A 115,343-nucleotide genomic window follows, 5' to 3' on the forward strand; every position below is an offset into this window, starting at 1 on the left:
GCAGGGACCCGATCGCGTCGAAGACCTCGTAGAAGGCCTCCTTCATTACCTGTCGTTCTGCTCTGGTCGGCATCGTGGCCGTACCCCCATGTGGTGAGGGGTGTTGCAACGACCACGTGAACCCGCCCGTCCGGCCCAATCTGAAACAAACGGCCCAAAGATTTCATCCCCTCGGCCGCGGGCCCCGGCGCTCAGGCCCCCATGAACTTCTGGAACTGGTCGTGGGGCAGGGCGTAGGCGGTGTTGCCGTCGCGGCCGGTCATGGTCTCGGCGCTGAGCAGCGCGTTCACGATCGCCTCCTCGGTGCACTCCGCCGTCGCCCAGTACAGCGGGTTGATGCTGCGATCCGTGAGCATCCGGATGTCGTCGAAGTAGGCGGCCCGCTCCGGGTACCGGGTGGCCTCGGACAGGCGGTTGCCGGTGGAGAAGGACACGATGAAGTCCCCGGACGTGTACTCGCCGGTGCCGCCCAGGCGCGCGATGCCCAGACCCGCGCGCTGCGCGATCCGATTCAGCTGATGGGGCAGCAGCGGGGCGTCGGTGGCGACCGTGACGATGATGGACCCATCCCCGGGCGGGGGCGGGGCGACGCGGGAATCCGTGGGCCCCTTGACCGGTTTGGGCGCGTCGATGAGCCGGCCCAGCGGCACGCCGTTCACCGCGAAGCGCTCGCGGTTGCCGTGGTTCGCCTGGACCAGCACGCCCACCGTGAACTGGCCGGCGCCGGTCTCGACGACGCGGCTGGCCGAACCGATCCCGCCCTTGAAGTCGTGGCAGATCATCCCGGTGCCGCCGCCCACATTGCCCATTTCCACCGGGCCGGAATGCGCGGCGGCCAGCGCCTGCGCCACATGGTCCTCCGTGATGTGGAAGCCGGCGATGTCGTTGAGCGTGGAGTCGTTGGTCTCGCCGCACACCGGCTGGCCGGAGAACACCGCATTGTGTTCCTCATTCGTCGCCGCGAGTGCCGCGCGCGCCCGGATCAGCCCGGTGCGGATGGTGCCCAGCGCATTGGTGTTGGACAGGGCGATGGGCGTCGAGAGCATCCCCGATTCCTGCAACCACTGGATGCCGGTCATATCGCCCTTGCCGTTGAGGCGGTGGAAACCGGCGAACACGGGCGCCGTCCAGATGTCGTCGGGGACGGGGTCGATGACGGTGACGCCGGTGCGCACCGGGCCGCGGCCGGCCGTCAGCGGGCCCTCGCCCTCGATCAGGGTCGTGTGTCCCACCGACACCCCCGCCACATCGGTGATCGCGTTGTACTCTCCGGGCGTGCCGGTTCCGATCGCGACGCCGAGGTCCCGTGCCTGCATGTGCTCCCCTTGCCTGTGTGCCCCTGCGGCTCCGTGTCCGCGGGCGGTGTTGGAATAGACCCCGCAAATCTACCAAGGATCGCGGGCCCGGACACGCGCTGGCCAAGGGGATGCGGCAGCGGCGCGGCCGAGGGCGCGACAGAGGGGCGCGGGCCGATGGCCGTCTGGCCTGCGGCTCGCGCTGCGGCAGGGCCAGGGGGGCAGCCCCAGTGCGCGGTGGGCGCGAACCTGGAAGAATCGAGTCAACGACACTTGTATCCGTCTTCTCAGGAGGAACGATGGCCTACAACCCGTACCAGCCCGCCGAACCGCTGAAGGATCCGGGTATCGCGCTGATCCTGACGATCGTCGGCTTCTTCTTCATCGCCGGCCTGCAGTACTTCTACATCGGCAAGTACCTCAAGGGAATTCTGTTCCTGCTGACCCTGGGATTCCTCTACATCGGCACGATCATCAGCCTGTTCACGATACGTGGGGAGACCATCCGGAAGAACCGCCGCGCCATGCGATAGGTTCCTCATGCGATAGGTTCCCGCAGAGGCCCGCACGTCCTGGATGGGGTGCCGCTGGAATGTGCAGAGGACAGCCGTGTCAGTGCCTCAGCCTAGAGTGGATGGCATGGATGAGATGAACGGTTCAGGCGCGGAATCCGCGGGGCCCGCCGCCGACCCCGCCCTGCACGCGGCGGCGGTGGAGATCCTGCGCGAACTCACGGGTCGGCCGGATGCGCAGTTCCGTGACGGCCAGTTCGAGGCGATCGCGGCCCTGGTCGCGGACCATAAACGGGTGCTGGTCGTGCAGCGCACCGGCTGGGGCAAGTCGGCGGTGTACTTCGTCGCGGCCCGGCTGATCCGCATGGGCTGGGGCGGCCAGAGCACCGGTATGCCGGGTACTGCGGCTTCCGGCAACACCGGGCCAACGCTCATCATCTCGCCGCTGCTGGCGCTGATGCGCGACCAAGTCGCAGCTGCGGCGCGCGCAGGCGTGCACGCGGTGACGATCAACTCCTCGAACGCCACCGAATGGGACGAAGTCCTGGCGGACCTGGACGCGGGCAACGTCGACGTCCTGCTGATCTCGCCCGAACGCCTGACGAACCCCAAGTTCCGCGAACGTGTGCTGGGTCGGCTGCTGGGCGGCGTGGGCATGATCGTCGTGGACGAGGCCCACTGCATCTCCGACTGGGGCCATGACTTCCGCCCCGACTACCGGCGCATCGGCGCGCTGTTGGAAACTCTGCCCGGCGATCTGCCGGTCCTGGCGACCACTGCAACGGCCAATACCCGCGTGGTCGAGGACGTGGCCGCTCAGCTGGGCCGCGACACCCTGGTGGTTCGCGGCGCCCTGTCGCGGGACTCCCTGCGCCTGGGCGTCGCCGCCACCTGGCCCGCGGCCAAGCGCATCGCCTGGCTGTGTGAACACTTGGGGGACTTCACCGGATCCGGGATCGTCTACACGTTGACGGTTTCCGCGGCCCAGGACACCACGCGCGCGCTGCGCCAGGCCGGCTGGGATGTCGCCACGTACACGGGCGGCACGGACACCGACGAACGCGTCCGCCTGGAACAGGCTCTCAAGGACAACGAGCTCAAGGCCCTGGTCGCGACCAGCGCCCTGGGCATGGGCTTCGACAAACCCGATCTGGGATTCGTCATCCACCTGGGCGCGCCCAGCTCCGCCGTCGCCTACTACCAGCAGGTGGGCCGTGCCGGCCGTGCGACGGATTCCGCCGACGTGCTGCTGTTGCCGGGTAATGAGGACCCTGACATCTGGGAGTACTTCGCAACCGCCTCGATGCCGGACGAGGATGAGGCCAGGGCGGTGCTGGCGGCCCTGGACGACGCCGCGCCGGCCGGGGAGGAATACGGTGCAGACGACTACGGCCCCGGCGGTGGACCGATCGGCGCATTGCCGCTGTCCGTGCCGGCGCTCGAACCGCTGGTGGGCATCAAGCGCTCCCGTCTGGAACTGCTGTTGAAGACCCTGCAGGTCGACGGGGCAGTGGACCGGGTGGCCGGCGGCTATGTGTCGACCGGGCGCGGGTGGACCTATGACGCACCGCGCTACGCGGCGGTGGCGCAGGCTCGCCGCGACGAGGCGCAGGGCATGCTCGAATACGAGGTCGGGCGGATCTGCCGGATGCGCTTCCTGGCGCAGGCGCTGGACGACCCGACGGCGCACGACTGCGGCCGCTGCGATATCTGCGCTGGGGTGTGGTGGAATCAGGAGGTCAGCGATGCCGGCGCCCAGTCCGCCAGGCAGATGCTTGCGGGAGTCGGGGTGCCCTTGGACCCGCGGGCTTCGTGGCCCTCGGGCATGGCCAAGGTCGGGGTGGACCTCAAGGGTCGGATCCCGCAGGAGGAACGGGTGGAGCCCGGCCGGGTCATCGCCCGTCTGACGGACCTGGGGCCCGGTCAGATGCTGCGCGAATTCCTGTCGCCTGCGGCCGGGGACCAGCCGGTGCCCGCGAACATCGGGAAGTACTGCATCCAGGTGCTGGGGGAATGGGACTGGCAGGCGCGTCCGCAGGTGGTGGTCGGCATGCCCAGTGTGAACCGGCCAGGCACGGTGCGCTCCCTGGCCCATGAACTGGCGCAGGTGGGGCGGATGACGGATGCCGGTGACCTGGACCTGAAGCACGATCCTGGCAGCCCGGACGTCAACAGCGCCTTCCGGGTGCGCGGTCTGGACCAGGCCTTCGGCGTCTCTCCGGAACTGGCGCAGGCGGTCGCGGGCCAGGTGGTGCTCCTCGTCGACGCCGAGGTCGTCTCCCGCTGGTCGCTGACCATGGCCGGCCGCGAACTCAGGCGTGCCGGTGCCGCAGCGGTGTTGCCCTTCGCCCTGGCCCTGCGGGCCTGAAGGCCTTCCGGCCCCGCGGGCCCGAGGCCGCCCGAAGACGCCGGCCGCCTTTGAATGCGAAACGCCCCGAACCCGGGATGCCACCCCTGTATGCGGGGTAGTGCTCGGGTTTCGGGGCGTTTTACTTGCGAGCCGGGCCGGTCGGTGCCGCAAGTGGCCTGGGGATCGGCTTACGATCAGTCGATGCCGACGCGGACCAAAACGGTGCCGGTGTAGGAACCGTCCTCGGACTGGAAGGACCAGTGGTAGTAGCCGGCGCTGGGATAGGTGACCTTGCCGTCGTGGACCTGCAGGCCCTGCTGGGACTCGACCTGCACGGGCGAACCGTTGGGGGCCTTGGGTGCGGGCGCGGCGACGGCTTCACCGGGATCGACGGATTCTCCGACGATGTTGACCGGCATGGAGCTCTGGCCGCTACCCGGTGCGACTGCGCCGCCGCCGTAGTCGGGGCCCGCTGCCATGGCTGCAGTTCCGCCCAGGAACGATGCGCCGACCAGTGCCGCCGTCGCGCCGCCGAGCGTCAGTGCCTTGCGAATGTTGATCATGTGGTTCAGCTCCTTCATGTACTCCGGTAAGTCCGGAGGTCGATGGTGGTTCTGCAGAACCGAGGCTACCGAAGTATAGTTGAAAACGCAACCATTCTTGGCATGAAGGTGTGCAGGCATGAAGGTACGTTGCGCGCGCCGCATACAAAAATGCCCCGAAACCGGAACGCCGACCCTGTATACAGGGGTGTCGCTCCGGTTTCGGGGCATTGAGTCGCGGTAGGGCTCTGCACTATGGCAGTGCCGCACCGCGGCGGATGATCAGCGGGCTAGAGGCCCGCAGAGATCACAGTCCGCGGATGCTGGTGGCCTGCGGGCCCTTGGGGCCGACCTCGGACTCGAATTCGACGGCCTGGCCCTCTTCGAGGTTGCGGTAGCCCGAGCCCTCGATCGCGGAGAAGTGCGCGAAGACGTCAGCGGATCCGTCGGACGGTTCGATGAAGCCGAAGCCCTTTTCCGAGCTGAACCACTTCACAGTTCCATTGGCCATGTGTTTATTCCTCACTGTTTGACCACCGGACCATTTGCCCGGCAGGCGTTGAGTCGACTCACTGCGAGCCGGCTGTTTAGGTGCGGAAAGCAATACTTGGTCGACATGGACCGAACGGAGAAGTTCCGAAAGGGTGACGCCAATGGGTGCGTTCCGCGGAAGTCGCAGCGCGGAAGGTAGACACGCGCTGAAGTTAAGCCATAATGACGGCGGACGCAACTACCCAATCCGGATCGCCAGAAACGCTACGCATGATCGCGTAGCAACGTAACCAGCATAACCGGTTCTGAGGCGAGTTCCTAATGTGAGTTTCTCCGGATTCGACGGAGAACCCGAAAATCATCCATTGACCACATTGCGATACGTTACGTCTTGCAATCCGGCGGCGGGGTAGAACGGTGGCATGCACAGCCCAGAGTCGAGAGCCGATCGGACCGGTGCCGCCGATCCCTGGGTGCGGAATCTGGTCGTCGCGACCTTCGGCACCTTCACGACGATCGTCGGCATGACTATGCTCATTCCGTTCCTGCCCGTCTACATCCGCGCCCTGGGCGTGACCGACGATGCCGCGGTGGTGACCTGGTCCGCGGTGTGCTTCGGCGCTACCTTCCTCGTCGCGGCGGTGACCGCCCCGCTGTGGGGGTGGATGGGCGACCGTTGGGGCCGCAAGTCGATGCTCGTGCGATCGAGCCTGGGCATGGCCGTGGCGATCGGCATCACCGGGTTGGCCGGCGACGTGTGGTGGCTGCTGGCCTTCCGCGTGCTGACCGGGCTGCTGGGCGGCTTCGCCTCGGGGGCCTCGATCCTGGTGGCCGACCAGACCCCGCCGGGCCGCCGGGCCTTCGCCCTGGGCGTGCTGACCAGCGGGAACATGGCGGGCAGCCTGCTGGGCCCGGTGCTCGGCGGGATCCTGCCGGAATCGATCGGTCCCCGCGCCTGCTTCGCTGTTGTCGGCGGCCTGATCTTCGTGGCGTTCCTGGGCGTCGTGCTGTTCATGCGCAATCCGCCCGCGCTCGCCGAAGCACCGCCCGGGGTACCGGCCAAGGCCCCGGCCGCCACGTCCGCAGTGCCCGGTGGCGGCACTCAGGTCGTCGATCGCGCGGCGAACCAGCCCACAGCACAGCTGCCCCGGGTGGCGCTGCCCGTTGTGCTCACGGTGCTGGTCGCGGTCTCCGGGCTCATCACCTTCGCGCAGCTGGCCGTGGAGCCGTTCATCACCGTCTATATGGGCGAACTGCTGACCAATGCAGGCGCGATAACCAAGGCGGGCGCGACAGCCGGTGCCGAGGCGACGGGTGCCTCGGGTGCCACCGCGGCCCTGGGAGCGGGAGCCGTGGGCTCCGCCGGGCTCGCGAATCCGACCCTGTGGGGCGGGATCGCCCTGGCGGCGACCGCCGCGGGCACCATGGTCGCGGGGCCCTTCCTGGGCCGGGCCGCCGACCGCTATGGGAACACGCGCATGCTGATCTGGTCCCTGCTGGCAGGCGCCGTGGTGTCCCTGGTCCAACCGCTGACCGGCTCCGTATGGGTCTTCACCGGCCTGCGCTTCGTGCTGGGCCTGGCGATGGGCGGCCTGATGCCCGCGCTGACCGCCGGCATCCGCGATATGCTGCCGGCCAATCGCGTGGGCCGCGTACTGGGGCTGACGGTTGCAGCGCAGCACGCCGGTCGCGTCTTCGGGCCGGTGCTGGCCGCAGTGGTGGCGAACCTGTGGGGGATGCCGGCCGCGCTGGTGGCCTCGGGACTGGTGTTGGCCATCGCCGCGGTGGCCGTGTGGGGCGTGCGGCCGGCCGCCGCGCGGTGACCTCGGCCGCGGTCCTGAGCCCGGCCGCTGCGCGCAACGCGCCGTGCCCGGCCGGCGGTGTCCTCGGCCCGAATCGGTCAGAGGTTGCTGCGCGCGCCACCCGAACGATAGCGGGCGAAGGACGGGACCAGGACGGCCGCGATCACGATGCCGAGGACGACCAGGATGCCGCCGCCGGCGCTCGCCCAGGCGGTGCCCACCGTATTAGCCGCATAGCCGTGCAGCACATCGGCCAGGCGCGGGCCACCGGCCACCACGACGGTGAACACGCCCTGTAGGCGGCCCCGCACGCGGTCGTCGGCGGCCTCGAGCAGAATGGTGTTGCGGAATGAGGCGCTGATGACGTCGGCGCCGCCGCCGACCATGAGGAAGAGCATCGCGCCGAGCAGCGCCAGCCACCAGAACGACCCGGCCAGCGGCAGCACGGCGCCGAACAGCGCCATCGCCGCACCCCAGATGATGATCGCCACCAGCACGGCCAGGCCATGCCTCTGCACTTTTGACACCCAGCCGGAGAACAGCCCGCCCAGCACGGATCCGATCGCGATCCCGGCCGACAACAGCGCGAAGACGAAGCCGCCGTCGGTCGGGCCGCCGAAGGACTCGTGTGCGATCTGCGGGAACAGGGCGCGCGGCATGCCGAAGAGCATCGCGATGATGTCGACCAAGAAGCTCATCATCAGGATCGGGCTGCGCGACAGGTAGACCAGGCCCTCCCAGACGCTGCGGAATCCGGCCCTCGGCCGGGCGGGCGGCTCCGGGGTTGGAACTGCGGCTTCCGGGGCCGAGGCATCAGCCACTGCGGAGCCGGGCAGACCGTGGCCGCCCGGGGGAAGGGCCGGCAGGCGCCAGACGGCCCACATGCTCACCAGGATGCCGATCGTATCGATCAGGTAGAGCAGCGGGAAGCCGATCAGCGGGATCAGCATGCCGCCGGCCAGCGGGCCGACGATCGCGCCGAACTGGCCCACCGTCATGTTCAGGGTGGTCGCCGCCGCCAGTACCTCGGTGGGCAGGAGCGAGGGCAGGATCGCCGTGCGCGCCGGCTGGTTGACCGCGAAGAACGCCTGCTGGAATGCCAGGGTGAACAGGATCAGCCACACATTGTGTGTGCCGATCAGTGCCCACAGGAACAGCAGGAAGCTGGCGATCGTCAGGCCCGTGCTGCTCACCAGCAGCAGCTTGCGGCGGTCCATCGAATCCGACAGGGACCCGCCGTACAGGCCGAACAGGACCAACGGCACCAGTCCGAAGATCCCGGCCAGGCCCACATACCCGGAGTCCTGGGTGATGGCGTAGATCTGCGCCGGCACCACGACGATCGACATCTGCGCGCCGATCGTCGTGACGATATTCGCGTAGAACATCCGTTTGAACGTCGGGACCCGCAGTGGGCGGGTGTCGGCGAAGAGATCCCTCAGGGCCAAGGCGGGGCCTTTCTGGCTGTACCGGTTGTCCGGCTGTGACTGGTGTTCTGTGGTTCCGGCGTTCGGTTCAGGTGTCCTGCTGGGGCGAATCCGGGGGCCCGGCGTCGGGGCGCGCGGTCTTGGGATCGTCGGAGCCCTCGGATTTGAGGGTGCCGCGGGCCGACCAGAGGGTCACGCCCACGATGATCGCCAGCGAGATCCAGATCGCGTACTTGTCGACCAACTTGAGGAAGTCGACGGCGGGCTGCCCGATCTCATAGCCGATGACCGCGACCAGGACCGCCAGCAGCAGGTTGCCCAGCAGGTTCATGGTGAAGAACAGCGCGAAGCTCACGCGCGACCAGCCGGTGACCAGCCAGGTGATGGTACCCGGAACTCCGGGCCAACGGCCGAAGAACACCAGGGTGAGCAGGACCCAGCGCGGCAGGCGTTTGAGCCGGTGGAAGCGCTTACGCGACTTCTCGTCCTGCGCGAACATGTTGACGACTCGATCGCCCCAGCGCCTGCCCGCATACCACCACAGCCAGTCGAACTTCATCATGCCGATCAGTCCAGCGCCGATCACCAGCCACAGGGGGAAGCCCTCGACCGCGGCGAATGCGCCGGCGCCTGCGATGACGGTTTTGGCGCCGGTGACCATGGAGAACACCACGGGGATCTTCGCGATGAGCATCGGCCGCAGGGGCCACATGATGAGGTAGAAGATCGGGATGCCGATGAGGAAGCCCAGCAGCACCTTGTCCCCGGTGCGCGCCTTGCCCTCCCAGGGGAGGATGTCGCGCAGGCTGGGGACCTGGGGTTCGGTTGTGCCGGGTTCGGAAGCGCCGGATCCCGTGGTGTCGTCTGGGTCCGTGGGCTCGGGGTGGTCGGGGTCGCGCATGCGTTTCAGCATATCCGCAGTCGGGTACGCCACATCATTGGACTGTTTATTTCAGAATTCACTGGATGAATGGTGGATTCTGAAACAGGACGTGGAACGATCGGGCGGCCCCGGCCGAGGTCAGTCGAGCAGGTCGAGCGACCGTGCGCCGTCGGCGGCGAAGGCCCTCCAGCGCTGCAGGAGCGGGTGCTCGGCATTGCGGGGCGCATAGTCCCAGATGCGGATGGAGGAACCGGCGGCATCTGTGGGTGCAGCGGCTGGGTTCGAGGCCGAATCCGAGGTTGCAGTCCACTCCGGCCAGGTGCCGGATTCCGCGGTGGCCGGGTCGCCGGTGGTGGCGAAGGCCAGCCAGGATCGGCGCATCTGCAGGCCCAGGGTGTGGTCGGCCACGGTCGCTTCCGGATAGAACCGCCGGCCCATGTCCGTGTCGAACCGGTCGAAGATCAGTGGGACATCGGCGGCGTGTGGGGCGCCATGGCCCCCGGCCGGCTCCGGGTCGAAGAAGTACACGAAGGTCCTGCCGGTCTGCTGCGTCGCCTCGGCCCGGCCCGCGGCGGCGTCCAGGGCCGCGATCGTGAAGACACGATCGGACTGCACTGCCTCGAAGACCTTTTCTGCGGTGGCACCGGGAAGCAAGGACGTGTAGGACTCGACGGCGGGAGTACCTGTATTCCCCGGGTATTCCGCGGGTCCCATGAGCGCGACGCGGCGGGCGGCGCGCTCCGCGTCGATCGGCTGCGGGTCATCCAGCATGAAGAGGGTGAACTCGTTGCCGTTGTGCCCGATGATCACGTCGACGCCGGAACCGGCGCCGTCGCGCACGGCTTGCCACGGATCGGTGGGCAGGACCTCGCCGTCGACCACAGGCACCAGTGGTGGGGTGAAGCCCACCGCCCGGCCCCAGTGCGGTGCCCGGCTCTGTTGTCCCGCGACCACTCGGCCCATCAGGTCCAGGCACTGGGTGGGGGACAGGCGGGCGAAGGACGCTGCGGTTGCGGCGTCCGGAACCGGGCCCGAGGCGTCCGGAACCGGGCCCGCAGTGTCCGGAACCAGCCCCGCGGCCGCGGCGACGCGGGCGAATTCGGCGGTGACGTCCTCGGCCAGCGTGCGGGTGACCACCATGGTCGGTGGGCTGTGCAGGATGGCGCGGTGGAACAGGTCGCGGGAGCCGGGCATAGACAGGTGACACAGGATGGAGCCGGCGCCGGCCGATTCGCCGAACACCGTCACATTGTCCGGGTCGCCGCCGAAGTTCACGATATTGTCGCGCACCCAGCGCAGGGCGGCCGCCTGGTCCAGCAGGCCGCGGTTGGCCGGCGCATCGGGGAACTGCGCGAAGCCCTCCATGCCCAGGCGGTAGTTGAGGCTGACGAACACACAGCCCAGCCGGGCGAATTCGGCACCGTCGTAGACCGGCTCGGCGGATGCGCCCATGACATAGGCGCCGCCGTGAATCCACACCATGACCGGCAGGAGAGCCTGCGGCGGGGCCTGGGCTGGCGAGGGGGCCTGGGCAGGTGTGCCGGAATGCTCCGCCTGAGGCAGGTGCCCCGCCTGCGGCAAATGCGGCGTCCAGATGTTCAGCGTCAGCCAGTCTTCGCCCTCACGGTGCGCGGCCGGAGCCCCCGGGGCGCCGAACTGCGGTGGGACGGGACCGAAGAGCTCGGCGTTCAGGGGCTCGGTGTGAACGGGTGCGGGTTGCGGCGCGCGGAATCGGTTCTCACCCACTGGAGATGCGGCATAGGGGATGCCCAGGAACCGGTGCAGGGGAACACCGGGCTCCGGGGCGGATGCCGCCGTCGGTGGGGCCGGCGTGGTGGATGGCGGCGCCTGTTCGGCCGTGGACCCCGCGGCGCCGGCGATGGTCAGTCCCAGCACTGGGCCCTCGGCGGTGAGGACTGTGGGACGCGGTGTGCTCTGTTCCATAGGCCGAGCCTACGCGCTGAGCCTCGAACCAGCGCCGCACCTCAGTCGCGCAGGGCCTGGCCTGTCTGCTCGCTGAGGAACAGGGCCGCAACCGCCGCCACCAGGAACGACAGTGCGAAGACCGTGAACAGCACGCCCGCCCCGCCCCATGCCGCGGCCAGGACCGCGGGGACCAGCAGCGGTGCGATGATCGAGGCGATCCGCCCGAACCCCGCCGCCCAGCCGGTGCCGGTGCCGCGCAGATGGGTGGGGAAGACCTCGGGCGAAATCGCGTACAGTGCACCCCAGGCGCCCAGGTTGAAGAAGCTGAGCAGGCAGCCGGTGATGAGGATCCACGCCACCGAGTGCGCATTGCCGAAGGCCAGGGCGCTGCCGGCCGAACCGAGCAGGAACACCGCCAGCGTCCAGCGGCGCCCCCACTGCTCCACCAGCCAGGCGGCCACCGCATAGCCGGGCAGCTGGGCCAGGGTGATGATGAGGGTGAAGCCGAATGACTTCACGATGTCGTAGCCCTGCGCGTGCAGAATGCTGGGGATCCAGATGAACGCGCCGTAGTAGCTGAAGTTCACGAAGAACCACACCAGGCTCAACGCAGTGGAGTTCCGCGCCTGGCCACTGGCCCACAGATCGGCGAACCGGGTCTTGACAGCGGGGGCTTGAGCGCCGGATTCCGCCGCCGAGGCCGCGGTGGGGCGGGCGGTCGCGCTCGCCTTGGCCTCGGCAGCGGAGTGATCGGCGGGAGCAGTGGCCGTCAGCAGGCGGGTGCCCGACTGCCCGCTCCGCTGTGGCCCGGCGGCCCTGCGCAGCGGCGCCGAGGCCTCGAAGGCGGTGACGACCCGGGTCGCCTCGTCGACGCGGCCGCGGCCGGCCAGGAAACGGATCGACTCCGGCAGGCCCGCGCGGACGAAGGCCGCGTAGAGCGCGGGCAGCGCGCCCACCAGCAACGCCAGGCGCCAGCCCCAGTCGCCGAAGTGCGGGACGACGTAGTAGCCCAGGAGCGCTGCGCCCAGCCAGCCCACGGCCCAGAAGGCCTCGAGAATGACGACGATGCGCCCGCGGATGCGCGGGGGTGCGAACTCGCTGACATAGGTGCTGGCCACGGGCAGCTCCGCGCCGATGCCGAAGCCCACGAACAGGCGCATGATGAGGAACAGGGTGAGGCCGGGGGCGAACGCCGCCACGGCCGAGGCGATGCCGAAGACCAACAGGGTGACGGCGAAGATGGTGCGGCGGCCGAAGCGGTCGGCCATGCGCCCGCCGAAGATCGCGCCCAGGGTCATGCCGATGAAGCCCAGGGAGACGATCCAGCTCTGCGCGGAGGCGCTGAGGTCCCAGTGGACCTTGAGCACGACGACGACATAGGAGATCAGTGCCACGTCCAGCGCGTCCAGGGCCCAACCGATACCCGAGGAGGTCAGGATATGCAGATGTTTGCGGGTGAACGGCAGGCGGTCCATGCGGGTGGACAGCTCGGTGCCTGTGGTGGGTGGGGCGCCGGCGGGGTTCTCTGTGGTCATGCCGTTAGTGTGGCACAGGTTCAGGTGTATATGACTTAAAGTCAATTTTCTGTTGTGAGGGTCACCTTGGTCCGGCGGTGTTTCCCACTCGATACGCCCTTGACTCATCCACCGGCCGGTTCATGCAGTCCCCGGACCTGCAGGGCTACATGAACCGGCCAGTCGATGAAGCACGCTTTCATCGACTGGGAAACGCCCCTCCGGAAAACTTTTTCACCCGCTCGGAATAAACCCCGCGCCCCTATAGTTGAGTCAGGTGTACGCAAGTTTACTGACAAGCAGTTTGACTGGTTCGGTCCGATGCAGAAGGATTGAGCCGGAGGCGCTCAGGAGGCCCCGCACAGCGGGACCGGCCCCGGGCGCAACAGACAGCGATAGTCAAGGGAAGGATTCAACATATGTCTCGTGCAGTGGGTATCGACCTCGGAACCACGAACTCGGTCGTCGCCGTTCTGGAAGGCGGCGAGCCGAAGGTCATCGCGAACGCGGAGGGTGGCCGCACCACCCCGTCGGTCGTCGCGGTGAACAAGAACGGCGACTCCCTGGTCGGCGAAATCGCCAAGCGCCAGGCCGTCACCAACGTCAAGAACACGGTCGCCTCCGTCAAGCGCCACATGGGCACCGACTGGACCACCGAACTGGGTGGCAAGTCCATGACCGCACCGGAGGTCTCCGCCCGCATCCTGCAGAAGCTCAAGCACGATGCTGAGGAATACCTGCAGGACACGGTGACCGACGCGGTCATCACCGTCCCCGCCTACTTCAACGACGCGGAACGCCAGGCGACCAAGGACGCCGGCCAGATCGCCGGCCTGAACGTCCTGCGCATCATCAACGAACCGACCGCAGCGGCCCTGGCCTACGGCCTGGAGCGCGGCAAGGAAGACGAACTCATCCTGGTCTTCGACCTCGGTGGCGGCACCTTCGATGTGTCCCTGCTGGAAGTCGGCAAGGACGAAGACGACTTCTCCACCATTCAGGTGCGCGCCACCTCGGGCGATAACCGCTTGGGCGGCGACGACTGGGATCAGCGGATCGTCGACTACCTGATCAAGCAGGTCAAGAACAAGGACGGCGTGGACCTGGCAAAGGACACCACCGCCCTGCAGCGCCTGAAGGAGGCCGCGGAACAGGCCAAGAAGGAACTGTCCTCGGCGACCAGCACCAACATCAGCCTGCAGTACCTGTCGATGAGCGAGAACGGCCCGATCCACCTGGACGAGTCGCTGACCCGCGCGAAGTTCGAAGAACTGACCTCGGATCTGCTGGAGCGCACCCGCAAGCCCTTCGAAACCGTCATCAAGGACGCCGGCGTCAAGGTCTCCGAGATCGACCACGTCGTGCTGGTCGGCGGTTCGACCCGTATGCCCGCCGTGTCCGACATGGTCAAGAAGCTGACCGACGGCCGTGAGCCCAACAAGGGCGTCAACCCGGACGAGGTCGTCGCCATCGGCGCCGCCGTCCAGGCCGGCGTGCTCAAGGGTGAACGCAAGGACGTGCTGCTGATCGACGTGACCCCGCTGTCGCTGGGTCTGGAGACCAAGGGCGGCGTGATGACCAAGCTGATCGAGCGCAACACCCCGATTCCCACCAAGAAGTCGGAGACCTTCACCACGGCCGAGGACAATCAGCCCTCCGTGTCGATCCAGGTGTACCAGGGCGAGCGCGAGTTCACCTCGGACAACAAGCTGCTGGGCAACTTCGAACTGTCCGGCATCGCCCCGGCCCCCCGTGGCGTGCCGCAGATCGAGGTGTCCTTCGACATCGACGCCAACGGCATCGTGCACGTGTCCGCTAAGGACAAGGGCACCGGCAAGGAGGCGTCCGTGACGCTGACCGGCGGCCAGGGCCTGGACCAGAGCGACATCGATCGCATGGTCAAGGAAGCCGAAGAGCACGCCAATGAGGACAAGGCGCGCCGTGAGGCCGCCGATAAGCGCAACCAGGCGGAGAACCTGGCCTACTCCACGGAGAAGGTCATCAAGGACAACGAGGACAAGCTGCCCGAAGATGTCCGCACCGAGGTCCAGGCCGACGTCGACGCGCTGAAGGAAGCCCTCAAGGGCGACGACGATTCCGCTGTGGAATCCGCGCTGGAGAAGCTGACCGCCTCGCAGACCAAGCTGGGCGAGGCCCTGTACGCGAACGCCGCTCCGGAGGCGGGCGCCGAGGGTGCCGAGTCCACCGGTTCCGCCGATGACGATGTCGTCGACGCCGAGGTCGTGGAAGACGATGACGAGGAGAAGAAGTAATGACTACTCCTGATCAGGGCGGCGCTTCGGGCGAGTCCCAGGAACAGTCGTTCACCTTCGCCGACAAGCGCCGCATCGACCCGGAGACGGGCGAGGTGCGCGAGCCGCAGGAACAGACCGCGGAGGAATCCGCAGCCGAGCGGGCGGCCGCCGACGGCAACGCCGCAGCAGCTGCCGAGGCCGCGGAGGAATCCGCGGCCTCGGCCCCGACGGACGGTGCGTCGGCAGACGCCACGGCCGGCCAGGGCTCGGACGCCACGGCAGGGACCGCCGAGGCCCCGGTGGCCGATGAGGCCGCGAAGTACCTGGATGACCTGCAGCGTCTGAACGCCGAGTACGCGGCCTACCGCCGCCGCTCGGAGCGCGATCAGGCCAAGGCCAAGGAGGCCGGTTCGGCTGCCCTGGTCGAGGCGCTCATCCCGGTGCTCGACGAGGTTAAGCTGGCCGCCGACGCCGGCGATGTCACGGGGCCCTTCGAGACCCATGTGAACAAGCTGCTCGAGGCGCTGTCCAAGGTGGGCGTCGAACAGTATGGCGCGGTGGGCGACGAGTTCGACCCCGCTCTGCACGAGGCTCTGATGCAGCAGCCCAACGGCGCAGTCGAGGAGCCCACCGTGTTCCTCGTCATGCAGCCGGGTTACAAGCTGGGCGAGCGCGTGATCCGCGCGGCCCGCGTAGGCGTGCACCTGCCGGAGGAGTGACCTCCGACTGAGTCGGCGCATACATGATCGGTGGCGGTCGATTCCCGGGACAAGCCGGGGGATCGGCCGCCACCGCCATAAGATTTTGGAAACGATGAAGACAATCAGCGGGAGTGATCCCGCAAGCGGGAATGACGTCCTGCGGAAAGGAGGTGCCAGATGAACGCCGGGCCTCAGAATGAGTGGTTCGAGAAGGACTACTACAAGGTCCTCGGGGTCGACAAGGACGCCTCCGACGCGGACATCAAAAAGGCCTATCGGAAGCTGGCTCGCAAGTACCATCCGGATGCGAATCCTGGTGATAAGAAGGCCGAGGAGAAGTTCAAGGAGATCAGCGCGGCCCACCAGGTGCTGGCCGACAAGGAGACCCGCAAGCAGTATGACCAGGTCCGCGCGATGGGCTCGGGCGCGCGTTTCACCGCGGGCGCCGGTGGTCCAGGTGGCGCCGGTGGCGGTTTCGAGGACGTGTTCTCCGGGCTGTTCAACTCCGGCGGCGGCCGCGGCCAGTACAGTGGCGGTCCCGGTGGCTTCGGCGGTGCCGGTGGCCCGGACCTGTCCGATCTGTTCGGCGGGGCCTTCGGCGGTGGCGGCTTTGGCGGTGGCCGGGGCTATCAGCCCGGCCCTGTCAAGGGCGGGGACATCAAGGCGTCTACGCGCCTGTCCTTCACGGAGGCCGCCAAAGGCGCCACGGTCAAGCTCAAGATGCCCAACGGTTCGCCGCTGAACGTGCGCACGCCGATCGGCGTCAAGGACGGCCAGAAGGTCCGCCTGCGCGGCAAGGGCAAGGCCAGTCCCAACGGCGGCGAGGCCGGCGATGTGGTGCTGACGGTCAACGTCGAACCGCATCCTGTGTTCACCCGTGACGGTGACAACCTGCGGGTGACCGTGCCGGTGACATTCGCCGAGGCCGCCCTGGGCGCAGAGGTCCAGGTTCCCACTCTGTCCGGCTTCCCCGTACGGCTCAAGGTGCCTGCCGGCACCCCGTCGGGGCGCGTGCTGCGCGTGCGCGGCAAGGGGATCGAGACGAAGAAGCACACCGGCGATCTGCTGGTCACCGTCGAGGTCCACGTGCCGCAGCGGATGAGCAAGGACGCGAAGCAGGCGGTCGAGGCCTTCGCCAAGGCCACCGAGGGCGAGGACCCGCGCGCCGATCTGTACGCGAAGGCGAAGAACAGCTGAGTTGCGCTGGCGCCGGCGCGGCACCGAACACGGCGCCGGCGCGGCACCGAACACGGCGCCGGCCGGCACCGTGCCGGTGCCGGTCGGCGCACTGATGCATGATCGAATCAAGGAGGAGGTGAGTGGCCATGGAGATCGACCCACATGCCGCGGTCTACGTGATATCCGTGGCCGCAGAGCTTGCGGGCATGCACCCGCAGACCCTACGGCAATACGACCGTATGGGTCTGGTCACGCCCAAACGCACTCCCGGTCGCGGCCGCAGGTATTCGGCCAGTGACATCGAGAAGCTGCGCCTGGTGCAGAGCCTGAGCCAGGACGAGGGCGTCAGTCTGGCCGGGATCAAGCGAATCCTGCAGCTGCGCGAGGAGGTCGCAGACGCGCATTCGCAGCTGCAGAGCCTCGGCGTGCAACTGGATGCGGCGCTGAGCCGGCTGGCCCAGGCGAATCGGATCTTCGCCGCAGGAATGGGCGGGGACGTGACGGTGGCCGATCCCTACCAGCGCAGCCGGGCGCGGCGGATGTCGCACGCGATCGCGGAACTGCCCGCGGCCTCGGTGACGGGGACCGTGGTGGGCGTGCGGACCGCGGGACCGCGGTCCAAACAGGGCCCCCGCCGCGGCTGAGGCGGACGCTCCCGGAAAGTCAGTCGTGGTTCCCGCTTGGGGCCGTCGTTTCGAAGCGACGGCCCCAAACGGGAACCACAACGCGTTTGGCCTCCTCTACAGCCAGGCGGGTGGTTGCGGCACCGACGCCGAGGTCCCGGCCGGGGGCTGCCCGCGGGGCCAGCCCCTGCCCAGCAGGAACGAGACGAGCTCTGCGGCCTCGCCCGTCAGTTCGACCGGTTCGGCGCTGAAAGCCGCGGCATCGCCGCAGGCCAGGAGGTAGTTCGCCAGTTCGGGGCGATCCGGTCGGTCGGTGATGTGCAGGAGGAAGTTCGCAGGTTCGGCGCGGGCCGCCCACACCGTTTCCACGTCGGTCAGCAGCCGGTCGATGGCGGCTGTGGGGAAGTCCAGGGCGGTCATCCCGATGTTGAGGTCAAGGGCATGCAGCAGGGCCTCGCGCGCCCGCATCCACGGAATCGCGGCTGCCATGATCGGCTCACCACGGCCGTTGAGCACCTGAGCATCCCAGGCGGGGGATTCGGGCTCGGGCAGGGCGGCGGCGAGTTCCACTGCGACCTCGTGGCTGATGCCGCGGACGTCCGAGACCTCGATCGTCGCCACACCCTCTTCGATCTCTGCATCGCGAACCGTGCGGGAGGGGTACATGGGGTTCTCCACACCCGTAGTCGCCCAATCGAGCAGCCGCATCAGGGCCTCGGCGTTGTTGATCATGTGCACGGCCACGTGCTTGCGGGTCCAGCCGGGTAGACCGGATTCGCCGTCCAAGACGTTGACCGTCAACTGGTCCAGGGTGCGCAGATAGAAGATCTCCCCGACTGCTCGCAGGTCCAGATCCCGCCGAATGTCCTCAATGCTCATGGGTCACAACTCTACGCCGACTGGCTCAGTTCATCCCACCGGCGAGCGGCAGGTAGTAGGCGGGACTGAGGATCGCCACGATCGCCCAGGCCAGCAGCCAGAGGTTCCGAGCCCGCAGTGCGACGATCACCGCGGCACCGGCGCCCAGCACCGGGGCCAGGACCCATCCGGTCGTGTCGTGTGACAGGGCGGCGATCCAGACGACCACGGCGCCCAGCAGCACCAGCATTGTGCAGATGCTCGAGGCCCCACGCGAATCGTGCAGCTTCCAACTCCACGCGGGATCGGGAACCGGCGCGGACCCGGGCGGGGTCACATCGGGAGCGGGCTCACTCATGGTCATCCTCCTCAGACCAGGCCGATCCACTTCCAGTAGGTGGCCGACAACACCACGACCAGCACATAGCCGATCACGGTCAGCGGGATGCCCGTCTTGAGGAACTGCTTGGCGGTGAAGGCGCCAGTGCCGTAGCCCAGCATGTTCTGCGGGGCGGACACCGGCAGCAGGAAGCCGAAGCTGATGACGAACTGCTGGATGATGACGAAGCCCAGCCCGCCCTGCGCACCGCCCGGGATCGAGGTGGCCAGCGCGATGAACACCGGGATCAGGGCCGAGCTCAGCGATGTGGCGGAGGCGAAGCCCAGGTGGATGAGGATCGTGAACAGGCTGACCAGTGCGATCATCGCCAGCATCGGCATGTTCGAGATCCCCAGTGCGCCGAAGGTCTTCTCCGACAGCCAGGTCGCGGCTCCCGTGTTCAGCAGCAGGCTGCCCAGCGAGATGCCGATCGCGAACACGATGAGCGTGCCCCAGTTGATGAGCTTCTCCACGGTCTTCCAGCTGAATACGCCGATCCGCGGGGTCAGCAGGATGCCGATGGCGATGAGCGTGGTGGTCGTCGAGTCGATGCCGTGCAGGTCCTCGGTCGCCCAGCAGGCCAGCAGCAGCACGGCCACGATGATCAGCCGGATCTCCTTGGCGCTCAGCGGTCCCAGTTCCTTCAGGTTCGCATCGATGACGGCGCGTCCGCCCTCGATCCGGTCGGTCTCGGGCTTGATCGCCCAGCGCATGACGAAGAACAGTGCGATCGACATGAGGATCGACCAGGGGGCGGCCCACAACAGCCACTGGCCCCAGGACACATTCGTGTGCATCTGATCCTGGATGAAGCCGATCGCCACCTGGTTCTGCGCGGCGGCGGTCTTGATGCCGACGTTCCAGATCGACACGGCCTGGACCGCCGTGATGATGAGCAGGGCGCCCAGTTTCGAGTTGGTGGCCATTCCGAAGGCCGCGACCATGCCGAGGAGAATCGGCACCACGGCGCCGGCGCGGGCGGTGGCGGACGGCACGAAGAAGGCCAGGATGATGGAGATGACGATCGCGCCGACCACGATGTGGCTGGTCTTCTCGCCGGCGAACTTGAGCACCAGCAGGGCCAGCCTCTTGTGCAGCCCGGTGGCCTGCATGGCGGCTGCCAGGGCCAGGGCGGCTGCGACCAGTGCCACGGCCGAGGACGCGAATCCTCCCAGCGCCAGTTTCAGCGAGGCAGCGGTTCCCATGGCGCCGGCACCCGGGTCGTCAACGGGTGGGGCGAAGGACACCATGATCGCGATCAGTCCCAGCACCATCACCGACGACACCGGGTAGCTCACGGCCTCGGTCACCCACATGATGACGGCGAAGGCCAGGATCGCCAGAGCCTGCTTGCCGGCCAGGGGCAGGTCGTCGCCGGTGGGCAGCAACAGGACTGCGATGAGTGCGGCGAAGGCCAGGAAGAACCAGCCGGTCTTGATATTCAGATGGGCCAGGAAACCCTCATGGTGGGAGGATTCCCTTCCCGCCAGTTCGCTGGCGACCGTTCCGCGTTCGTGCAGTGCCTGTTCCGCAAGCTTGCGGCCTCGTGCGATCTTCTTCAGCTTCGCCATGGGACTCTTCCTTTGTAGGGATGTTCGGCGCGTGTCCGGCGCCGGGGATGGCTGGTCTTCCGCCCACCAGCCTAGACGCGAAACGGGCGCCCCGAGGATATCGGAGCGCCCGTGGAACGGACCGTCTCAGCCGCAGCCGGACTCAGCCGAGCTCAGCCGACGACGGTGAGGATCTGTTCGTACAGGATCGTGCCCGCGTCGTTGTACACGACCACCGAGTACTGGCCCGGGTCGATGTTGAGCGCCTTGAGATTCATATCGGCCAGACCGTCATCGCCGGCGGCGGCCGAGGTCCCGGCCATGGGCTCGGGATCGCTCTGTGCGCTGCCCGGTGCGAAGTGCTCCAGCAGGCTGACGGTCAGGTGGTCGTCGTCCCCGCCGGCGGCCTGCGCCTTGACGTTGACGCCCTTGACGGCCAGGTCGTTCGTGGAGATCCGCGTGGTGTCCAGTGTGAACCGCGGGTCGGGCAGCGGCGAGGTCACCTCGAAGGAGGCCAGCTCGTGCCGGGTCCCGGAGGCGTCCTCGACGTAGACGTGGTTCTCGCCCCCGGAGATACCCGCGGCGTGCGGCGCATAGGTCACGGTCTTGGTGGGGGCGTCGGCGGTGAAGGTCACGGGGGTGGCGCTGTCAAGTGAGGTGGGCCCGGCAGCCACCGTGGTGAAGTAGGTGGCCCCGCGTTCGAGCCCGGAGAACGTCACCTTGAGCCCCTTGGCGGATTCCTCGCCGGTGAGTTTCGCGGTGGCGGGCACTGCCTTGACGCCCGAGACGTCGACCGCCGTCGTATCGTCGTGTCCGTCGGTGGCACCTGCGCTGGTCCCCGCCGGCGAGGTCGCATCCCCGGAGGCGCCGTCCGTCGGCTGGGCGGAGGGCTGGTCCGCCGGCGTCGTCGCCAGGTCCGAGTCACCCGCGGAGATGTCCACGGAGGCGGCTTTCTGTGCCGCGCTCTGTCCGGTCTGAGAGGTCAGCGCGGCGTCCGCCTGCGCGTTCGTGACCTGAGTGGTGGCCATGATGAGGCCCACGGCCAGAACGGCCGGTGCCAGAAGAACCCTTGCCCGCATGGATCTGCCTGCCTTCGTTCCGATGAGGAAGTCGAACGATGTACTGTGGATCTTCCAGACTACGCAGTCGTTCGGGGATCACAAGGATTTTTGTCGGCGAGTCCGAAGACTCCGCTCAGCGTGCATCACAGGAGCCCGCGGCAGGGCGTCCGCCGGCTATAGAATCCGCCAGTCCTCCAAGCGGATCTGGTGCTGCTGCTCGGCGGTCGGCACACGGATCGTGATTCCGGCCGGGACGACCTGCATCTTCAGATAGTCCGAGGCCCCCAGTGCGTCGCCGTCGACCTGCACCTCGATCTCCTCGTTCGCTTCGATCTCCACGGTCTTGCACCGCACGATCTCCGTGTGGATGCCCTTCTTCTGCTTGCCGGTGCCGATCGAGGCGAACACGCCCATCCACTGTGCCAGGTTCTTCGGCGTGATGAGCAGGACGTCCATCAGGCCGTCGGACAGGCTGGCGCCGGGCAGCAGTTCGATCCCGGCCTGCAGTTTGCCGGCGTTGCCGCCGACGATCGAGCGCACCCGGTAGGTTTTCGCGGGATTGTCGTCGAAGCTCACGGACACCTTGGTCCGGTCGCCGCCGAGCTTGCGGGAGCCCGCCTCCACATAGGCCAGCCAGCCGACCTTGGATTTCAGCGCCGGGTTCGTATCGGCCATAACCGCAGCGTCATAGCCCATCCCGGCCATCACCATGAACACGTGCTGTTTGGCATCCTCGTCCGGGCTGATCTGCGCGACCGCCACGTCCGTGGGCGCGTCCCCACCCCACAGAGCGATCCGCAGAGCCCATTCGGGGCGCTCCAGCACGATGTGCAGATTGCGCGCCAGCAGATTCCCCGTGCCCAGCGGAACGATCCCCATGGCGGGCCTGGTCTGCCCGTCCGCGAGCCCCGCGGTCACCAGGCCCTGCGCCACCGCGCGCACGGTGCCGTCGCCGCCCGCTGCGATCACCACGTCCACCCCGGCGGCCACAGCGGTGCGCGCCATGGCCGAACCGGAATCGTCGATCCGCGTCTCGATGATGAGCGGCGGCGCCCAGCCCTCCTGCCGGCAGATCGCGAAGGCGGTCGCCCGGAACGCCCGTGCGGCTGGCTTGGACGGGTTGAGGATGATCGCCGCCCGCTTGACGGGGATCGCCAATTCGGCCGAGGCCGTGGGACCGGCCGGGGCCTCGGCCTCGGAACCGTCTGCGCCGGGGGTGGTGCCCGGCTCGTGTCCGAGCACGGCACGGCGCGTGCGCGCGGTGCCGATCGCGACCCCAATGGCGATGCCGATGAGGAAGACGACCAGCAGCGCCACCGCGGTCAGCAGGAAGTTCTCGCCGAAGTCCATGGATCTCATTCTATGCGGTCACAGTGTGAAGCTGGGGTGGAGGTCCTTGAGCTTGATCATCCGCTTGGCGTTGCAGGCGATGACGCTGACGAGCATGCCCACGACACCGATCACCACCAGGCCCAGCAGGGCACTGGCGACCTGTCCCGGATCGCCGCCGGAGATCAGCGCGCGCAGGCCCTTGATCGCGTAGGTCATCGGCAGATAGGGCGCGATCGCCTGGAAGAAGCCCGGTCCCAGTTCCACCGGATAGGAGCCGGATCCCGCGCCCAGCTGCAGGATCAGCAGCACCAGGGCGAGCAGACGGCCGATCCCGCCGAACAGGATCACGCACATCTGGTGGATCGCATGGAAGGACGCCGTGACGATGATGCTGAACAGCAGGGTGGCGATCCAGCTGGCCGCCGTGAAGTCGAGGACGAACACCAGGAAGGCGTAGAGCACCGCGACCTGCAGACAGCCGAAGATCACCGCCGGCCACCAGCCCGACAGTGCGATCCGGTAGGACTTCGCGCTGGTCGCCAGGGCCCGGTAGGGGATCGCGCCCAGAACCATATAGGTGATCATGCCGCCGATCCACAGGCCGATGCTGATGAACATGGGGGCCATGCCCTCGCCGTAGAAGGCCACATGGTTCTTCGGCGTGTCATCGCCGGTCACCGGCAGGGCAACGGCCTTGGAGTGCGCATCGCGGGAGTCCTTATCGTAGGTCGGGACCTCTTTGGCGCCGTCGCGGATGCTCGTGGCCAGTTTCCCCGTGCCGTCGTCGATCTTGGTCGCGCCGTCGTGCAGTTGCCCCGCCCCGTCGGCCAGTTTGCCCGATGCCGTGTTCAGCTTGCCGGCGGCTGTATCGATCTTGCCGGCGGCCGCGTCGAGCTGGACCGAGCCCGAGGCCAGGGTCTGCGCGCCGTCTGCCGCGGTGCCGGTGGCGGTGTGCAGCTTGTCGGCCCCCTTGGCCAGGGTCACGGTGTTGGTGTGCAGTTTGCCGGCGCCGTCGGCTACGGTCCGTGCGCCGCCGGCCAGGGTGCCGATGCTCTTATCGGCGGCGTGGACCTTCCCGATCAGCTCATCGGCTTTGGCTGTGGTGTCCTTGCGTGCCTGCTTGGCCTTCTCGAAGCCCTTGGTCGCCCGGTCGTGGGCGTCGTCCAGGTCCTTGCCCACGCTCTGGGCGCTCTCCACAAGTTTCTTGACCTGGGGGTCGTCCGGGTACTTCTTCTGCAGGGCCCGCAGCTGCTCGGTGATATCGCCCTTGACCTTGTGGTGGGCGTCGTCCAGGTCGTCGGCCGCCCGGTCGATCACCGGCACGGTATTGTCCACCAGGGTGTCGGCGCGGTCCTTGAACTCATCGGCCTTCTGCGTCGCGGCATCCGCGGTGTCGCTGAGCTTGTCGGCGCCCGAGGCGACCTTCTTAGCTCCCGTGGTCAGGTCACCTGCGCCATCGGCCAGCTTGCCCGAGCCGTCGGCCAGGGTGCCGGATGCATCGTCGATCTTGCCGATCCCGGTCGCCAGACTCTTGGCCCCGGTGACCGCCTTGCCGGTCGCATCGTGCAGCTGACCGGTGCCGTCGACCAGTTGCCCCGCGCCATCGTGCAGCTGGCCCGCCCCATCGGCCAGGGTGTCCGAGGACGTGGCCAGCTTGGCCGCGCCTTCATGGACGGTGTCCGCCCCGTCCGCGGCCTTGACCATGTTCTTGTGGATGTCGTTGAAGCCCACATAGACCTGGTCGACGTACTTGGCGGTGGTCGTCTCGTTGAGGTTCTCACGCACCTGGCCCAGCACCACCGAGGCGATCTTGCCGGTCAGATAGTTGTTCGCGTCATTGGTCTGGATCTTCAGCTCTGTGCGCTCGGGATCGTCGCCGGCTGTCGACGTCAGTTCGCGCGAGAAGTTCGCGGGGATGGTCAGCACCGCAGCGTACTTCCCGGAGTCGAGGCCGTCCGCGGCCCTGTCCACATCGGTGGTCTTCCAGGTGAATCCGGCATCGGCGTCCTCACCGGTGAGTTTTTCGGTCAGCTCCCGGCCGGCGTCCAGCTTGGGGTCCTGCGCGCCCTCGTCCAGGTTCACCACGGCGGCGTCCAAGCGGTCGGAGTTGCCCGTGGGGTCCCAGTTGGCCCACAGGTAGATGCCGCCGTAGACGGTCGGGATGAGGATGACGGTCAGCAGCGCCAACTGGGTGAGCAAGTGGCGGCGGAACCGGGTGATTTCCAGCAGTGGCAATGAGAACATAAGGGCTCTTCGGTGTTTTCTCGGTGTTTCGAGGCTGTGCGGGGGTCAGTCGGCGCTTAGGCGGACGGGGACCAGGGGCGGCGGGGTCAGGCCCTGGGCGAGGACGCGCTCGCGCGCCTCGGCCAGTTCCGAGGCGTCCTCGCAACTGACGATGAAGGTGGGCGCCGGAAGTGCTGTTCGGTCCGTGGGAGAGGTGGCGTCCGGATCCGCGATGCCCAGCAATTCCATTCCGGCCAGCACGTACATCCAGGCGCGCTGGCGGTCTTCGCGCCGCCGCAGCAGATCGATGTCGTCGACTGCGACGACCTGTGGATGGGCGAACAGGGCCAGCGCCAGGCCCAGCAGGAAGCGGTCCAGATCGGACAGGTCTCCCACATAGGACTTGGCGGGGAAGGTGCCGGTGGCCACGCGCGAGGCCGTGCGCGCCTCGGGTGTCCCGGGTTCCGGTTGGATTGCCGCGGACACCCGGGCCGAGACCCTGCGCATCACCTCGAGTGCCCTGGCCACGTGTTGTTTGGAGGCGAAGGGCTTGTACCAGGGCTGGTACATGATGATGCGTTCTGCCACGTGGTGTTCGATCGTCAGGTTGTCGTCGAGGTCGGTGACGTCCTTGACCGGTCCCAGGGACGCGATGCTGCGGACCCGCCGGGGCTGCTTGGCCACGTCGATGCCGGCTACGGTGGCGTGGCCGTGGGTGAACTTCATCCGTCCGGTCAGGGACAGCAACAACGCGGTCTTGCCAGTGCCCTCGGGGCCGATGATGACGAGCATGCCGCCGGCCGGGACCTGCGCGTCGACGTGTTCGAACACGGGGGACTTGCCCCGCATGCCCAGGTCCTCGGCGTTGATCATGGGTTCGGGTTCCGGTGAGCCCTGTGGTTCCGAGGCGGCCTGTGGTTCCGGGCCCGCCTGCGATTCCGTGGCGACTGGGTCGGGGCCGGGCGCCATGGCCTCCACGGTGGGCAGGGGTTCGGTGTGATCCGACACGGTGGGCATCTCCTCGGAACGGTCGGCGGCAGGGGCATTCATCATCATAACCGGTGCTTTACAAATGTAAAGAGTGTTTTTGTGCACGTCCGGATGTCCGCGTGTCGGTGCTCGCGTTCGTCCCACCGGCCCGCATCAAGTCGGATAGTCCGAGGGCCCGCAACCTTTCGGTTGCGGGCCCTCGGCTCAAACCCTGTCAGGGCGCGCTGCCCGGCACGGGTGCTGCTGGTGTGCTCAGTGCTGCGTCTTGCGGCGCCGGGTCACCATGATGCTCGCCCCGCCGACCAACAGCAGGATGGAACCCGCAACCACTGCGCCCAGCTCGGCGCCACCGGTCTGCGGCAGTTCCGAGCTGCCATTGCCCGAACCGTTGTCATTCGAACCGTTATCGCCCGAGCCGGTGCCGTTGTCGCCAGAGCCATTGTCGTCCGAGTCGTCTCCGCCGCCGGCATTGGGATCACCGGCGGTTACGGTGAAGCCGGATTTCAGTGCCTTGCCGTGTTCGGGGACGGCCTTGACGGTGTATTCGCCGACATAGGCGCTGGGGTTGCTTGCGCTGACACCGTAGACGACCCAGCGGGCCGTGCCGTTCTCATCGGCGGCCACTGTGCGGTCCAGGCCGGTGACGCTGCCGCCCTTGGGGGTGACCGTGAACTTCACGTCGGTGCCCGGCTTCAGGTTCGTGACCGACAGGCGGACGCCCTTCTTCTCGTTGACGAAGTTCTTCGCGGAGATCTTCTTCGGATCGACGGTCAGCTTGGCGTCCTTCACGGGGGCCTGCGTGGTTTCCGTGGGGGTGGCCGTCGCCGTCTGCGTGGGGGTCCCGGTGGCGGTCTGCGAGGGTGTCGCCGAATCCGTAGGGGTCGCAGTGTCCGTCGGGGAGGCGGTGTCCGAAGGAGTCTCCGTAGCCGTCGCCGTTTCGGTGGCGGTGGCCTCCGGTGCGGGGGAGGTGGTTTCGGGGTCGCTGCTTTCGTCGGTGCCTGGCGTGGATGTCTCATCCTCAGCCGGGGCGTTCGTAGAGGTTGTTGTGGACTCGGGGGAGTCGCTGGTCGCGGCGAAGGCGGAGGTGCCGGAAAGGGCGATGGCGCCGGCCGCGAGAACTGCTGCGGGAGCGAGGATCAGTTTCTTCATGCCAGGTGACTTCCTTCAAGACAGCGTAGAACGTTTGACCCGCTCCACCTTGACCTTTAAGTCTGCCTCATACGAACCTGTGTGTCAACTGAGTTCGCTCTGTCAAGTTGCTGATTGGTGGTGGCCTCGGGCCCCAGGATCCGGAGTCCCCATGTGTTGGAGCCACCGGCTACTCTGTATATGTGATCGATCTACAGCAGTTGCGTGAGTTCCCGGACAAGTTCAAGGCCAGCCAGCGTGCCCGCGGGGCAGACGAATCGCTGGTCGATCAGATCCTCGCGGCCGATTCGGCCAAGCGTGCGACCCTGACCGAATTCGAAGAGGCCCGTGCCGAACAGAAGGCCTTCGGCAAGACGGTCGCCCAGGAGAAGGACAAGGCGAAGAAGGCCGAACTGGTCAAGGAAGCCAAGGGCCTGTCCGACCGGGTCAAGGCCCTGCAGGCGGATTCCGACGATGCCGCCAACACCTTCGACGCGCTCATCGCCAAGCTGCCCAACCTGATCGTCGACGGAGTCCCCTCCGGCGGTGAGGAGATGTCGGTGACCCTGCGGCTGGAGGGCACCCCGCGTGACTTCGCAGCCGAGGGCTTCACTCCGGCCGACCACCTGGAGATCGGCGAACGCCTGCACGCGATCGACACCCAGCGCGGCGCCAAGGTATCCGGCGCCCGCTTCCACTATCTGACCGGTTTCGGTGCACGGCTCGAACTGGCACTGCTGACCATGGCCTGGGACGTGGCCCAGAAGGCGGGCTTCACTCCCGTCATCACCCCCACCCTGGTCAAGCCGGAGATCATGGCCGGTACCGGGTTCATGGGCGAACACGCGGATGAGATCTACCGTCTGGAGGCCGACAACCTGTACCTGGTCGGCACCTCCGAAGTAGCCCTGGCCGGCTACTACAAGGACGAGATCATCGACCTGTCCGGCGGCCCCATCCGGATGGGCGGCTGGTCCAGCTGCTACCGCCGCGAGGCCGGTTCCTACGGCAAGGACACCCGTGGCATCATCCGCGTCCACCAGTTCCAGAAGGTGGAGATGTTCGCCTATGTCCACCAGGACCAGGCGGAGGCCGAACACGCGCGCATGCTCGGCCTGCAGGAGGAAATGCTCAACAAGTGCGAGCTGCCCTACCGGGTGCTCGACATCGCCGCCGGCGATCTGGGCGATTCCGCGGCCCGCAAGTTCGACTGCGAGGCCTGGGTCCCCACACAGGACACCTACCGCGAACTGACCTCGACCTCGAACTGCACCACCTTCCAGGCCCGACGCCTGCACATTCGCGAACGCGATGCCGAAGGCCGCACCACCCCGGTCGCCACGCTCAACGGCACAATGGCCAACACCCGCTGGCTGGTTGCGATCCTGGAGAACCACCAGCAGGCCGACGGCTCCGTCCGCATTCCCGCGGCCCTGCAGCCGTACCTGGGCGGGATGACCGCCTATGGCCCGGAGGGGCCGCGCTACTGAACCGAACCGGTTCCGGACCGTGGCCGGAATGCCGGCCATGGCCTCGGCGTCGGTACCCCATGCCATGAACGAAACCGGAGGTTCCATGACCACGACGAGCACGGCCGCGGCCCAGGCCGCTGATGCAACCGCCCGATACCTGATCGGCCTGGACCTCGACGGGACCGTCGTCGACTACGACGGCGTTCTGCACGAAGAGGTCCGCGACTATCTGATGGGCCTGGCCGACGCCGGGCAGCACGTGGTGATCGCGACGGGGCGGGCGCCCGTGGGTGCTCTGGAGGTGGCCAACCGTCTGGAGCAGACGCGCGGCTACGTCATCAGCTCCAACGGCGCGGTCATCATGGAATTGGACCCGGCCACGGAGCTGGGCTGGAAGCCCGTGCACGTGGAGACCTTCGACCCGGCCAGCGCTCTGGAGCAGATGGAATCCGTCATGCCGACGGCCCTGTACATGGTCGAGGACGAGAACCTGGTGCGCTGGGCGTCCGAGGACTTCCCACGCGGCGACCTGACCGCCGGGGGCGACTACAACGTGGTGTCCTTCGAGGAGCTCAAGGCGAAGAAGGCCACCCGCATCGTGATGCGCGAACTGGGCGGGAGCCAGCCGGAGTTCGCGGAGGCGGTCAAGCGGATCGGCCTGCACGGGGTGACGTATTCGGTGGGCTGGAGCAACTGGCTGGACATCTCGCCGGAGGGGATCTCCAAGGCCTCGGCCCTGCAACGGGTCGCTGACCTGCTCGGCGTGGACCGGGCGCACACCGTGGCCGCGGGCGACGGTTCGAACGACGCCGAGATGCTCGATTGGGCCGGCCATGCGATCGTCATGGGCCAGGCCCGCGACGAGTTGAAGGAACTGGCCGATTTCGTCGCGCCCCCGGTGGAGGAACACGGCCTGGTCACCGGCCTGCGGAGCTTCCTGGGGTGATCCGGGCCGGGGCGACCTCCGGCCTCCGGTTCAGATCCGGGTGCCGGAGATCGTCATCTGCCCCATGGAGGTCTTCGCAGATGCGCTGAGTACATCGCCCTCGACCCGGCCGGTGATCTCGTACTCCAATGAGAACACGACGACCTTCTGCTTGCCGGAGATCGAGAAGTCGTCCCCGTCGAAGCGCCCGCCGGTGAAGGGCAGATCCATGGACTTGCCCGACTTGTTGCTGAAGGTGAGCTCGCCGCTGAGCTCTGTGCCCTCACTGGTCAGCGTCAGGACTCCGCGCTTGGGTCCCATCGGGGTGTCAGCGGTCAGCGTGTACTTGCCGTCGATCATGAGTGTGGGGGCTCCTTGTCTGTGGATCGTGTCCGTGGTCCGGATAGGGTCGATGTTTGCAGGCGCGTCCGCAGCGGGGTTACCGGGTGGCCTGCGCTGAAAGGATACGCCGAATCGGTTCGGCCACGCCGCCCGCGTCCAATTCCGGGCATGCGCCGGTCGCCGCGGCCAGCGCATCCGGGTGGCCACCGGTCATGGCGAAGCTGGTACCGGCCCAGCGCAGCATCTCGATGTCATTGGGCATATCGCCGAAGGCCACGACCTGTTCCGGGGTGAGCTGGAGGGACCTGGTGTAGAGCTCCAGCGTATGGGCCTTCGTGACTCCCGCGGGGGACAGCTCGAGCAGCCCGTTGTTCGGATCGGAATAGGTTCCGTGCAGGGCGCCGGAATCCAGTCGGGTCAGCGGGGCGATGGCGTCCTGCAGCTTCGCGGAGTCGGTGTTGCCGGGGATCCGCACCAGGATTTTGATGACATCGGCCAGGGATTCCGGTGTGGTGTCGCCGGACACGACCTCGGCACGGGTGACGACGGAGGCGTTGCGGGGCGTGCGGCCCTTGAAAGAGGGCTCGACCACGGAACCCGCCAGGGTTTCGAAGGCCAGGACCGCGTCGGGGACCCGTTCGTCCAGAAGCCGGGCGAATGCGCCGGTCAGGGCGGGTGCGATCGTGGACTTCCACAGCACCTGCTCTTGGTGGAGGTCGTAGACCACGGTGCCGTTGGCCGCGATCACGCGGTCGAGTTCGGGCAGGTCGGTGCGCAGGATGTCCAGCCAGTGCAGGGGCCGGCCGGTCACAGGCAGGACGGCGATCCCGGCGTCCAGGGCTGCGCGGACGGCGGCCACCGTGGCCGGGGCGATCGGCTGGCCGTGGCGCAGCAGGGTACCGTCGAGGTCTGTTGCGATCAGGCGGATCCCGCTGAGGTCATTCACCCTATGAGTTTAACGGTTCGGAGTTCTCGTCCCACCCGGAGGCGATCGCCGAGCACTGCCCGACGAGTTCTGCGGCATCGGCGACGTAGCGGTGCGCTGCCGCCGCGGCCTCGAGCCCATCGCCGCCGGTGCGCAGCGCCACCCGGCTCATAGCGGCGGCCTGGGCGGCCTCGGCGACCTTGGCGGCAGCGCGCGAGAGCAGCTCCGGCAGGCGGCCCACCCGGGCGCGGGCGGGCGCGGGCAGGACCATGCCCTCGATCGGGAAGGACTCCTGCGCTGCCTGCGCGACGGCATCGACCGCGGCGCTCGCTTCGCCCAGGGTATGGGTGAGTTGTGCCAGGGTCTCCGCCGGGGGTTCCGGGGCCGGGGCCCCCGGCGCGGCCGGTGTCGCGTTCGCGCCTGCGGCCGGTCCGGTCCCGGCCGACTCCGCCGGGTGCTCCCGGTGGACGGCGAGGGCGGTGTCGTAGAAGCGGTCCACCGCGCGGTTGAAGCGGTCGCGGTGCTGACGCCACAGGCCGGTGCCGTAGAGGTCGTCGGCGGTGGGGGCCTTCGGTTTGCGGAATCTGTCGAGCAGGCCCATCAGGCGTGAGCGTCCGCGACGTCGAGCACGACCTTGCCGATGCTGGTCCCGTCCTCCAGCAGGGTCTGAGCGGCGCCGGCCTCGCCCAGGGGGAGGACCCGGTGGACGATGGGCCGGATCGCCCCGGCGAGCACCTGCGGCCAGACCCGGCGACGGACCTCGGAGACGATCGCGGCCTTCTGGCCGGCCGGGCGGGCGCGCAGGGTCGTGCCCATCACGGATTTGCGCTCGCGCATCAGGGCGTTGAGGTTGATCTCAGCCTTGACCCCGCCCTGCAGGCCGATGATGCTCAGGCGCCCGCCAGTGGTCAGCGCCCGGATATTGCGCTCCAGATACTTCGCGCCGATCACGTCGAAGATGACATCGGCCCCGGGCTTGCGGGGCTCGCCGAAGGCATCGGTCGGGGAGGCCTCTGCGGTGATCTCCTTGATGCGTGCCACGAAGTCCTCGGTTTTGTAGTCGATGACGGCATCGGCGCCCAGCTCGCGGCAGAACTCGGCCTTGCGGGCGCTGCCCACGGTGACGGCGACCTTGGCACCGAAGACCCGGGCCATCTGGATCGCACAGGTGCCGATTCCGGAGCCGCCGCCGTGGACCAGCAGCCACTGGCCCGCCGCCAGATGGGCGCCCGAACCGGGTTCGGGACCTGCGAAGACATTGGAGTAGACGGTGGACAGGACCTCGGGCAGGGCGGCGGCGTCCGTGAAGGACATGTCATCGGGCAGCGGGATCAGCTGGCCGGCCGGCACCGTCACATACTCCGCATAGCCACCGCCGGACAGCAGGGCCGCGACCCGATCGCCGGGGGCGGGAGCGTATTCCGGGGTGTCGGCTGGAGTGGTGCCGGTTGACACGGGTGTTGCGGCGGGGACGGGTGCAGGCGTACCCAGCGCCTCGACGGTGCCGGCGACCTCCAGGCCGGGGATGTCGGTGGCTCCGGGTGGGGGATTGTAGAAGCCCTGACGCTGCAGCACGTCCGCGCGGTTGACGCCCGCAGCGGCCACGCGCACCAGGACCTCGCCGGGTCCTGGCACGGGTTTCGGACGGTCGGTCAGGCGGAGCTGCTCCGGTCCGCCCGGTTCACTGATCTCGATTGCACGCATGCCCCCAGGGTAGCGGGGCGTCCCGGGCGGCGTCTCAGCTCGCTCAGATCAGCAGTCACTTTGGTCGGGTGTCCCCTCGATTGGCAGTCATTTTGGTCTGAGAGTTGGCCGTTTTTTCGGACCAAAGTGACTGCCGATCAGGGGAGACACAAGGCCTTGTGTGCGATATGGTGCACTATGCTCGCGAGTCGGCCCCACACGAAATCTCGAATCCTGCGCTCCTGGACTCTGCTGTTTTCTACTCTCCTGCTTGTGACTGCGACGGTGGTTTTCTTCATGCCGCAAGTGAGGGTTTTTGCCATCTGGCTCTATAACCGTGATGGGTCCATGGACGTCTGCGATGAGATCGTCCCTCCGGACAAGATGGTCGATGTGTCCTCATACGATCCGTCGTGGTCGTTCTTCCCGCCGACCTATTCCTGTGCGATCACCACAGCCGACGGATATCATGCCTCCGCAATGCTCCGGGACTTCTCGGCACCGGTGTGGTCGGCGGTATCGGCTGCGGTGTTCGCTGTGTCGGCGGTGTACATCGGCTATCGCGTGCTCCAAGCCTCGGCCCGATGGAGGACCGCGTGGTGGGAGGACGGGAGGAACATTCGGCAGGCCCTTCGGACCAAGGCGTTCGCAGGGCATGGACTGCGAGTGGTTTCTTCTGCGAAGAAGTCCCGTGCGCTCACGAGTCGGCCTCGTGGTAGGGTGCGTTCCCGTTCCCGGCGCTATCGGACTCTGATGTTTTCCATTCTCCTGCTTGCGACTGCAACTGTGGTTTTCTTCATGCCGCAAGTGAGAGTTCTGGCCACCTGGGCCTATAACTCGGATGGGCTCCTTGGCGTCTGCAATGAGATCATCCCGCTCGACAAGATCAAAGACCTGTCCGGTTTCACCGGGAAACCCTCGTTCTTCCCGCCGACCTATTCCTGCGCGATTTCCACAACCGATGGATATCATGCTTCCGCAGTGGTCCGAGACTTCTCGGCACCGGTGTGGTCGGCGGTATCGGCTGCGGTGTTCGCTGTGTCGGCGGTGTACATCGGCTATCGCGTGTTCCAAGCCGCGGCCCGATGGAGGAAGAAGCGGCAGACTCCTGAGGAACGGTGAGCAGCAGGTGATAGTTGGTTTATCCCTTACTATCACCTTCGATAGTTACTGATAGTAAGACGATGTGCGAGTAGGGACGAGCCGGCACCGAAACCTCGGGACTTGAGCCCAGTGCTCAGGCCACCACATCCTCGCCCAGCCGGAAGCGGAGCATGGAACGTACCTGTGGCCATTCGTCCGCCGTGATCGAGTAGACGCAGGTGTCCCGTAGCGAGCCGTCCCGGGTGTAGGAGTGGCGCCGCAGCACGCCGTCCAGTTTGGCGCCCAGACGTTCGATGGCCCGCCGCGACTGGGTATTGATCCAGGCCGTGCGCAGCTCGACGGCCGGACACCCCAAGGTGTCGAAGGCGTAGCCGAGCAATGCCAGTTTCGAGTCGGCGTTGGTCCCCGTGCCCTGAGCGGAGGCCGAGTTCCACGTGGACCCGATCTCCACGCGCGGGATCGTGGGGTCGATGTTCATGTAGGAGGTCATGCCGATTATGTGGTCGTCTGCCAGGCGGCGGGTGATGAAGGGCAGCATGCTCCCGGCCGCCTGAAGTCCGAGCCGCCGGTCGATCTCCGCCGCCATGCCGTCTGGGGTGGGAATGGTGGTGTACCAGAGCCTCCACAACTCACCATCACGCACCGCTTCGCATAGCTCGTCGTGGTGTTCGTGCGACAGGGGTTCCAGCCGGACCAGCCGTCCGGTGAGTGTGACGGGTTCCAGTGGGGCGCTCTGAGGCATGCGGTCATCCTACTCACGACATACTCACACCCAGCCCTGGCGACTAGTTCACTCGATTCGCAGTCACTTTGGTCCGAGAATTCGCCGTTTTTCCAGACCAAAGTGACTGCCGATCAGGGGAGGATTGGACCAAAGTGACTGCTAATGTGGGGAGGGCGATCTGACTTAACGTTTGTTCAGTAGAGAGGTTTCAATGACGAACCCGACCGAGCCCGGTATTCGGCCCTCCGATCCCGCGGAGATGCTCCCCGCAGACCTGCCGCCGCACCTCATGGCGCAACTTCCCCCGGCCTATTACCTCCCCACCGATGACACGCCCGTCGGCCCCGACGCCGCGGGCCGGGCCATCGCCCACTTCGAATCGACCCGTGCCACCACCAGTCCCTGGGATGCACGCTCCCAGCACGGGGGACCGCCGGCCGGCCTGTTGGCCCGCGCGGTCGAGGCCCTGCGTCCGGATCCGGACATGCCGATCGCGCGGCTGACCATCGACATGCTCGGCCCCATGCCGCAGGGGCTCATCCGCACCGAGGCCCAGATCGTGCGTCCCGGTAAGCGCATCGAGATGTCCACGGCCCAGATGTACGTGGACGACCGACTGGCGGCCAGCGCCACGGTGTGGCGCAAGCGCTGGGAGCCCGGTGCGACCTCGGACCCGGGACTGGCCACCGATACGCTCCGCGATGTCCCACCCTCCCTGGGGCCCCAGCCACAGGGCTACTTCCCCGGCATCGGCGAGGACTGGGGCTACGGGAACTCGATCGAATGGCGCCACGTCGACGGGGAGTTCGGGAAGCCGCCGGAGCCCGGGACGCCGGGGACGGCGCAGACCTGGACCCGGCAGCGGATCCCGCTGGTGGCCGGCGAGGAGACCGGCCCGGTGCAGCGGATGGCCGTCGTCGCCGATTCCGCCAATGGAATATCGGGTGCCCTGGACTTCACGAAGTGGATGTTCATCCCGCCCACCATGACGCTGACCGTGCTGCGACCGGCCCGCGGGCCATGGCTCAATCTGAGCGCGCAGACTTTCATCAGCGACTCCAGCACGGGGCTGACCACGGGCCGGATCTACGATGCACAGGGTCTGAGCGCCACGGTGGAACAACCGCTGCTGGTCGCCCCGCAGCGGTAGCGGGCGACGAACAAAGCGATCCCCGCATCCCGAAGCGCACCAACGCTTCGGGATGCGGGGATCGCTTCGGAGAACGTTTCCGACAGTTAGACGAACATCCGGAACAGCGGGGAGTCCTGCCCCACCTGTTCGATCTCCAGGGGCGAGGCGTCCATTCGCTGCAGCAGCCCCGGCAGGTCCGAGGCCGCCCCCAGGGTGATGCCCACGAACGCCGGGCCGGTCTCCCGGTCCGAGCGCTTCATGTACTCGAACAGCGCGATGTCGTCATCGGGCCCCAGCACATCGTTGAGGAACCGGCGCAGGGCACCGGGCTCCTGCGGGAAGTTCACGATGAAGTAGTGCTTGAGTCCCTCCCACACCAGCGCCCGTTCGATCACTTCGGAGTAGCGCGAGATGTCGTTGTTGCCGCCGGAGACCAGGCACACCACCGTCGTCCCGGGTTCGACCTCGACCGGGGCGCCGGAACCCACCGGTCCGATCGCGGCCGAGGCCAGGGCGCCTGACGGTTCGGCGATGATGCCGTCGACCTGGTACAGGTCCAGCATCTCGTGGGCGTCGCGGCCCTCCTCGACCAAGTGCATGGGCACGCGCAGCCGGCTGATGATCTCGAAGGTGACATCGCCTGCGCGCCGGACCGCGGTGCCGTCGGCGAAGCTGTCGATCGAGTCCAGGGCCACGGGCCGCCCGGATGCCAGGGCCGCCGTCATCGAGGCCGCGCCCGCCGGTTCGACTCCCACCACGCGGGTGCCTGGCATGTTCTCGGCGGCATAGGTCGCGATCCCGGCGACCACCCCGCCGCCGCCCACGGGCACCACGATGACGTCGGGATCGACGTCGAGCTGGGAGTGGATCTCCGTGGCGATGGTGCCCTGGCCCGCGATCGTCCGGGGGTCGTCGAAGGCCGAGATCAGCAGTGCCCCGGTCAGGTCGGAGTGCTTGTGCGCCAGATCGGACGCATCGTCATAGGTGGATCCGTCGATCACGACGTCCACGGAAGGCCCGCCGAAATGACGGATCCGGTCGATCTTCTGCCGCGGCGTGGTCTTGGGGACGAAGATGGTCCCCTGAATGCCCAAATCGGCGCAGGCCCGGGCGAAGCCCTGCGCGTGATTGCCGGCCGATGCGCACACGACCCCGCAGGCGCGCTGGGCGGCGTTGAGCTGCAACATGAAGTTGAAGGCGCCGCGGATCTTGTAGCTGCGCACCGTCTGCAGGTCTTCGCGCTTGAGGTAGACGGTGGCGCCCGTCGCGGCCGAGAGCCGCTCGGAAATGTGCAGGGGAGAGGTGATCACAGAGCTGCTAATTCGCTCAGCGGCGGCCTCGACGTCGATGGCGGTGGGGGGCGTCTGTTTCTTCTGTCCTTCTACCAACACGTTCCCCATTGTGCTCCCGCACCCACGGCTGTCCATATTCCTGGAGGTTGAGTATCGGAATATGAGATTTCCGGTAATCTTCCGGAGACTGAAGTACCGGCGCCCGGTTCCCCCAGCGATGTCCCCGCAGGCCATATCCCACATATCTGCCGCCGGTTCGTTAACCTGGGAGGGGCGACTGCGCCCAACAGCACGTACAGTGCGAACAGCAACTTGAACAGCATCGCGAGCTTTCCGATCCGGGGGATACACAGTGGCAATCAGCAGTGATCTCGAACGCCTTCTGTCGTCCTGGCTGCCACGCCAGGACTGGTTCCCTCTGCCGCGGGGCCTGGGCAGCGACCCCGATGTCACCCCCATGTCGACCACCCGGCTGTTCGAATTCGAAGTCGAAGACCAGATCATCCAGGGCCTGCAGGTCATCGTCTCCGTGTCCTTGGAGACCACGGGGCGCACGCTGCTGGGAGCGCCGCAGGGACCTGCGACCCGTCGGCTGAGCCTGCCACTGACCCTGCACACCACGGAGAACTTCCCGCTGCGCCCCCACCTGCTGGGCCGTGTCGAGGACCTGGTGCTGGGCCATGTGTGGGTCTACGACGGAACCGCGGACCCTGTGTTCGTCCAGGCCGTCGCGGCCTCCCTGCACACGGGACGCAAATGGGACGACGGCCAGGTGCTGGCCCAGCCCGTGCGCCGAGGCGCCCTGCTGGTCGCCCAACAGCAGGCCGCGATGCTGCCCACCTCGTCCCCTGCGGGTTCTGCTTCCGCCGGGGAATCCATTGATGCGCAGGCATCCGGTACGGCACACGCCCCGGCGCCAGCGGCATTGGCCGGTGCCGTCGGCGGCCCCGACGCCGCGGCGGCCTCCGGACAATGGGATGCGGACGCGCCGGCGCCGGCCGACTCCGCCGATCCGTCCACAAGCGCAGCGGACGCCGATGCCATCTCCTCCGAGGTGCCCATCCCCACCGCCCTGCGCGCAGACCTGGCAGACGACCCGGCCGACTCCGTGCTCCCCGATCCCCCGACCACCGGCGGTCAGGGACTGGCGGGGGCCGCGGCGGGCGCGGGGCGCAGCGCCGCACAGATCATGGCCGATGCCCAGACGGTGCAGCTCTCACCCCTGGACGCCCAGCCCTATGAGACCTCGGTGGTCATCGCCGACCCCGCCCAGCCGGCCATCCTGACTTTCTACCGTGCGCTCGACGAGGGTCTGGGGGGCAATGTCCAGGTGCCGTTGATCCTGACACGGCGCGGTTGCGAGGCGGTCAGCCCGGTGCTCGGCTGGTTGTCGGGCCGCTGGTTCGACGGCGAGGACCTGCGTACCGAATCGGCCCCGCTGGCCATGCTCACCGCCACCGAACGCGGGGCCCGGCCGGCCTGGCGCGAGGCCGTGGACGTGGCGAGCCGGGTCGACTCGGGGGCGATCGGCAGCTGGAATCGGCAGGCCACCGCACTGGGCCGCAGGGTGGGCGCCCTGCACCTGGACCTGGCACACGAATTCGACGTGCTCAAGAGCGAGGGCGAACCGACCCTGGAACTCGTGTCGAAGTGGAAGGACCGGATCGACTGGGCGCTGGCGCGCGCACCCCTGGCCCTGGGCGACCTGGGCCGGGCTCTGCGCACGCACAAGAAGCAGCTGGACTCGGTGTCGTCCGTGGGCCCGCTGCAGCGGATCCACGGCGCGCTGACGCTGAACCAGGTATCCAGCGGCCGGACCACAGGGTTCACCGTCGGCAGCTTCCCGGCCAAGGGCAGTGAGAAGCTCCAACCGGCCTCGGTCGATTTGGTCGGCCTGCTGCGCAGCATCGACTACGCGGCCGGCTATGCGCGGCTGAACCGCACCGGGCGCTTGGAACAGGGCGCGCTGCCCACCGGTCTGAGCCTGCGGGGCCTGAAACAATCGCGCAAGGAGGTCGAGGAGGTCCTCGAATCCCCCGAACACCTGTGGTCCTCGCAGGCGCAGAACGCCCTGCTCTCCGGTTATTCGCACGTTGTGGGCGCCGGCCTGGGCTACGACGATCCGACCCTGCGCGCCGTGCTCATCGACCGCCTGCTCGTCGAAGTCGTGACCGAACTGCGCAATCGTCCGCCCTACCTGTCCGTTCCGCTCATCGCCCTGGCCCAAGTCCTCCAGGGGTGAGGCGGGGCAGATGAATACCGCGCCCCGACCAGGGAACGCTACGACCGGGCCGGTCAGCAGCCACCGGCCCTCCTACGCCCAGCGCGAGGCCTACCGCGATGCCCTGGCGCAGGCCTACGCGGCGGGCCGGCTGGACGACTCGGACTTCGAGGACCGGCTGAACCTGTTGGCCATGGCCGAATCCCTGGCCGATCTCGAGGACCTGGTCGTCGACGTGCCGCGCGCCGACATCGAGGTGCCGGCCGCACCCGCCGCCCGGTCGACGGGTTCCCGAGGCCGTACCGGCGGTTCCCGCTCTCGCGGATCCAGCGGTTCCAGCCGGCCGGGGCAACCGAACGGACGCCACGCCGACCAGGGCGCCAAGGCCAGGGAAGCCCGACTCAAACGCGGCAAGCTGTTGATGACCGGCACCATCATCGTCGGACTCATCCTCGGGGTGGGCCTGGGCCGGGAACTGATGGGACCGCCGGGCCCCGGCGCCGGAACACCGGATTCGGTCCAGGCGGCAGGCGGCGCCGAGCTGCCAGTGGCGGTCAGCCGTGGCCGCATGTCCTACGGATACATCGCCCGGATCGTGGAGAACCTGAACACGCGCAAGGCCGAGAGCCTCAGATTCAACCCCTATTCGGCGGGTGCGGAGCTGCTCAGCGCCGACAAACGCAAACTGCAGACCATCTCCCTGGACGACGCCGGTGAGCAGGAAGAAGTCGAGAGCGAAGAGGACTACTCACCGGCCAAGGGCAGCGCCGGGCTGTTCACCGTGGAGGAAGTCGACCCCGCAGCGGTCTACGCGGCAATCCTGGCGGCGCCGGGGGTCGCACACGCCCGCACCGGCCTCGACGGTGAGGAGGGCCTGGAAGTCAACGCGGTGCGGATCGACAGGCTGGCCGGCACCCCGTTCGCCGGGCAGCGGGCCGGGGCCCTGACGATCAGCGTGACCGTCAACCCGCGCGGAACATCGGGCCAGTACGCCAATCTGCGCTGGTCCGGCGACGGGAAACACCTGTTGGAGGCCCGCCGATGAGGCCATCACACGCCGAACGCGCCCCCTATATCGCGGCGCTGCAAGAATCCCTGGTCGACGGGCGCCTGACCCAGGGACTCTACGAGGAACGCCTGGCCGCTGCGGAATCCGCCCAGAGCTTCGACGCCCTCGACAAGCTGTTCACCGACCTGCCCTACGATCCCCGCGCACTGCGCCCGGCCCCGGCGGGCGGAACCGCTGACGGGGCCGCTGCGGATACGGCCGCGAGCCGCCGGAAGGCGAAGAAGGAGGCCGCCAAACGGCGTCGGCGGGAGGCTTCACGCGGGGCGCGGCGTGACACCGCGGCCCAGGCACCGTCTGGTACCCACGTCCGCAAACTCCTCGGCCGCCTGGTGGTGCTAGTGGTGACGGTCGCCATCGGCGCCGGTGGCTACACCGGAGTGCACATGATTGCCTCCGCCGCGGCGAATCAGGACTCGGCTACCGGCAGGGACATGAGCACCGAGGCCGGTCGGCAACAGCCGGCCCCGGACGATCTGCCGGCCGTCGGGCAGGACTTCGCCAATGTCCCCGCCCTGACCCCCGACACGGTCGCCCGGGTGCTCGACTACGTGGCGGACAAGGGCCCCAAGGGCACGGTGACGAGCCTGCAGGCCTATGACGACTACACGACGGTGGACGTGCAGGGCAAGGGGAAGGGCTCGACCTATCTGGTGTTCCGCGCGGGGGAGGCCCCGCGCTCGCAGGCCCGCAAGGACGTGCGGTTCGAGCCGCTGCACGATCAGGAGGCCCTCAAGCGGATCGACCTGCAGCAGATCATGGCGCGGGCCAGGGCGGATCTGGGGCAGGACGGGGAGATGCGCAGCATCGACATCTCGTACAGCAACCTCGACAAGGACTATCGGAAGATGGGCGACCGGATCGAGGTGGAGTTCGAGCCGAGCGGTTCGGGGGAGCCCTCGACCATCGCCTACGACCTCAAGGGCAAGAAACTGTACACGGACGATTGAAGGGAATCGATGACGCGGAATCCACAGGCGGGTCACCGGCCGTCGTTCCTGCAGCGCGAGTCATATCGCCAGGCGATCACCGAAGCCTATGCGGATGGGCGGCTGGACGATGACACCTTCGCCGAGCGGATCCGCGCGGTGGACGGGGCACGGAGCCTGGCCCGGCTCGAGGAGTTGATCACCGACCTTCCCCGGCAGGGAATTCCAGTGCCCGAGGGCATGCCGCCCCCGGGCAACGAGGCCAAGTCAGACGGGACTCCTATGTCGGATGGGACTCCCGGGTCAGACGGGAAGTCGGCCGAGGCCGAGCCTCCGTGGGCGGGCAAGCACGGCGCCGCGCCGCGCTTCGTACCCGAGGGGCGCCGGCGGGCATCGAGTCCGGAAGACGATCGCAGCGCCCCGGACGGCGGTGCGGCGGGGCGCCGGTCGCTGCGGCGTCGTCTGGCGGTCGCCGGCGCTATGGTCGCCTGTCTGGTGGCGGGATTCGCGGCCGGCGGGATCGGGATGACACTGGCGACGGGAACCGAGGACGATCCCGCGGCCGAGGCCGGCGAGGCTCCGGACGGTGAAGCCGGGCGGGCCGCTGCGCGCGGCGCGCTGGCCGATGGCTTCCTGTCATATGGATACCTGCACGGACTGCTCACCGCCCTGGACGGGAGGTCGGTGGGGCGGGTGGTCGTCACGGACGCCTCGGCCGAGGTCATGGTCGCCCGCGGGTCCGATTCCGGTGCCGGCGACTCGGACGCCGGCGGGGCCGGTTCGGGTGGGTCCGATTTCGATCCCGTCGGTTTCGACGAAGAACTGCATGAGGTCGATCCGGCCGCTCCGCTGCCCTGGCTGCCCGAGGGCAAGCGCCCCGGATTCGACACCGGGGATATGAGCGCGCAGACCGTATTCGCGGCGGTGAGCCGGGCCCCGGAGGTTCTGGGCCGACGCACGGACAGGTCGACGGAAGGCCTGCAGGTGTCGAGCCTGACCCTGGTGAAGGACCCGACAGCGGGCAGACCGGTGGGCGGTTCGGCCGACGAGGTCCGGATCCAGGTGGAACTGCGCCGAATCCCGGGGTCCGACCCGCAGGGGCCGGCCGGCGGCATGTTGGTCTGGAACACCGACGGATCGCAGTTGTTGGAGGCGAGGTTCCTGTGAGCGACGGGTCGACGGAGGAACCACGTGCCGGCCGGGGACTGTGGGCCCGGTGGGTGCGCTTTGCCAATAGCGGGCCGTTCATCGGCGGCGCCGTCCTGCTGGTGCTCGGCTCGGTGGCGGGGGTGTACGCCGCCCGGCCGGTCGATCCGCCCGAGCCCGAACAGCAGACGCACCAGATCACGCAGGCGGGACGGAACGAGCCCGCGCCAAAGGACTTGCCGCACCTGGCCGGGGACTTCACCGATGTACGCACCCTGGATGCGACGACCATGCGCCGGGTCGTGGATTTCGCCGGGCAGAAGAAGCTCGGTCGGATCCTCGCGATTACCGCGTCCCCGGAATCCACGGAACTGGTCACGGGTCCCAGCGGCGGGTTGCCGGGGGACCGCCAGGTGGAATTCCGCCCCGGCCGGGCGCCGGCCTATACGGAGGCGACACAGGTCGGGCGCGACCCGCTCGACGATGTCCGGACGGCGGGGGACCTCGACGTCGGAGAGGTTGTCGAGCGGGCTCGGAAGGATCTGGGGACCAAGGCCGAGTTGTCGTTCCTGCAGGTCGAACACGGGCCGGTGAAGGGCCGGGCGGAGCGGGGCCCCCAATCGGATGTCGTGCGGGTCCGGTTCGCAGCGGATGCGAAGTCCGACCCCCAGGTGATCGTGTATCGCCTGCGGGATCTGCGGAAACTGTACGCGGAGGGCTGAGCGGGCGCGCGGCCTCGGTGGTGGCGCGGCGCGTCCCCGGGCGGGACCGGGCCGGGTGAATTTGTCCGGTGCCGGGGATATGGAAGAATGGTCGGGCATGGTGAGTTGACAGAGCGGCCGAATGTGACGGTCTTGAAAACCGTTGAAGGCAACCCCTTCCCCGGGTTCGAATCCCGGACTCACCGCCAGATCATGTGCGTACGCGCATGAACACCGGATAAGCGCGGGAACAACCTGTTATAGCAGGTCGTTCCCGCGCTTATGTGGTGTTTGAGAGGCCCCACGGCTCGCTAAGCTGGGAGGCGACAGCGACACGGTGGTCCGCCCCGGCCTCGGCCACCGTATCCGGACCGACGAAGGGGAGCCAACCATGGAACTCGCACAGCGCCTGACCCGACTGGGCACGGAGACCTCGTTCTCGGTGGCCCAGGCCGCCGCGGACTGGAAGGCCCGCGGCAATACCGTCTACCCCTTCCACCTGGGCGATATCGACATCCCGACCGCCGGCCACATCGTCGAAGCCCTCGATCGGGCGATCGCCGACGGCCACACCGGCTACTGCCCCGGCGCGGGCATTCCCGAACTGCGCGAGGCCCTGGCCGCCGACATCGGCACCGCCCGCGGGATGGACCTGAGCGCGGATAACATCGTGGTGACCACCGGCGGCAAGCCCGTCATCACGAAGTTCCTGCAGTCCGTGATGAACCCGGGCCAGGAGGTCCTCTACCCCAATCCCGGCTTCCCGATCTACGAATCGCAGATCGAATACCTGGGCGGCACCGCGGTGCCCTACCGCTACGAATCGACCCCGGACGGCTTCGCGCTGGACCTCGACCAGATCCGCTCGCTCATCACCGATAACACGGTGGCCATCATCTACAACGACCTGCAGAACCCGATCTCCGCGGAATCGACCCCGGAAGAGCGCCGCGCACTCGCGGAACTGGCCCAGGAGTTCGACCTGTGGGTGCTCTCCGACGAGGCATATTTCGACACCCGCTACGAGGGCCGGTCCGAATCGATCGCCTCGCTGCCCGGCATGGCCGAACGCACCGTCATCCTCTACACCTTCTCCAAGAAGTACGCGATGACGGGCTCTCGGCTGGGCTGCGCAGCGGCGCCCAAGCAGATCGCGGACGTCATCTCCACCCTGAACACGAACGACGAATCGTGCACGAACCACTATGTGCAGTGGGCCGGCGTGGCCGCGCTGACCGGGCCGCAGGATTCGGTCGCGGACATGCTCGGGATCCTGCGCCAGCGCCGGGACGTGGCAGCCGGCCTGGTCAACCAGGTGCCCGGCATGCACGTGGCGGTGCCGCAGTCGACCTTCTACCTGTTCCCCGATGTGACGGACGCGGTGGCACGCGTTGGCGCGACCTCGGTGGGCGAGTTCGCGACGGCCGCCCTGCACAATACCGGGGTGTCCTTCTGCACCCGCGAGCACTTCGGCCGCCGCCAGCCCGGTGAGGACCGCGAGTACATCCGCCTGGCCTACTCCGGGATCAGCGCCGAGGACATCGGCGCGGGCCTGGGCCGGTTGCGCGACTGGGTCGCCTCGTACTGAAGCACCGAGGCCGTCAACCACACGACGCCCAGCACGGTCACGACGATCACGCCGGCCAGGTAGAGCCCGTTTGCCAGGTTCTGCGCCTCGGCGACTACGGCTTCGGGTGTGAACCCGTAGGTGGCCTGGTAGCGGCCGGCACCGGTGACCGCCACCGCGATGTAACCCGCGATATTGCCGGCGAGGTCCCAGGCCGCGTGTAACACGGCTACGCCCAGGTATGTCAGCACCAGCGGGATCCACGCGGCGATGGGGGCGGTACTCGGGGCCCGCCCGGGTCCGGCCTTGGCGGCACGGCGGGCGTCGAGGCGGCCGAGCACGGCGAACAGTGTTGCGCCGACGATCGCGGTCCACAGGACGTGGCCGGCCGGTGCCAGCAGGCCGCGCAGGGCCTCGGTCTCCAACAGCGCCAGCAGATTGATCCCGCCACCGTCCAACGAGGAGTTCAGCGCGTAGCCCGCGGACTCGAAGGCCGCGAAGCCGGCGCCTACGACGACGCCCAGCCAGGCGCCGAGCCCTGGCGTCCTGCGCACGATGTGGCGGGCCGCGCAGGCCAGCACTGTCAGCTTGACCGCTTCTTCGATGAACCCGGCGGCCAGCAGCGAGGTGAGAGTGCCGGAGACCTTGGCCTCGAAGATGGAGGCCGCCAGCACGCCGAAGATGCCACCGACGAAGAAGGCCATGAGCAGCCGCGTCGGGTTGATCCGGCCCCGCGTCTTCTCGATGGCCAGCAGGCTGGCCGAGAACGGCACGAGGAAACTGCCCACCAGGATCAGGGTGGGCACGAGGTTGGCATTGCGGGTGAGGATCGTGACGATGACGGTCAGCACCCACAGGCCCAGGCCGCCCAGCATTGCCTTCCACCAGTAGCCCCGGCGGGGGCTGTCCACGGTCGAACCTGCTGTGGTCGGATCGGTTGCGGTTGGACCGGTCGCAGGGACCCTGGGTGCGTATTTCGGGTATTCCGGTATAAGAGTCATGGTCGCACTCCTTGCAGCGTCGGGGCCGTCTGCCCCATGTCGTTCATGGAACGCTCCGCCGCTTGCCGCCGGCTGTTGCGAATCTATGTCGCAGCTGTGAAAGCGCCCGTGTGTCGTGCATGCCGATTAGCCTGGGGCCATGGACACGTCTCACCTTGAACCGTTGAGCGAGCCGGCCGGGGTCGCCGGGCAGGCCGGACAGGCTGGGCAGGCCGAGTCGGGAGAGCCGGCGGCGCCCCTGTACGAAACCGTTGTGAGCAACCGAGGCGGCACCTCGGGCTGGGTCGAGGTTGCCGGTGGGATGCGCCTGCCGACGGGGCAGCCCGAGGCCGGTGCGGCCGGGGCCAACCCCGAGCAGTTCCTCGGGATGGCCTGGAGCACGTGCCTGAACTCCGCCGTGGCCAAGGTGCTCGCGCAACGCGGCCTGGACCCGGCACTGCACGCGTCCACAGTGACCGTCACCGTCCGGCTGTTCGGCGAGGCGGCCGGCGAATTCCGGTTCGCGCCCCACGCCGCCGTGCACGTGCCGGGCCTGCCCGCCGAGCAGGTGCGCGAGGTCGTGACGGCCGCCCATGCGCGCTGCCCCATGTCGAAGCTGCTGACCGGCCGGGGCACCGCCACCGTCGAAGCTCTCGCCTCTGATGAGGTGAGCTGACCGGGCCGGGGGCGCTGAACGACCGGTCGGGCTGAATTGGCTGGTCGAGCTGAACGGGCCGGGTCCCGCTGGAGCAGCCGGCCCCTAGCCACGGCCGGGCCCCGCTGGAGCCGGCCCCGGTGGCCTGGCCTAGCCCTGCGCGGTGACCCGGTACAGGGGGATGGCGATGTCGTCGACGATGCGCGCGAGTTCCGCATCGTCGACCTCGCGCTCGAGCACCGCGAACCTGAGGACGGCCAAAGGTGCGGTGAGAACGTGGGCGGGGATGTCTCTGGGGCCGAGTTCGCCGCGCGCGCGGGCGGCCGTGGTGATGTCGCGGAGGAATGATTCGACCCTGGCGGCCAGTTCGGCGTCGCCCGGTAGCCCGGCCATGAGTTCGTCCAGCAGTTCCTGATCCGCCTCGCCCAGCAGTGCCCGGCTGGTCTGGGGGCCGAGGCGCCGGCTGGGGGCCGAGATCGCGGTGAAGAGGTCGATCAGTCCGGTTCGCATAGTGGCCGCGGCCGGACCGGCGCCGCCGGGTTCCGGCGGCTCGAAGTTCGATGTGACTGCCGCCGCGACCATCTGGGCGCGGGAGGCGTACCGCCGGGCCAGGACGGGCCGGCTGGTCCGCGCGCGCTTGGCGACACCGGCGAAGCCGACTCCCGCATAGCCGTGCTCGCGCAGTTCGGCCAGGACGGCCTCGTGGATCGCGTCTTCCAATTCGGTGCCGCGCCTGCGGGTCCGGGGTGCCGTGCCCGCATCCCTGCTCTGCTCACTCACATTCTGTATTCTCCCAGGAAAATTCGCCTTCGCAATAAGATGCAGGGTGTATCTTATTTACATGAGCACAGAAAAGGGCCTCGCGGGGCAGACGAATCAGCAGGACGCCGGGAGCCGGGGCGCCATGAACCAGGGCACCAGGGGCAGGCGTGCCCTGGTGGTGGGGCTGGGCATCAGCGGCATCGCCTCGGCGATCGCGCTCAAGCAGTCGGGCTGGGAGCCCGTGATCGTGGAGAAGGCCCCGGCGCGCCGCCGCGGCGGATACTTCATCGGCCTGTTCGGCCTGGGGCGGATCGCAGCGGACCATCTGGGCGCGCTGCCCGGTCTGCACGACCGGCGCAGCCCGGCCTCGCAGAACTTCGCGATCGACCGCACCGGGATCATCGGCGACACCCTGGGATTCGCCGATGCCCCGGCGGACTTCGGGCCGTGGATGATGCTGCGCGGCGATGTGGAACAGGCGACCTTCGACGCCCTGCCCGACGATGTGGAGATCCGCTACAACACCCGTCCTGTCGATATCTGGCAGAACGCCTCCGGGGTGCGCGTGACCCTGGAGGACTCCACGACGGGGGAGAGGACCCAGGAGGAGTACGAGCTGCTGGTGGGAGCCGACGGCATCCACTCCCAGGTCCGCGAAATGGTCTTCGGGCCTGCACAGAAGTATCTGCACGAACTCGGCACCATGATCTGCGCCTTCGAACTGCCGGAGAACCCGCCGGGGCTCAAGCCCGATCAGGGCGTCATCCTGACCGAGGTGGGCAAGGCGTTCTGGGTCTTCCCCTTCGCCGACCACCCCGCCACCGTGCTGTTCACCTGGGCCTCGGACGATCCCGGAGCGGAACGGAAGCTCGATCCCAAACAGCACATCAGAGAGGTCTTCGGCGATCAGCCGTACGGCGCGTACATGGAGTACTCCCTGGACCAGCTGGATCGGGCCGATGAGTTCCTCTACGACACCACCGAACAGGTGAAAATGGACAGCTGGCACCGCGGCCGCGTCGTCCTGGTGGGCGATTCCGCCTGGTGCCCCACCCTGTACTCGGGGATGGGCGCGACCTCCGGGATCGGCGGGGCCGATCTGCTGGGCGCGGCCCTGCGCAAGCACCCCGACGACCTGGATGCGGCGCTGGACGGCTGGGAGACGGTGATGCGGCCCAAGATCGCGAACTTCCAGAAGGAGGGGGCGACTCAGGGCCGGAAGAACTTCGTATCGCTGACCCAGGCGGAACTGGACAAGCGGAACAAGAGCGTCGGCCAGCGCCGCAAGATGATCAAGAACCCGATCGTCGGCAGGCTGCTCAAGCACGTGCCGATGATCAGGAACCGCAACGCGGATCTGACCGCACTGCTCTAGCCGCCTGCCCGCCACATCACATGCGCAAACCTGCAGTACATACGCATATACGCGCATGTACTGCAGGTTTGCGCATGTGATGCCGAGGCCGGGACACGGCACCCGACGGACCGGATCAGCCCAGCCGGTCCAGCACCTCGGCCGTGGTCGTGACTTCGCCCAGCTGCGGGAAGATCAACTCGATCGCGGACTCGTGCGCTCGGGAATCCCGGTCGAACATCGCATCGGTCACCAGCACCACGTGGTAGCCGTGCTCATGGGCGCCGCGCGCGGTGGACTCGACGCCCTTCGAGGTCGCGATCCCCGTGACGAAAACCTGCGTGACTCCGCGCTCGCGCAGCTGCGCGTCCAAGTCGGTGCCGTGGAAGGCGCCCCAGGTGTGCTTGGTGATGAGGACGTCGTCGGCGTCGCGCTCCAGCTCCGGGCGCAGTTCCGTCCAGCCGGCGGGCCGCTGGACGGGGGCGGCTCCCCTGTTTGACTCGGTCCGCCCACCGGGGGCTCCGGCGACGTTGATGAGCACCACGGTCTGCCCGGCCGCCCGGAAGGCCCCGGCCAGGCGGGCGGAGCGGTCCACCACCGCGTCGATGACCGGGTGGTCCGTGCCCGCGATTCCCTTCTGCAGATCGACGATGAGCAGGGCCGTCTTCGGGTCGATGGTCGAAAGTGTCATGATGACTCCTCTATCGTTCGTGTTCGGTTGGGTGCTTGTTCGGGTGGCCGGATGACCGGGCGCCCGGCCAGGCCCCGGCGCCCGGTCCTGGCACCGGGGGTCCTATTTCGATTTCCCGTCCGACCGCGGCAGCCGCGCCAGGCTGCGGTCGCCCGCCGTCAGGACGATGGTGAGCACCGCGACGATCACCATCACCCAGGCCAGGGAATGCATTCCGGGGGTGTCGGCGCGTGCGCCGAACACCAGACCCGAGACCGCCGAGGCTGTGACGGCACCCAGGTACTGGAAGGTCCGCAACAGTCCGGACGCCGCTCCGATCGTTGCGGGATCGGCCTGGTGGTACATCGCATTCTGGTTCGACAGGCTGAGCAGTCCCTGGGGGATGCCCAGCACCGCCGTGATCAGGAAGTACACCCAGACCGGCGTGGCCGGGTACAGCAACAGGAGGGACCCTGCGACGACGAGTTGCAGGACTCCGCCGACCAGGAGGTTCGCACGGATGCGCGGGCGGCGCCCGAAGACGGCGGAGACCAACAGGGCCACGCCGAAGGTCGGCAACAGGACGAGGCCGACCAGGGACGGGCTCAGCCCCGCGCCCTGCTGCAGCCACTGGGTGAAGCCGTAGATGAAGCCGTACTGGATGACCATGACGGTCGTACCGCGCACGTACGTGGTCAGCAGGGCCGGATTCGCGCCCAGTACGCGCAGGTCGATGAAGGGTTCGGCAGTTCGCAGCTCGCGCCAGGCGAATCCGGCCAGGGCCAGCACTCCGGGCACCAGTGCCCACAGGTGGCCCAGGTCGGGCTCCATCAGGAACAGCAGCAGGCCGGTCAGGCCGACGGCGAAGCAGAGGACCCCCGGCCAGTCGAGTGGGACCCGGACCGCGGACGCGGGGTGCGCCGAACCAGAGGAGGCCCCCGAGGCCGCGCCCCGCCCGCCGCTGCCATCCGATCCGGCGGCCGCCTCGGCCCTGTGGCCGAGGTCGGGCAGCAGTCGGCTGCCCAGCACCAGGGCGATCAGCCCGAGCGGGATGTTGACGGCCATGGTGGCGCGCCACCCGCCGATGTCGATGAGCAGGCCACCCAGGGTGGGCCCGACGACCGCGACGGTCTGGACCGTCATCGTGAGTGCGGTGAGCACCCCGGCGGGACTGGCGAGTCCCCGGGCGTCGCAGACCCTGCGGATGAGTGTCATGGACGCGGGATAGGCGGCGCAGGTGCCCAGTCCCAACAGTGCCCTGGCTGCGATCAGGACCCACAGGGTGGGTGCGGCGGTGGCCAGGATGCCGGCAACGGTCACCAGGGCGGCGCCGAGCAGGAACATCCGCTTGGGGCCGTACACGTCGACCAGGCGGCCGGTCAGCGGTTGGCCGATCGAGGTGGCGATGTAGAGCCCGGAGACCAGCCAGGCGGTCTGTGCGGGTGGAGCGCCGAACGCGATGCCGATGGGGACCAGCGCGACGGCCACGATCGAGGTGTTGATCGGGTTGAGGATCGTGCCGGCGATCATGGGCACCAGGAGTCTGCGCGGGAAGCGTTCCATGCACCCATTCTAAATATCGAGGTTATACAGTCCTCCGGTGGATCGTCTCCCGGGTGACGGCGCTATAGTGGGCCGTGGATGTAAATGAACGAACGTTAAGTCAACGTTGCAGGCAGTTCGACGTTGCACACGGCGAAGTCAACAAGGGAGTTGAGGCGCATGGCCATCGAGGCGCTGAGCAGGTCGCAGGAACAGGGATGGAAGGATCGCATCGCCCCCGCGGTTGAACAGGTCGGACCGGCCACATGGGCGATCCCAGTGCCGATTCCCAACAACCCGCTGGTCTACACCTACTGCTATGCGCTGCTCGAGGACACCGGCGTCAGCCTCATCGACCCTGGCTGGGACGGGCTCGAACAGATGCAGCGGCTGACCGAGGGCCTGGCGCAGATCGGCTTCCGCCCCGATCAGGTCAACGGCGTGGCCATCACCCACTACCACCGGGACCACCTGGGCCTGGTGCCCCAGCTCCTGCAGCACAACCCCGATATGTGGGTGGCCCTGCAGCGGCACGACCTGGAGGCCCTGCAGACCTTCGCTCTGGGCCAGGTCAACCCCTCCAACGGCGCCGCCGCGGACGTCGACATCGTCTCCCTGTGCGGGGTCCCGGAGGAACGCCGCACCGAGGTCGACCGCCGGGGTGCCGGCCGGAAGACCGCCGGACAGAGCTCTGCCACCGCGCTCATCGAGGCACTGGGCAAGAGCGCCGCCGCGGCTTCCGCGGCACCGGATTCCGGGGCCGAGGCCGCCGAACACTTCGGCGACCGCCCCGCCGTGCCCTTCGCCCCGCCGCAGAACCTCATCGTCATGCACGATCAGGACGTGCTGCCGCTGACCGGGCGCACGGTGCGTGGCCTGTGGACTCCCGGCCACACCTACGGCCACACGGCCTTCATCGACGAGGACCATGCGGCGTTCATCTCCGGGGACCACGTGCTGCCCACCATCACCCCGAACATCGGCCTGGACTCCGGCTCGCTGACCCACAGCCTCGGCGACTACCTGAAATCCCTGGACCGGATGCAGGGACTCGACGCCGATCTGCAGGTGCTGCCGGCCCACGGCTTCCGCTTCGCCGGCCTGCACGAGCGCGCGCAGGCGATCTCCGAGCACCACGCGCAGCGCCTCGACGAGATCCGCGCGCGGCTGGCCGAAACCGATGACCACTCCGTGTACTCCCTGGCCCAGGGGCTGCACTGGTCCCGCGGTTTCGCGGCCCTGCACGACTTCAACCTGTATGCAGCGCTCGCGGAGACCGCCGCCCATATGTACTACCTGGGACTGCCGGTGGGCGAGCAGACGCTCGACTGAGCCGCTAGTCGCCGCCGCGCGAGCGCACCTCGTCGGCGATGATCTCCTCCACCCGCGAGGCGGTGACCCCGCCCAACAGGTCCCAACCGCGGGCCCGCGCGACGAAGCGGGCGACCCGGTCGCAGGCCTCGTTGAGCGGATCTCCGTTATGGCCCCTGGTCCAGCGCAGGGAGATCTGTGCGGGTCCGTGTGCGAGCAGCCGGTGGGCGCGGCGCAGAACGGTGTTGTTCCACGAGTCCAGCCAGGGCAGTCGCAGTGCCATCCTGGGCTCCATCTGCAACAGCTGTACCGTCTGCTGGGAGTCCGTCACGATGGTGATTCGCGGCGCGTCCGAGTACAGCGACAGGCACAGCGCGTTGTAGACGGCTTCGAGTTCGGCGTGGAGCGGATTGTGGGCGTTGGCGACGGGGGAGACCACCCAACGGCCGTCGGAGGCCAGCGCGCAACCGGCCCCCTGGCCGGTGAAGTGGATGAGCGAGCCGTCGGTGTAGACGGTGTCGAAGGAGCCGCGGCACCGGTAGTCCCTGCTGTGCAGGGCCGGCTGCCACGAAGTGGGCGGGCGCACGATGCGCGGCTGCTGTCCGGGGTCCGCGTCCTGGGTGGCCAGCTCCGCCATGCGCCGGTCCAGCTCGGCCACGTTCAGGAGGGTCGCCCCGGCCCGGCACAGGGCCGGGCGGTAGGTGAACAGGTGGGAGCGGGCGCGGGCGGACACCTGGGCGATCCGATCCACCGGCAGCCCGCAGTCGACGGCCAGGGCGGCGCAGGCGGCGTGCACCGCGGTGGAGTGGAACCCCGAACAGGCGATGATGACGGAACGCCCGGGATGTGCCCGGGCGATGTGGTCCCAGATCGTGGGGAGTTCGTCGACGGGACCGGACCCGCCGAATTCGAGGTCGAAGCGCAGCCCGCCGTCGCGGACAGTGCCGGCTACGTAGAGGAGCAGTCCCGCGGTCTGGTCCGACTCCATGATGACGCAGGTGGGGGTCACCGTGGGATCGTGGAGATCGGACACCAGGGGCGGTGGCGGTGTCGGATTCTGCGTGGACAGCCACTGTCGGGGCGTCAGGGGGTGTGGAGTCGGCATGGCGTTCCTCCCTTCCCTCTGCACACGATCCTACGACGGGGCACTGACAGAGGGTGCGACCTTGTGACCCCTGTCGCACCGAGTCGGTGCGGAGTGCTGTAATAGAGGCATGAGCGAATCGCTGCCCGACCCCCTGCAGAGCCTGCTGAAACGCAAACTGGGCCCGGCCACAGGTGCCCCGGGAGGTCGGTCCGCAGCCGATCAGGGTCCGCGTCCGCAGATCCTGCATGTCGCGGGCACCGGCCCACGGGAACGCGGGCTCGCACGGGCCGCGGCCTCGGCCGCCAGGATCCGGGCGGCCCAGCGCGGTTATGCGCAGCTGTTCACCACCCTGGGCATCGACGAACGGGCACAGCGAACGGCCGCCAAGGCCTCGCTGGCCGCGCTCGAAGCCTGGGACCCGGCCCAGGCGGCCGAATTGGCGGGGGTGGCCACCGGCTCCGGCCTGCAGATCGCTGACCTGATGACGACGGTGGCGCGCACGGAGATCCTGACCCTGGCACCTGCCGCGCCGCAGCAGGATGCCGTCGACGGCACCGAGTCGGCCGGCGGCACCGAGTCCGCGGGTCCGGCCGCGGCGGGAGCCGAGATCGGCCAGGAGTGCTCGACCCTGGGCCTGCAGCGCCCCGGTTCCAGCCTGGTCGGCCAGACCTGGGATTGGCACGCGCAGTTCCAGGACTGCTGGCACTTCCACTACGTCGAGGGCCTACCGGATCCGGCGGAGGACCCGGCCCGGGATGCGGCAGCGGGCACGGTGGCGGCCGCGGCCGAGGACCCCGCGGCCGGGCAGAACCCCTCACCGCTGAACCATGCGGGCTTCGCGGAGTTCGGGATGCTGGGCAAGATCGGTATGAACTCGGCCGGGCTGGCCGTGGACCTCAACATCCTGTCCCATGAGGCGGACGGCCCGGGCGGGGTGCCGATCCACGCCGTCCTGGCCCGGATCCTGGGTTCGGCCCGCACGATCGAACAAGCGCTCGACATCATCGCATCCGCCCCGGTCAGCGCCTCCTCGCTCATCACCATCACCAGCGCCGACCGCGTGCTGATGGTCGAACTGACCCCCGGTGGCCACCGCATCCTGGAACCGGGCCGGACCGATCAGCGCGGAGTGCACGAATCCGGCCGGGATCAGGCGATCTGGTTCTGCCACACCAATGACTTCCAGGACTCCGGACTGGCCGCAGGCCAGAAACGCGGGGGAGTGTCGAACTCGCCCCAGCGGTTCCGAGTCCTCAACGACCGCGTAACGGGGGCCGCGCCCGCCGCGCCCGCCTTCCCCGAATCCGCGGACGGGCTGTTGAATTGGCTGGCGACCGACCCGGGCGCGGACCTGGTCGCCCGGCGGCCCAAGCCGGATGCCCCGCTGGGGCTCAACATCGCGACCCTGGTGACCGTCCGGATGGATCCCGCCCGCAAACTGGTGCGGATGAACGCCGGCCTGCCACAGGACGCGGCGCTGGGCACCGTCGAATTCGCCCTCTGACTCAGCCGTGGCCCCGGCTGCACCATCGTCCGCAACCGTCCGACCACCACACCGACCCCCAGCCACCAGCCACAACCCAAGGAGAACCATGGCACTGCACCAGAACCTCGAACAGGCCCTGACCGCCGACGCGCCGGCGATGTTGGAGACGTACAAGCACTTCCACGCCCATCCGGAACTCTCGATGCAGGAGACCCAGACCTCGGCGGAGATCGAACAGGCCGTGCAGGCACTGGGCTATGAGACCTTCCGCTGCGCAGGCACCGGCGTAGTCGCCGTGCTGCGCAACGGCGAGGGTCAGACCATCGCCTACCGCGCGGACATCGACGGTCTGCCGATCGAGGAGGACACGGGCAGCGACTTCGCCTCGCGGGCCCGCGGCACCCTGGCCGATGGCACCGAGACCTTCGTGATGCACGGCTGTGGCCACGACACCCACATCACGGTGGGCCTGGAGACGGCCAAGCTCATGGCCGAACACCAGGACCTGTGGTCGGGCACCCTGGTGCTGCTGTTCCAGCCTGCCGAGGAGACCGCGGCCGGGTCAGCCGCGATGGTCGCCGACGGCCTGTGGGACCGCGCCCCGCGCCCCGATGCGATCTACGGCCAGCACGTGTGGCCGGGTCGCGCTGGCACCGTCGACCTGATGCTGGGCACCGCCATGGCCACCGCTGACTCGCTCGAGGTCACCGTCTACGGCAAGCAGGCCCACGGGTCGCAGCCCGAGGCCTCGATCGACCCGATCGTGCTGGGCGCGTCCATGGTCACCCGGCTGCAGACGATCGTCTCCCGTGAACTGGGCGCCCAGGAATCCGCCGTCGTCACCGTCGGCTCCTTCCACGGCGGGCTGAAGGAGAACATCATCCCGGACAAGGCGGTGTTCACCATCAACGTGCGCACCCTGGACCACGGGGTGCGGGTGCGCGTGAACGATGCGATCCGCCGGATCATCGCCGCCGAGGCCCAGGCCTCCGGCGCCCCGGAACCGCAGATCCGCGAGCTCTACCAGTTCCCCGAATGCGACAACGACCCGCAGCTGGCCGCGGACCTGGACGCCGCCCTGCGCGCTGAACTGGGCGAGGACTCGGTGATCAACCCGTCCCCGCGGATGGGCTCGGAGGACTTCGGGACCTTCGGCGCCGCGATCGACGTGCCCTACGTCTTCTGGTTCTTCGGCTCGAACGACGCCGCCCAGCTCGAGGCGGCAGGCGGGGTCAAGGGCGTGCCCGGCAATCACTCGCCGTTCTTCATGCCCAGCGATGTCCCACTGACCCTGGCCACCGGTGCACGCGCGGCGCTCACCGCCCTGTTCGGACGCCTGGGCAAGTGAGCGATTCGACCGGACCAGGAGGAGGAACACACCCTATGACCGATGACCTGACCTGGCTGTCCATGCGCCGGCTGGCGCACCTGATCGCCACCGGGGAGGTCTCCAGCGAGGAGGCCGTGCGCGCGCACTTCGAGCGGATCGACGCGGTGAATCCGGCGCTCAACGCGGTCATCACCGAGGATCGTGAGCGCGCCCTGGCCGAGGCCCGCGAGGCCGACGCGGCGCGCTTGGAGATGGGTGCGGACGGGGAACTGCCCGCCCTGCACGGCGTGCCGATGACGCACAAGGACACCCATGAGACCGCGGGGATGCGCACGGCCTTCGGCTCGCCGCTGTTCACCGACAACATCCCGCAGAAGGACTCGCTCATCATCGCGCGGCTGCGCGCGGCGGGCATCATCACCACCGGCAAGACGAACGTGCCGGAACTGGCCGCCGGCTCCCACACCTTCAACCAGGTCTTCGGCACGACGGTCAATCCGTACGACCGGAGCAAGTCCGCGTCGGGCTCATCCGGCGGGGTGGGCGCGGTGATCGCCGCCGGCATCCAGGCCGCGGGCGACGGTTCGGACATGGGCGGTTCGCTGCGCACCCCCGGATCGTTCAACAACGTGGTGGGCTTCCGTCCGTCCAACGGCTTCATCCCGCACGCCCTGCCGGGCGATCCGTGGGCGTGGCTGGCGCAGTCGGGCTTCATGGCGCGTGAGATCGGCGACGTCGCGCTGCTGATGAACGTGGCCTCGGGCCCGCACCGGCTGGCCCCGCAGTCGCAGCCGCCCACGGACTTCGACCTGCCGGAGTTCGCGCTGGACGCGGACTACCAGCCCAATCTGGCCGGCGTGCAGATCGGTTTCGCGCCCGACCTGGGCGGCCGCCTGAACGTCGAGGCCGAGGTCGCGGCCGTCGTGGGCGCGAGCCAGGACGTGTTCGCGGAACTGGGCGCGGAGCTGACGGAGGAGTGCATCAACCTAAGTGCCGCCGCCGAGGTCTTCCGGGTCCAGCGCGCCTACGATTTCGCGGCGCTCTACGGGCAGCTGCTCAAGGCGCAGCCGGAGAAGTTCAAGGACTTCGTCGCGTGGAACATCCAGATGGGCCTGGACCTGGGCGTGGAGGAGATCATCGCCAAGGACAAGGCGCGCGGCCGTCTGCTGCGCGCGGTGGACCGGTTCTTCGCCGATCACGATGTGCTGGTCACGACGACCAGCCAGGTGCTGCCCTTCGACGCCTCGATCGAATACCCCACGCAGATCAACGGGGTCGAGCAGACGGACTACCTGGACTGGATGCGGGCGGCCACGCTGATCTCGCCCACCGGGTGCCCCTCGATCAGCGTCCCGGCCGGCTTCAGTGAGTCCGGGCTGCCGGTGGGCATCCAGATCGTGGGCAAGCCGGGTGCCGATGTCAAGGTCCTGCAGGTCGCCCACGCCTTCGAGGCCGCCACCGGCCACGCCCAGCACCACCCCACCTTCTAATCTGAGGGTTCCACTACGACATGAATTGTCGATATATCGGCTGTTTGGGCCAGAAGTCGACAATTCATGTCGTAGTGGAACTCAGGTTGGGGTCTGATCAGACGAATTCGATGAAGGCGAGCAGGACGCGGATGGTCTGCTCCGGGTCGAAGACCGCGGTGTCCGAGTCGGGATTGGCGACCAGAGCCGTGAACTGCCGGTCTTTGCCGACCGCGGCCAGGATGCCCACCAGTTCGTCCATCGGAATCGTCGACTTCGCCCCGTGCTGGGCCAGGATGGTCGTGACGATTTCGGCGATCCTGGCCAGCTGGGTGTCGACGAGTTCCCGGAAGCGCGTCTGCAGCCCGGGCGTGCGCAGGGCGTAGAGCTCGATCTCCCGCTGGGCGATCACCCAGTCACGGCTATCGGGGACGAAGGAGACGGCCTCCTCGCTCAGGGCGTCGATCGCCTCGGCGGCCAGCTGTTCGGCGCGTTTCGCGCGCTCGGCGGGAGTCGCCTCCGCCATGATCGAACAGCTGTTCGGGGTGCCGTCGGCCGACATTCCGCCTGCGGCCTCGGCCCGGTCGGTGATGTGCCCGATCGCCTGGTCCATCTGCTGTTCGATCAGGGCCAGGACCAGTTCCTCTTTGCCCTCGAAGTTCGAGTAGAAGGCGCCGCGGGTCAATCCCGCGGCCTCGCACAGTTCCTCGATCGAGGCGCCGGCGACGCCGCGTTTGGCGAATACGGGTACTGCCGCGGTCAACAGTTTTTCGCGGGTCCTGGCGCGGCGGGCCGTGATGGTCATGCGGGGGCGGGCGTCCTTTCGGGCGTGTCGGGTCGGAATGCGGGTGACCGACCCGGATCTGGGGTGTTGTGGGCCGGCTGCGTTGCATCGGCCCCTGCCTAAAGAATACACTTCTGTATCGGATACACCAATGTATCGAACGGGGTCCCCCGCTCGAACCGTATCCGCTCACGACCCACCCCGGACACCTGCCGTCACGAAAGAGAACACGTGTCATCCTTCCTGTATGAACTGGGACGCAGAGCGTTCCGACACAAGAAAACCGTTCTGGCCACCTGGTTGATCATCCTGGTGGCCATCGGCGGTTTCGTCGGGGCGTTCTCCAAGCCCTTCGCAGACGATTTCACCCTGCCCGGCTCCGAGGCCCAGGAGGCCCTGGACTCGATGAAGCTGAGCTTCCCGCAGGCATCCGGGGCGTCCGCGCAGATCATCATCGTCGCCCCCGACGGGCAGCGCGTCGACCACAACCCCTATAAACAGGAGATGAAGGACGCCGCGGAACGGATCGGCGATCTGGACCATGTGGAGACGGCCAGCGCGCCCTTCAACGCGATGATCGAAGGCGGCATCAGCGACGACAAGTCCGCCGCGATCATCAACATCAGCTACGACACGGACCGCTTCAACCTGCCCGATGACACGCAGGACAAGTTGCAGGCCCAGGTGGACGAACTGCAGAACGATCTGCCCAAGGGCAGCCAGGTGGAGCCCGGCGGCGAGGTGTTCCAGATGACCGGGGTGTCAATGGGCGCCACCGAGGTGATCGGCGTGGTCATCGCCTTCTTCGTCCTGGCCATCACCTTCGGGTCCTTCCTGGCCGCCGGCCTGCCGCTGATCACCGCGATCGTGGGTGTGGGCGTCGGCATGCTGATCCTGGTGTCGATGACGGCGTTCACCACGGTCTCCTCGACCTCGCCCACCCTGGCGGCGATGTTGGGCCTGGCGGTCGGCATCGACTACGCCCTGTTCATCGTCTCCCGCGCCAGACAGAACATGCGCCACGGCCAGGACCCGGAGGAGGCCACCGCGCAGGCCACGGCCACCGCCGGCTCGGCCGTGATCTTCGCAGGCACCACGGTCATCATCGCCCTGGTGGGCCTGAGCATCGTGCGCATGTCCTTCCTGACCATCATGGGCGTGGCCGCGGCGATCACCGTCGCCGTTGCCGTGTTGGTGGCGCTCACCCTGGTGCCCGCCCTGTTGGGCTTCCTGGGCACCCGGGTCGATCCGCACCGCAAGGTCGCCAAGCGGGCGCAGAAGGACGCGCTCGCCCAGGGGGCTTCCAAGCACGAGGCCAGGGCCGCCGGAGAACGGGCACTGGCAGCCGCGCGGATCCGGGCCGCCGAGGCTTATGAGGCAGCACAGGCCCACCAGGGCGCCGAGGACGCGGCCCCGGCGGGTGCCGACGCTCGCACGGGTGCCCCGGCGAGTGCCGCCGAGCCGGCCGGAGTCGAGCAGGAGGGTGCGGCTCTGCTGAGCGCGGCCTCGGCCCCGAAAGCCGGGGGACGACCCCGCAAGAGTTTCGCAGAACGCTTCTACGGCGGCTGGGTGAAGGCCGCGACGAAGGTCCCGATCCTGACGATCGTGGTGATCGTGGTGGGCCTGGGCCTGTTCGCGATCCCCGCCTCGAAGATCCAGCTGGCCATGCCCAACAATGGCACGGAGGACCCCGGCACGCCCGCGCGCGTCACCTATGATCTGACGACCGAGCACTTCGGCGAGGGCTTCAACGGTCCGCTCATCATGCTGGCCGACGGTCTGGCGACCTCGGACGAGCCGATGGACGTGATGGACGATATGAAGGCCGACATCGAGAAGGTGCCCGGCGTCGTCAAGGTGCTGGCCGCTGTGCCCAATCAGAACGCGGACACCGGCATGATCCAGATCGTGCCGCAGACCGGCCCGTCCGATCCACAGACGGAGGAGACGGTTCAGGCACTGCGCGATATGAAACAGCACTTCAAGGACGACTACGGTGTCGACACATCGGTCACCGGCGCGACGGCTCTGTATTCGGATATCTCAGCCCAGCTGGGCCGCGCCCTGCTGCCCTTCGGCGCCTTTGTGGTGGGCCTGTCCTTCATCCTGCTGATGATGGTCTTCCGGTCGATCGCGGTGCCGATCAAGGCGACCCTGGGCTTCCTGCTGTCGGTCGTGACGTCCTTCGGCATCATCTCGCTGGTGTTCGTCCAGGGCCACGGTGCCTCGTTGATCGGGGTCGATCAGGCCGGCCCCGTGATCTCCTTCCTGCCGATCATCGTGATGGGCATCCTGTTCGGCTTGGCGATGGACTACGAGGTGTTCCTGGTCTCCGGCATGCGCGAGGCCTACGCACACGGCGCATCGGCCAAACAGGCGATCCTGCGCGGTTTCACCGGTTCCGCCGCGGTCGTCACGGGTGCTGCGATCATCATGTTCAGCGTGTTCTTCGCCTTCGTGCCCGAAGGCGCCGCGATCATCAAGTCGATCGGCCTGTCGCTGGCGGTGGGCGTGTTCACCGATGCGTTCATCGTGCGCATGACCCTGGTGCCGGCAGTGATGGCACTGCTGGGCGACAAGGCCTGGTGGATCCCCAAGTGGCTGGACAAGATCCTGCCGCACTTCGACGTGGAGGGCGAGGGGCTGTACCACCAGGTCAAGCTCAAGGACTTCCCCGTGAAGGATTCCCCCTACGCCGTCTACGGCGAGGGACTGAGCCTGGGCACCAAGCGCCACCCGATCTTCGAGAACGTGGACGTGGCGCTCAAGCCCGGCGAGGTCCTGGGCATCACCGGCCACGGCACCCCCGGACTGGTGCTGGCCCTGTCGGGCCGCGCCAAGCTGGACGGCGGGGAGCTCAAGGTCGGACCCTATGTCCTGCCGGAGCAGGCGAACAAGATCCGCAATTCGACGCCGTACCTGAATATGGACCCGGCCGAGGACGCGATGGTGCCGGCGCTGAGCAAGCTCGAACAGCTGGCGGCCAAACCACCCAAGCTGTTGGTGGTGGACCGGGCGGACCAATCCCGTGATCCGCAGACGGCCCAGGCGGTGCGCACCCTGGTGGGCAATGCGCTGACCAGCGGATCCGCTGTGGTGCTTGGCCTGACGAATCCGAAGGCCCTGCAGATGCTGCCGGCCGAGGTCGTCCTGCACCGGCTTGACCTGGACGCGATGGCGTCCGGCGGGCCCCGCGGAGAGGAAACGGAAGAACTGACAATGAACATCGCCGAATCCATGGGAGGGGCGAACTGATGGCACTGTTCGAACGCGCGGACGCCGGCAAGAAGGTGACCTGGGTATCGGTCATCGGTCTGATCCTGGTGCCGCTGATCATCGCCGCCGGCTTCGTCTTCGCCACCTGGAAGGTCTCCGACCGGATGGGCGAGGTCAAGGCCGCGATCGTCAACGACGATGACGGCGCGAAGATCCAGGGCCAGCAGGTGCCCCTGGGCAGGATGCTGGTCTCCGGCCTGATGGACGACGACACCGACGGCAACTACAAGTGGTCACTGGCGGACGTGGATTCGGCCGAGGCCGGGCTCAAGTCGGGCGAGTACGTCGCCGTCGTCCACATCCCCAAGGGCTTCTCCCGGGCCGTGGCCACGGGTACCAAGGACGATCCGTCCGAGGCCGTGCAGGCGACCATCAGCGTGACCTCGTCCAAGGTCTCCCCGCTGAGCGATTCGATGATCTCGCAGTCCATCGGCAATGCCGCGCGCGATAAGTTCAACCGCGAATGGGCCGAACAGGTGCTCGACGGCATCTACGTGGGCTTCAACGATATGGGCAAGCAGTTCAAGACCCTGGCCGATGCGGGCAATAAGCTGCACGACGGGGCCGACGGTCTGGCCGACGGCAATAAGGAATTCGCCAAGGGTGTTGGCAAGTTGGGCGACGGTGTGGGCCAGTTGGGCACCGCGGGCGCCAAACTGGGCGATGCCGGTTCACAGCTGGCAGCCGGCGCCCCGCAGCTCAAGGCCGGTGGAGACCAACTGGCCAAGGGCGCGAAGCAGCTGGGCGATGCCGGCGGCAAGATCGCCAAGGGCGTGCCACAGCTGACCAAGGGCGGCAAGGCCCTGGCCGACAATGGCGAGAAGCTGGGCAAGGGCGGTAAAGACCTGGCGAAGGAGGCTCCGAAGCTGAAGAAGGGCGGCGCGGAGCTTTCCAAGAACGGGTCGAAGTTGTCCGGCGGACTCCAACAGACTGCCGACGGAGTCAAGGAATACACCGATGGGGTCGGGCAGTTCCAAAAGGGAATCAAGACCAAGGGTGACAATCTGAAGAAGATCCCTAGCCTTGCAATCCTGAAGAGCCAAGGGCTGGTCGGCGGAGAGAAGGGCCTGATCTCTGAAGATCAGGCTGATGAAGTAGAGGCTCAGTGCAAGGGCGACGCTAGCTGTGAAGCGATCTATCTGAAGGGTATCGCCTCTGGCATGCAGGGCGACTCGGAACTGGCGAAGCCTCTGGCCGAGAATGGTGACAAGGTCGCTGACGGTATTGGACAGCTCGCTCCCGGAGTCAAGAAATACACAGACGGTGTCTCACAGTACACCGACGGCGTCGGCAAAATGGCGGACGGCGTGGCCAAGTACGGCACGGGCGTTGCCCAGTACACCGACGGGGTCGCGCAGTACACCGACGGCGTTGGCAAATTCGCCGACGGGGCCGCCCAGTACGGTACAGGTGTTGGGAAGTTCTCCGACGGCGTAGGAAAGTACACCAAGGGTGTTGGCACCTTCGCCGACGGCGTCTCGCAGTTCGGATCCGGCGTCTCCCAGTACACCGGAGGCGTCGTCAAGCTCAGTGCGCAGATGCCGCAGATGACCAAGGGCGCGGACAAACTGGCCGACGGCACCGAGAAGTACGCCGACGGTGTCGGCAAGTTCGCCGATGGCCTCGACGAGGGCAAGGACTCGGTCCCGCACTACTCGAAGTCCGATAGGGAGACCCTCAAGGAGGTCACGGCCGCTCCGATCAAGGTCGGCAGCCTGGACTCCCTGAATAAGTTCCCGATCGCCTCTTCGATCGCACTGCTGCTGGTCATGGCGCTGTTCCTGGGCGCGCTCATCGCCTATACGGTGCTGCGCCCGGTCTCCGCGGCCTCGCTGACCAGTCGGAAGCGCTCCTTCGTCATCATGCTCAAGGGTCTGCTGCCGGGTCTGGGCATCGCGGTGGTCCAGTCCCTGGGGCTGACGATCCTGTGCCAGGTGCTGCTCAAGCTCAACACCGTGGACTTCGTGTCCCTGCTGGGCTTCACCGTGTTCGCCGGCATCGTGTTCACGGTGGTGAACTTCGCCCTGGTCGCCCTGTTCGGCGGCGCCGGCCGGTTCATCGGCGTCATCCTGCTGGTGCTGGGCGTGACTGCGAAGATTCTCACGGCGGTGCCCGGCTGGCTGTCCGGCCTGGCGGGTATCTCCCCGCTGACACCTGCAATCGATGGTGTGGCGGCAGTGGTGACCGGCGCGGACGGCCTGGGCAAGGCCTTCGGCCTGCTGCTGGTCTGGCTGGTGCTGGGTGTGGTCGCGGGCATCGCGGCGGTCGCCAAGAAGCGCAGCGCCGGATTCGAACAGATCCAGCGCTTGGCGCACGCCTAACCGATCCGGCTCCTTGGCCCATGGGCATCCGCCTATGGGCCAAGGCTGCGGATGAATGGCCGAGGCCCCGGCCGGGTTCCATTTTCACGGAACCCGGCCGGGGCCTCGGCTGTATCGGGAGGGGTTCGTCCGTTCAGTCGCGGGAGGTCTTGACCAGGATCTTCACCGCGGTGTCATTGTGGTTGATGAGGGTGTCGAAGCCCTCGGCCACGATGTCCTCCGGATCGATCCGCTTGGTCACGAAGGCCTCCAGGTCCAGCTTGCCGGAGTTGACCATGGCGATCGAGTCCTCGAAGTCCTCGGGCAGATAGGCCATCGTGCCGGAGAACGTGGCCTCGGTGTAGTGGAGCTCCGCGGCGACCTGTATCTCCAGGGGCTTTCCGTGCAGCGCGATGATCTGCACGTGGCCGCCGGGGCGGACATTGCCGATCAGTTGGTGGGTCACAGGGCCCACACCGGCGGCGTCGAAGACCATATCGGCGCCCAGGCCGTCGGTGACCCGGGCGACCAGGGCGTTCAGATCCTCGTCGATCGGGTTGATCGCGTAGTCGGCGTGCGATGCGCTCAGGGCGATGTCGCGGCGCGCCTGGGACGGTTCCGACACGATGACCGTCAGCCCCTTGGCCTTGAGGATCGCGGCGGTGAACAGGCCGACGGGACCGGCGCCGCCCACCAGGGCGGTCTGCCCTGCATCCGCCCCGGACAGGCGCACCGCATGGGTGGCCACGGACAGCGGCTCCAGCATGGCGGCGTGGCCCAGGTCCATATCGCCCACCACGTGCACATTGCCCGCCGGCACGTTGATGTACTCGGCCAGGCCGCCGCCCCCGCCGGAGATCCCGAAGCCCCACTGCTTGCGGCAGATATTCGACTTCCCGGACCGGCAGGCGGCGCATTCCCCGCAGGACACGTTCGCGCGCACCGCCACGTTCTGCCCGATGGAGACGTCCTCGACGCCCTCGCCCAGTTCGACGACAGTGCCGGAGAACTCGTGGCCCAGCACGATCGGCAGGGTCTCGCCGGTCAGCGGGTTCTCCTCCGTTGCGGTGGGCGTATTGCCCGTGAAGCCGCCATCTGTGAACATGTGCAGATCGGATCCGCAGATGCCGTTGTAGGCCAGCTTCAGCTTGACCCAGCCCGGCTTGGGGGCCCCGGGCTCCGGAATGTCCTCGATCCGCAGGTCGTGTGCGTCGTAGAACATGACTGCGCGCATATCTCTTCATCCTCCTCGATGGTGTGATGAGTTTCCATCCATGATTTTACAGTTGTAAAGACAAGGTGGTGGGGGTGCGGCATGTGACCTTGGGGTCAGTCGGCGGTTGCCGAGACCCCTGTGATCCCCAGAATCTCGCGGGCGATCGTGTCGGCGTCACGCAGCGTCCGGGCGTCGGTGCCCGGGTTCGCGGCGATCGCCAGACCCAATTGGACATCGGACAGCTGGATCGAGAGCACGAAGCGGTGTGGGTGCTCCCGGCCCAGGGAATCGACGGTGTGATGGGCCGGTCCCGCGACCCGCAATCCCGTCCCCGGGATCAGCGTCGCGCCGGAGCGGACCTCGGCTGCGGACAGTCTGCCGCGTTCCACCAGCCCGGAGACGAGTCCATCGGCGGCCCGCCTGACGTTGTTGGCCGGCGAGGCCGCATCCACCAGGGCCCTGGCCCGCACCTCGCCGGGCACTGCGGGGGATGACACGAGGAAGCCGGCCGGTGCGCCCGCCGGGCTGCGCCGCACCTGCATCCGGGGCCCGGCGAAGCGCGCCAACCCGGCCTCGGCCAAGGCGATGAGTTCGGCGTAGCGCTGCGGCGGCGGCCCATCGCACAGTCCGGCGACCAGGTCCTCGAACCAGCCCCTGACCTCGGTTGCGAAGCTGTCGGGGGCCAGCCGGCCATCGGCCACGATCTCCTTGAGCAGGGTGCGGGCGGCCCACAGCACGGCGAAGACCGCCTTGGACGGAGCCAGCTCGCAGCCGAGCAGGGAGTCGCGCAGGTCCTCGCGCAGGAAGGCCAGCATCGCATCGTGCAGGGATTGCCCCTCGGCCGCCGAGGCCCCCGCCTCCCGGGTGGTGAACTCCCTGCCCTCGAGGGGCCGGGCCAGGCGTGCCAGGTCCAGACGATTGGTGGGCTCCGGCACCGCGCGCGCCTCGAAGGCCTCCCAGGCGCCCCTGACTTCGGCTGCGGTGCGGCCGTGCACCGGCCCGGCCGAGTTCGAAAGGCCCGGCTCCAGCCCGGCCGCGGTCGCAATGGCCCGTTCCATGGCCTCGGCCGAACAGGTCAGCGCCGCGGGGGCCGAGCGGCGCATTGCCGTGTACCAGGCCAGCCGCAGATCGGCCAGGATGAGCGGCCACAGGTGTTCGTTGAAGCGCAGCGGACCGGTCTGAGTCGGAATTCCGGCGGCCTCGGCGGTGAAGAAGCGCAGCCGGTAGTCCGGCATGCCGTGCTCGGCGGTGACCGGCTTGCAGCGGTAGGGGGTGCCGCGCCGGGAGCCGGGGACCAGAATCGGTTCGGCGCCCGAGGCCCGGTAGACGAGCTCGTCCCCCGCGGGCTGGAAGCTTCCGCCGCGGCCATGGGTCAGTCGGGCCATGAGGTCGAAGAAGTTCAGGCCGAAGCCGCGGAAGGCCACGGGTTCGCCGGGCAGCAGGCCGTCCAGATCGGCCTCGGCGGGCAGTCCGGGTGGCACGTAGTCGAGCCCGGCGTGCTGGGCGAACTCGGCGAAGGAGGCGCGCTCGGAGCCCGGGGCCGTGGGGATGTGGCCCAGGCACAGCACCACATCGGTGACCTCCAGGGTCGTGCCGTCGGATAGGCGGAGCAGCTGCCGGTCCTGCGCGTGATCGGGCTCGACGATGTCGGTCGCCTGTGCCCGGTGGACCCGCAGAGTGACGCCGGGGGCTGCCTCGGCGGCCTCGCGGACGAGTTGGAAGGCATCGTCCAGGTAGGCGCCGTAGAGGCGGCGGGAGGGGAAGACCGTCGCGCACTCCGCAGCGGTGTGGGCCGCCGGGCGGCCGGGGGCGCATTCGACGTCTGCGCGGCTGCGCCACCAGGTGCCCATATCGGGCCCCAGGCCGGGTGCCAGGCCGGTACAGGTCCCGTCCGGGAAGACCGTCTGATCGCCGATCGTGGTGTTCATCAGCAGTTCGGCTGCCTGTCCGGTGCGCCAGACGCGGCCCGCACCGGGCGGGTACGGGTCGATCAGATCGATGACGAGGTCCGGTACCGGGCAGGACGCCGAGTGGGTAGCCGCAGTTGTGCCGATGCGCCCGGCGGCCGCGCGGGCATTGGCGATCAGCCGTTCACAAACGCTCAGACCGCGGGGCCCCGCGCCCACCACCGCAACGCGGACGGTGGCCGCTGCCGGGCCGCCGCCGGTCACTTGTCAGCGGGGCCGGGCCAGCCCAATTTGGTCCAGTCGGTGCCCTTGGGGCGTTCCGCGGGATAGCACATACCGGACTCATCCTCCAGGCCGGCCTTCTTGGCGCGGTCCTCGGCGGTCTCCGGTTCATCGGTCTCGGTCGGTTCGGCGCTCGGTTCGTCCATCGCCCCGCTCTTGTACTTGTCCGAGCTGTCGACGCCCTCGACCGCTTCCTGCTGGCTCTTGGTCTCCGGATCGGTCTGTTCCTCGACCCAGTCCTTGAGCTCATCGAAATCGGGCTTGTAAGTCTTCGTCACGCCGTTGTTGATCTGTGCGGACTTCAACTTGCCGCTTTGCATCTTGATGGCAAGCTGCAGGAATGCCGGGATCTCATTGCCGGGGATGCTGGTGGCGACATTGTCCCCGGCGGCGCCGGCCAGCTTCGGATAGGCGACCGCGATGGTCTGCGGATCGGCCTGGCTCAGCACGGTCTTGAGCATGCGCTGCTGGCGGCACATCCGGTCGTAGTTGTCCGATAGATGGCGGGAACGCACGTACCACAGGGCCTTCGAGCCCTTGAGCTTCTGCTTGCCGGGATCGATCCAGCCCTTGACGGGGTACATGCCGCCGGTGGACAGATTATGGCCGCCGCCGATCGGAATCGGCCGCTCCACATCGATCGTCACGCCGCCCAGGGCGTTGACGACGTCCTTGAAGCCCTGCATGTTGACGCTGGCCCAGTAGTCCAGGTCGAGGCCGGTGGAACCGGTGACCGCCTGCATGGTCGCCCACATGCCCAGTTCCAGGCCATGGGTGTCGACGTCCTTGAAATCGGCCTTGTTGTCGGTGCTCCAGTCCCAGACCGCGTTGATCAGGTCCTCGTCGGAACTGCCGGTGGGACGGAAGCCCTCGGGCCAGCGCTTGGCCAGCGGGCTGCCCTTGGGGAAGATCGGGAAGGCCAGGTTGCGGGGGATCGAGATGAGCGTCGTATTGCCCGTCTGCGTGTCGATCGAGGCGACCAACATGGTGTCGGGGCGCGTGCCCTCGCGGGTATCCGAGGAATCCCGGCCCATCAGGAAGACATTGACATGCTTTTTATCGGCCCACAGGTCCTCCGCGCTCATCGCCGGTCCGGCATCGGAGCCGAAGATCTTGCTGTAGGTGGAGGCCGTGACGCGTGAATAATAGGCGCCCACGCCCATGGGCAGGCCGGTGATGAGGATGAGCGAGGCGACCAGCACTCCGCCCAGCAGACGGCGGCTGCGGGTCAGTCGGTGCCCCCGCCGCAGACTGAAGTAGGAGATGAGGATATTGATCGCATAGATGGCGATCAGGCCCATGAGCAGATAGGACAGCACCGTCATATCCGCGGCGCTGCCGATGAAACCGGTCAATGCCCGGGTGGGACCCTTGATGAGTGCATAGGCCGCGATCGCCACCAGAGTGAGGACGAATCCGCCGAACAGCACCCAGCCGGTGGGGCTGCGCCGGTTCCGGTGCAATACGCCCAGTCCGGGGACCAGGGTGCCCAGGGCGGTCCACCCGACCAGTCCGGGGAAGCTGGTGTTCGCGCCCGCCCGGTAGCTGGGGTGGCGGCGTGCGTCTGTGTCGTCCTCGGGCCGGATGTGAATGGTGCCGTCGGGATCGCGGGCCGGGATGGGTGCCCGGGCTGCAGCGGTTGCCGCGGCAGCCGCTGCGCCGGTCGTACCCTGTGCAGCGCCGGCCGTCGCACGTGCATTCGTGGCCGCGGCAGCCCCGGCGGCAGTCGTCCCGGCCGTCTCTGCGGCTCCGGCGAGGCCGTTGGGGCCCGGGCGCGGAGTGCTCGACTCGTGTGCCCGGCGGGCGTGCCGTGGATTGCCGCGGCGTGCGCCGGGCCGGTGGTCTTCGGACTCGGCGTCCTCGTCGGTGGAGTCCGTCCCTGTGGCTGCCTCCCACGTGGCGGGCGGAGTTTCGGTGCTCGGCTCCATGGAGAAGGTGGAGGGGATCTGTGAAGTTCCGGGTTGGGCCGTGTCACCAGCCGCGTGCTGCTGGGAGGGCGCCGGGGGGATGCCATCGGCCGTATAGGCGCTTTCGGCCTCGCTGCGCGGGCTCAGATAGCGGTTGCCCATATGGGTCTGCGCCGCACGGGCACGGGCGGCCGCCTCCATGGCCTTGCGTTCGGCCCGGGTGCGCGGTACCTGTGAACTGCCGGGCGTTGCGGGCGCCGAACTCGCGCGCTCCTCGCCGCGGAAGCTGGGTTTGGCCGATGCGCGGCGGGGCTCAGCGGGCGAATCGGGCATCTTATCGCCCTTGTTGTCCTCTCCCGACAATCCGAACTCCTTGAAATCGTGCCCGGCTCCGGACGGGCCCACCGAGTGGGGTGGCCGCCGTAGAAGGCATGGGCGTAGTGCAAAACCATCCCGAGTTTATCGGTTCCGGCTGTGTAAACGTGCAGATCCGGACCCGTAGTGCCTGGACGGTCGGATGAGAGGTCGCCATGTGACCCTGTACAGGGCGTTGTACGGCAGATCCTGTGCGGCAGGGGAGCCGTTCGTTTTGCGAGGCCGTCCGTTTATCTGTAGGCTAGTGCTGGTTGTGTTCCCGCCCTCGGGTGGGAGGCGATCAGTGGAGTCGTGGCTGAGCGGCCGAAAGCACCACCCTGCTAAGGTGGAGTCCCTTGAACTGGGGACCGAGGGTTCAAATCCCTCCGGCTCCGCGTTATCCGGAACCCCCGCTAGCCCAGTGTCCGTCTGGGTGAGCGGGGGTTTCTGCATGCCCGGGGCCCGAACCCCGGATGATCCGAAACCGGGGGTACATCCCCGGTTTCGGGTCTTCTGCCGGGGTGAAGTCATGTGGAATCCACCTGGGGCACGTACGCTGGTGCTGAGGACATATTCTCAGGGCACAGTGACCTCGGATGCCGAGGCCGGCGGCCCACGATTCGAGGAGGAAACGAAATGGCTGCAGCACGACTGTTCTTCGACGGTTCGCTGGCGCGCTCTGCCCGAGCTCTGGTCCAGGTCGGCACCGGCACGGTGGCGGACCGCGCCGGCCTGTCCGAGGCCGAGGTTCTGGGCTTCGAACGGGGCATGCACTCGCTGACCGATGACAAGCGCGAGGCGATGATCTCCGCGCTCGAGGGCCTGGGCGCCCACTTCATCTCCGATGAGGCCGGCGGTTCGGGCCACGGGGTGCGGCTGAAGTTCAGCAAGGCGACCGCCGCCGAAGTCGAGGATATGGAGGGCCAGGGCGGGATCGTCGGCTTCGACGACATCTGATCCATGAACCCGGCGCGGGTCCGGCTCCGGACGGGCCCGCGGCCAACCGGATCGAGAACGGAATGATCGAAAAGAAGAAGGGCACGCACTCTGGCTCAAGAGTGCGTGCCCTTCCGGTTCATTGGCCTACATCGTTGTAGCCGGTTCTGGTGGGGACAATCTGTGGGTATTCGCGGTGCGGGGACACCGCGGGCTTCCCGGCCGAGGCCGCACGGACTCAGAGTGCGTGATGCACGTGGGTCCGTGTCGCCTCGGCCGGAGGTCGCCCGGCTGTGATCAGCGGGCGTTGATGCGTTCGCGCAGCGCGTCGACCTGGGCCTTGAGCTCGGCGGGGACGGCATCGCCGAGCTCGGCGTACCATTCCTCGATCGAAGCCAGTTCGGGCTCCCATTCCTCCGGCTTGACGGCCAGGGCCTTCGCCAGCTGCTCATCGGTGATGTCCAGACCGTCGACGTCCAGGGCGCCGGGGGCCGGAACCAGGCCGATCGGGGTCTGCACGGCCCCGGCCTTGTCGTCCAGGCGTTCGGCGACCCACTTGAGCACGCGGGAGTTCTCCGAGAAGCCCGGCCACAGGAACGAACCGTCCTCATCGCGGCGGAACCAGTTGACGTAGAAGATCTGCGGCAGCTTGGCGCCGGCGGTCGCTCCGATGTTCAACCAGTGCTGGAAGTAGTCGCCCACGTTGTAGCCGATGAACGGACGCATGGCCATCGGGTCGCGGCGGACCACGCCGACCTTGCCGACTGCGGCAGCGGTGGTCTCCGAGCTGAGCACGGAACCCATGAACACGCCGTTGGTCCAGTCCGAGGTCTGCACGACCAGCGGCATCGTCGTCTTGCGGCGACCGCCGAACATGATCGCGGAGATCGGCACACCGTTGGGGTTGTCGTACTCCTTGGCCAGCGTCGGCACATTGGTGATCGGAGTGCAGAAGCGGGAGTTCGGGTGGGCCGCCTTGGTCTCCGACTCCGGAGTCCAGTCGTTGCCGCGCCAGTCGGTCAGGTGGGCGGGGGCCTCATCGGTCATGCCCTCCCACCAGACATCGCCGTCGTCGGTCAGCGCGACGTTGGTGAAGACGTTGCCGCCCTCTTCGATTGCGCGCATCGCGGTGGGGTTGGTGCCGTAGCCGGTGCCCGGCGCCACGCCGAACAGGCCGAACTCCGGGTTGACCGCGTACAGCTGTCCGTCCTCGCCGAAGCGCATCCAGGCGATGTCGTCGCCCAGGGTCTCGGCCTTCCACCCGGGGACGGTCGGTTCGATCATGGCCAGGTTGGTCTTGCCACAGGCGGACGGGAAGGCCGCGGCGATGAACTTGACCTCGCCCTCCGGGCTGGTCAGCTTGAGGATCAGCATGTGCTCGGCCAGCCAGCCCTCTTCATGGGCGATGGACGAGGCGATGCGCAGCGCGTAGCACTTCTTGCCCAGCAGGGCGTTGCCGCCGTAACCGGAGCCGTAGGACCAGATGGCGCGGTCCTGGGGGAAGTGGGTGATGTACTTGGTCTCGTTGCAGGGCCACTTGACGTCCTGCTGGCCCTCGGCCAGGGGCGCGCCGACGGAGTGGACGCACTCGACGAAGCTGCCGCCGTTGCGGTCGATCGCGTCGAGCACGACATTGCCGGTGCGGGCCATGATCATCATGGACAGGACGACGTAGGGGGAGTCCGTGACCTCGACGCCGAACATCGGCTGCTTGGCCTCGGTGTGGCCCATCACGAAGGGGATGACGTACATGGTGCGCCCCGCCATGGAGCCGGCGAACAGGTCGTCGAGGATGGCCTTCATCTCCGTGGGAGCCATCCAGTTGTTCAGAGCGCCGGCGTCTTCCTCCTTCTCGGAGCAGATGAAGGTGCGGTCCTCGACGCGGGCGACGTCATTGGGGTCGGACGCCGCATAGAAGGAGTCCTTCTTCTTGTCCAGACGGACCAGGGTGCCCGCGGCCACCAGCTGGTCTTCGATCGCGTGCCGCTGAGCGGCGTCGCCGGTGATGAATTCGATGCGGGCCGGTTGTGTCTTATCTGCGATCCGGCGCACGAACTCCAGAACGTGGGCGTTCTTGGTCGGCGCACATGCGAGCTGGTCTTCGACTGAGCCAGTGTCGAGGACTGTCATCGGCGTTACTCCAAATCTTTTGACGGACTGCCGGGAACTGGCCCGATCCTGGTGAGGTTCGGCCCGCTGTTCCCGGCGGGTGATAATCACGGTAGGGGAGGGGCGAATGCCGATTCAGCGCGAAACCACCGGTTTTCCCTGTGCATTGACTCACAAGGGATGCAAAGAAGACGTCTTGTTGCAAATAGATGGGCGGATTTTTGTGCATGAAAGACGTAGTTTTGATTTACGAGCCCTATGGGTTGCGGGGCGGGCGGTGTGCTTATGTGACGGCCTGTGTGACTCAGTCCATGTTCGCAGGACTGGCGGTACCCGCGGCGCCTGTGTATAGTTGAGTCCTGTCGTTAGGACATGCGCCATTAGCTCAACGGATAGAGCATCTGACTACGGATCAGAAGGTTGAGGGTTCGAATCCCCCATGGCGCACCGAAGGAAGGCCCGGAACTCTAGGTTTCGGGTCTTTTGCATGTGTGGGCATGCCGAGTCTTTCTGAAAAGATTGGTTGTCCGATAAACTTTTGAAGTGTGACTGAGAACACTCCAGACCCCCTGTCAGGGGAGACGACTGCGCATGACACAGCCGCCGCTGTGTCCTCGTCTTCCGAAGAACGACCCAAATGGAAACTGATCGGCCCCGGCCTGGTCGTCGCCGCCACCGGAATCGGTGCAGGCGACCTGGTCGCCACCCTGGTGGCCGGCTCGAAATTCGGCTACGCGCTCCTCTGGGCAGCGATCGCCGGCTGCATTATCAAGATCTTCCTCGTCGAAGGCGCCGGGCGGTGGACCCTGGCGACCGGCCACTCGATCTTCGAGGGGTGGCGGCGGCTGGGCCGTTGGACCTCCATCTACTTCGGTCCCTACATCGTCGTGTGGGGCTTCGTCTACGGTGCCACGGCGATGTCGGCCTCCGCCCTGCCGATCGCCACGGCCTTCCCGATCTGGGGCAACAACTACGACATCGTCCTCTACGGCGCGGTGTCCGGGCTCATCGGCGCGGCGTTGGTCTGGTCGGGGAGGTATCAGGCCTTCGAGAAGCTCGTGGCGGCCCTGGTGGGCCTCATGTTCGTCACCGTCGTGGGCCTGGCCGTCTACACGCTGCCCAACATCCCGGAGCTGGTCAAGGGCTTGGTTCCGCTGATTCCCGAGGGTGGGGTCATCTACACGCTGAGCATCGCCGGCGGCGTGGGCGGCACCATCACACTGGCGGCCTACGGCTACTGGCTCAAGGAGAAGGGCTGGTCCTCGCCGAAGTGGATGCGCGTGATGCGGATCGACAATTCGATGGCCTACGTCATCTCCGGTATTTTCGTGGTCGCCATGCTGGTGATCGGGGCGGAGCTGCTCTACACGGCCGGTATCGCCATCAAGTCCGGCGACCAGGGCCTGCTGGACCTGGCGAATGTGCTGGAGGATCGCCATGGTGCATTCCTGGCCAATGTCTTCCTGGTGGGCTTCTGGGCCTCCTCCTTCTCCTCCGTGCTGGGCGTGTGGAACGGCGTTTCACTCATGTTCGCCGATTTCTGGGGTCGGACCCGCAAGCTGCCGGAGGGCCACAAGGACCGTGGCCTGGGTGGCAAGTACTACAAGGTCTACATCCTGTGGCTGACCTTCCCGCCCATGCTGTTGCTGTTCATCGGCAAGCCGGTGGGCATCATCATCACCTACGGCGTGCTGGGCGCGTTCTTCATGCCGTTCCTGGCGATCACGCTGCTGTTCCTACTCAATGGCAAGCACACGCCAAAGGAGTGGCGCAACAAGTGGTACATCAACATCATCCTGGTCATCATCGCGGGTCTGTTCCTGGTCCTGGGCGTCAATGAGCTGATCGGCGCCATCACGGGAGGATGACGCCCACGTGAGGAGCGTCTCGGGGGATTCCGCCCGACGGCCTTTGCCGCTGGTGTGTCCGGAGTGTATAGTGGTGTCTTGTCGTCAAGACATGCGCCATTAGCTCAACGGATAGAGCATCTGACTACGGATCAGAAGGTTGAGGGTTCGAATCCCCCATGGCGCACTTTTCGTGCCATTGCACCACACGGGCCCCGGAGTTACGACTCCGGGGCCTGAGTGTTCTCCGGCTCCGGTGAGCCCGGTCACCCCTTCTGCATAGAATCGGGTACGGAACCGCGAAGCGAGCCCTACAAGGAAGTAGAGAGAACACATGGCAGATCGGACGAAACTCTGGACCCCGTCGCAGGAGAGGATCGGGCACAGCGAGATGCTGGCCTATCAGCGCTGGCTGGCCGACACCCGGGACGTGCACACCGCAGAGCAGGACTATCCGCAGTTGTGGAACTGGTCGGTGACGCACCTGCCGGAGTTCTGGGAGTCGATCTGGGAGTACTTCGACGTCCTGGGCGAGCGCGGCACCGGTCCCGTCATGTCAGGGGACACGATGCCGGGGGTGGCCTGGTTCCCGGGCGCGCGCATCAACTACGCGGAGAACATGCTGCGGCACGCGGCGGCCCGGCCCGATGCCGAGGCCCTGGTGGGGGTGCACGAGGACGCCCGCCGCGATTCCCTGAGCTGGAGCACCCTGAGCGGCAGAGTGGGCGCCTTGGCCCACTGGCTGCGTTCGGTGGGAGTGCGGCAGGGGGACACCGTCTGTGCTGTCCTGCCGAATATCCCCGATGCGGTGGTCGGATTGTTGGCAAGTACTGCGGTGGGTGCCGTGTGGTCGGTCGTTGGTGCCGACTTCGCGGCTCCCGGGGTTGCCGATCGGTTCGCCCAGATCGAGCCGAAGGTCTTGTTGACGGTCGACGGTTACCGGTTCAACGGCAAACTGCTGGACCGGCGTGCGGGCGTGGCCGAGCTGCTGGAACTGCTGCCCACCGTGGAACACCATGTGTTGGTCGATCAGCATCCGGACGAGCTGCCATGGGGCGAGGCCGCGGTGCCGGGCACAGAGGTGCCCAGCGTCCGGCTCTCGGACGTGGCCCGCGAGCCCCGTGTTCCCGAGTTCACCCGGGTGGAGTTCTCCCATCCCCTGTGGGTGCTGTACTCCTCGGGCACCACGGGCAAGCCCAAGGGGATCGTGCAGGGCCACGGCGGGATCGTGCTGGAGGGGCTGAAGAGCACTGCCCTGCAGACTGAGGGCCGGGCGGGCGACCGTGCGTATTCCGCAGTGGCCACAACCTGGATGGTGTGGAACAGCCTGGTGAACAACCTGCTGGTGGGTGGGACGGTCATCACCTATGACGGTTCGCCCGCGTACGAGGCCGCCGACAAACAGTTCCAGATCGTCGCGGCCGAGCGGGTGGCCCGTTTCGGTACGGGGGCCGCGATCCTGCAGATGATGGAGAAGTCCGGGCTGTCGCCTGCCGACCGCTACGATCTGTCGCATCTGGAGACCATCATGTCCACCGGTTCGACCCTGCCGGATTCCACCTGGCAATGGGCCGAGGACCACGTCGGAGCCGATATCCACATCGGATCCGACTCCGGCGGCACCGACGTCTGCACGGCCTTCATCGGCTCGAATCCCTATGACCCGATCTATCTGGGCGAATTGCAGGGGGCCTGGCTGGGCGTGGCCGCGGACTCCTTCGATGCGCAGGGCCGGCCGGTGGTCGACGAGGTGGGCGAGCTGGTCATCACGGAGCCGATGCCGTCCATGCCCGTGAAGTTCTGGAACGATCCGGACGGATCGAAGTACCGGGGTGCCTACTTCGAACAGTATCCCGGGGTGTGGCGCCACGGGGACTGGGTGACGAAGCTGCCGGGCGGGCAGTTCATCGTCCACGGCCGTTCCGATTCGACGATCAACCGGGGTGGCATCCGGATGGGCTCGGCGGATATCACCCAGGTCGTCGACCGTGTGCCGGGTGTGCTCACCTCGATGGTGATCGGTGCCGAGCTGGAAGCAGGGGACTATTACATGCCGCTGTTCGTCGTCCCCTCACCGGGCACAGTGGTCGATGATGCGCTGCGCGATGAGATCGTGCGTGCGATCCGCTCCGAGGTATCCCCGCGCTATGTCCCCGATGAGATCATCGAGGCCCCCGCCGTGCCGACCACGCGGACGGGCAAATTGCTGGAGATCCCCATCAAGCGGATCCTGCAGGGAGCCCCCGTGGAGTCCATCAACCGGTCGAGTGCAGCCGATTCCGCGGTGCTGGACTGGTATGTGGACTTCGCGAGGTCACGCAGGGCCCAGTCCGCGGACTGACGGGAGCCCTGCCACAGGCGGGCTCGGCCGTCGGTCGGAGATCCCACCACGTCGCGGGCGGCCCCGGCCCCACGTGGGGCCGGGGCCGCTGTCCGGCCTGGCCGGGTGCGCGCGGGCCGGACTCAGGCGCTCCGCCTCCTGCTCAGGTATAGGAACAGGATGCCCGTGCCCACCAGGGCCAGAGCGGTGCCGGCGGTGATGGCCGTCGTCGCCCCCGTCCGCGGCAGTGCCTGCTCCCGTGGTGCCGCTTGTTCCGGTTGCTCCGGCGCGGGTTGCTCTGGCGGGACCTGCACATCGCCTCCGGGTCCGGCCTCGTCGGCCGGCGGGGGCGGAGGGCTCGTCGGGGCCACCGGACCCGTCGGGGGAACGCCGGGTCCGGGCGGCTGTGAGGACACAGGTGGGCTACTCGGCACAGCCGGAGGTGTTGTGCTCGGCGGTGCCGAGCTGGGCGGAACCTCCGAGGGAGTGCTCGGTGGAGCAGCCGGTGTCGTGGGCGGGGCACTGCTGGGCGGGACCACGGGAGGCGTGGTGCCAGGCGGCGCTGTCGTCACGATCGGCGGTGGGGGTGTGCGGTGCACCGTCTCGGCCGGGATCCCGTAGTCGCTGTGCCAGGCATCCCAGCCCTCGCCCGCGGCCAACTCCACCACCCAGCTGGCCCAGCCGGGCTCGATCGCCACCGGCGCCGTCCGCGTACTGCCCGCGCCCGACTTGTCGACCCGCAGCGTCACCTGCTGCTGCGCGACGCGCTTCCCCACCGGCTGCGCCGCCTGGCGGGGCTCGACCTGCGAATGATAGAGGCTCGCCGTCAGCTGCAGAGTGCTGCCGGGCCGGGCATCCCGAACACGGATCGTGTCCGCCGTCGAACCGACCGGCACCGGCGCGGTCTGCGATGGACGCGCAGTGGCCGGCAGAGTCCCAGCGGTGGGCACGGCGACGGTGTCTCGCTTGGCCCACTTCTCTTGCGTCCCTCCGAAGGCGACGGCTTGGGGGATCTTCTGCCCGCCCAGGACCGCGGTGGTCTCGATGTGGGGGCGCCAGGGCACCAGTGCGGTTTCCCGGGCGATCCCATGGTCGGAGTTCCAGGCGATATGGTCTGGACCCGCCGCGATGGACTCCGTCCAGTAGACCCAGCCGCGGATCCCGGCCGGCAGGGTCAGCGTGGGCGAGGTGTGGGCCCCGTCGGCCACCGCCGCCGAGGTCACACTGCCCAGGCTCTTCGCCCCGGCCGGAGCGTCCTTGGTGCGCTTGGGCTTGGACTCCGAGTGCCACAGGGTGTGGACGACATCGGCGCGCAAGCCCTGTCCCAGTCCCGTGACGGTGAAGCGGTCGAACACCCGGGCGCCCGGCTCCAGGCGCTGCGCGTTGATCGTCGTCGTCACCGTGGGCCTGGTGGGGCCGTGCACGTTCAGGCCGGCCCGCGCGCTGAGGCTCATGGGGAGCCCGCGTGTGACGATGTTCTGCACCCGCTTGGATCCGCTGCCCTTCGGCTTGTACTGCAGCAGTCGATGATTGGGCAGGCCGCTGACGGTGGCGGTCACCGTGGCGCTCGCGGACTGAGTCGCCTTGGGCCTGGGGACCGTCAGCCGGGTGGTCGTGGGGGAGGTGCCGGTGGTCAGCGCTGCGGCTGCGAGTTTCCCAGCGCTGCTCGACAGCCGCACGGTATAGCCGGGCACGGCACGGCCCGATGCTGATTTCAGCACGACGCTCACCGGTGCCACGCGGTCGGCGGTGGGGCCGCCGCTCCCACCGGGGACAGGCGTCGGATCACCCACAGTGACCGTCAGCGTGTAGGGCCCCGCATACTTCTTGGCCTCGGCGCGCAGTGCGGCGTACTGCTTCGCGGTCCCGGCGAAGCGCTTGCCCAGTTTGCCGGGGGCCGCCACGGGCACCTGGTGGCGGTGGGCGATCTGCGGATCCAGTTTGACGATGGCCGACAGTGCGGCGTGGACATCGGCCTTCTTCGAGTCCGAATAGCGGCTCAGCAGATAGGCGCTGCCGGCGGATTCGATCTCGGAGCCCTTCGCCGCGGTGAAATAGCGGGCGTAGGGGGTGCGCAGGCCCGCATCGATGCAGTAGGCGTTGTAGCCGGTCAGACTCAAATAGGCGCCGTACCAGGTCTTGCCCGTTGGGGTGGAGTGCCAATGCCCCGGCCCCAGCACGGATTTCTCGTTCGTGTCCAGGGCCCGGCCCAGTTCGGCGGAGGCGCCGTTGCCCGCCAGGCCGGCCAATACGTTCTGCCCGCCGGCCGTCGGTATCTCACCGGTGCCGAGGGCTCGCCGGCTGTCTGCGCTGCCGGAACCACCGGTGCCGCGCAGTGTCACGAGCGCGGGCCCGGCCGTGGCCCCGGCACGAGCAGCGGGCGAGGTCGCCGCGGCAGGCGGTGGAGCCTCGGCGGCGCGCAGCAGGGTGTCGGCCGGATGCTGGGCCGTGGCCGGCAGGGCCAGGAGCACGGCCAGCGGCGCGAAGAGGAGTAGTGCGGTCAGGAACAGGATGCGTTTCTTCATGCCCTCATGTCACCGCCACTCCTGGGTGTACGGGAAGGGGTGGGCGCCGGGCTGTGGACGAAGGGAATCCATCCACAGGGTGCGGGTACGCACGCTCGCCGGAGCATCCACAGGGACAAGTGCGCCGGTGAGGGCTCCGTCCCCGGGAAACGCCCCAACGCTGGTGGGCTGCGCGGCGTGTCGTTACCGCCAACTGGCTCCCGCCTCGGTTAGTGGCGGTGCGGACGCAAGGGGTAGAGTGCCATACGGAAGGTACCCGCTTTGCGGCCAGACGACGCGAGGGAATTGATGGTTAACAAGGACACTGCCGACGTAGTGCTCATCGGTGGCGGCATTATGAGCGCCACCCTGGGCGCGATGCTCACCGAACTCCAGCCCGATTGGAATATCCGGGTCTACGAACGACTCAACTACGTTGCCAAGGAGAGCTCGGACCCGTGGAACAACGCGGGCACCGGCCACTCGGCCCTGTGCGAGCTGAACTACTCGCCGGAGAAGGCCAACGGTGACATCGACATCACCAAGGCCGTGAACATCGCCGAACAGTTCCAGGTGTCGCGCCAGTTCTGGTCCTACCTGGTCGACGAGGGCGTCATCACCGACCCCAAGTCCTTCATCAACTCCGTGCCGCACATCTCCTACGGCCGTGGTGAGAAGGGCCGTGACTACATCAAGCGGCGCTACGACACGATGGTCTCCAATCCGCTGTTCAAGACCATGGAGTACTCCGACGACGCCGCCACGCAGGCGCAGTGGCTGCCTTTGATGTTCGAGAAGCGCGGCCCCGGCCAGATCAATGCCGTTTCGAAGGTCGCCGAGGGCACTGACGTGGACTTCGGTTCGCTCTCGCGCCAGCTGCTGACCCACGTGGGCGCCAAGGGTGCCGACATTCGCACGGAACACCAGGTCATCGGCCTGGACCGCGCGGCAGACGGCTGGAAGGTCACGGTCAAGGACCTGACCTCCGGTGACGTCCACACGGTGGCAGCCAAGTTCGTCTTCATCGGCGCCGGCGGCGGGGCCCTGCACCTGCTGCAGAAGTCCGGTATCGCCGAGGGCCGCGGCTACGGCGGCTTCCCCGTCTCCGGTCTGTTCCTGCGCACCTCGAACCCGGAGCTCGTGGCCCGCCACCACGCCAAGGTCTACGGCCAGGCCTCCGTGGGCGCCCCGCCCATGTCCGTGCCGCACCTCGACACCCGTGTGATCGACGGCAAGGAATACCTGATGTTCGGCCCGTACGCCGGATTCTCGCCCAAGTTCCTCAAGCGCGGTTCCTTCATGGACCTGCCGAAGTCCATCAAGGGCGGCAACCTGGGCGTCCTGCTCAACGTCGCCAAGGACAACTTCGGTCTGGAGAAGTACCTGGTCACACAGCTGGCCGAAACGAAGAAGGGCCGCTTCGCGGCGCTGGGCGATTTCACCCCCGAGGTCGACCCGAGCGATTGGGAGTTCATCACCGCAGGCCAGCGCGTGCAGGTCATGAAGCCCTCGTCCAAGGGCGGCGAACTGGGCTTCGGCACCGAACTGGTGGCCGCGGCCGACGGCTCGCTGGCCGCTCTGCTGGGCGCCTCGCCCGGTGCTTCGACGGCCACGCCGATCATGTTCAACCTGCTGAAATCCTGCTTCCCCGCGCAGTTCTCCGGCTGGGAGTCCAAGATCAAGGCGATGGTCCCGTCCTACGGCCTGAAGCTGGCCGACGACGAGAAGCTCTACGACGAGCTGTTCGAGTACACCACCCGGACGCTGCAGCTGGGCTGAGCACCAAGCGGGTCGAGGCCCCGGCCCGGCTGTGCGCAGCCGGGCCGGGCGGCTCGCCGCTCCCGCCGTGTGGCTGGGATGGAACCACAAGGAAGTCGGAATAGGATCGACCTATTCCGACTTTCTTCGTCTAACGGCACAGATCGTGAGCAAAGGAACCGCATGAGTGAACAGCCTCCGAACCGGGTGCCTCCACAGCAGCAAGCACCGTCGCAGCCCGGTTATCCACAGGCGCCGATGCAGCGGAACTACCCGATGCCGCGCTATATCCCACCGGTCACATCGACGATGCGGGCCCAAGCGCCGGTGACGGCCTATCAGGGCGGTCCGGTGCAGGCGGGGTGGACGGCAGGCGCGCGGACCGCGGCTCGGCCGGGCTACGCCGGCCCGGGACGAGGGCCGGGTTATCCCGTCGCCAAGAAGTGGAATCCCAATGACGATGGCGCCCACCTGGCGCGTCTGATCATAGCGATCGTGGCCGTGTGCCTGCTGGGCCTGGGCCTGGCGGTCATCCTGCTCATCGCCTCTTTGAGCTTCCACGGCCTGGGCGTCATCGTGGTCATCCTGTCGTCCCTGCCCCTGCTGTTCATCGTCGGCATGGTGCTGTGGTTCGACCGCTGGAAACCCCAGCCCAAACTGTTGATGGCGGCCTGCATCCTGTGGGGCGCAGTGGCCGCGGTGGTGGGCGTCGTGGTCTTCCAGGCGCTGGGCATCGGGATCGCGAGCCTGTTCGGCCTGGACCTGACGGGCGACACGATGGGCGCAGTGGTGATGGCACCGCTGTTCGAGGAGTCCTTCAAGGGCGTCTTCCTGGTGGTGCTGGTGCTGGCCGGCCGCAAGTACTTCACCGGTCCCCTGGACGGCTGGGTCTACGGCAGCCTGTTGGGCGCCGGCTTCGCCTTCACAGAGAACCTGCTCTATCTGAGCTCCGGCCTGGCGGAGGGCTCGGCCGCGGGACTGGTCGGGACCTTCGTGATGCGTTGTCTGATGTCGCCGCTGCTGCACTCGACCTTCGTCATGTGCGCCGGCGTGTCGATCGGCCTGGCGTCCCGCCGCGGCCAGTGGTGGCTGACGATCGTCGCCTGGCTGCCCGGCATGTTCTGCGGCATGGTGCTGCACGGGTCGTGGAACGCCATGGCTACGTTGACGGGGGAGTGGGACAACGGCTTGGCGGCACTGGCCGTTACCCTGGCGTTCTCCCTGCTCATCTCCTGCCTGTGGTTCGGTACGGGCCTGTTCCTGCGCTCCGGCGAGGCGAAGGCCACCCGGAGGGCATTGGGTGACTATGCGAATGCGGGCTGGCTGACCCACGACGAGGTCTCGATGCTGGGCACCTGGGCCGGACGGCGCGCCGGCCGCCGTTGGGCCAGGCGGTTCCCAGGGGCCATTGCGAACATGAACCGGATGATCTCCCTGTCGGCGGATCTGGCGGCGATCCGGATGCGGCTGCTGGCGCAGGTCGCCGGTGCCAAGGAGGTGCAGGTGGAGCGCTTCGAGCTCGAGGAGTTCACCCGCAACCGTCGTGAGCTCATGCAGCGGGCCGAGGCCGGGCAGCGTCCCGGCGGGCAGTTCACCCAACAGCTCCCCGGCGTCCCGGGACCCGGCGCCCCGGGAACTCCCGGTCGCCCGCAGGCGGGCGATTGGCCGAGCGGGGTCGGCGGGCCGGGCACGGCCTCGGGACCGGGACAGCCGCAGGCACCCGGCTACCGGTCGCAACCCGGTCCCGGGATGAACCCGCCGGCCGGCGGTTACCGGCCCCAGTCCGGCGGGGGCTGGGGCCCGCCGCGATGATGCTCGTCGACTGGGTGCTGGTCCTGATCGCGCTGCTGTGCGCAGCGGTGGGCTACAGCCAGCGCCTGACCATGACCCTGGGCGGTTTACTGGGCTTCATCCTGGGCCTGATCGGCGGCCGCTTTCTGGGCGGCTGGCTGTTCGGCACGGGGAACGGGGAGGGCATCGTCGACCTGTCCGATCTGACCGGGAACACATCAGCCGGATTGCAGTTGGCGGTCCTGGCCGGGGTGCCGATTCTGTGCGGAATCATCGTATCCGCCATCGGCAGCTGGGTCGGGGCGCTGCTGCGCGAGAGCATCACCAGCCGCCTGGGCCGGGGGCTGGACGCCCTGGGCGGAGCGGCGGGCTCTCTGCTGGCCTTCGCCCTGGTCGTCTGGCTGGGAGCGGGTTGGATCCGGGTCTCGCCCCTGGTCGAGGCGAACCGGATGGTGGCCCAGTCGCAGATCGTCGCAACCCTCGACCGACTGGCGCCCTCGACCTCGGCGGTGGCCCTGGGCGAGATCGATTCGGTGTTGGCCCGCAATGGCTTCCCCCAGGTGTTCAGCGGCCAGACGGAGCGGATCCGCGATGTCGGTGTGCCGAACAAGGACCTGGCGTCGGTGGGACGCCGGGCGCAGGACTCGACGGTCAAGATCGTGACCGACCAGACCGTGTGTGGCACCCTGAGCGAGGGCACCGGCTGGGTGTTCAAACGGGGTTATGTCGCCACAAACGCCCATGTGGTCGCGGGTGCCCACCGGCTCAGCGTGCAGACCGGCGGCAAGGGCGCACCCTATGCGGCACGGGTCGTGGCCTTCGATGCGGACACCGACGTGGCCGTCCTCTATGCTCCACAATTGCCGGCGGCGGCGCTGTCCCTGGGCCAGGACCTGCGGTCGCGGGCCGATGCAGTGGTCGTCGGCTACCCGGAGAACGGGCCCTATACGATATCGCCGGCCCGGATCAGGGAGCAGCTCCCCGCCCGGGGCCTGGACATCTACGGTTCGTCCACGGTCACCCGCGATGTCTACTCCCTGCGCGCGGTGGTGCGCCACGGCAATTCGGGCGGACCCCTACTAAACGCCCGGGGACGGGTCGTGGGGATGGTCTTCGCGAAGTCTGCGACCGACGAGGACACCGGTTACGCACTGACCCTGGGCGAGGTCCGGAAACACCTGGACGCCACGCGGACCACTCCGGTGGACACCGGGAGCTGTGCGGCTGACTGAACGGCTCCGGAAGCTGACCGAGTCGTCCTCCGGCACCGGGTGTTATTCGGACTGGTCGAGGCGCACGACCACAGCTCGGTGATCGCTGGTGCCGCGGTCGAGCACCTCATCGGACTTGACGTCGAAGCCGCGGGTGAGCACATGGTCCAGTCTGACCAGCGGGAATTGGGTGGGCCAGGTGGCGCCGAAGCCCCCACCGGTGGCAGCCCGGGAATCCTGCAACTCCGTGGTCAGGTTCCCCAAGTAGCGGTCGGCCCCGCCGGCATTGAGGTCGCCGAGCATGATGACGCGCCCGGCGGAGTCCTGCCGGACGATCTGCGCGAGCTTCTCCAACGCCGCATTGCGCAGATCCTCCTCGCCGATGCGCACCGAGGGGATGTGGACGGCGTACAGCGCGATATCGCCATTGGGCCCGGCCAGCACGGTGCGGAAGGCGCGCGGCCACTTCAGGCCCAGATCGATCACCTTGGATTCGCCCAGGGGGTATTTCGACCACAGGCCCAAAGAGTCCTCGACCCGGGAATAGGAGTAGGCACCGTCCAGTTTCGACTTGATGATCTTGCCGGATTTACTGGCCAGCTCCTGTACCGCCAGCACATCGGGTTTCCGGTCGAGCAGATTCTGCGCGGTGGCGGTGGGCTGGGACAGTTTGGCCCCCACATTCTGGGTCGCCACCGTCAGCTGCCCGTCGGCGGTGCCGAAGGTCGGCCGCAGGTACCCTCCGAACATGGAACACCAGACCACGGCCGGGATGAGAAAGCCCAGGATGCCCAGGAAGCTGAAGCGGATCAGGCCCATGATGATGAGCAGAACCACCAGGACCACGGTCCAGGGCAGGGCGGACTCGACCACAAGGGCCAGGCCCTTGGTCTCCGGCAGGCGGCTGTGGAAGAACAGCAGTAGAGCCAACAGCACGCCCAGGATGAAGACGATGATTCCGCGGGTGGGGGACTTTCTGCGCGTCATTCCCCCAATGCTAGGCGGCCACCCTGACCGTGCCCCTCAGATTGGGCGCAAGGTGGCCGGGAGGCGCGGATGAGGTGGCGAAGCCGGATCCGGGGAGCAGTGGCCCGTGGTGCCGGCGCAGTGCAGCCGGCTCAGTGCAGTGCGGTGGCCGACCAGACCTCGACATCGGGGTGGGCGTCGTAGCGGTAGCCGCCGCCCCGGATGGTGCGCACGACATTGGCGTAGTCGCCCAACCGGCGGCGCAGGCGGCGCACGTGCACGTCCACGGTGCGCTCATCGGGTTCCTGGGCATCGGCCGACCACAGGGCCTGGATCAGGTGGGAGCGGTCCAGGGTTTCGCCCGGGTGGGACACCAGGGTGGCCAACAGGTCGAATTCCTTCGTCGTGACGTTCACCTGGACGTCGTCGATGTGGACCTCGCGGCGGGGGATGTCCACGCGCAGGCCCGCGGTGGTCCGCTGTGCCTCTGTATCCTCGGTGGGGCGCGGCGGGCGGATATGGGCCGGGATGCGCGAGCGCAGCGGTCCGTGGCGCACGGCCGAGCCGCCGGTGGCGGCGGGGGACCCGGTGGCCACGGCGCGCACGGCGTCGAGGTCCCTGCCGGGGCCCTCTGGCGCCAGGGCGATGACGGCCTGGGTTTCGGCCCGTGCGGCGAGTTCGTGCGCATAGGACTGCAGGGCCTCGGCGATGGCGGTGAGGTTGGTGCCGTCCTGCGAGGCCTTCTCCTCGTCCAGGCCGATGTAGAGCACGATGCCGCGGGCGGCCCGCGGGGTGGCCTGGACCCCGGCCGGGGCCAGCGTGCGGGGAGCCGCGGCAGGGTCAACGGCGGTCAGCCTGGCGCCCTGGCGGCGCGTCGCCGCCGCGGAGCGGGGATGGGGGGAGGTAGTACGGGCGGTCAGGTCCGTCGGGGTGGTGCTGCGCTGTGCGAATGGCATGTCGATCCTCGGGTTTCCGGTGCTGCGAGTGGGTGGACGATTCCCGCCGGGCGGGATGATTCGTGCGGTGACTCGTTCGCGATCATGCCGCACTCGGTGCGGCGCAGGTGATCAGTGATCGCGAACGCAGAGCATCTGCATGCTCTGCGCGGATGCGCGGGGCCGGCGACAGCTGCCGCGCGGTGCGCATATGTGCATCGGGAGGATTCGGGTCATGACTGTCATTATTCTTCATGCAGGTGTCATATGGAAGAGCCGGGGCCCCAATGTGACAGAATATGACAGTGCGGGTCGTTCGCGCGCCGCGCCCGCTGGGCGTCGCGCGTCGATCACACCACGCCGTAGAGGCGATCGCCGGCATCGCCCAGCCCCGGCACGATGTAGCCGTTCTCGTTGAGTCGTTCGTCCAGAGCAGCGGTGTGGATCGTGATGTTCGCCTGCCCGTCGTACTTCGCCTGGATGGCCTCGACGCCCTCCGGGGCGGACACCAGGCACACGGCGGTGACCTCGTGCACCCCGCGTTCCAACAGGAAGTCGATTGCCATCTCCAGAGTGGCGCCGGTGGCCAGCATCGGGTCGATGATGTAGACCTGCCGGTGCGTCAGGTCCTGCGGCAGGCGCTCGGCGTAGGCGGTGACCTCCAGGGTCTCCTCATCGCGCATCATGCCCAGGAATCCGATCTCGGCGGTGGGCAGGATGCGCAGCATGCCCTCGAGCATCCCCAGTCCCGCGCGCAGGATCGGCACGACGACCGGCCTGGGGGTGGCCAACTGGACGCCGGTGGTCTGTGCCACGGGGGTGGTGATGACCTTGGGCTCGGTGCGCACATTGCGGGTGGCCTCATAGGACAGCAGCGTGACCAGCTCGTCGGTCAGCTGCCGGAAGCGGGCCGAGTCCGTGCGCTCATCGCGCAGGACGGTGAGTTTATGGGCGATGAGCGGGTGATCTGCCACGTGGAGTTCCATAGCAGAAGAATATCGCCTGAAAGGAGGGGTCCGAAAGGTGGTCGGAGCCGCTCGGAGGCTACACAATAGAGGCATGTCCTACTTCACCGCAGTACTGAATGAAAACGGCTCCACCTTCAAGCTGGTCGATATCGACGTCGACGACGCCTCCAGCCTGGACGACCTCATCGACATGATGGTCAACGCAGGCGAAGGGGACGGCGATTCGGTGGCGGTCGTCGAACACGAGGACGAATGGTTCGCCATCGTCCGGCTGTTGCCCAGCGATGAGATCAAGGTGTTCATCTCCGATATCGATGCGGCCGCAGCCAGTCCCTATGCCGAGCTCTTCGTCGACTACCTCGATTCGCCCAAGGACGAACAGTACGAGGAGGAGGATTTCGCAGAGGAGGACTTCGCGGACTCCGACGATTCCGATGATGAACCGGAGGACGACCAGGACGAGGACCTGGAAATGCTCGACTTCGAATCCGATGGCGAGACCGGTGGGGACTCCGATATCTTCGCCGACCGTGGGGTCGACGCTGCCGAGCTCCTGGAACAGGTCGAGAAGTACCAGTCGGACCCGGCGCGCATTGTGGCGCACATCGGCGAGGTCGTGGGCTTCGCGGATTCGCTCGAGGCCGCGCGCTGAGTCCCGTATCCGGCCTGAGTCCGCGGAGGGAGCACCTGGAGTGGATGGGCCGGGCCCTGCGGCTGGCCGAGCACAGCCTGGACTCCGGGGACGTGCCCGTGGGCGCCCTGGTCGTCGACTCCGCCGGCCGGGTGCTGGGCGAGGGGTATAACGAGCGCGAGCTGACCGGCGATCCGACCGCCCACGCCGAGGTCCTGGCGCTGCGGCGCGCGGCCTCGGCCCTGGGGCGGTGGCGACTGGAGGGTGCGACGCTGGTGGTGACGCTCGAACCGTGCCTGATGTGCGCGGGTGCCGCGCTGGCCGCGCGCGTGGACACCATCGTCTACGGGGCCCACGACGACAAGGCGGGCGCCTGCGGTTCCGTCTGGGACCTGCCGCGCGACCGTGCCGCCCTGCACCACCCCGAGGTCTACGCCGGCATCCGCGCCCCTGAGGCCGCGGCCCAGTTGCGCGACTTCTTCACCTCCCGCCGCTGAGCAGCCGTTTTGGTCCGCTCCTGGGCCCAGACCCGGACCAAAGTGACTGCTCAGTGGAGCGGGTGCTGAGTGGGCGGAGCGCGGTGTGATGAAGCTCGCGTCGATGGAGTGGCTGCTGGTTTGCCCCGGATGGTCGAGTTGCCCTAGAGTATCTAGCGGTAGCGTGTCCGAGCGGCCGAAGGTGCAACACTCGAAATGTTGTGTACGGTAACCCCGTACCGAGGGTTCAAATCCCTCCGCTACCGCGTTTGATAGAAGGACCCCGTCTCCTTGAGGCGGGGTCCTTCTGTTTTGCCGACTGCGGCCAAAACCCGGATCCTAGTCCCGGGGACTTCCCAGTGGAAGTCCCCGGGAGGGCGGACTTCTAGAGGTCGACCTCGATCAGGGCCGGGCCGTCGGTGGCCAGCGCGGTGTCCAGGGCCGCGGTCAGTTCCTCCATGGTGGTGGCACGTTCTGCGTGCACGCCCATGCCGCCGGCCAGCTTGACCCAGTCCAGGTTCGGATCGGACAGATCCAGCAGGCGCTCGGAGCGTTCCCCGAAGGTCGCACCGACGTTCGCCATCTCATTGCGCAGGATCTGGTACTTGTTGTTCGAGAAGATCAGCGTGACGATGTTGAGGTTCTCGCGGGCCTGGGTCCACAGGGCCTGCAGCTGGTACATCCCCGATCCATCCGACTCCAGGGTGATGACCTGTGATTCCGGTGCGGCGATCGCCGCACCCACGGCGACCGGCATGGCGTAGCCGATCGAGCCGCCGGTGCCGCTGAGGTACTCGTGCGGACGGGCGGTGGCCGCCAGTGGCCAGTACCAGCCGCCAGAGGTGATCGACTCATCGATCAGCACGCTGTTCTCCGGCATCCGGTTGACGACGAGTTCGGCAACCGAGCGAGGCGTGATTGCTCCGGTGGTCGGGGGTTCGGGCAGCTTGAGTTCCGGCAGGTCCGGTTCGAGGTCGGTGGCGCCCAGTTCGGCGGCCAGTGCCTCGAGCGCACCGCGCTGATCCGAGACCGAGGTGGCCAGTTCCTGGATGAGTGTGCCCTGGGCGAACTGCTCGCTGGGCTTGTCCGGGTAGGCGAAGAAGGACACCGGCACTTTGGTGCCCACCAGCACCAGGTTCTGGAAGTCCGCCAGGAATTCCACAGCGTCGTTCACGGCGTAGGGGATCCGCTCGACGGCTACGCGGCCGGCCCCGTGGGATGCGACACCGGTCATGTTGAGCAGCAGCAGGCGGGCGCCGGTGGCCTTGGCGATCCGGCCCGCGATCTCGAGGGATTCGGGGTCGGTGACATTGCGCGAGAGGATGAGGCCGGCGCCCTCGCCGCGTTCCTTGGCGCGGGTCAGGATTTCCGCCACGGCCTTGACCTTGGACTGGTCGACCGGCTGCGGCCTGGGTACCACTGCGTCCGGCAGTGGGGCATCGACCTGGGGTTCGGTCCAGGCGGTGTCCGCCGGCAGGATGAGCGAGGCGATCTGGCCGGGCATGGTCTGGGATGCGGCGATGGCGGCCGCGGTGTCCGTGGCGATCGAATCGGCGGTCGGCGAGGTCCGGACCCAGTCGCTGAAAGGCCGTGCCGCACCTTCGATATCGCTGGTCAGCGGGGCGTCGTACTGGCGGTGGTAGGTAGCGTGGTCGCCGATGATGTTGACGATCGGCGAATCCGCGCGCAGGGCGTTGTGCAGGTTCGACATGCCGTTGGCCAGGCCCGGGCCCAGGTGCAGCAGGGTCGCGGCGGGCTTGCGGGCGACCCTGGCGTAGCCATCGGCGGCACCGGTGACGACGCCCTCGAACATCGCCAGGACGCAGCGGAGCTCCGGCACGTCCTCGACGGCGGAGACGAAGTGCATCTCCGAGGTTCCGGGGTTGGCGAAACAGACCTCCACCCCGTTCTTGACCAGAGTGTTGACCAGGCGATTTGCACCGTTCACGGGCGTCCTTCCATAGGCTGAATGCGATATACCGCACAGCCTAGTGAACGCCTCCATCCGGGACAATCCCCGGGTCACCTGCCGATACGAACGAGCCCGGGCGAACAGCGCCATTACGCGCCGAGGCGGTGCGCACCGGAAGTCACAGCCTCCGGTGCGCACCGCCTCGGTCCTTCGGATCAGTCCTCTGCGAGGATGCGGTAGATGCCCTTGCGGGCATCGGCCAGCACGGTGGCGGCGGCCTCGGCCTGTTCCTTGGTTCCCCCGCGCATGATCTGGCTGGTCGCCTGTCCCAGCTTGGCCAGTTCCTTGCCCAGCTCCATCGTGAAGCCGGAGCCGAACCCGCGGCCCGCCGCCTGTTCCCATGGCTTGGGCTCGTCGGCCTCTTCCGCGGCGGCGGAGCGGCCCGCCTCGGTCAGGGAGTAGACCTTCTTGCCCGCGTCCTCAGCCGCCTCCAATAGGCCTTCATCGGTGAGCATCTGCAGGGTCGGGTAGACCGAGCCGGCGCTGGGCTTCCAGGTGCCGCCGCTGCGCTCCTCGAGTTCGCGGATGATCTGGTAGCCGTGCATGGGCTCCTCCGCCAGCAGGGCGAGCACCGCCTGGCGGACGTCGCCGCGGCTCATCCGGCGCCCGTGCCCGCGGCCGCCCCCTGCCATCTTGCGCATGACATCGGAGATGCCGAAGGGGTCGAAGCCACCGTTGCCGTCCCAGGACCCGAAGCCGCCGAACCCGCCGGGCCCGCCGAAGCCGCGTCCGCGTCCGCCGTGGCCCGCATGGGTGCGGGGGAAGTCGTCGTCATTGTCGTGGATGTTCATGGTTCCTCCTCTGTGACTGTATTGCGATCACTCACGACTGTATTACGACATATCGTTAAAGACAATGGGAGAGGGCTGGGCGTTTCGTGTGGGGTGTGCGGTGGGGGTGGTTTCGGGCCCCGTGGGCGGGTCCGGAGAAATCATGGGGCGATTTGTTTCAGATGAGGCCGTTCGAACAGTCCAATCTGAAACAAACCGCCCCATGTTCGAGGGCCGGGGATCAGCGCACGGACTCGATGGCGCCCACCAGCCGGGCCACGCCCTCGGGCATCCGCTCGATCGGGGTGCGGGAGAAGGACATGCGCAGGTGCTCGCTGCGGCGCGCATCGGCGTAGAACGGTGACCCGGGGACGAATGCGACGCCGTGGGAGGCGGCGGCTGTGGCCAGTTCCTTGGTGTCGATGCCGGGCAGGCGCACCCAGGTGAAGAAGCCACCGGCCGGTTCGGTCCAGGTGGCGTCGGGCACTGCCGGGGCCAGGGCCTGGGCGAATGCGCCGATGAGGGCCCGGCCGCGTTGCCCGTAGGCCTCGCGCAGGCCCGGCAGCGCCTGCGTGTAGTGGCCGGTGCGCAGCATGTCCTCCAGGATGCACTGCCCCAGGGCGCCGGCGCACTGATCCGTGTTGGTCTTGGCCTCGGCCAGGGCCGCGATCACCGGTGCGGGCCCGGCCGCCCAGCCCATCCTGGTGCCGGGGGTGAAGGTTTTGGAGAAGGTGCCGATCTGCACGGTGACATCGGGGCCCAGCTCCCAGATCGACGGGCGGGTGGTGCCGTCGAAGGCCAGGTCGCGGTAGGCGACATCCTCGATGATGAGCAGGCCGTGGCGGCGGGCCGCATCGATGATGGCCTGCCTGCGCTCGGTGGACAGCCACAGGCCCGAGGGGTTCTGGAAATCGGGGATGACGTAGAGCATCTTGGGTTCGGCTCCGCGGGCGCGGGCGGTTGCGACGGCGGGGCCGATGGAATCCGGGTCCAGGCCCGCGGCGTCGCCTGCCATGGGCACGCACACGCCCTCGTGGGTGCGGAAGACGCCGAAGGCGCCCAGATAGGACGGCGACTCGACCAGCACCGCGTCGCCGGGATCCAGCAGCGCCTTGCTCAGCAGGGTCATGGCGTCCACGCCGCCCGAGGTGACGATGAGTTCGTCCTCCTCGGGCACCCGGGACTGGGTGCGGGAGAAGTCCGCGCGCAGGGCCTCGCGCAGCGAGGGCAGGCCCAGATTGGAGGCGTACTGGAGGGAGACCTCGGGCCGGGTCTCGATCGCCTTGGCCGCGAGCTCGGCCAGCAACCCGGTGTTGAACAGGGTGGGATCGGGGAAGCCACCGGAGAAGTCGACGAGGTCGCCGCCGGCTCCCGAGAGCGCGAGCACTGCGGCCAGTTCACTGGGACCGCCCTGGGCGCGCCTGGCCAAGCGCGTTGCCCAGGCCGAGGCGGGGGTCGGGGCTTCGGGGGAGGCGGGGGAACCGGCCGGGGTGGGTTCGGAGGAGGCGGATGTCGATGTGGTGTGGGTCATGCTCCGATGATAGGAGGTGCGCGGGCAGGTCGCACGGGTGTCCGCGGCTCGGGTCCGTCCGAGTGGTCGCGGCTCAGGCATCCACTGCCCGGGAGTTCGTCGCCTAGGCGTTCAGATAGCCGCGGGCGAAGCCGGCGATGCCGGCATAGGCCCGGTTCAGCTGTTCCGGCGCCGAGGCGAAGACGTCGTGCACAGCGCCGGGAATCCGCTGGAGCACGACGGTGTCGCCGACCTCGGCGCCGGCGCGGCGGATCAGGTCCACGTTGAGCACGATGTCGGCGCGCGTCATCTTCGAGGAGTACCGCGGGGACTGGTAGGTCTTGGCCGAGGTCTGGATCAGCACCGGCACGCCCACGTCGATCCCGTCGTAGATGCGCTCCTGGCCGGCGAAGATGCTGGAGAGCCAGTCGGGATAGACGGGGAAGCTGCCGGCCGGTTTGAGGGCCAGATCGTACTGCGGACGGCCGTGGGTCTCCGCGGCGGCCAGGGTGTAGAAGTTCGGCATGTCGATCGGCAGCGGTTTGATGCGGTCATCGGCCCGGCGGGCGCTCAGCCGCATCACCGGCATCAGGATCTTGCGCACCGCCGTGGAGTACTGGAACTCCAGCCAGGGCGAGTTCAGGCACAGGCCCGCCAACTCGCCCAGGCCGCCCAGCGGGTCGGTTGCTGGGTCCGGGGTCGGGGTCCCGACGGTGGGTTGTGCGGTGTCGCCCGCGTGCGAGGTGGCGCGGCCCGCGTGCAGATCGGCGGCCCATAGTGTGGCGACCAGGCCGCCCATGGAATGCGCGGAGACGATGAGGCGCGCGTCGGGGTGCAGCCCGCCGATTACGCGCAGGGCGGCGGTGATGTCCTGGTTGTACAGCGCGATGCTGGAGGCATAGCCGGGGCGCTGGGACGGTTCCGGGGCGGCCTCGGCGAGTTCGCGGGTGCCGTATTCGTTCCACTGCGCGGCCAGGTAGGCGGCGATCTCCGGATCCTCATCCCAGGACTGGCCGAGCAGCGGCCAGGAGGCGTCGGGGATCAGATTGCGGCCGTAGTTGCGGAAGTCCAGGGCGAAGAAGTGGGTGCCGCGGCCGGACCAGAACTCGGCGAGTTCGCGGTGGAAGAAGTAGTCGGACCAGCCGTGCAGGTGCAACACCACGGTGTCGCGGGGTGGGGTAGCGGCCGGTTCCGGTGCTGTGGGCATGTGCCTGACCAGGGTCGCGCGGGCCGCGTCGGGCAGGTCGAGCCGGGTGGCCTCGAAGTCCGGTCCCAGAATGTCCTCGCGCCACTGCCGCTGCTCATCCATGTGGCCCATCGTAGTGGTGGGGCGGGGATGCCGGGCAACGCCGCGGTTATGACCGAGGATGTACGCCTGCTGCTGTGCACCACAAGGCAGCATCGAGGAGGCGTAGAGGTTCAACATCGATAACGACACGCGTACCTTTTGCAGCCTCCTTTATCCTCGTGATTGTTTGCGCCAATTCGGATTGCACTTCGGTATCGAGAAGAAGCTGCTGATAGACGAACCAGTCTTTGGCCCGGTCGCGGTTCGATGTGATTTCCAGGTAATTGCATACGAGATTATCCCGGACAGGGAAGAGATCGGGTCGTTTTCGTGCGACCAACTTGCTGGTTGTAACCCATGGATTTGGCTTGATCGAATCAGGACTGCTAAGGACTTCTTTCACGCGGTCGTAGAAGTCTTCCATTGCGGGGAAATCGGATGCCGTCGATTCCTGTAAATTACAGCTTGGTAGGCGAGAGTAAAGGTCGGCCAACTCGTCTCTAAGCGGCTCGTCTTGCAGGAACAAGCGTAAAGCGCGGTTCGGGATGGGGACGGCTAGAGTGGTCACGGCCAAGAGGTCGGCTGGGGTTATGTGCGGATCGTTTCCGGGCCCGAGGTCGATGAACGTCGCGCCGGCGAAGTCGGTAGTGGGATCGTAATAGCGGGCCAGACGTAGGGGAGTCTCTGGATCACGAAGTGTGTGCAGTACTTTCTTTTTAGCCGTGTTGATAACTTTGAGGGGCACCTGCGGAAATGATGAAGTCATGATTTCAGCATAGTTGAGCTTACTGGGCTTGGTCGGTATCGATTGGAACCCTCAGCGCTTGTCCGGCGAATTGAAGGCGACGCCGAACAGGCAAGCGGCCACGGCGAACGTGGCGATGCCCGACAGGTGGCTGACCTCGTCGAACAGGCTGTAGCCGACGATGAGGACGGCGAAGGCCATGATCAGTGGGGTGATGCGGGGCTTCTTCATGCGGGCCGCTCCTTTGCTGTCCTGCATTCAACATGTATAGGCCTACATCTGCGGGCGACCGTACAGTGGCGGCGAGGTCTTGCTTGCGAGTGTACGCAGAATCACCGGAGTCGTGGTGTGGAGTGCTGCTGAGGTTGCTTTCATGTTCCGCGGGCGCATGCGACTGTACAAACGCCTACATGTGCATTCCACCTGGCCTGGAGCGCGGTCCGGGGACTCGGTGGACTGAGTCGTCTCAGCTGGTGTGTCGTATGCGAAGATGGAGGAATGAGTCAAGTCCGACTGCGCTCAGCGCTGGAAAACACCCCCGCATATGTTCCCGGCAAGCCCGCCGCCCCCACTCCGGGCGTGCAGACCTACAAGCTGTCGAGCAATGAAAGCCACCTGCCGCCGCTGCCGCAGGTCGCCCAGGCCATGGTGGACGCCGCCGTCCTCCCCGCCAACTATCCCGACCCGGGGGTCACCGCACTGACGGAACAGACCGCAGCGCACTTCGGCGTCTCCACCGACTCCGTCATCTTCGGCGCCGGAGCTTCGGAGATCCTCACCGCCGTGTTCCGCCTGGCCGCCGACGAAGACCACAATGTCGTCTTCCCCTGGCCGTCCTTCGAATCGTATGCGCAGCTCGCCGCCCTCTCCGGCACGCAGGCCCGTCCGGTCCCTCTGACCGCCGACTACCGCCAGGACGTCGATGCGCTCGCCGCCGCAGTGGACGAGGACACCCGCCTGCTGGTGCTGTGCAGCCCCAACAACCCCACCGGTCCCACCCTGCACCAGGACGAACTCGACCGCCTGCTGGCCGCCGTGCCCGATGACCTGCTGGTCGTCCTCGACGAGGCCTACATCGAATTCGCCAACGACCCGCAGACGGCCGCCGGCCCCGCCACCCTGCCCGCGCACAAGAACCTGGTCGTGCTGCGCACCTTCTCCAAAGCCCACGGCCTGGCCGGGCTGCGCATCGGCTATGCGCTCGCTGCCCCGGAGATCATCCACGAACTGCACAAGGCGATCCCGCCGTTCTCCGTCTCCGCCGTCGCCCAGGCAGCGGCATCCGCCTCGCTGGCGGCTCAGGGCGAGGTCGAGGTCCGTGCCAAGGAAGTCGCAGCACTGCGCGACGGCCTGGTCGACCGCCTCCGCCAACAGGGCTGGCCGGTGCCCAGCGCCCAGGGCAACTTCGTCTGGCTGCCCGTGCACGAGGACTCCGACCGGATTGAGGCCGCGTTCAAGGCCGCGGGCCTGGCCGTGCGCAATCTGCACGATGGAGTGCGCATCTCCGTGGGCCCCGAAGCCGCAATGGACCGGGTGGTCGAGGTCGCCTCGGGCCTGGAATCGAAGTACCGGACCGCGCCGGGCGCCCCGGCCGCCACCGATGGAGGTATTGCCTGATGGAATTGGTAGATCTGACGCAGCCGGAACAGCAGGGCCTGACCCCCGCGACCACCCCCGTCGACCTGGGCCCGCTGCGCGCGGCCCTGAGCAGTGAGCACGCCCTGGTCACCGATGCCGACGTCGTGGCCTCGTATTCCATCGACCACGCCATGTTCTGCCCCTTCGGCACGGCCCGCGGCCTGGTCCGCGCGGAGACCATCGAGGACGTCCAGGCCACCGTGCGCTTCGCCGCGGCCAACCGCATCCCGATCGTCCCGCAGGGGGCGCGCACCGGCCTGGCCGGCGCCGCCAATGCCGTGGACGGCAGCCTGTTGCTGAGCCTGCACAAAATGGACCGGCTGCTCGACGTCAACCCCGTGGAATCGACGTGCACGGTCCAGCCGGGCATCATCAACAAGGACCTGAAGGATCAGCTGGCCCCGCACGGCCTGGCCTACCCGCCGGACCCGGGCTCGGTCGCGATCTCCACGATCGGCGGCAACGTCTCCACCAACGCCGGCGGCATGTGCTGCGTGAAGTACGGCGTGACCCGCCAGTACGTGCGCAGCCTCAAGGTGGTCCTGGCCGACGGCACGCTGACCACGGTGGGCCGGCACACGAAGAAGGACGTCGCGGGCCTGGAGCTGTCCCAGCTGTTCATCGGCGCCGAGGGCACGCTGGGCGTGGTCGTGGAGATCACCCTGGACCTGGTGCCGCTGCTGCCGGCGCCCCTGACGGCCATGGTGCTCTTCGATGACCAGGTCGCCGCCGTCGGCACCGTCACGGACTTCCTGGCCGCCGGCAACAAGCCGAACCTGATGGAGTTCATGGACGGCAAGACCGTCGCGATGGTCAACGACTACCAGGACTTCGGCCTGCCGGACGGGATCGCCGGGATGCTGTTGGTGCAGTCCGACGGTGACGGCTCGCTGGAGCGCGCCAAGGACGAACTGGCCCGCCTGGAAGAGGTCGCCAAGGCCAATGGCGCGCTGGACGTCATGTACTCCGACGACCCGGCCGACTCCGACATGCTGGTGGCCGCCCGCCGCGCAGTGTCGCCGGCCACGGAGAAGTACGTGAACAACCACGGCGGTGGTTCACTGGTCGACGATGTGTGCATTCCGCGCGGGAAGATGCGGGAGTTCTTCGCCGCCCTGCTCGAACTCGACGCCCGCTTCACCGATGCCGAGGTCACCACCTGCGCCCACGTGGGCGACGGGAACATGCACCCCACGGTGCTGTTCGACGCCTCGGACGCGACCTCGACCGAACATGCGCGCGAACTGTTCGCCGCGATCATGCAGCTGGGCCTGGACCTGGGCGGCACCGTCACCGGCGAGCACGGCGTGGGCTACCTCAAGGCCAAGTGGCTGGGCGAGGAACTGGACCCGGCGACCAAGCACATCCACGCCGTCATCAAGCACGGCCTGGATCCGCTGGGCATCATGAACCCCGGCAAGATGCTCTACCCCTTCGTCAACGAGCCCGTGAAGATCTCGGAGGATGCATGAGCACGGACGCGCCCACCACTGCGGCGGGGACCCTAGCGGGACCGGCCACCCTGGCAGGTGCCGCCGGCACAGTGCCGGCAGCGGCCTCGGCCGCCGAGGCCCCCGTCAACGACCGCGCGAGGTTCGGTTTCGAGGTGGGCGCCACCCTGCCCACCGGTGGGCGCACCGGCGTGATCCACACGCCGCACGGCGATATCCGCACCCCCGCCTTCATCCCGGTGGGCACGAAGGCCAGCGTCAAGGCCGTCCGCCCCGATGAGATCGAGGACCTCGGTGCGCAGGCGGTGTTGTCGAACGCCTACCACCTGTACCTGGAGCCGGGCCCGGACATCGTCGACGAGGCCGGCGGCCTGGGCCGGTTCATGAACTGGCACGGCCCCACGTACACGGATTCCGGCGGCTTCCAGGTGATGAGCCTGGGCGCGGGTTTCAAGAAGGTCATCTCGATGGAGGCGACGGGGGAGCAGAACGACGACGCGGTGGCCGCCGGCAAGGAGCGCCACAGCTTCGTCGACGACGACGGCGTGTGGTTCAAGAGCCATCTGGACGGCAGCCGCCACCGGTTCAGCCCCGAGGTCTCCATGGGCATCCAGCACAGGCTGGGCGCCGACATCATGTTCGCCTTCGACGAATTGACCACCCTGGTCAATACGCGCGGCTATCAGGAGGAGTCACTGGAGCGCACGCGCAAGTGGGCCGTCCGCTGCGTGGCCGAACACCAGCGGCTCACCGCCGAACGCAGCCACCGGCCGTATCAGGCGCTGTTCGGGGTGCTGCAGGGTGCGCAGTACGAGGACCTGCGGCGCAAGGCCGCGCGGGACCTGGGCGCCATGGACTTCGACGGCTTCGGGATCGGCGGGGCCCTGGAGAAGGAGAACCTGGGCACGATCATCCGCTGGGTGTGCGAGGAGCTGCCGGAGGACAAACCCCGACATCTGCTGGGTATTTCGGAGCCGGATGATCTGTTCGAGGCGGTCAAGACCGGTGCGGACACCTTCGACTGCGTCTCGCCCTCACGCGTGGCCCGCAATGCCGCGCTGTACACCAATGACGGCCGGTTCAACATCTCCGCTGCCAAGCACAAGCGGGACTTCGGCCCGATCGACCCCGAATGCGACTGCTATACCTGCCAGAACTATTCGCGGGCCTATTTGCGGCATCTGTACAAGGCCAAGGAGATGCTGTTCTCCACCCTGTGCACGATCCACAATGAGCGCTGGACGGTGCGCCTGGTCGATTCCATGCGGCAGGCGATCGAGGACGGTCCCGACCGCTTCGCGGAACTCGAGGCCGAGGTCCTGGGCCGCTACTACGCCTAGGCCCCTTCTGCGTCTTCTACTTCTGCTCCCTTGGCACCCCTGATCTCAGCGGTGCCAAGGGAGCAGAAGTACAAAACGCGGGGTGACCGATTTCAGTCCAGGCGCCAGAAACCGGAGAAGGTGATCCGGTCCTTGCCCAGGCCTGCGGCCACCAGGGCGCGGCGGCCCCCGGTGGCCAGCTTCGATTCGCCCACCACGAAGCCGTAGGCGCCCGGGCCGACGGCGTCGATCTTCTGCATTTCGGCCAGCGCCAGGGAGCCGGGACGGATCATGTGATCGTCGCGCGGCAGCCAGGTCAGCGACAGGCCCGCCGGGCGCTCCCAGGATTCGATGTCAGCGGCGTGGGCCACCTCGACCAGTATTCTGCCGCGGGCCGATTCGGGCAGGTCGGCGACGATCTGCCGTGCCGCGGGCAGGCCGGTGTCGTCGACGGCGATGACGTATTCCTCCGTGTCCTCCGGCGGCAGGAACAATAGGCCCTGGTCCAGGATGGCGATGGGGGTGCCGGCAATGCAGCTGGTCGCCCAGGCCGAGACCGGGGCGGAGAAATCCCCGCGCTCATCGGGGTGGAGGACCACGTCGATGTCCATCTCCGCGTACCGCTCGGCCGGAGTGCCGGGGGCGGCCGGAGATTCGACGATGCGGAAGTCCGCGACCGTGTAATTGCTGATATAGGGGTATTCGTCCGCGGGGAACTTCTGCAGCTTCTTCCACCAGTCGCGGCCGTGGATGCCGGGGAGCTCGAAGGCCTCGGGGCCCTGGCCCGTCCTGGGGATGAACAGGCGGAACCAATGGTCGAGGCCGAGCCAGTGGAAGTCGAGCATTTCGGTGGAGCGGACCGTAACGCGCTGGAAGGTCGGTGAGAGGCGCGTCGTATAGGCGACCGTGCCACGGAACAATTGCGGATCGTCCGGGATTCCGTCGAGGGAGCGGGTCATATACCCCATATTAGCGGTTCCCTTTAAGGGAAACATAACCTTGTCGGTATATGGGAAGGCTCAGGCCCTGTGGCGTACGGCCCGAGCCGACCAGCGGCCCTGTGTGCGGGTCACCGCGATCGGGTATTCGAAGGCGCGCGTGATGATCTCATCGGTGATGACCTCGTCCACCGCACCCTGGGCGAGGACCGCGCCGTGGCTGATCACCAGCGCATGGGTGGTCGTCTCCGGCAGCTCCTCCAGGTGGTGGGTCACCAGCACCGTGGTCAGTTCCGGGCGGCGTTCGGTCAGCTCGTCCACCGCCTCGAGGAACTGTTCGCGCGCCGCGACGTCCAAGCCGGTGGTCGGTTCGTCGAGCAGTAGCAGCTGCGGGTCGGCCAGGATCGCCCTGGCGATGAGCGCCTTGCCGCGCTCGCCCTGGCTGAGCACCGGCCAGGGCGCGTCGAGGCGTGCGCCCAGTCCGAATTCCTGCGCGAGCGCGCGGGCGGAGTCCACCTGCTCGGCGGTGGGGGTGAAGCGCGGGGGCAGTTCCACCGTGCCGGTCAGTCCGGTCAGCACGACCTGCGTGATCGTCAGCGCGCTGCGCACAGGGTGGCGCGGATTCACGTGCCCGATGTCCCGGCGCAGGGTCTGCATGTCGACGCGGCCCAGGCGATTGCCCAGCACGTCCACGGTGCCGGAGCTGGGATGCGTCTGCGCGCCGGCGAAGCCCATGATGGTGGATTTGCCCGCACCGTTGGGGCCCAGCAGTGCCCAGTGCTCGCCCGGGCGGACGGTCCAGTCGATGCCGTGCAGGATGTGTGTCTGACCGCGGCGGAACGTCACCTGCTGCAGGTCCAGAACGGGAGTGGTCGTGCGGATGTCTTCGGGCGTGGGTGTTGTGACAGTCATCGGAGTGCACGTTACTCCAGATGACCCGAAACCGGGGGAATGCCCCCGTGTACCGGGTCATCCCTCCGGTTTCGGGCCATCTGGCTAGACTGAGGGCCATGCCCCAGCCGACCGTGCCCTCAGCGCCCGCAGCCCGGGCCGATGCGCAGGCGCAGCCCGGCCGCGGGGCTTGGCGGCGCGAGCGCAGGACCTTCGTGCTCGAGGAGGTCGATTCCCCCGAAGCCATCGCAGCGCCCTTCGCGATCTTCGCCGAGCAGGCGCTGGCCCCGGTGCCACTGGAATTCGAACCGCATGCACACGCGCTGCACGAACTGGTGTGGGTGCGTGGGGGCACCATGACGGTCCGCCTGGCCGATCGGGTGTTGACCGTGCCGGAGGGACAGGGTCTGTGGATCCCCGCTGGCACTGTGCATTCGGGCCGGATGACTGCGCACACCGAACTGTGCGATGCCTATTTCGACACCGAGCGGTCCCCGGTGGTCTTCGCCGAACCCACCGGGATCCAGATGACGCCGGTTCTGGAGTCCCTGCTGACGCACCTGGAGGATCCCGACCTGGAGTCAGGTCCCCGGCTGCGGGCCGAGGCGGTGGTCTTCGATGTGCTGGCGCCGGCCACCCGGCAGATCTCCTTGCAGGTGCCGCGTGGCCGGCGCGTGGCACCGATCGTCGCGGCCCTGCTGGCCGATCCCGCCAATGACCGAAGTCTGTCGGACTGGGCGGTCTCACTCGATGTGAGTGAACGCACAGTGACCCGTGCGTTCCGGCAGGCCACCGGTCTGTCCTTCGTGCAATGGCGCCAGACCCTGCGGGTGCACCGGGCCCTGGAGTTGATCGCAGCGGGTCTGGAAGTCCAGGAGGTCGCCGAGCGCCTGGGCTACGCACAGCCCAGTACCTTCATCGCCTCGTTCAAACGGGTGCTGGGGACGACTCCGGGGGCCTACGCCACCGGCCGCTGACTCTGTCCGAAACTCCGTATCGAATGTCTAGGCATCATGATTGCGGACATAGCGCGATCTTCTTACACTTGCCTAGGCACGGCTTACCTCACCAGCGATAGGCGATACATGACTGCACTCGAACCCTTGGACGCGCGGACTCCGCAGCGCTTGGCGGGTCACGACCTGGTCCTGGGCTTCGGCCGCACCGAGGTGGTCCACGGTGTCTCCATCGAATTGGTCCCCGGCCGGGTCACCGCCCTGGTGGGTCCGAATGGTTCGGGCAAGTCGACGCTGCTGCGCACCCTGGCGCGCCTGCACTCCCCGGAATCCGGAGGTGTGAGCATCGGCTCCGGCGAGCGCGATGCGCTGAGCATGAGCCCACGCGAGTTCGCCCGCGAGGTCACGCTGTTCGCCCAGACCCGCTCGGCCCCGTCCGGACTGTCCGTGCGCGAGGTCGTGGAGTTCGGCCGCCACCCCTACCGCAAGCGCTTCGCCGGGCTGAGTCCCGCCGACCACGCAGCGGTGGACCGCGCCCTGGACATCACCGGGGTCTCCGCGATGGCGGAGCGCTCAGCCGGGGAGCTCTCCGGCGGGGAGCTGCAACGCGTCTGGCTGGCCTGCTGCCTGGCCCAGGAGACCGGCATCGTGCTGCTCGACGAACCGACGAATCACCTGGACCTGCGCTATCAGACGGAGACCCTCGACCTGATCCGCGATCTGGCCGAGGACTACGGGGTCGCCGTTGGAGTGGTCCTGCACGACCTGGACCACGCCGCGCGCGTCGCCGACGATGTGGTCCTGCTGCACGCCGGCCGGATTCTGGCGGCCGGCCCCGCCCTCGACGTACTCACTGCGACCAATATCAGCACCGCCTACGACTTGCGGGTCGACGTACACCTGGACGAATCCACCGGACACCTGCGCATCGATCCGGTGAGCCGGCACGACCTGCGCGTAACCGAACACCACCAGTCAGAAGGAAACACACGATGAGAAGAATTCAGACCCGCCACGGCCTCGCCCTGGCGGCACTGGGCGCGACCGCCCTGCTGCTGAGCGCCTGCGGCACCACCGATGTGGACGCCGGCGCAGATGCCTCGGCGAGCCCCGCCTCGGCCAACTGCGCCGACGACAAGACCCAGACCTCGACCGACCCGGTCGATATGACGGATATGCTGGGCCGCCAGGTCAAGCTGGACAAGCCGGCCAGCCGGGTCGCGGTCCTCGAATGGCAGCAGACCGAGGACCTGCTGAGCCTGTGCGTGAACCCCGTGGGCGCGGCCAGCACCAAGGACTACACGACCTACGTCAGCGCGGAGAAGCTGCCGGATTCCACCAAGGATGTGGGCGAGCGCGGCGAACCGGACCTGGACGCAATCTACGGGACCAACCCCGACCTCATCATCGTCGAGGCGTACTCCAAGGACGACAAGATCCTGAAGAAGCTCGAGGAGCGCGATGTGCCGGTCCTGGCGACGGTGGGCGCCGACGCGAAGAACGGCCAGCTGGACAATATGCGCAAGGTCTTCAAGCAGGTCGCCGAGGCCACCGGCCGGACCGAGCGCGCCGACGCCGTGCTCTCGGACTTCGACTCCCACCTGGCCACGGCCAAGGAGAAGGTCGCCAAGGTCGATATGCCGGTGAAGGACTTCGTGTTCTTCGACGGCTGGAAGGAGGGCGGCAATGTGGTGGTGCGCCCCTACGGCAAGGGCGCGCTGTTCACCGAGCTGGGCGAACAGCTGGGCATGAAGGGGGCCTGGACCGACGAGGTCAACAAGGGCTACGGCTCCGGCGGCGTGGATCCCGCCTATGGCCTGGCGCAGACCGATATCGAGGGCCTGACCGCCGTGGGCAGCGCCAACCTGTTCTACGGCGACGACGGCCAGGCCGACAATTACGTGACCGATCTAAAGAAGAGCAAGATCTGGAAGAACCTGCCGGCTGTCAAGGACAACCGCGCCTACGCCTTCCCAGCCGGCGTCTGGGGCGCCGGCGGTCCGAAGTCCGGCGAACAGGCCATCGACGCCTTCGTCAAGGTCATCCAGGACAACGCGGCCGGCGCGGGCGCCGATTCGGCCTCTGACTCCGCCTCCGATTCGGCATCCGGAGCCGCCTCCAAGTGATGCAGCGCAATGGGGCCCGGCCGGCCGGTCCGGAAAGGGCCGCTACCGACCGGGAGGGCGGCGCTGCACAGGCCGAGGCACCGGCACGGGGGATCGCCCCGGAACAGGGCGGGGCCCCCGAGCGGGTCGGCGCGGCCAGGGCCGCCGGCGGGATCGTCCTGCTGGTGGTCCTGGCCGTGGCCGTAGCGGCCACCGGACTGTGGCACCTGACGCAGGGGACCTCGGGCCTGGGCGCCGTGGACCTGGTGCGCGGGCTGTTCGGCGCGCGCGTCGAGGTGGGTGGCGTGGGCGCAGACGAGATCTTCTCCGGGTCCCGGCTGCCGCGCCTGGCCGCGGGCGTCCTGGTCGGCTTCGCCCTGGGTGTGGCCGGCTGCCTGCTGCAGTCGATCACCCGCAACCAGCTGGCCAGCCCCGACACCCTGGCGGTGACCGCCGGGGCCTATTTCGTTCTGACCCTGGTCGCGGCCTTCGTTATCACGGTGCCGCTGCTGGCCTCCTCGGGGGTTGCCTTCGTCGGCGGTCTGCTGGCCGCCGCGCTGGTCCTCGGGATCACGGGCCGGACCTCGGGCACGGGGACCACCCGGCTGATCCTGGCCGGCTCCGCGATCGCCATGGCCTTGGACGCGGGCACCGCGATGCTGCTCATCCTGTTCAAGGAGAACACCACCGGCCTGTTCGCCTGGGGTTCGGGTTCCCTGGGCCAGCTCAACATCGACGCCTCGCTGCGCGCGGTCCCGCTGATCGTCGTGGTGCTCGTGGTGGCGCTGCTGTTCGCCCGCCGACTCGATGTGCTGGGCCTGGGCGAGGACAGCGCGGCGGGCCTGGGCGTGCCGGTGCGCTCCACCCGGATCGTGGCGATCCTGGCCGCGGTGTTGCTGGCAGCCGTGTCCGTCACCCTGGCCGGGCCGATCGCCTTCGTGGGTCTGGGCGCGCCCGTGCTGGCACGCCTGCTGGCGGTCAAGATCCGGGCGCTGAACCGGCACATCTTCCTCATTCCCGCCGCCGGACTGCTGGGCTCGCTGGTGATCCTGCTGGCCGATGCCGTGCTGCGCGGGATCCTGGGCGCCGAGGGCGCGACCTCGATCCCCACCGGCATCCCCACCTCGCTGCTGGGCGGGATCGTCATCGTGGTCCTGGCGCTGCGGATGCGCGACGCCTCGGCCGCGGGTTCCTCCGCCGAGGCCGCCCCGGCCGGCCGCCCCGCGCGCAGTGGCAGCCGCTCCATGCGCGGTGGCGCTCGCCCGGGCGCGCGCCTGTGGGGGAGGGGACGGGCCTCTGCCGCCCGCTCGGGTCCCGCACGGGCCCGCCGGGTCTTCACCGCCGCGGTGATCGTCGCAGCGGTGCTGCTGGTGGCCTGCGTGCTCATCGCCCTGCTGGCCGGCAGCCTGTGGCTGAAGCTGGGCGATGTCTCCCTGTGGATCCAGGGCCGCGCACCCGGGCTCATCGACTATGCGCTCGACGACCGCGCCGCCCGGATCGCCGCCGCCGTGTTGGCCGGTGCCGCCCTGGGCCTGTCCGGCACGGTGGTCCAGGGGACCGTGCGCAATCCGCTGGCCGAGCCCGGACTGCTGGGCATCACGGCCGGCGCCGGATTGGGTGCGGTCTTCGTCGTCACCACCGGATTCCTGGGCGGGGGACAGGGCGCGATGGTCCTCATGGCGGTACTGGCCGGTCTTGCCACCTTCGCGTTGATCACCCTGCTGGCCTGGCGCGGTGGACTACTGCCCGACCGCTTCGTGCTGGTGGGCATCGGCACGGGCTATGCGCTCAGCGCCCTGACGACCTATCTACTGCTGAGCAACGACCCCTGGCAGACCCCGCGGATCATGACCTGGCTGTCGGGCACGACCTATGGTCGGACCCTGGCCGATGTCTGGCCGGTGGCCATTGTGCTGGTGCTGGCGATACCGCTGCTGGCCGGGCTGCGGCGGGACTTGGACCTCATGTCGGTCGACGAGGACACGCCCCGGATCCTGGGGATCCGTCCCCAGGCGACCCGCCTGACCCTGCTGGCGATCGCCGCGGTGCTGGCCGGGGTGGCCGTGGTGGCGGTGGGCACGGTGGGCTTCGTCGGACTGGTCGCCCCGCATTTGGCGCGCAGTCTGGTGGGCGCCAGGCATGGGAGGATCATTCCGGTGTCCATGCTGCTGGGCGGTCTGCTGGTGCTGGTCGCCGACACCCTGGGGCGCACGCTCATAGCCCCCTCCCAGCTGCCGGCCGGCCTGATGATCGCACTGGTGGGCGCGCCCTACTTCGTCCACCTGATGCGCCGGATGCGCGGGTAGCAGAGGTCCGTCGCCCAAACACGTCGTTCCCCCGTGAACACGTCCCTATAGCAGCGTGTTCACGGGGGAACGACGTGTTGTGTCGGAGGTCACTGTTAGTCTGAGGCCCATGATGTACGGAGGATATCCACAGCGGCCGCAGAAGAAGCCCTGGACACCGCTTGGCAAGGCGGCGCTGTGGCTGCTGGGGTCGGGCGTGGGCCTGTGCATCATCGGCGTCATCGTAGCGGTGGTCATGGTGGTGCTGACCCCCGGATTCGGAGTCCTGGGAAAACAGACGGATCAGGAGTTCACGGAGACGATCGAACTGCGGCTGGAGTCCGGCGACCGGTTCTCCGTATATGCGGACGAACGGACGGACGCGGATGAGTGCGAGGTGGTCGATACCAGGGAGCAGAAGCTCTCCCCGTTCGCCCGAGTCGACTCCTCGTACAGCTATGACGACGACTCCGGCACCCGGTGGTACGGCTCGGCCACCTACGAGGCCCCCGCGGACGGCACCTATATCGTGCGCTGTGACGGGGCCGGGACCTACAAGGTGGGCGAGCCCATCACCATAGGACAGACCCTGGTGGAGGGCCTGCTGATCGGCGGCGCGGTGATCCTGGGGTTCTGCGCGGCGCTGCTGGGCCTGGTGCTGTTCATCGTCTTCTGCGTCCAGACCGGCAGACTCAGGCCAGTGTCCGCCGGTCGCTGAGCGCGGGCTCAGCGCTCGCGGTGGCCGCCGAACTGCTGGCGCATGGCCGACAGGGTCTGGTTCGCGAAGTGGTCCTGACCGCGCGATGCGAAGCGTTCGAACAGCGCGGCGGACAGGACCGGCACCGGCACACCCGTGTTCACTGCGGCCTGCACGGTCCAGCGTCCCTCGCCGGAATCGGACACCCGCCCGGCCAGGCCATCCAGCGTGGGGTTCTCCTGCAGGGCTGCTGCGGTCAGGTCCAGCAGCCAGGAGGACACGACGGAGCCACGGCGCCACAGTTCGGTGACCTTGGCGGTGTCGATGTCGAACTCGTAGAAGTGCGGATCGGCCAGGGGCGCGACCTCGGCGGAGTCCTCCGCTGTGCGCAGGCCCGCATCCGCGTTCTCCAAGAGGTTCAGGCCCTCGGCGAAGGCGGCCATCATCCCGTACTCGATCCCGTTGTGCACCATCTTCACGAAGTGCCCGGCGCCGGCCTTGCCACAGTGCAGATAGCCCTGTTCCTCCGGGGCCCGCTCGCCCTCGCGCCCTGGTGTGCGGGGGATGTCGCCGGTGCCCGGCGAGATGGTGGACAGCAGGGGCTCGATCGTGTCGAATGCGCGATCCGATCCGCCGACCATCAGGCAGTAGCCGCGGTCCAGGCCGAACACTCCGCCTGAGGTGCCGATGTCCATGTACTCGATGCCGGATTCGGCCAGGCGGCCGGCGCGCACGACGTCGTCGCGGTAGTTCGAGTTGCCCCCGTCGATCAGGATGTCGCCGGGCTCCAGCAACGCTGCGACCTGGTCGACCAGCGCATCGGTCAGCGAGGCCGGCACCATCAGCCAGACGACGCGCGGGCTGGGCAGTTGCGCGATGAGGTCGCCGAGGTCCGCCGCCGGTTGTGCTCCCTCACCTGCCAGTTCCGCGACGGCGTCCGGGTTCACATCGCTGACCACACAGGTGTGGCCGGCGCGCATCACGCGCCGCACGATATTGGCGCCCATGCGGCCCAGTCCGATCATTCCAAGATGCATATCTCTATTCCTTCCGAGCGGAGAACGACGATGACGATGCTGTGGGGGCGGAAGCCGGTTCGTCCGGCGCGCTGTGACCGGCGGCCGCCAGGCCCAAGCGGGCCAAGACCTCGGCTGCCTGGGCATCCGGGGACAGTGCCAGGTCCACGACGATGCCGGATTCATCGGCGGCCAACTGTTCTAAGTCCGCGTACTGGGAGTCCAGCAGGGACTCGGGCATGAAGTGGTCGCGGCGCCGGTGCATGCGTTCGTGCACGGTGGCCCGCGGTCCGTGCGGGTGGACGAAGATGACGCCAGGTGCGCGCAGCCTGTCGCGGTAGCGGCGCTTGAGGGCGGAACAGGCGACGATTCCGGGTCGGCCGGCAGCTGTGTGCTCTGCGATCCAGGCGGCGATCAGGTCCAGCCAGGGCGCACGGTCGGCGTCGGTGAGCGGGTGACCCAGCGCCATCTTGTCGATATTGGCCTGCGGGTGCAGGTCATCGCCCTCGGCCAGGTCCCAGCCCAGGGCCGTGGCCAGGCGGGTGGCCAGGGTGCTCTTGCCGCTGCCGGAGACGCCCATCACCACGAGGATGGGCGGGGTGGTGGCGTCCGGGGCCTGGTCCGTTTCGGACGCAGTCGCCGGCACCGAGGTCCCGGCCGGGTCGCCGGGGACCATTTCAGTTCCGTTCACGTCCGTTTCCGTCCTTTGCTGGGCTGAGTTGGGGAGGGGGCTGCTGAGCCGGGCTGTCGGTGTATCGCATTCTGACTATGCCCTGTCCATCTGCCTATTCATAGAGTATGGTGACAATACTCATACTATTTAGAGATCCATGCATAAGTAATCATATGCAGGAGAGGTGGGAGAAGTGAAGAAGCACTTCTTGGCCCTGGGCGCGGCCGCAGTGACATCGGCGTTACTGCTGTCCGCCTGCACGCCCAACAACGGTGGAGGCGAAGCGGCCTCCGGCGGCAGTGGCGATGACGGCGAGATCAAGATCATGCAGAGCGCGGCGTTCTACTCGTCGAACCTGAACTCGACCACGGGCAACAGCAACTCGGCCAACGGTACGATCAAGTACTTCATGGACGACACCTTCAGCTACACGGACTCGGACCTCAAGGTGCAGCCGAACAAGTCCTTCGGCACGGTGGAGAAGGTCTCCGACAGCCCCCTGAAGGTCAAGTACTCGATCGCGGACACGGCCAAGTGGTCCGATGGCACGCCCTATTCGGCGGCGGACCTGGTCCTGGCCTGGGGTGCGCGCAGCGGTAACTTCAACACCAAGGACGCGGACAAGGTCGCGGACAAGACCGGTGCGGTCAAAGCGCAGAAGGGCGAGAACGTCGTCTTCAACGCCGGCGAGCCCAGCCTGGCGGTCATCAAGAAGTTCCCGGAGATCGCCGATGACGACAAGACGCTGACCTTCGAATACGCGGAGCCCTTCGCCGACTGGCAGTTCAATCTGACCCAGATGGACTCCGGCCTGCCCGCCCACATCGTGGCGAAGAAGGCCCTGGGGATCGACGACCCGGCCAAGGCCAACGCCGCAGTGCTCAAGGCCTTCAAGGACGACGACAAGACCGCTCTGGCCAAGCTGGCGAACACCTGGAACACCGGATTCGACATGACCAAGATGCCGGACGATCCGGATCTGCTGGTGGGCACCGGCCCGTACAAGATGACGGAGTTCCAGGAGGGCCAGTTCCTCACCCTGACCCGCCGCGATGACTACGAGGGCGAGCGCAAGCCCGCGTTCAAGACCGTGACCTTCCGCTTCAACCAGGACCCGACCGCTGCGGTCCAGGCCCTGCAGAACGGCGAGGTCGATCTCATCAACCCGACGGCGACCGCCGATATCCGCAAGTCGATCGAGGCGCTCGACGGGGTCGAAATGCAAAACGGCGACAGCCCCGTCTTCGAGCACATCGACCTGGCCTTCGCCAATGGCGGGCCCTTCGATCCGAAGACCTACGGCGGCGACAAGGCCAAGGCGCTCAAGGTCCGCCAGGCCTTCCTCAAGACGGTTCCGCGGCAGAAGATCGTCGATGACATCATCAAGCCGCTCAACGACAAGGCCGTGGTCCGCGATTCGTACCTCAAGGTCCCCGGATCCGATGGCTACGATGAGATGGTCGCGGCCAACGGCCTGTCCAAAGAGTACAGCAAGAACGATCCCGAGGCGGCCAAGAAACTGCTGGCCGAAGCCGGCGTCTCCAAGCCCAAGGTGAGGATCCTCTACACCAAGGGCAATGTCCGCCGCGAGCAGCAGTTCCAGATCATGAAGGAGAGCGCGGAGAAGGCCGGTTTCGACGTCGTCGACGGTGCCGATGCGCAGGCCAGCGAGCACCTGTCGGACTCCTCGCGCTGGGACGCCGCCCTGTTCGGCTGGAGCGCGGACAATGCCGGCGCCACCCTGCCGGAGACCCGCCATATCACCACGGGTCAGGACAATTACACGAAGTACAGCGATCCGCAGGTCGACAAGCTGTTCGGCGAGCTGCACCGCACGCTCGACACCTCGAAGCAGGGCCAGTTCGAGGCCAAGATCGAAAAGCAGCTGGCCGATGACGCCTACGGCCTGCCCCTGTTCCAGGCCCCCGATCTGGTGGGCTACAAGAAGGGCCTGACGGGGATCAAGCCCACCACGGTGGCCCCCGGCATGCTGTGGAACTACTTCGATTGGAAGATGCAGTAGGAGAATGACAGTGACGAACAATCCCGCCGACGCGAGCGAGCTGCCCAGCGGAGTCGACCCGAACGCCCCTGCGGGCACGATCGAGGAGCGCACTCTGGCGCCGGGGAAGTACTTCCCCGGGGTTCCGCACGAGTACGCGATCTACCGCCCGGCGCCGCGGGCCGACGGAGTGCCCGACGGCCCGCTGCCCCTGCTCATCGCGCTCGACGGGACCTCGATCCGGAACAAGGAACTGGTGCCCCAGCGCCTCGACGCGCTCATCGCGGCCGGCGACGTGCCGCGGATGGCGGCGGTGTTCATCGACCCGGGCGTGCTGCCCACGCTGAGCGGCAAGCACACCGACGGGACGTACCTGGGCCGCTACGACCGGTCGTACGAGTACGACTCGCTGTCGCCTCGGTACGCGAACTTCCTGGCCGAGGAACTGCTGCCGGCCGTGCACGCGGAGATTCCGCTGTCGAACGATCCGAACGATCGCGCGATCATGGGCTCGTCGACCGGCGGCATCGCCTGCTTCCTGGCCGCCTGGCACCGCCCGGACCAGTTCCGGCGCGTCATCCCGCAGGTTCCGACCTTCGTCGCGATGCGCGGCGGGGACACCCTGGCCGAACTTGTCCGCAAGACCGAGGCCCGCCCGCTGCGGGTGCGGATCCTGGCCGGCGACGGCGACCACCTGTCCGCGGCACAGCCCTGGGGCACGTTCTACGCGGGCTCCTGGCCCAATGCCGCGCAGACCATGTACGAGGCGTTGAAATTCTCCGGCTACGATGCGGAACTCGACTTCTTCGAAGGCGACCACTCCACGGTGCTCGCCGGGGAACTGTGGCCCGATGCGATGCGCTGGCTGTGGCGGGACTACCCGGCCCCGCTGGAATCGCATGAGCCGCCGGCGCGCGGCCAGGCGGGCTGGGACACCCGCGGCAGCGTCTGGGAGACGATCACCGGCATCCGCGACTGGCAGCCGATGACCGGGCTGCCCGCTGGACGCGCCACCGGTCTGGCCCAGGCGAGCGACGGCAGCGTGTACGCGAGCCTGGACGACGGCGTGTACCGTGTCGCGCTCGGCTCCACCGGTGCCGGGAACGCTGCGTCTGCTGAGGCAGCCGAGGCCGCCGGCACCCGGGTGCTTCCGGAACCCGCCGCGGTACTCGCCGCCGCGGGAGCGGGCCGCCTGGTGACTGCGGACCCCGCACGCGGGGGCCTGACGGTCTGGGACCTCGGCACCGGCCCTGCTGCAGATAGCGGCGCCGAGGGCCCGGCCGGCCGGACGATCCTGCCGGATCTGCACGTGCGCGCGGCCTGCTGGCTGGGTGGCGGCGACCTGGCCGTGATCGACGAGGTGGCAGCGGACGCGGTCCGGCCCATCACCTCGACCGAGGCCATGACGCCGGGTTCCGCCGCCCCCGGAGCCAGGCGCGCGGGTAGCGTGACGGCGGTGCTGCGGGTCGTGAACCTGGACACCGGCGCGGTGCGCGGCGAGGTCGCGCTGCCGCAGAAGGAGGCCTCGGCCCTGGCACTGGGCGCGGACGGTTCGATGCTCATCATCGCCGATGCCGAGGACCGCAATCAGTGGATCTACCAGCTCGACGAGGCGCGGCTGCCGCAGTTCGGGGCGCCGTTCTTCCGCCTGGAGACTTATGACGATTGGGGCGGCAGCGCCTCGGCGACCTTCGACACCGCGGAATGGGCGTACTTCGCAACGCCCGCCGGAGTGCAGGTGTGCGAACCTATCGGGCGCGTGGCGATCTTCCTGGCCGGGCCGGTGGTCCACCACGGGGTCGACGCGGCGGCCTTCGGTGGCGCGGACCGGCGGGACCTGTTCATCGTGCAGGACGGCACGGTGTACTCCCGCCGGTTGACCACCCAGGGCGCCTCGGTGGACGATCCGTCGATCCTGGAGCCCCCGGGACTCTAAGGGGTCCTACCCGCTGCGGCCTCCGCGGCCGGACCCGCCGCCGATGGCGAGGGCCCTGCCGGTTTCGGTCCATAGCCACCCAGTTCGTATCCTTGAGCTATGACGACGATGGGTGGCTATGGCACTGACCGGTAGAGACCTCCACACCTCGGTGGTGGAGCAATGGGGCCAGGAGATCGTGTCCGGTGAGCGCCCGGTGGGGGCCATCGTGTCGACCGATGCAGTTGCAGCCCAGTTCGGGGTGTCGCGCGGGGTGATCCGCGAGGTCGTGCGGGTACTGGAGTCCATGGGCCTGGTGGCCAGCCGCCAGAGGGTGGGCATCACGGTGCAGCCGCAGGAGTCCTGGAGCCCCTACAACCCCGATGTGCTGCGCTGGCGGCTGGCAGGTCCGCAGCGCGCCCAACTGCTGGGGACCCTGGCCGAACTGCGCGCGGCGGTGGAGCCGAGTGCCGCGCGCCGAGCCGCTGAAAGGGCCTCGGGCGAACAGTGCGCGGCACTGGCCGCCGCCTATGTCGGCATGGTCGCCACCGCGCGCGATGCCCGGACCGAGGACTATCTGCGCCATGACATGGATTTCCACCGGGTGCTGCTACAGGCCTCGGGCAATGAGTTCTTCGCCGGCCTGACCGGTGTGGTCGATGCGCTGTTGGCCGGGCGCACCCATCACGACCTGATGCCGCAGATAGCCAATGCCAATGCCCTGCGCTGGCACGGTGACATCGTCGCGGCGGTGCAGTCGGGCGATGGGCAGTCGGCCTTCCGGGCGGCCCTGGCGATCGTGGAGGAGTCGGACAGTGCGGTGCAGGGGGCCGGTCCGGCTTCCTGAACACGTCGTTTCCCCACGAACACGCTGCTATAGGGACGTGTTCGCGGGGAAAGGACGTGTTCGCGTGCGGCTTGGACTCAGGGCTCGCGCAGGTACGCCCGGCGCACTGCCGGCCAGATCGCGTGGGTCCACAGGCGGTAGCCGGCCGCATTGGGGTGGAAGAAGTCGCCGCCCGTGCGGGCAAGATAACTGCGTAGATCCAGCGCCGAGGTGATGGCGAACAGATCTGCCAGCTCCAGATCGTGCCGGGCTGCCAGGGCCCGGATCACGGCGTTGGCGTCGGTCACCCTGCGGTTGACCAGGTCGAATCCGAAGCTGGGGATCGTCCCGACCACGGTGCCGGCGGGCAGCTGTGCGTAGAGCCGTTCGGCCGTCCAGATGAAACCGTCCAGCGTGTATTCGCGGCCGGCGATGTCATTGGCGCCGATGATGCACAGGGTGACATCGGCCGGGCCGACCCGCTCCCGCAGTGCGCGGAACCTCGGCAGCTGATGTTCCATGAGCAGCCACGAACTGGCCCCCGGGATCGCCAGGTTGGAGGTGCGCACGCGCCGGCCCGCCAGATTCTCCAGACGCTTCTCCACCAGGCCCACGTAGCCCTTGCGGGGATCGATGAAGCCCGGGCCCACCCCCGCAGCCGCAGAATCACCCACCACGTGCATGGTCACCGGTGCCGGGAGCCCCTTGGATCGTGGCTCTGGTCCCTCGGGATAGGGGTGGGTGTTCCAGTAATGGGGGTAGAAGCGCGATTGCAGTTGGGCCCTGGCCACGTCCAGGCCGTAACCGGCGGCCACTCCCGCAGCGAAGCCCGCAATCCGCAGAGCCAGGCGGCCTTCCCGATCAGGGCTCGACATCGATCTCCTCGCCACCGGTCAGGGCGAGCAGCTGTGCATAGCTCAGCGGGAACATCGCATCGGCGGTGCCGCCGGCGGCCCACAGCACATCATGGTCCCGCAGTGCCCGGTCGACGTAGATCGGCAGTGGCGCCGGGTGCCCACAGGGCGACACCCCGCCGATCACCTGGCCGGTCGCGGCGCGCACCTGTTCGGGCGTGGCCCGCTTGAGCCTCGCGACCCCCAGCCGGGCCGCCGCATAACCGGTATCGACCCGGTGCGCGCCCGAGGTCATGAGCAGCACCGCGAACGGCTCGCCGGCGCTGCCCGCCGGGTCGGTCGGCCCGGCCTCGTCGGTGGGAATCGGCTGCGCGCCGCCCGCGGGCCCGCAGGCGTCCGCGTTCGGCACCGCCATGAAGACGAGGCTGTTGGCTATTGCGCCGAGCTCGACGCCCAGTGCAGCGGCTGCGGCACGCGCCGATGGAGTGTGCTCGGAGAAGATCCTGATCCGCGCGTCAATGCCAGCCGCGCGCAGGTCGGCCTCGACGGCCCGATTGCGCGCGTGCATCAGGAGTCCCGTTCGTCCGGGCCCGCACCCGGGTTTCCCATCCTCGCGGCGTCTTCGGCCTGTCCGGCCCCGGTCCCGCCGCCAGTCCCGGCGACAGCGGCACCGTCAGCATCCGCATCTGCGTCCTCGACCGGAGCCAGGCCGCGGCTGCGCAGCAGCGGACCCACGCCCGGGTCCTCGCCGAAGAACTCGCGCACGTACTCGCTCGGATCAGCGGAGTAGCCGGGCGCCAGGATATGAGCGCGGAAGGCCTCGCCGGCCTCGGGGCTCAGACCGCGTGCGGTGAACCACTCCTGGGTGTAGGCGGCCAGCACCTCGGACCACAGATAGGCGTAGTAGCCGGCGGCGTACCCACCGGAGAAGATGTGGCGGAAGTAGGTGGAGCGGTAGCGCGGCGGAATGAGCGAATCGAATCCGGCGCTGTCCAGGACCGCGGCTTCGAAGGACAGTACGGCGTCGACCTGTTCGCCCGCCTGCAGCGAGTGCCAGCCCAGGTCCAGCAGCGCGGCGGACAGGAGCTCCACGGTGGAGAAGCCCTGCCCGAAGCGCTCGGCCGTGTGCAGGCGCTCCACGGTCTCCTGGGGCAGGCTGCGACCGGTCCGATGGTCCACCGCATAGTTCGGCAGCACCGCGGGGTGGAACATCCACATCTCGTTGAACTGCGAGGGGAACTCGACGAAGTCGCGTGGCACTGACGTCCCCGACCTGGTCGAGTACAGGGAATCGGAGAACAGCCCGTGGAGCACATGGCCGAACTCGTGGAAGACGGTGCGGACGTTGTCCACGCTCAGCAGCAGGGGCGCGCCCTCGGCCGGTTTGGCGAAGTTCGTCGACAGGGTCAGGATCGGTGCCTGACCCAGATAGCGGCCGGGGGAGACCAGCTGGTCCATCCACGCGCCGCCGCCCTTGATCGGTCGGGCATAGGGGTCGACACAGACCAACCCGGTGACGGCGCCGTCCTCCACCGCGGCGTAGACGGTCACATCGGGGTGCCAGCCGGACAGTTCGGTGCGGACGAATTCGACCCCGTAGAGCTGTGTGGCGGCATAGAACGCGCCGTCGACCAACACCCGGTCGAACTCGAAGTAGCTCCGCAGCTCCCGGGGGTCCAGTGCGAAATGGTCCTGCTTGTAGCGCGCCAGATAGTGCGTGACATCGGCAGGTCCCAGTTCGTCCAGGCCGTAGGCCGAGCGTACCGCGTCCAGTTCCGCAGCGGCCTGCGCCTGCGCGGGTTCGAGCATCCGGGACAACAGCGCCGAGGCCGCGTCGGGGGAGCCCGCGGCCTGTGTGGAAATCGAGTAGTCTGCGAAGCTGCGATAGCCCAGTTCGGCGGCCAGCGCGGCCCGCAGGGCGGTCAGGTCGGCGATGATGGTGCGCGTATCGTGCGCGCCCCCGCGACCGCCGCGGGACATGGAGCGCTCCAGCAGCGCGGCGCGGGTCGCCGGATCGTCCAAGTGCTCCAGGGCCGGCTGCTGGGTCGTGTTGACCAGCGGCAGGGTGTAGCCGGCTTCGGCTGCATCCCCCGCCGATGCCCCCGTCGGTTCGCGCA

The 115,343-nt window shown here is 68.0% G+C and carries 92 protein-coding genes and 5 tRNA genes (1 of these 97 running past the window's edge); 49 read left to right on the top strand and 48 right to left on the bottom strand.

From position 1 onward, the window contains the following. Positions 1–191: 191 nt before the first annotated feature. Positions 192–1,316 (bottom strand): P1 family peptidase, encoded by a 1,125-nt coding sequence (locus NQ038_RS00005; RefSeq protein ID WP_257049384.1) that lies wholly within the window; start codon positions 1,314–1,316, stop codon positions 192–194. 278 nt (positions 1,317–1,594) lie between these two features. Here NQ038_RS00005 and NQ038_RS00010 point away from each other — a divergent pair, with 278 nt between their 5' ends. Next, on the top strand, positions 1,595–1,828 hold the full coding sequence (locus NQ038_RS00010) for a TM2 domain-containing protein (RefSeq protein ID WP_257049383.1): 234 nt from the start codon (positions 1,595–1,597) through the stop codon (positions 1,826–1,828). A gap of 115 nt (positions 1,829–1,943) precedes the next feature. Further along, on the top strand, positions 1,944–4,175 hold the full coding sequence (locus tag NQ038_RS00015) for an ATP-dependent DNA helicase RecQ (RefSeq protein WP_257049406.1): 2,232 nt from the start codon (positions 1,944–1,946) through the stop codon (positions 4,173–4,175). 176 nt (positions 4,176–4,351) lie between these two features. Here the strand turns inward: NQ038_RS00015 and NQ038_RS00020 are convergent, their stop codons facing one another. Beyond that, positions 4,352–4,720 carry a hypothetical protein gene (locus NQ038_RS00020; protein ID WP_257049382.1) on the bottom strand — a complete coding sequence of 123 codons (369 nt, stop codon included), beginning with the start codon at positions 4,718–4,720 and terminating at the stop codon, positions 4,352–4,354. A 286-nt stretch (positions 4,721–5,006) separates the two neighbouring features. Further along, complete coding sequence (locus NQ038_RS00025; protein WP_257049381.1) at positions 5,007–5,210, bottom strand: cold-shock protein; 204 nt, start codon at positions 5,208–5,210, stop codon at positions 5,007–5,009. A gap of 403 nt (positions 5,211–5,613) precedes the next feature. On the opposite strand from NQ038_RS00025, the gene NQ038_RS00030 reads away from it, so the two are divergent. After that, positions 5,614–7,014, top strand: coding sequence for an MFS transporter (locus tag NQ038_RS00030; protein WP_257059503.1), 1,401 nt, complete (start codon positions 5,614–5,616; stop codon positions 7,012–7,014). Positions 7,015–7,091: 77 nt separating this feature from the next. Here NQ038_RS00030 and NQ038_RS00035 read toward each other — a convergent pair whose 3' ends face one another. From NQ038_RS00035 to NQ038_RS00050, 4 genes are all read right to left on the bottom strand, one after another. After that, complete coding sequence (locus NQ038_RS00035) at positions 7,092–8,441, bottom strand: MFS transporter (protein WP_257049378.1); 1,350 nt, start codon at positions 8,439–8,441, stop codon at positions 7,092–7,094. A 67-nt stretch (positions 8,442–8,508) separates the two neighbouring features. Continuing rightward, on the bottom strand, positions 8,509–9,333 hold the full coding sequence (locus NQ038_RS00040) for a DedA family protein (RefSeq protein WP_257061323.1): 825 nt from the start codon (positions 9,331–9,333) through the stop codon (positions 8,509–8,511). A 108-nt stretch (positions 9,334–9,441) separates the two neighbouring features. Beyond that, on the bottom strand, positions 9,442–11,247 hold the full coding sequence (locus tag NQ038_RS00045) for a carboxylesterase/lipase family protein (RefSeq protein ID WP_257061324.1): 1,806 nt from the start codon (positions 11,245–11,247) through the stop codon (positions 9,442–9,444). A gap of 41 nt (positions 11,248–11,288) precedes the next feature. Continuing rightward, positions 11,289–12,764, bottom strand: coding sequence for an MFS transporter (locus NQ038_RS00050; RefSeq protein WP_257049375.1), 1,476 nt, complete (start codon positions 12,762–12,764; stop codon positions 11,289–11,291). A 398-nt stretch (positions 12,765–13,162) separates the two neighbouring features. Between NQ038_RS00050 and dnaK the strand changes: the two genes are divergently transcribed. From dnaK to NQ038_RS00070, 4 genes are all read left to right on the top strand, one after another. Beyond that, a complete protein-coding gene (dnaK, locus tag NQ038_RS00055; RefSeq protein WP_257049374.1) occupies positions 13,163–15,016 on the top strand; it encodes a molecular chaperone DnaK in 1,854 nt (617 codons plus the stop codon). Next, the gene (locus NQ038_RS00060) at positions 15,016–15,717 is read left to right on the top strand and encodes a nucleotide exchange factor GrpE (protein ID WP_257049373.1); all 702 of its coding nucleotides are present in this window, start codon (positions 15,016–15,018) and stop codon (positions 15,715–15,717) included. Before dnaK ends, NQ038_RS00060 begins: the two co-directional genes overlap by 1 nt. 159 nt (positions 15,718–15,876) lie before the next feature. Further along, complete coding sequence (locus NQ038_RS00065) at positions 15,877–16,896, top strand: DnaJ C-terminal domain-containing protein (protein WP_257049372.1); 1,020 nt, start codon at positions 15,877–15,879, stop codon at positions 16,894–16,896. A 128-nt stretch (positions 16,897–17,024) separates the two neighbouring features. Continuing rightward, the gene (locus NQ038_RS00070; RefSeq protein WP_257049405.1) at positions 17,025–17,522 is read left to right on the top strand and encodes a heat shock protein transcriptional repressor HspR; all 498 of its coding nucleotides are present in this window, start codon (positions 17,025–17,027) and stop codon (positions 17,520–17,522) included. A gap of 96 nt (positions 17,523–17,618) precedes the next feature. On the opposite strand, the gene NQ038_RS00075 is transcribed toward NQ038_RS00070, so the two are convergent. The 8 genes from NQ038_RS00075 to NQ038_RS00110 form a co-directional block, all read right to left on the bottom strand. Further along, on the bottom strand, positions 17,619–18,380 hold the full coding sequence (locus NQ038_RS00075) for a maleylpyruvate isomerase family mycothiol-dependent enzyme (protein ID WP_257061325.1): 762 nt from the start codon (positions 18,378–18,380) through the stop codon (positions 17,619–17,621). Between the two features lie 25 nt (positions 18,381–18,405). After that, positions 18,406–18,717 carry a hypothetical protein gene (locus NQ038_RS00080; protein ID WP_257061327.1) on the bottom strand — a complete coding sequence of 104 codons (312 nt, stop codon included), beginning with the start codon at positions 18,715–18,717 and terminating at the stop codon, positions 18,406–18,408. An 11-nt stretch (positions 18,718–18,728) separates the two neighbouring features. Next, complete coding sequence (locus tag NQ038_RS00085) at positions 18,729–20,309, bottom strand: anion permease (protein ID WP_257049369.1); 1,581 nt, start codon at positions 20,307–20,309, stop codon at positions 18,729–18,731. Positions 20,310–20,461: 152 nt separating this feature from the next. Further along, positions 20,462–21,367, bottom strand: coding sequence for a hypothetical protein (locus NQ038_RS00090; protein ID WP_257049368.1), 906 nt, complete (start codon positions 21,365–21,367; stop codon positions 20,462–20,464). A gap of 156 nt (positions 21,368–21,523) precedes the next feature. After that, positions 21,524–22,699 carry a diacylglycerol kinase family protein gene (locus NQ038_RS00095; RefSeq protein ID WP_257049367.1) on the bottom strand — a complete coding sequence of 392 codons (1,176 nt, stop codon included), beginning with the start codon at positions 22,697–22,699 and terminating at the stop codon, positions 21,524–21,526. 18 nt (positions 22,700–22,717) lie between these two features. Continuing rightward, a complete protein-coding gene (locus NQ038_RS00100; protein ID WP_257049366.1) occupies positions 22,718–24,925 on the bottom strand; it encodes a YhgE/Pip domain-containing protein in 2,208 nt (735 codons plus the stop codon). Positions 24,926–24,970: 45 nt separating this feature from the next. Then, positions 24,971–25,960, bottom strand: coding sequence for an ATP-binding cassette domain-containing protein (locus tag NQ038_RS00105; RefSeq protein ID WP_257061328.1), 990 nt, complete (start codon positions 25,958–25,960; stop codon positions 24,971–24,973). Positions 25,961–26,146: 186 nt separating this feature from the next. Continuing rightward, complete coding sequence (locus NQ038_RS00110; RefSeq protein ID WP_257061329.1) at positions 26,147–27,043, bottom strand: LPXTG cell wall anchor domain-containing protein; 897 nt, start codon at positions 27,041–27,043, stop codon at positions 26,147–26,149. A 182-nt stretch (positions 27,044–27,225) separates the two neighbouring features. Here NQ038_RS00110 and serS point away from each other — a divergent pair, with 182 nt between their 5' ends. Then, complete coding sequence (serS, locus tag NQ038_RS00115) at positions 27,226–28,512, top strand: serine--tRNA ligase (protein ID WP_257061330.1); 1,287 nt, start codon at positions 27,226–27,228, stop codon at positions 28,510–28,512. Between the two features lie 85 nt (positions 28,513–28,597). Next, the gene (locus NQ038_RS00120) at positions 28,598–29,440 is read left to right on the top strand and encodes an HAD family hydrolase (RefSeq protein ID WP_257061331.1); all 843 of its coding nucleotides are present in this window, start codon (positions 28,598–28,600) and stop codon (positions 29,438–29,440) included. A 30-nt stretch (positions 29,441–29,470) separates the two neighbouring features. Here the strand turns inward: NQ038_RS00120 and NQ038_RS00125 are convergent, their stop codons facing one another. From NQ038_RS00125 to NQ038_RS00140, 4 genes are all read right to left on the bottom strand, one after another. Beyond that, positions 29,471–29,779 carry a hypothetical protein gene (locus tag NQ038_RS00125; protein WP_257061332.1) on the bottom strand — a complete coding sequence of 103 codons (309 nt, stop codon included), beginning with the start codon at positions 29,777–29,779 and terminating at the stop codon, positions 29,471–29,473. 79 nt (positions 29,780–29,858) lie between these two features. Further along, a complete protein-coding gene (locus NQ038_RS00130) occupies positions 29,859–30,707 on the bottom strand; it encodes an HAD family hydrolase (RefSeq protein WP_257061333.1) in 849 nt (282 codons plus the stop codon). A 1-nt stretch (position 30,708) separates the two neighbouring features. After that, complete coding sequence (locus tag NQ038_RS00135; protein WP_257061334.1) at positions 30,709–31,287, bottom strand: hypothetical protein; 579 nt, start codon at positions 31,285–31,287, stop codon at positions 30,709–30,711. Then, entirely contained in the window at positions 31,287–32,390 is a 1,104-nt protein-coding gene (locus NQ038_RS00140; protein ID WP_257061335.1) for an NAD(P)H-quinone oxidoreductase, read from the bottom strand. The genes NQ038_RS00135 and NQ038_RS00140 overlap by 1 nt, the downstream gene beginning before the upstream one ends. Before the next feature lie 252 nt (positions 32,391–32,642). Between NQ038_RS00140 and NQ038_RS00145 the strand changes: the two genes are divergently transcribed. Continuing rightward, positions 32,643–33,491, top strand: coding sequence for a hypothetical protein (locus NQ038_RS00145; protein WP_257061336.1), 849 nt, complete (start codon positions 32,643–32,645; stop codon positions 33,489–33,491). Between the two features lie 115 nt (positions 33,492–33,606). Here the strand turns inward: NQ038_RS00145 and NQ038_RS00150 are convergent, their stop codons facing one another. Beyond that, the gene (locus NQ038_RS00150) at positions 33,607–34,215 is read right to left on the bottom strand and encodes a GNAT family N-acetyltransferase (RefSeq protein ID WP_257061337.1); all 609 of its coding nucleotides are present in this window, start codon (positions 34,213–34,215) and stop codon (positions 33,607–33,609) included. A 193-nt stretch (positions 34,216–34,408) separates the two neighbouring features. Here NQ038_RS00150 and NQ038_RS00155 point away from each other — a divergent pair, with 193 nt between their 5' ends. Continuing rightward, the gene (locus NQ038_RS00155; RefSeq protein ID WP_257061338.1) at positions 34,409–35,347 is read left to right on the top strand and encodes a thioesterase family protein; all 939 of its coding nucleotides are present in this window, start codon (positions 34,409–34,411) and stop codon (positions 35,345–35,347) included. 86 nt (positions 35,348–35,433) lie between these two features. Here NQ038_RS00155 and ilvA read toward each other — a convergent pair whose 3' ends face one another. After that, positions 35,434–36,729 (bottom strand): threonine ammonia-lyase IlvA, encoded by a 1,296-nt coding sequence (gene ilvA, locus NQ038_RS00160; RefSeq protein ID WP_257061339.1) that lies wholly within the window; start codon positions 36,727–36,729, stop codon positions 35,434–35,436. Between the two features lie 244 nt (positions 36,730–36,973). On the opposite strand from ilvA, the gene NQ038_RS00165 reads away from it, so the two are divergent. The 7 genes from NQ038_RS00165 (at position 36,974) to NQ038_RS00195 (ending at position 44,272) form a co-directional block, all read left to right on the top strand. Beyond that, positions 36,974–38,863, top strand: coding sequence for a hypothetical protein (locus NQ038_RS00165; RefSeq protein WP_257061340.1), 1,890 nt, complete (start codon positions 36,974–36,976; stop codon positions 38,861–38,863). A gap of 10 nt (positions 38,864–38,873) precedes the next feature. Next, a complete protein-coding gene (locus NQ038_RS00170) occupies positions 38,874–39,887 on the top strand; it encodes a DUF1707 domain-containing protein (protein ID WP_257061341.1) in 1,014 nt (337 codons plus the stop codon). Continuing rightward, positions 39,884–40,858, top strand: coding sequence for a DUF1707 domain-containing protein (locus NQ038_RS00175; protein ID WP_257061342.1), 975 nt, complete (start codon positions 39,884–39,886; stop codon positions 40,856–40,858). Before NQ038_RS00170 ends, NQ038_RS00175 begins: the two co-directional genes overlap by 4 nt. 9 nt (positions 40,859–40,867) lie before the next feature. After that, a complete protein-coding gene (locus NQ038_RS00180; protein ID WP_257061344.1) occupies positions 40,868–42,004 on the top strand; it encodes a DUF1707 domain-containing protein in 1,137 nt (378 codons plus the stop codon). Beyond that, on the top strand, positions 42,001–42,705 hold the full coding sequence (locus tag NQ038_RS00185) for a hypothetical protein (RefSeq protein WP_257061345.1): 705 nt from the start codon (positions 42,001–42,003) through the stop codon (positions 42,703–42,705). Before NQ038_RS00180 ends, NQ038_RS00185 begins: the two co-directional genes overlap by 4 nt. A gap of 99 nt (positions 42,706–42,804) precedes the next feature. Next, positions 42,805–42,893, top strand: a tRNA-Ser gene (locus NQ038_RS00190). A gap of 182 nt (positions 42,894–43,075) precedes the next feature. Beyond that, entirely contained in the window at positions 43,076–44,272 is a 1,197-nt protein-coding gene (locus NQ038_RS00195) for a pyridoxal phosphate-dependent aminotransferase (RefSeq protein WP_257061346.1), read from the top strand. Here NQ038_RS00195 and NQ038_RS00200 read toward each other — a convergent pair. Next, positions 44,200–45,252, bottom strand: coding sequence for a PrsW family intramembrane metalloprotease (locus NQ038_RS00200; RefSeq protein WP_257061347.1), 1,053 nt, complete (start codon positions 45,250–45,252; stop codon positions 44,200–44,202). The two genes, NQ038_RS00195 and NQ038_RS00200, sit on opposite strands and share 73 nt — an antisense overlap. Before the next feature lie 139 nt (positions 45,253–45,391). On the opposite strand from NQ038_RS00200, the gene NQ038_RS00205 reads away from it, so the two are divergent. Beyond that, positions 45,392–45,907: an OsmC family protein gene (locus NQ038_RS00205; RefSeq protein ID WP_257061348.1), complete on the top strand. Its 516-nt coding sequence runs from the start codon at positions 45,392–45,394 to the stop codon at positions 45,905–45,907. Positions 45,908–46,036: 129 nt separating this feature from the next. On the opposite strand, the gene NQ038_RS00210 is transcribed toward NQ038_RS00205, so the two are convergent. Beyond that, entirely contained in the window at positions 46,037–46,666 is a 630-nt protein-coding gene (locus NQ038_RS00210) for a TetR/AcrR family transcriptional regulator (protein WP_257061349.1), read from the bottom strand. A 61-nt stretch (positions 46,667–46,727) separates the two neighbouring features. Between NQ038_RS00210 and NQ038_RS00215 the strand changes: the two genes are divergently transcribed. Continuing rightward, positions 46,728–48,023, top strand: a complete 1,296-nt coding sequence (locus NQ038_RS00215) for an FAD-dependent monooxygenase (RefSeq protein ID WP_257061350.1) — start codon at positions 46,728–46,730, stop codon at positions 48,021–48,023. A 115-nt stretch (positions 48,024–48,138) separates the two neighbouring features. Here the strand turns inward: NQ038_RS00215 and NQ038_RS00220 are convergent, their stop codons facing one another. Together NQ038_RS00220 and NQ038_RS00225 are read right to left on the bottom strand one after the other, a co-directional pair. Further along, on the bottom strand, positions 48,139–48,693 hold the full coding sequence (locus NQ038_RS00220; protein WP_257050011.1) for an isochorismatase family protein: 555 nt from the start codon (positions 48,691–48,693) through the stop codon (positions 48,139–48,141). Between the two features lie 102 nt (positions 48,694–48,795). Next, a complete protein-coding gene (locus NQ038_RS00225) occupies positions 48,796–50,235 on the bottom strand; it encodes an MFS transporter (protein WP_257061351.1) in 1,440 nt (479 codons plus the stop codon). A gap of 159 nt (positions 50,236–50,394) precedes the next feature. Between NQ038_RS00225 and NQ038_RS00230 the strand changes: the two genes are divergently transcribed. After that, the gene (locus tag NQ038_RS00230; protein ID WP_257061353.1) at positions 50,395–51,546 is read left to right on the top strand and encodes an MBL fold metallo-hydrolase; all 1,152 of its coding nucleotides are present in this window, start codon (positions 50,395–50,397) and stop codon (positions 51,544–51,546) included. 4 nt (positions 51,547–51,550) lie between these two features. On the opposite strand, the gene NQ038_RS00235 is transcribed toward NQ038_RS00230, so the two are convergent. After that, the gene (locus NQ038_RS00235; RefSeq protein WP_257061355.1) at positions 51,551–52,630 is read right to left on the bottom strand and encodes a ribonuclease H family protein; all 1,080 of its coding nucleotides are present in this window, start codon (positions 52,628–52,630) and stop codon (positions 51,551–51,553) included. A gap of 109 nt (positions 52,631–52,739) precedes the next feature. Here NQ038_RS00235 and NQ038_RS00240 point away from each other — a divergent pair, with 109 nt between their 5' ends. The 3 genes from NQ038_RS00240 to NQ038_RS00250 all read left to right on the top strand — a co-directional run bounded on the left by NQ038_RS00240 (position 52,740) and on the right by NQ038_RS00250 (position 56,918). Then, positions 52,740–54,116, top strand: a complete 1,377-nt coding sequence (locus NQ038_RS00240) for a C45 family peptidase (RefSeq protein WP_257057941.1) — start codon at positions 52,740–52,742, stop codon at positions 54,114–54,116. A gap of 88 nt (positions 54,117–54,204) precedes the next feature. Beyond that, positions 54,205–55,446: an amidohydrolase gene (locus NQ038_RS00245; RefSeq protein ID WP_257049260.1), complete on the top strand. Its 1,242-nt coding sequence runs from the start codon at positions 54,205–54,207 to the stop codon at positions 55,444–55,446. A 35-nt stretch (positions 55,447–55,481) separates the two neighbouring features. Beyond that, on the top strand, positions 55,482–56,918 hold the full coding sequence (locus NQ038_RS00250; protein WP_257061357.1) for an amidase: 1,437 nt from the start codon (positions 55,482–55,484) through the stop codon (positions 56,916–56,918). 97 nt (positions 56,919–57,015) lie between these two features. Here NQ038_RS00250 and NQ038_RS00255 read toward each other — a convergent pair whose 3' ends face one another. Further along, positions 57,016–57,702, bottom strand: a complete 687-nt coding sequence (locus NQ038_RS00255) for a TetR/AcrR family transcriptional regulator (RefSeq protein ID WP_257061359.1) — start codon at positions 57,700–57,702, stop codon at positions 57,016–57,018. Between the two features lie 210 nt (positions 57,703–57,912). Between NQ038_RS00255 and NQ038_RS00260 the strand changes: the two genes are divergently transcribed. Together NQ038_RS00260 and NQ038_RS00265 are read left to right on the top strand one after the other, a co-directional pair. Further along, on the top strand, positions 57,913–60,936 hold the full coding sequence (locus NQ038_RS00260) for an MMPL family transporter (RefSeq protein ID WP_257061361.1): 3,024 nt from the start codon (positions 57,913–57,915) through the stop codon (positions 60,934–60,936). After that, positions 60,936–63,278, top strand: coding sequence for a YhgE/Pip domain-containing protein (locus NQ038_RS00265; RefSeq protein WP_257049255.1), 2,343 nt, complete (start codon positions 60,936–60,938; stop codon positions 63,276–63,278). Before NQ038_RS00260 ends, NQ038_RS00265 begins: the two co-directional genes overlap by 1 nt. A gap of 133 nt (positions 63,279–63,411) precedes the next feature. Here NQ038_RS00265 and NQ038_RS00270 read toward each other — a convergent pair whose 3' ends face one another. From NQ038_RS00270 to NQ038_RS00280, 3 genes are all read right to left on the bottom strand, one after another. After that, entirely contained in the window at positions 63,412–64,491 is a 1,080-nt protein-coding gene (locus NQ038_RS00270) for a 2,3-butanediol dehydrogenase (RefSeq protein ID WP_257061362.1), read from the bottom strand. 95 nt (positions 64,492–64,586) lie between these two features. Further along, positions 64,587–66,644 carry an FAD/NAD(P)-binding protein gene (locus NQ038_RS00275; RefSeq protein WP_257061364.1) on the bottom strand — a complete coding sequence of 686 codons (2,058 nt, stop codon included), beginning with the start codon at positions 66,642–66,644 and terminating at the stop codon, positions 64,587–64,589. Further along, positions 66,641–68,932: an LCP family protein gene (locus tag NQ038_RS00280; protein ID WP_257061365.1), complete on the bottom strand. Its 2,292-nt coding sequence runs from the start codon at positions 68,930–68,932 to the stop codon at positions 66,641–66,643. The genes NQ038_RS00275 and NQ038_RS00280 overlap by 4 nt, the downstream gene beginning before the upstream one ends. A gap of 297 nt (positions 68,933–69,229) precedes the next feature. Here NQ038_RS00280 and NQ038_RS00285 point away from each other — a divergent pair. Next, positions 69,230–69,318, top strand: a tRNA-Ser gene (locus tag NQ038_RS00285). A 241-nt stretch (positions 69,319–69,559) separates the two neighbouring features. Then, positions 69,560–69,880, top strand: coding sequence for an XRE family transcriptional regulator (locus NQ038_RS00290; protein ID WP_257049249.1), 321 nt, complete (start codon positions 69,560–69,562; stop codon positions 69,878–69,880). A 276-nt stretch (positions 69,881–70,156) separates the two neighbouring features. Here NQ038_RS00290 and NQ038_RS00295 read toward each other — a convergent pair whose 3' ends face one another. Beyond that, complete coding sequence (locus NQ038_RS00295) at positions 70,157–71,989, bottom strand: phosphoenolpyruvate carboxykinase (GTP) (RefSeq protein WP_257049248.1); 1,833 nt, start codon at positions 71,987–71,989, stop codon at positions 70,157–70,159. Positions 71,990–72,342: 353 nt separating this feature from the next. Here NQ038_RS00295 and NQ038_RS00300 point away from each other — a divergent pair. The 4 genes from NQ038_RS00300 to NQ038_RS00315 all read left to right on the top strand — a co-directional run bounded on the left by NQ038_RS00300 (position 72,343) and on the right by NQ038_RS00315 (position 76,156). After that, positions 72,343–72,415, top strand: a tRNA-Arg gene (locus NQ038_RS00300). A gap of 98 nt (positions 72,416–72,513) precedes the next feature. Continuing rightward, entirely contained in the window at positions 72,514–73,836 is a 1,323-nt protein-coding gene (locus tag NQ038_RS00305; protein WP_373456755.1) for an Nramp family divalent metal transporter, read from the top strand. Positions 73,837–73,929: 93 nt separating this feature from the next. Continuing rightward, a tRNA-Arg gene (locus tag NQ038_RS00310) sits at positions 73,930–74,002 on the top strand. 147 nt (positions 74,003–74,149) lie between these two features. Further along, the gene (locus NQ038_RS00315) at positions 74,150–76,156 is read left to right on the top strand and encodes an acetoacetate--CoA ligase (RefSeq protein WP_257049247.1); all 2,007 of its coding nucleotides are present in this window, start codon (positions 74,150–74,152) and stop codon (positions 76,154–76,156) included. Between the two features lie 122 nt (positions 76,157–76,278). Here the strand turns inward: NQ038_RS00315 and NQ038_RS00320 are convergent, their stop codons facing one another. Then, positions 76,279–78,660, bottom strand: a complete 2,382-nt coding sequence (locus tag NQ038_RS00320) for a hypothetical protein (protein WP_257061366.1) — start codon at positions 78,658–78,660, stop codon at positions 76,279–76,281. Positions 78,661–78,948: 288 nt separating this feature from the next. Between NQ038_RS00320 and NQ038_RS00325 the strand changes: the two genes are divergently transcribed. The 3 genes from NQ038_RS00325 to NQ038_RS00335 all read left to right on the top strand — a co-directional run bounded on the left by NQ038_RS00325 (position 78,949) and on the right by NQ038_RS00335 (position 83,420). Next, complete coding sequence (locus NQ038_RS00325) at positions 78,949–80,418, top strand: malate:quinone oxidoreductase (RefSeq protein ID WP_257049245.1); 1,470 nt, start codon at positions 78,949–78,951, stop codon at positions 80,416–80,418. 162 nt (positions 80,419–80,580) lie between these two features. Beyond that, positions 80,581–82,209 (top strand): PrsW family intramembrane metalloprotease, encoded by a 1,629-nt coding sequence (locus tag NQ038_RS00330; protein ID WP_257057829.1) that lies wholly within the window; start codon positions 80,581–80,583, stop codon positions 82,207–82,209. Further along, positions 82,206–83,420: a MarP family serine protease gene (locus NQ038_RS00335; protein ID WP_257061368.1), complete on the top strand. Its 1,215-nt coding sequence runs from the start codon at positions 82,206–82,208 to the stop codon at positions 83,418–83,420. Before NQ038_RS00330 ends, NQ038_RS00335 begins: the two co-directional genes overlap by 4 nt. Positions 83,421–83,462: 42 nt before the next feature. On the opposite strand, the gene NQ038_RS00340 is transcribed toward NQ038_RS00335, so the two are convergent. From NQ038_RS00340 to upp, 3 genes are all read right to left on the bottom strand, one after another. After that, entirely contained in the window at positions 83,463–84,386 is a 924-nt protein-coding gene (locus tag NQ038_RS00340) for an endonuclease/exonuclease/phosphatase family protein (RefSeq protein WP_257057826.1), read from the bottom strand. A gap of 131 nt (positions 84,387–84,517) precedes the next feature. Then, positions 84,518–85,321: a winged helix-turn-helix domain-containing protein gene (locus NQ038_RS00345; protein ID WP_257049241.1), complete on the bottom strand. Its 804-nt coding sequence runs from the start codon at positions 85,319–85,321 to the stop codon at positions 84,518–84,520. A 329-nt stretch (positions 85,322–85,650) separates the two neighbouring features. Then, positions 85,651–86,286: a uracil phosphoribosyltransferase gene (upp, locus tag NQ038_RS00350; protein ID WP_257061373.1), complete on the bottom strand. Its 636-nt coding sequence runs from the start codon at positions 86,284–86,286 to the stop codon at positions 85,651–85,653. Positions 86,287–86,359: 73 nt separating this feature from the next. Between upp and NQ038_RS00355 the strand changes: the two genes are divergently transcribed. The 3 genes from NQ038_RS00355 (at position 86,360) to NQ038_RS00365 (ending at position 87,641) form a co-directional block, all read left to right on the top strand. Then, positions 86,360–86,920, top strand: a complete 561-nt coding sequence (locus NQ038_RS00355; protein WP_257049239.1) for a tRNA adenosine deaminase-associated protein — start codon at positions 86,360–86,362, stop codon at positions 86,918–86,920. Positions 86,921–86,934: 14 nt separating this feature from the next. Continuing rightward, complete coding sequence (gene tadA / locus NQ038_RS00360) at positions 86,935–87,396, top strand: tRNA adenosine(34) deaminase TadA (RefSeq protein WP_373456760.1); 462 nt, start codon at positions 86,935–86,937, stop codon at positions 87,394–87,396. 157 nt (positions 87,397–87,553) lie between these two features. Continuing rightward, positions 87,554–87,641 (top strand) — tRNA-Ser (locus NQ038_RS00365). 119 nt (positions 87,642–87,760) lie between these two features. On the opposite strand, the gene NQ038_RS00370 is transcribed toward NQ038_RS00365, so the two are convergent. The 6 genes from NQ038_RS00370 to NQ038_RS00395 form a co-directional block, all read right to left on the bottom strand. Further along, positions 87,761–89,323 carry an acetolactate synthase large subunit gene (locus tag NQ038_RS00370; RefSeq protein ID WP_257061375.1) on the bottom strand — a complete coding sequence of 521 codons (1,563 nt, stop codon included), beginning with the start codon at positions 89,321–89,323 and terminating at the stop codon, positions 87,761–87,763. Between the two features lie 179 nt (positions 89,324–89,502). Next, a complete protein-coding gene (locus tag NQ038_RS00375; RefSeq protein WP_373456761.1) occupies positions 89,503–89,988 on the bottom strand; it encodes a PadR family transcriptional regulator in 486 nt (161 codons plus the stop codon). Positions 89,989–90,358: 370 nt separating this feature from the next. Further along, positions 90,359–91,648 (bottom strand): PLP-dependent aminotransferase family protein, encoded by a 1,290-nt coding sequence (locus NQ038_RS00380; protein WP_257061376.1) that lies wholly within the window; start codon positions 91,646–91,648, stop codon positions 90,359–90,361. Between the two features lie 103 nt (positions 91,649–91,751). Further along, the gene (locus tag NQ038_RS00385; RefSeq protein WP_257061377.1) at positions 91,752–92,936 is read right to left on the bottom strand and encodes an alpha/beta hydrolase; all 1,185 of its coding nucleotides are present in this window, start codon (positions 92,934–92,936) and stop codon (positions 91,752–91,754) included. A gap of 46 nt (positions 92,937–92,982) precedes the next feature. Next, positions 92,983–93,681 (bottom strand): DUF6308 family protein, encoded by a 699-nt coding sequence (locus NQ038_RS00390; protein WP_257061378.1) that lies wholly within the window; start codon positions 93,679–93,681, stop codon positions 92,983–92,985. Between the two features lie 51 nt (positions 93,682–93,732). Beyond that, positions 93,733–93,891 (bottom strand): hypothetical protein, encoded by a 159-nt coding sequence (locus tag NQ038_RS00395; RefSeq protein WP_257061379.1) that lies wholly within the window; start codon positions 93,889–93,891, stop codon positions 93,733–93,735. A 267-nt stretch (positions 93,892–94,158) separates the two neighbouring features. Between NQ038_RS00395 and NQ038_RS00400 the strand changes: the two genes are divergently transcribed. From NQ038_RS00400 to tgt, 3 genes are read left to right on the top strand one after another with little or no spacing between them, the layout of a single operon-like run. Next, positions 94,159–95,277: a histidinol-phosphate transaminase gene (locus tag NQ038_RS00400; RefSeq protein WP_257061381.1), complete on the top strand. Its 1,119-nt coding sequence runs from the start codon at positions 94,159–94,161 to the stop codon at positions 95,275–95,277. After that, a complete protein-coding gene (locus NQ038_RS00405) occupies positions 95,277–96,770 on the top strand; it encodes an FAD-binding oxidoreductase (protein ID WP_257061382.1) in 1,494 nt (497 codons plus the stop codon). Before NQ038_RS00400 ends, NQ038_RS00405 begins: the two co-directional genes overlap by 1 nt. Further along, a complete protein-coding gene (tgt, locus tag NQ038_RS00410; RefSeq protein WP_257061383.1) occupies positions 96,767–98,089 on the top strand; it encodes a tRNA guanosine(34) transglycosylase Tgt in 1,323 nt (440 codons plus the stop codon). The genes NQ038_RS00405 and tgt overlap by 4 nt, the downstream gene beginning before the upstream one ends. A gap of 92 nt (positions 98,090–98,181) precedes the next feature. Here the strand turns inward: tgt and NQ038_RS00415 are convergent, their stop codons facing one another. Together NQ038_RS00415 and NQ038_RS00420 are read right to left on the bottom strand one after the other, a co-directional pair. Beyond that, positions 98,182–99,027 (bottom strand): siderophore-interacting protein, encoded by an 846-nt coding sequence (locus tag NQ038_RS00415; RefSeq protein WP_257061384.1) that lies wholly within the window; start codon positions 99,025–99,027, stop codon positions 98,182–98,184. 60 nt (positions 99,028–99,087) lie between these two features. Next, positions 99,088–99,918 (bottom strand): ABC transporter ATP-binding protein, encoded by an 831-nt coding sequence (locus tag NQ038_RS00420; protein WP_257061385.1) that lies wholly within the window; start codon positions 99,916–99,918, stop codon positions 99,088–99,090. A 98-nt stretch (positions 99,919–100,016) separates the two neighbouring features. On the opposite strand from NQ038_RS00420, the gene NQ038_RS00425 reads away from it, so the two are divergent. From NQ038_RS00425 to NQ038_RS00445, 5 genes are all read left to right on the top strand, one after another. Further along, on the top strand, positions 100,017–100,874 hold the full coding sequence (locus NQ038_RS00425; protein ID WP_257061386.1) for an AraC family transcriptional regulator: 858 nt from the start codon (positions 100,017–100,019) through the stop codon (positions 100,872–100,874). A gap of 108 nt (positions 100,875–100,982) precedes the next feature. Further along, positions 100,983–101,849: an ABC transporter ATP-binding protein gene (locus NQ038_RS00430; protein ID WP_257061388.1), complete on the top strand. Its 867-nt coding sequence runs from the start codon at positions 100,983–100,985 to the stop codon at positions 101,847–101,849. Then, on the top strand, positions 101,846–102,979 hold the full coding sequence (locus NQ038_RS00435) for an iron-siderophore ABC transporter substrate-binding protein (protein ID WP_257061389.1): 1,134 nt from the start codon (positions 101,846–101,848) through the stop codon (positions 102,977–102,979). Before NQ038_RS00430 ends, NQ038_RS00435 begins: the two co-directional genes overlap by 4 nt. Continuing rightward, complete coding sequence (locus tag NQ038_RS00440) at positions 102,979–105,264, top strand: iron ABC transporter permease (protein ID WP_257061632.1); 2,286 nt, start codon at positions 102,979–102,981, stop codon at positions 105,262–105,264. Before NQ038_RS00435 ends, NQ038_RS00440 begins: the two co-directional genes overlap by 1 nt. A 109-nt stretch (positions 105,265–105,373) precedes the next feature. Further along, a complete protein-coding gene (locus NQ038_RS00445; protein WP_257061390.1) occupies positions 105,374–105,961 on the top strand; it encodes a hypothetical protein in 588 nt (195 codons plus the stop codon). 8 nt (positions 105,962–105,969) lie between these two features. On the opposite strand, the gene gnd is transcribed toward NQ038_RS00445, so the two are convergent. Further along, positions 105,970–106,977, bottom strand: a complete 1,008-nt coding sequence (gnd, locus tag NQ038_RS00450; protein ID WP_257061401.1) for a phosphogluconate dehydrogenase (NAD(+)-dependent, decarboxylating) — start codon at positions 106,975–106,977, stop codon at positions 105,970–105,972. Between the two features lie 4 nt (positions 106,978–106,981). Next, positions 106,982–107,647 (bottom strand): gluconokinase, encoded by a 666-nt coding sequence (locus NQ038_RS00455; protein ID WP_257049220.1) that lies wholly within the window; start codon positions 107,645–107,647, stop codon positions 106,982–106,984. A 175-nt stretch (positions 107,648–107,822) separates the two neighbouring features. Between NQ038_RS00455 and NQ038_RS00460 the strand changes: the two genes are divergently transcribed. The 3 genes from NQ038_RS00460 (at position 107,823) to NQ038_RS00470 (ending at position 112,393) form a co-directional block, all read left to right on the top strand. Next, positions 107,823–109,652 (top strand): ABC transporter family substrate-binding protein, encoded by a 1,830-nt coding sequence (locus tag NQ038_RS00460; protein WP_257061402.1) that lies wholly within the window; start codon positions 107,823–107,825, stop codon positions 109,650–109,652. 10 nt (positions 109,653–109,662) lie between these two features. Then, positions 109,663–111,567: an alpha/beta hydrolase-fold protein gene (locus NQ038_RS00465; RefSeq protein ID WP_257061403.1), complete on the top strand. Its 1,905-nt coding sequence runs from the start codon at positions 109,663–109,665 to the stop codon at positions 111,565–111,567. A gap of 118 nt (positions 111,568–111,685) precedes the next feature. Further along, complete coding sequence (locus tag NQ038_RS00470; protein WP_257049217.1) at positions 111,686–112,393, top strand: FadR/GntR family transcriptional regulator; 708 nt, start codon at positions 111,686–111,688, stop codon at positions 112,391–112,393. 77 nt (positions 112,394–112,470) lie between these two features. On the opposite strand, the gene NQ038_RS00475 is transcribed toward NQ038_RS00470, so the two are convergent. The 3 genes in view from NQ038_RS00475 to NQ038_RS00485 are tightly spaced (each overlapping or abutting the next) and all read right to left on the bottom strand, a layout consistent with a single transcriptional unit that may run on beyond the window. Continuing rightward, complete coding sequence (locus tag NQ038_RS00475) at positions 112,471–113,247, bottom strand: SGNH/GDSL hydrolase family protein (protein WP_257049216.1); 777 nt, start codon at positions 113,245–113,247, stop codon at positions 112,471–112,473. Continuing rightward, positions 113,234–113,794, bottom strand: a complete 561-nt coding sequence (locus NQ038_RS00480; protein WP_257049214.1) for a YbaK/EbsC family protein — start codon at positions 113,792–113,794, stop codon at positions 113,234–113,236. The genes NQ038_RS00475 and NQ038_RS00480 overlap by 14 nt, the downstream gene beginning before the upstream one ends. Beyond that, positions 113,794–115,343: the 3' portion of a M3 family metallopeptidase gene (locus tag NQ038_RS00485; protein ID WP_257049213.1), read on the bottom strand. Its footprint extends 760 nt past the window's final position; only the last 1,550 of its 2,310 coding nucleotides appear in the window; its start codon lies beyond the right edge, outside the window; it ends in the stop codon at positions 113,794–113,796. Before NQ038_RS00485 ends, NQ038_RS00480 begins: the two co-directional genes overlap by 1 nt.

Source organism: Brevibacterium sp. 50QC2O2 (genome assembly GCF_024580675.1).
In the GTDB taxonomy this organism is placed as follows: Bacteria; Actinomycetota; Actinomycetes; order Actinomycetales; family Brevibacteriaceae; genus Brevibacterium; species Brevibacterium moorei.

Bases quoted from the DNA above. Each gene is read 5' to 3' on its own strand.
- NQ038_RS00005 (WP_257049384.1), bottom strand. From the start codon at position 1,316: ATGCAGGCACGGGACCTCGGCGTCGCGATCGGAACCGGCACGCCCGGA.
- NQ038_RS00010 (WP_257049383.1), top strand. From the start codon at position 1,595: ATGGCCTACAACCCGTACCAGCCCGCCGAACCGCTGAAGGATCCGGGT.
- NQ038_RS00015 (WP_257049406.1), top strand. From the start codon at position 1,944: ATGAACGGTTCAGGCGCGGAATCCGCGGGGCCCGCCGCCGACCCCGCC.
- NQ038_RS00020 (WP_257049382.1), bottom strand. From the start codon at position 4,720: ATGATCAACATTCGCAAGGCACTGACGCTCGGCGGCGCGACGGCGGCA.
- NQ038_RS00025 (WP_257049381.1), bottom strand. From the start codon at position 5,210: ATGGCCAATGGAACTGTGAAGTGGTTCAGCTCGGAAAAGGGCTTCGGC.
- NQ038_RS00030 (WP_257059503.1), top strand. From the start codon at position 5,614: ATGCACAGCCCAGAGTCGAGAGCCGATCGGACCGGTGCCGCCGATCCC.
- NQ038_RS00040 (WP_257061323.1), bottom strand. From the start codon at position 9,333: ATGCTGAAACGCATGCGCGACCCCGACCACCCCGAGCCCACGGACCCA.
- NQ038_RS00045 (WP_257061324.1), bottom strand. From the start codon at position 11,247: ATGGAACAGAGCACACCGCGTCCCACAGTCCTCACCGCCGAGGGCCCA.
- NQ038_RS00050 (WP_257049375.1), bottom strand. From the start codon at position 12,764: ATGACCACAGAGAACCCCGCCGGCGCCCCACCCACCACAGGCACCGAG.
- dnaK (WP_257049374.1), top strand. From the start codon at position 13,163: ATGTCTCGTGCAGTGGGTATCGACCTCGGAACCACGAACTCGGTCGTC.
- NQ038_RS00060 (WP_257049373.1), top strand. From the start codon at position 15,016: ATGACTACTCCTGATCAGGGCGGCGCTTCGGGCGAGTCCCAGGAACAG.
- NQ038_RS00065 (WP_257049372.1), top strand. From the start codon at position 15,877: ATGAACGCCGGGCCTCAGAATGAGTGGTTCGAGAAGGACTACTACAAG.
- NQ038_RS00070 (WP_257049405.1), top strand. From the start codon at position 17,025: ATGGAGATCGACCCACATGCCGCGGTCTACGTGATATCCGTGGCCGCA.
- NQ038_RS00075 (WP_257061325.1), bottom strand. From the start codon at position 18,380: ATGAGCATTGAGGACATTCGGCGGGATCTGGACCTGCGAGCAGTCGGG.
- NQ038_RS00080 (WP_257061327.1), bottom strand. From the start codon at position 18,717: ATGAGTGAGCCCGCTCCCGATGTGACCCCGCCCGGGTCCGCGCCGGTT.
- NQ038_RS00085 (WP_257049369.1), bottom strand. From the start codon at position 20,309: ATGGCGAAGCTGAAGAAGATCGCACGAGGCCGCAAGCTTGCGGAACAG.
- NQ038_RS00090 (WP_257049368.1), bottom strand. From the start codon at position 21,367: ATGCGGGCAAGGGTTCTTCTGGCACCGGCCGTTCTGGCCGTGGGCCTC.
- NQ038_RS00095 (WP_257049367.1), bottom strand. From the start codon at position 22,699: ATGGACTTCGGCGAGAACTTCCTGCTGACCGCGGTGGCGCTGCTGGTC.
- NQ038_RS00100 (WP_257049366.1), bottom strand. From the start codon at position 24,925: ATGTTCTCATTGCCACTGCTGGAAATCACCCGGTTCCGCCGCCACTTG.
- NQ038_RS00105 (WP_257061328.1), bottom strand. From the start codon at position 25,960: ATGATGATGAATGCCCCTGCCGCCGACCGTTCCGAGGAGATGCCCACC.
- NQ038_RS00110 (WP_257061329.1), bottom strand. From the start codon at position 27,043: ATGAAGAAACTGATCCTCGCTCCCGCAGCAGTTCTCGCGGCCGGCGCC.
- NQ038_RS00120 (WP_257061331.1), top strand. From the start codon at position 28,598: ATGACCACGACGAGCACGGCCGCGGCCCAGGCCGCTGATGCAACCGCC.
- NQ038_RS00125 (WP_257061332.1), bottom strand. From the start codon at position 29,779: ATGATCGACGGCAAGTACACGCTGACCGCTGACACCCCGATGGGACCC.
- NQ038_RS00135 (WP_257061334.1), bottom strand. From the start codon at position 31,287: ATGGGCCTGCTCGACAGATTCCGCAAACCGAAGGCCCCCACCGCCGAC.
- NQ038_RS00140 (WP_257061335.1), bottom strand. From the start codon at position 32,390: ATGCGTGCAATCGAGATCAGTGAACCGGGCGGACCGGAGCAGCTCCGC.
- NQ038_RS00150 (WP_257061337.1), bottom strand. From the start codon at position 34,215: ATGCCTCAGAGCGCCCCACTGGAACCCGTCACACTCACCGGACGGCTG.
- NQ038_RS00155 (WP_257061338.1), top strand. From the start codon at position 34,409: ATGACGAACCCGACCGAGCCCGGTATTCGGCCCTCCGATCCCGCGGAG.
- ilvA (WP_257061339.1), bottom strand. From the start codon at position 36,729: ATGGGGAACGTGTTGGTAGAAGGACAGAAGAAACAGACGCCCCCCACC.
- NQ038_RS00170 (WP_257061341.1), top strand. From the start codon at position 38,874: ATGAATACCGCGCCCCGACCAGGGAACGCTACGACCGGGCCGGTCAGC.
- NQ038_RS00175 (WP_257061342.1), top strand. From the start codon at position 39,884: ATGAGGCCATCACACGCCGAACGCGCCCCCTATATCGCGGCGCTGCAA.
- NQ038_RS00180 (WP_257061344.1), top strand. From the start codon at position 40,868: ATGACGCGGAATCCACAGGCGGGTCACCGGCCGTCGTTCCTGCAGCGC.
- NQ038_RS00195 (WP_257061346.1), top strand. From the start codon at position 43,076: ATGGAACTCGCACAGCGCCTGACCCGACTGGGCACGGAGACCTCGTTC.
- NQ038_RS00200 (WP_257061347.1), bottom strand. From the start codon at position 45,252: ATGACTCTTATACCGGAATACCCGAAATACGCACCCAGGGTCCCTGCG.
- NQ038_RS00205 (WP_257061348.1), top strand. From the start codon at position 45,392: ATGGACACGTCTCACCTTGAACCGTTGAGCGAGCCGGCCGGGGTCGCC.
- NQ038_RS00215 (WP_257061350.1), top strand. From the start codon at position 46,728: ATGAGCACAGAAAAGGGCCTCGCGGGGCAGACGAATCAGCAGGACGCC.
- NQ038_RS00220 (WP_257050011.1), bottom strand. From the start codon at position 48,693: ATGACACTTTCGACCATCGACCCGAAGACGGCCCTGCTCATCGTCGAT.
- NQ038_RS00225 (WP_257061351.1), bottom strand. From the start codon at position 50,235: ATGGAACGCTTCCCGCGCAGACTCCTGGTGCCCATGATCGCCGGCACG.
- NQ038_RS00230 (WP_257061353.1), top strand. From the start codon at position 50,395: ATGGCCATCGAGGCGCTGAGCAGGTCGCAGGAACAGGGATGGAAGGAT.
- NQ038_RS00235 (WP_257061355.1), bottom strand. From the start codon at position 52,630: ATGCCGACTCCACACCCCCTGACGCCCCGACAGTGGCTGTCCACGCAG.
- NQ038_RS00240 (WP_257057941.1), top strand. From the start codon at position 52,740: ATGAGCGAATCGCTGCCCGACCCCCTGCAGAGCCTGCTGAAACGCAAA.
- NQ038_RS00245 (WP_257049260.1), top strand. From the start codon at position 54,205: ATGGCACTGCACCAGAACCTCGAACAGGCCCTGACCGCCGACGCGCCG.
- NQ038_RS00250 (WP_257061357.1), top strand. From the start codon at position 55,482: ATGACCGATGACCTGACCTGGCTGTCCATGCGCCGGCTGGCGCACCTG.
- NQ038_RS00255 (WP_257061359.1), bottom strand. From the start codon at position 57,702: ATGACCATCACGGCCCGCCGCGCCAGGACCCGCGAAAAACTGTTGACC.
- NQ038_RS00265 (WP_257049255.1), top strand. From the start codon at position 60,936: ATGGCACTGTTCGAACGCGCGGACGCCGGCAAGAAGGTGACCTGGGTA.
- NQ038_RS00270 (WP_257061362.1), bottom strand. From the start codon at position 64,491: ATGCGCGCAGTCATGTTCTACGACGCACACGACCTGCGGATCGAGGAC.
- NQ038_RS00290 (WP_257049249.1), top strand. From the start codon at position 69,560: ATGGCTGCAGCACGACTGTTCTTCGACGGTTCGCTGGCGCGCTCTGCC.
- NQ038_RS00295 (WP_257049248.1), bottom strand. From the start codon at position 71,989: ATGACAGTCCTCGACACTGGCTCAGTCGAAGACCAGCTCGCATGTGCG.
- NQ038_RS00315 (WP_257049247.1), top strand. From the start codon at position 74,150: ATGGCAGATCGGACGAAACTCTGGACCCCGTCGCAGGAGAGGATCGGG.
- NQ038_RS00320 (WP_257061366.1), bottom strand. From the start codon at position 78,660: ATGAAGAAACGCATCCTGTTCCTGACCGCACTACTCCTCTTCGCGCCG.
- NQ038_RS00325 (WP_257049245.1), top strand. From the start codon at position 78,949: ATGGTTAACAAGGACACTGCCGACGTAGTGCTCATCGGTGGCGGCATT.
- NQ038_RS00330 (WP_257057829.1), top strand. From the start codon at position 80,581: ATGAGTGAACAGCCTCCGAACCGGGTGCCTCCACAGCAGCAAGCACCG.
- NQ038_RS00335 (WP_257061368.1), top strand. From the start codon at position 82,206: ATGATGCTCGTCGACTGGGTGCTGGTCCTGATCGCGCTGCTGTGCGCA.
- NQ038_RS00340 (WP_257057826.1), bottom strand. From the start codon at position 84,386: ATGACGCGCAGAAAGTCCCCCACCCGCGGAATCATCGTCTTCATCCTG.
- NQ038_RS00345 (WP_257049241.1), bottom strand. From the start codon at position 85,321: ATGCCATTCGCACAGCGCAGCACCACCCCGACGGACCTGACCGCCCGT.
- upp (WP_257061373.1), bottom strand. From the start codon at position 86,286: ATGGAACTCCACGTGGCAGATCACCCGCTCATCGCCCATAAACTCACC.
- NQ038_RS00355 (WP_257049239.1), top strand. From the start codon at position 86,360: ATGTCCTACTTCACCGCAGTACTGAATGAAAACGGCTCCACCTTCAAG.
- NQ038_RS00375 (WP_373456761.1), bottom strand. From the start codon at position 89,988: ATGCGCAAGATGGCAGGGGGCGGCCGCGGGCACGGGCGCCGGATGAGC.
- NQ038_RS00380 (WP_257061376.1), bottom strand. From the start codon at position 91,648: ATGACCCACACCACATCGACATCCGCCTCCTCCGAACCCACCCCGGCC.
- NQ038_RS00385 (WP_257061377.1), bottom strand. From the start codon at position 92,936: ATGGATGAGCAGCGGCAGTGGCGCGAGGACATTCTGGGACCGGACTTC.
- NQ038_RS00390 (WP_257061378.1), bottom strand. From the start codon at position 93,681: ATGACTTCATCATTTCCGCAGGTGCCCCTCAAAGTTATCAACACGGCT.
- NQ038_RS00395 (WP_257061379.1), bottom strand. From the start codon at position 93,891: ATGAAGAAGCCCCGCATCACCCCACTGATCATGGCCTTCGCCGTCCTC.
- NQ038_RS00400 (WP_257061381.1), top strand. From the start codon at position 94,159: ATGAGTCAAGTCCGACTGCGCTCAGCGCTGGAAAACACCCCCGCATAT.
- NQ038_RS00405 (WP_257061382.1), top strand. From the start codon at position 95,277: ATGGAATTGGTAGATCTGACGCAGCCGGAACAGCAGGGCCTGACCCCC.
- tgt (WP_257061383.1), top strand. From the start codon at position 96,767: ATGAGCACGGACGCGCCCACCACTGCGGCGGGGACCCTAGCGGGACCG.
- NQ038_RS00415 (WP_257061384.1), bottom strand. From the start codon at position 99,027: ATGACCCGCTCCCTCGACGGAATCCCGGACGATCCGCAATTGTTCCGT.
- NQ038_RS00420 (WP_257061385.1), bottom strand. From the start codon at position 99,918: ATGACTGTCACAACACCCACGCCCGAAGACATCCGCACGACCACTCCC.
- NQ038_RS00425 (WP_257061386.1), top strand. From the start codon at position 100,017: ATGCCCCAGCCGACCGTGCCCTCAGCGCCCGCAGCCCGGGCCGATGCG.
- NQ038_RS00430 (WP_257061388.1), top strand. From the start codon at position 100,983: ATGACTGCACTCGAACCCTTGGACGCGCGGACTCCGCAGCGCTTGGCG.
- NQ038_RS00435 (WP_257061389.1), top strand. From the start codon at position 101,846: ATGAGAAGAATTCAGACCCGCCACGGCCTCGCCCTGGCGGCACTGGGC.
- NQ038_RS00440 (WP_257061632.1), top strand. From the start codon at position 102,979: ATGCAGCGCAATGGGGCCCGGCCGGCCGGTCCGGAAAGGGCCGCTACC.
- NQ038_RS00445 (WP_257061390.1), top strand. From the start codon at position 105,374: ATGATGTACGGAGGATATCCACAGCGGCCGCAGAAGAAGCCCTGGACA.
- gnd (WP_257061401.1), bottom strand. From the start codon at position 106,977: ATGCATCTTGGAATGATCGGACTGGGCCGCATGGGCGCCAATATCGTG.
- NQ038_RS00470 (WP_257049217.1), top strand. From the start codon at position 111,686: ATGGCACTGACCGGTAGAGACCTCCACACCTCGGTGGTGGAGCAATGG.
- NQ038_RS00475 (WP_257049216.1), bottom strand. From the start codon at position 113,247: ATGTCGAGCCCTGATCGGGAAGGCCGCCTGGCTCTGCGGATTGCGGGC.
- NQ038_RS00480 (WP_257049214.1), bottom strand. From the start codon at position 113,794: ATGCACGCGCGCAATCGGGCCGTCGAGGCCGACCTGCGCGCGGCTGGC.